This is a genomic window from Mesorhizobium sp. ES1-1 (assembly GCF_020164785.1).
Lineage (GTDB): Bacteria > Pseudomonadota > Alphaproteobacteria > Rhizobiales > Rhizobiaceae > Mesorhizobium.
Genome location: NZ_JAIUGX010000012.1, coordinates 1 through 115,343, shown reverse-complemented (window position 1 = coordinate 115,343; position 115,343 = coordinate 1). Strand labels below are relative to the sequence as shown.

Below are 115,343 nucleotides of genomic sequence, written 5' to 3'. Positions count from 1 at the left end.
TCGCTGGTTGAGGACAAAGCCTTGCATCGGCTGTGGCGCTTGGCTCTGGAAATCCTTCTTGATGACGTCGCCGGCCTCGAAAGCCGGAAAATTATAAGCGGTTGCCCATTTGCGTGAGCTGTATTCTCGATTGACGTCTTCCAGCCCGCCCTTGGTGAAGGCCAGCCAGGCCGCGTTGTCGTCAAGGATGTAGGTGTATCGGCGCGTGTCGAAATTCTCGCGTCCGACCTTTACCGGTAGCTTTGCCGCCCAATAGTCCGGCACGCGCTGCCAAACGATTTCGGAGCCCGGCTTGAAGCTGGCTATCTTGTAGGCGGCCGAGCCGAGCGGAATTTCCAGCGTGGGCCTTGTGATGTCACGCTTGTTGCCTTTGGCATCCACGCCTTCCCACCAGTGTTTAGGCAGCACGGCCAGATCGCCGATGATCTTCGGCAATTCCCGGTTGCCTTTCTGGCTGAAATGAAACTCGACCTCGCGATCGGAGGTCGCCACCGCATCCGTCACGTTTTCGAAGTAACGACTGTATTGAGGGCTGTTGGCCTTCAGCACCTTGAACGACCAGATCACGTCGTCAACGGTGATCGGCTGGCCATCATGCCATATTGCGCGGGGGTCGAGCCGGTAGGTGGCCGAGGAATAATCGGCCGGATATTTGTAAGCGTCGGCAATCAGGGGATGGCTGACACTGCCTTCATCGGTCGCCTGCTCCATCAGCGTGTCGTAGAGCAGTCCGCCACCGAACCCCACCAGACCGGCCGCCGGAGACCCTTGCACGACATAGGGGTTGAAACTGTCGAATGTGCCTAATACCACCGCATTCAGTGTGCCGCCCTTGGGCGCATCGGGATTGACGTAGTCGTAGCGCTGGAAATTGTCGCCGTATTTGGATTCGCCAATCAGCGATGAGGTGGTGCGCCATTCGTCCGCCTGGGTAGCTTGCAATCCTGCGGCCAGAAGGGCAGCCGCCAGGATCGACTTGCGAAGCGTTCGGCCAACCTTCATGCACTATCCTCTTCGCGATGCGCGCCAGTTCAATCCAGAACCGCATTCTAGATGATTTGGCGCGGCTGAAAACCGCCATGCATGGCTTTGTCGCCGTCCACGCAATTCTCCTGACGAAAAAGCCGGGCTGAACCCGGCTTTTTCAAGATCATCGCGGCAACGATTTGTTTTATTGAGCCGGAGCCGGAGCCGGAGCGGCCGGCGCCGGAGCGGCTGGCGCAGCCGGTGCCGCAGGCGCAGCCGGAGCAGGCTCGGCAGGCTTGGCCGGTGCGGCGCCCTCTGCCGGCTTCGCCGGGGCTGCCTCGGCCGGCTTGGCGGGTGCGCTGGCGTCAGCGGCAGCTCCTGGCGCCGGCAGCGGCTTGGGGTTGTCGGACAGGGTGCGCAGATAGGCGATGACGTTGGCGCGCTCCTCGTCCTTGGGCAGCCCGGCGAAGCCCATGGCGGTGCCTTTGACGAACTTCTTCGGCGAGGTGATGAAGTGGTTCAGATTGTCGTAAGTCCACTTCTCGGCGCCGCCTTTGGAGAATTCCTTCATGCCGGCCGAGTAGGCGAAGCCTTCATGTTCGGCCACGGGACGGTCGACGACGTCCCACAGATCGGGACCGACCTTGTTAGGGCCGCCCTTTTCGCCGGAATGACAGGCCTGGCATTTCTTGAACACGGCAGCGCCCGCTTCGACATTGGCAGCCGCCAGCAACTCGGCGATCGGCTTGGCTTCGGCGGCGGGGGCAGCCGCACCGCCTTCGGCCGGCTCTGCAGCCTCGATCGCGAAGCCCGGCTTTTCCGGGGAAGGCGAGGCAAATAGCGCGTTGGACACCAGCCCGACAGAGAACACGACGAAAACAGTTCCGAGCAATCCGGCGAGCAGCTTGTTGACTTCGTTGGAATCCATACGCCCCTTGCTCCCTTTTCCGGCGGACAGATCCGTCCACTCCGTCCGTCGGTATCGTGACCAGCTGTCGAAAGCCGCCAAATCGGGCGGAAACTAGGTCTTTTGCTGCGGCGTTGCAACACCTATAAGGGCCCCTCCAGTGAGACCTTTTGCCACTTTTCCCTGTCCTCTTTGAGCGCCCCTCACATCATATGTCCACGCTGATCCTGATACCGGCCCGAATGGCCTCGACCCGCCTGCCGGGCAAGCCTCTGGCCGACATCGCCGGCGCGCCGATGATCGTCCATGTCGCCCGCCGCGCCACCGAGGCCGGCCTCGGCCGAGTCGTGGTGGCGACCGATACGCAAAGCGTGTCCGATGCTGTGCGCGCGCATGGTTTCGAGGCGGTGATGACGCGCATGGATCACGAATCCGGTTCGGATCGCATTCACGAGGCCCTGCTCGCGCTCGACCCGGGCCGCGAGGTCGAGACCATCGTCAATGTGCAAGGCGACCTCCCCACCATCGATCCGGATATCATCGCCGCATCGCTTAAGCCCTTCGAGAACGGCGCCGTGGATATCGCCACACTGGGCGTCGAGATCGTCCGCGACGAGGAAAAGACCAATCCGAACGTCGTCAAGATCGTCGGTTCGCCGCTCTCCGCCAGCCGGCTGCGTGCGCTTTATTTCACCCGCGCGACCGCGCCGTGGGGCGAGGGGCCGCTCTATCACCATGTCGGCCTCTATGCCTACCGGCGCGCCGCCCTGGAACGCTTCGTCGCGCTGAAGCCGTCGGCGCTGGAACGCCGCGAGCGATTGGAGCAGCTTCGAGCGCTGGAGGGGGGGATGCGCATCGATGCGGAGATCGTGCATTCGCTGCCGCTCGGTGTCGACACGCCGCAAGACCTTGAGCGCGCCAGACACATTCTTTCCAACTGAGACACCAGCATGCCTGAAAAGACCAACAGAATATCCTTCCAAGGCGAGCCGGGAGCAAACTCCGACACCGCTTCGCGCAACGTCTATCCCTCGATGGAGCCGTTGCCCTGTCCGACCTTCGAGGATGCGTTCAATGCGGTCGAGACCGGCAAGGCCGACCTCGCCATGATCCCGATCGAGAACACCATCGCCGGGCGCGTCGCAGACATCCACCATCTGCTGCCGGAATCGAAGCTGCACATTGTCGGCGAATATTTCCTGCCGATCCATTTCCAGCTGATGGTCCTGCCCGGCGTCAAACGCGACGAGATCACGACCGTCCACAGCCATATTCACGCGCTTGGCCAGTGCCGCAAATACATCCGCAAGAATGGCTGGAAGGCGATCGTCGCCGGCGACACGGCGGGCGCCGCCAAGATGGTTTCCGAGGTCAAGGACCGCAGCATGGCCGCGCTTGCGCCGGCGCTGGCCGCGACGCTCTACGGGCTCGACATCATCGAGGAGAATGTCGAGGACACCGACAGCAACGTCACCCGCTTTGTCGTCCTGACCAAGAACAAGCAATGGGCGGAACGGCCGGCACCCGGGGTCAAGATGATGACGACCTTCATCTTCCGCGTCCGCAACGTGCCGGCCGCGCTCTACAAGGCGATGGGCGGCTTCGCCACCAACGGCATCAACATGACCAAGCTGGAAAGCTACCAGCTGGGCGCGTTCACCGCGACGCTGTTCTACGCCGACATCGAGGGCCATCCGGACGATCCGCTGGTCAAGCTGGCGCTGGAAGAACTGCGCTTCTTCTCGCGCGAGGTGCGTATCCTCGGCGTCTATCCCGCAAGCGAGTCGCGCGAGCAGTGGAAGGTGGCGGATTAGTGTGTGTCGCCCGTTGGCGACAAGGTATGCATGAAGCCTACGCCTACGCCTGGATGTCCCACGGATTTACCAGGGCTACTCCTGTTCCCTCGAAATCGGCAATGTTGCGCGTCACCAGCGTCATCCGGCGGGTGAAGGCCGTGGCCGCGATATAGGCGTCGTTGATCGGCTTGGGATTGGGCACATGAAATTGTGCCGCCTGAATGGCCGCTGCTTCGTCCAGCGGCAAGATTCGGCCGGAAAATGTTGTCAGAACCGCGTTCACCAGCCAATTGCGCAGCACTTTGCCGGCAATGGCGTCGTGATTTTCCACCAGTCTCACGCCAACCTCCAATTCGTGCAGGACTACGGACGAAATGAAGGTTTCGGCAGGATCGACGGTTTCGTTCCAGAGCACGACATTGGGATGCGCCTTGCGGCTCGATAGCTTTCGCAGTTCAGCCACGACATTGGTATCGAGCAACAACATCAGGACAGGTCTGCCGGCCCGGCACGTTCCGTGCGGGGCGGGAGCGGCAAGTCAAGATCACCCGCTCCCAGCGTAGCCAGCATGTCACCGAGCGACCGCGCTTTACCGGTGAGCCGTTTATATTCGTCGAACGACAAGAGGACGTGCGCTGGCCGTCCTCTGTCGGTGATGATAACGGGGCCGTCCTTGGCAGCCCGTTTCGCGCGGCCAAGATCCTGGTTGAGCTCGCGACCCGAAAGCGTGGTGATCATACTGGCTCGCCCAATGTGGTTACGTAACCGCATTTAATCTGTTCGAGCAGAAATTGCAACTTTAAGCGCAGGAATGCGACCCGTCGCAATTAGGTTGCGCGTCTTGCCGGGGCATGCGCTCGCGGATTTCCGCGACCGCTCGCGCTCAGATCACCGCGCCAAGCGGCACGTAGTCGATCTCGAGAAATTTCTCGACCTCCGGCACCCAACGATCACGCACGAAGGCGACGTGGTCCGGATGATCGTTGTACCTGGTGTAGGCGGCCTGGTCGGCGAACTCCATCGAGAAGCCGAACTGATAGTCGTTCTTGGGGCTAACCTGCCGCAACTGCTCGAAATGGGTAACGCCCCTTATTGCCGAAAGGGCTTTCTTTGCATCGACGAGGAACCGCTTTTCCTCCAGCGAGTGCGGCGCATGCTTCAGCGTGAAGATGACGGTGTGACGGATCATGTCCTGCTCCTAGGATTTTTTACGGTCGCCTTGATCATTCGCTGTCGACCCAGGCACGAATAAGGTGATGCGCGATCGCGCCTTTCGGCGGCGTGACCAGATTGTCTGGATGCTGCCTGTCCAGCATCAACTTGACCTCGTCGCGATGGAACCAGCGGCAATCCTCCAACTCATTGAGGTCGGCCTGGATATCCTCGTTGAGCGGTTCGCCGAAGCAGCCGATCATCAGCGAATAGGGAAACGGCCAGGGCTGGCTGGCGTGATAAACGACACGGCCCAACCTGATGCCGGCTTCCTCCAGCGTCTCGCGGCGCACCGCCGACTCGATCGTCTCGCCGGGCTCGATGAAGCCGGCCAGCGCCGAATACATGCCGGGCGCAAAATGTCGTCCGCGACCTAGCAGGCATTTCTCCCGTGTCGCCGTCAGCATGATGGCCACGGGGTCGGTGCGGGGAAAATGCTCGGTGCCGCAATTGGGGCAATGACGCTTGTAGCCGCCGGCCCGCATCTGCGATTGGGTGCCGCATTTGCTGCAGAAGCGATGGCTCGCATGCCAGGCGAGCAGAGCAGCGCCCTGCGCCATCGCGCCGGCGGCCGCCTCGTCGATCAGCCCTTGCATGTAGACGGAGCGGTAGTCGATCGCCTTGACGGTCTCCGGCAACTGCTCCGCCTCGATCCCGACCGGCACCGCCAGCACCGGTCCCTGGTTGGAAAAGCCAAGCAGGACGCCCTCGGCGAGCGAGGGAACGACCGGCTCGCTCTCGGCTAAGCCGAACCATGGATCGAGCCCGCCACCATCGTCGAGCTTCAGATGGAGGCGGCCTGCATTCATCAACAACAGCCGCGCTGCGGGATCGGCGAGTGCCTTGTCGACCGAATCGTCGGCACGGTTCTCAGATTGCCGATCGATCGTGTTGCCGGCAAAGCCGACAAACTGGCTCGGTTCGCGCAACGGCGCGTCAAACAGGCGAAAGCTCATGGGAACTCTGAAATTGGGACGGACACTTTGGGATGGTTACAGGGTCACGCTTATAGCGCCGCCCTTATGGTTTCCGCAAACCGGCGAAGATCGGAACCTTGATAGGGTTCTCGCAGGCCATGCCCCCAGACCGGGCCAGGCCAGCCGGCATCGCCTTCCGACCGCGCGACGACGTGGATGTGCAACTGCCGTACGATGTTGCCGAGCGCCCCGGAATTGATCTTGGTGCAACCGGTCGCCTTCTTCAGCGCCTGTGCGACCATGTTGGTCTCGAAGGTCAGCATCGCCTGGTCGAGCGGCGTCATGTCGTGAATTTCCTCCGCGCCCGGCCGCTGCGGCACCAGCAGCAGCCACGGCCAGCGGCGGTCGTTCATCACCCGCAATTCGCAGAGCCCAAGCCACATCAACTGCTCGCTGTCGGCTTCCAGCCGGGCATCCAGCGTGAATCCGGCCTTCAGGCCCGGCATCATCGGCGTTTCCTCGGTGTTTCTTGGTTTCCTCGAACCGACGACGCTAGAGCGGAGGCGATAGGGCTGCAAGTGAATCATTGCACGCGATGCTGCGCACTTGCATTTCATCGCGCAATTGCCGATATGGAAAGCGGGAGGTTGGTGGTGGACGATCCACTCGCCAACCGGGTCAGGTCCGGAAGGAAGCAGCCCTAACGAGCCCGGAACGGGTCATTGTTCCAGCCTCCCACCTCAACGGCCCCTCTCGCGACATTGACGACGCATTGCAGCGCGGGCGAGACTATGCGCAGGAATCGAAGGCCTTCGGGCACTGCCTTTTGGAGCTTTACGGGCGAATGAGCGAAGCCGGAAATTCGGGGGCCGCGGCCCCGGAGACAGGCAAAGCCGCTGCCTATCGTGTCCTGGCGCGCAAATACCGGCCCTCGAATTTCTCTGAACTGGTCGGCCAGGAGCCGATGGTGCGAACGCTCACCAACGCCTTCGCCACCGGCCGCATCGCCCAGGCCTGGATGCTGACCGGAGTGCGTGGTGTCGGCAAGACCACGACCGCTCGCATATTGGCGCGCGCGCTGAACTACAAGACCGCCGATATGGACCAGCCTTCGGTCGACCTTGCCCTGCTCGGCGAGCATTGCCAGGCGATCATGGAAGGCCGCCATGTCGATGTCATCGAGATGGATGCCGCCTCCCACACCGGCATCGACGACATCAGGGACATCATCGAGCGTGTGCGGTACGCGCCGGTATCGGCCCGTTACAAAGTCTACATCATCGACGAAGTGCACATGCTCTCCACGCAGGCCTTCAATGGCCTCTTGAAGACGCTGGAAGAGCCGCCGCCGCACGTCAAGTTCATCTTCGCCACCACCGAGATCCGCAAGGTCCCGATCACCGTCCTGTCGCGCTGCCAGCGGTTCGACCTGAGGCGCATCGATGCCGGCGCGCTGGTGGCGCATCTCTCCGCCATCGCGGCCAAGGAAGGCATCTCCGTCGACGACGAAGCCTTGGCGATGATCGCGCGCGCCGCCGAAGGCTCGGCTCGCGATTCGCTTTCAATCCTCGACCAGGCGATCGCGCACGGCGCCGGCGCCGTCGGCGCCGATGCGGTGCGAGCGATGCTGGGGCTCGCCGACCGCGCCCGCATCGTCGACCTGTTCGATCATGTCATGAAGGGCGATGTTGCCGCCGCACTAGCCGAATTCCGCACGCAATACGATACCGGCGCCGACCCGGCGGCGGTGTTGACCGACCTTGCCGAGTTCAACCACCTCGTCACCCGGCTGCGTTTCGTGCCGACGGCTGTAGAAGATGCCTCGCTGTCGCAGGATGAGCGGGACCGCGGCGCCGATTTCGCCAGGACGCTGTCGGTCAAGGTGCTGTCGCGAACCTGGCAGATGCTGCTCAAGGGCATTCCCGAGGTCCAGTCCTCCAACCGGCCGGTCAGCGCTGCCGAAATGGTGCTGATCCGGCTGGCGCACGCCGCCGACCTGCCGACGCTTGACGAAGCCTTGCGATCGCTGGATGGCGCTGGAGCTGCGCAGAACGCCGCGCCGCGCCCGAATGGGACTCCGGCGGGTTCGGGCAACGGTAATGGCGGCGGCACGAGCGCGGTCGCGCAGACCCGCATGCCGGGCGGTTCGGGCGGGGCGCAGACCATGCGGCTGGTAGAGGCGTCGCCAATGGCTGAGGCCCCGCCAGCGCCTGCCGCCTATGTCGCTCCGCCGGAACCGGTCGTGGAGGCGCCATCGCCGCCGGTGAAATCGCTTGCCGACATCGTTACGCTCGCCGACGCCCAGCGTGACATGGCCTTCAAGGTGCTCGTCAAGCGCTGCATCCGCCTTGTGCGCATCGAGCCCGGCCGCATCGACGTCAGCCTGACCGACGATGCGCCCAAAATGCTGCTCAACGACCTGACGACCAAGCTGCGTGCCTGGACTGGGCGAAGCTGGCTGGTCTCGTTGTCGAAGGAGCAGGGTGGCCCGACGCTGGCCGAGTTGGAAACCACCAAGCGCGAGAGCGCGTTCCTCGATGCCAAGAGTGATCCGACCGTGGCCGCCATCCTGTCGCGTTTTCCCGGCGCCAAGATCATCGACGTGCGCATTCCCGACGCGCCGGAGGCCGACGCGGGCGAGGCCGAGGTGCCGGTCGAACCGCCGGCGGACGACGACGAAACTGACCAGCCATAATCCGCAAAGGACCCGACCATGAAAGATCTTCTCGGCCTGATGGGCAAAGCGAAGGAAATGCAGGCCAAGTTTCAGGCTATGCAGGATGAAATTGCGACGCTGGAGGCCTCCGGCCAAGCCGGCGGCGGCCTGGTCAATGTGGTGCTGACCGGAAAATTCGAGATGAAGTCATTGAAGATCGACCCGTCCCTTTTCAAGGAGGACGATGTCGAGATTCTCGAGGATCTGGTTCTCGCCGCCCACAACGACGCCAAGGCCAAGGTCGAGCAGATCATGCAGGAAAAGACCAAGAATTTGACCGCCGGGCTGCCGATCCCGCCGGGAATGAAACTGCCATTTTGATCCAGGTCATTCCGACATGCGTGTCTTCTCGCCAAAACACGCTCGAACGCTGAATAGGGCGGCGGTATGCGATGACCGAGGAGCCTTCCGAAAGACTGATCGAGCAGCGCCTACGCAACAGGATCTTCGAGATCCTCGAAATCCTGGCGGATTGCGACGCCGGGGCTGACCTCGTCGGCATCCGGGGGTACTTCGGCCTGTTCGAGGATTTCGTCCACCGCCCCTCGATCGAGTCCGGAAAGTCGGTTCTGTCGAAGGACGAGCGCGTGATCGTCCTGGAGATGGGGGATTTGCTGGAGGCGGCCGGCGAGTCGAGCGCGGACTTCACCAGGGTGGAGTTCATCGAAAACGGCTGGCCGGCGCTGATCGGCCCCAAGGCGAGGGAGGCGAGGGCGATGTTTCTTCGGCGCGGCCTGTTTTCCGAGACGTTCGAGCAGGCGGAGCCCGGACATCTGGCGGAAAATCCGCAGGAGCCATGACCGAAGTTTTGCCACGCAACTGTACCAGTTTGGCAACAGAGCCTCAATAATAACGCTTTGGCCATCATTTCGCCTGAAAGTGTCTCATTCTTGCCGCAGCCTGGGGGCGGGCCGAAATGAGGGTAACCTGTTGATCGTCACGCGATGGAAGATGCCGCTGTTGCTCGGCATCGTCACTTCCCCCCTGTTCCTAGCCGGCTGCAGCCAGACGACTTCCCACGGCATGTCAGTCGCCAGCCTCACAGATGCCATCACGCCGAGTTTCATGAGTTCGCGCCCGTTTGGCCATACCCCCAAGGACAAGGAGTGCCTGGAGCGGGCGATGTTCTTCGAGTCCAACCGCTCGAGCCGTGACGGGATGATCGCCGTCGGCACGGTGGTGATGAACCGGCTGCGCTCCGGCAAACACGGCAACACCATCTGCGACGTTGTCGGCGAACCTGGGCAGTTCGCGCCGGGTGTCATGACCAGGCCGATGAACTCGCGCGCCATGCCAGATGTGGAGGAAGCCGCTGCCGCCGTTCTTCGCGGCGAGCGCAAGGCCAAGCTAAAGAACACAATGTACTTCCACACCGCCGGTCTGCGCTTCCCCTACAAGAACATGCATTACACCATGGTCGCCGGTGGCAACGCCTTCTACGAAAAGCGCGGCCGCAACTGGCAGCCGCTGCCCGATGAGAACCAGGTCGCCGTAGCCATGGCGCCGCCCGCTCCCATGCCCGCCGCGCCCGTGACGCTTGTCGCTTCCGCCGAGCCGGCGTTGCCGGCGAGGACGGCCACCGCGCGCTCCGCTCCGTCCGAGCAGGCCTTTATGACCGCCTCGGTTGCGCCGGCCGCGAAATCCGCCCGTGTTCCGGCCAGGCAGACAATCGTTGCGATGCAGGAGCCGATGGAAGAGCCGGATGCCGCTCGTTTCGGCGGTGGCTCGAACAAGAGAGTGATGATCAGTTCGATCCAGGAAGCGCCCCAGGAGGCGGCGATGGGATTCCAGTCGACGCCTGAAAACACCGACGATATCGGCGCGATGATTGTGAGCCAGGGCCGGCCGCTCGAAGCCAACTGACCTCATGCGCGCGCTGGTTCGCCAAAGACCGGTGGCGCAACATTCCGGCGCGGGATGTTTCAAAGCACTTTGAAAAATCCTAGATCAGGGCGATGTCGAAGCGAATCGCCGGTCCCGAGATCGAACGCCTGATCCAGCTCCTGGCCAAGGTGCCGGGGCTTGGTCCACGCTCGGCCAGACGCGCCGCCCTGCACCTGATCAAGAAGAAGGAGCAACTGCTTTCGCCATTGGCAGGCGCCATGGCCGAGGCGGCCGACAAGGTGCGCATCTGCTCGACCTGCGGCAATGTCGATACATCGGACCCTTGCATGATCTGCACCGATCCGCGCCGCGATGCCGGCACCATCATCGTCGTGGAGGACGTATCCGATTTGTGGGCGCTGGAGCGGGCGGCCGCGATGAATGTCCGCTACCACGTGCTTGGCGGGACACTCTCGCCGCTGGACGGCATCGGCCCCGAGCAGCTCAACATCCGTTCGCTCGTCGACCGCGTCGCCGGCGGCGAGGTCACGGAGGTTATCCTCGCCGTCAACGCGACTGTCGAAGGCCAGACTACCGCGCACTATCTCACCGACCAACTGAGCGGTTTCGATATCAAGGTGACGCGGCTGGCGCATGGCGTCCCCGTCGGCGGCGAGCTCGACTATCTGGACGAAGGTACGCTGTCCGCTGCCTTGCGCTCGCGGACGGCGTTTTGACAAGATTGGCGGGGAAGGTGCGGATTATGATTGTTGCGCGCCCTTTGAGGTCGGTGCCAAACACCCCCCTCTGGCCTGCCGGCCATCTCCCCCGCAAGGGGGGAGATTGGCTGCAATCTCTGCTTTCGCTAATTGCCGACGTTGCAGGATGCACGGCAAGCCCAAAGCTGCTGATCTCCCCCCATGCGGGGGAGATGGCCGGCAGGACAGAGGGGGGTGCCTTGCACAAGCCTCTCGGACTGGTTCTGTTTATCTTGCTGGCAGTCCTTCTCGCCACTCCCGCTTCAGCCGCGAAAATCGACGACCAGTTCCGTGCCTGGTTGCAGAACGACCTCTGGCCCGAAGCCAAGACCAAGGGCGTTTCCAAAAAAACCTTCGATGCCGCTTTCGACGGCATCAAGCCCAATCTCAAGCTGCCCGACCTGGTGAAGCCCGGTGAGAAGGCGACGACTCCGAAAAAGCAGCATCAGGCTGAGTTCGGCTCGCCAGGCGCCTATTTCGCGGAGAAGACGATCAGCGCGGTCTCATCGGGCGGACGCGCGCGCGAAGCCGCCAATGCCAGGACGCTGGCGGCCGTTGAAAAGCGTTATGGCGTGCCGGGCGAGATCCTCCTGGCCATCTGGGGCCGCGAGACCGGCTTCGGTGCGGCCAGGATGCCTTATGACGCCTTCGAGGTTCTTGGCACCAAGGCGTTCATGTCGACCAAGAAGGACTTCTTCCGCACCGAACTGCTGGCGGCGCTAGAGATCGTCGAACGGGGACTGGCTCCGGTCGGCGCGATGAAATCGTCCTGGGCCGGCGCGCTCGGCCAGCCGCAATTCATGCCGACCTCGTTCCTGAAGCATGCGGTGGATTTCGACGGCGACGGTCGTGTCGACATCTGGAACTCGACGCCGGACGTGCTGGCCTCGATCGCCAACTATCTCGTCCACTATGGCTGGGTGAAGGGCCGCGGCTGGGGCTTCGAGGTCACCGTACCGGACACGGTCTCCTGTTCGCTCGAAGGTCCCGACCGCGGCAAGAGGATTTCTCAGTGGGCAGCCTTGGGCATCAAGCGCGTCGGCGGAAAGCCGTTTCCCGCCAGCGAGCTGAAGGCCGAAGGTTTCCTGCTGATGCCGGCCGGCCGAAGCGGCCCGGCATTCATCGCGACCCCCAATTTCTACGTGCTGAAGGAATACAACACCAGCGACCTCTACGCGCTGTTCATCGGTCATGGCGCCGACCGCATCGCTCACGGCGACACCAATTTTGCCGGCGAATGGGGTGCCGTCGGCGGGCTCTACCGCTCCGACATCGCGGCCCTCCAGCGCGCATTGGAGGCCAAGGGATATGACGTGGGTAGTGCCGACGGACTGCCCGGTTTCAAGACCCGTCGCTCGATCGGCGAATGGCAAGAAAAAAACGGACGCCCCGCCACCTGCTTCCCGGATGCTGCCTTGGTCGCTGCACTCAAATAGCCCCGAACTAGCAGATTTTTTCCGATCGGCTGGCTCAATTGACCGGCGCATGCGTCGACGCGACCCCGTACACTCTGCTCCAATACGGTGTCGCGCGAATGCTCCGTACCAGTTTGGGAGCCGCCGGATTGGTGTTGACCAACTGGACAAAAACCGCGACGGTAAGGGGTCGCAGGGCTGTATTGCTGGGTTCTGCAATCAATTCCGAACCTTGAGCCGGGAACTCAGGTCAACAACAAAACAGGGAACGATCACCATGATGATGGAAAAGCTTGCTCTACGCTCTCGTATCCTGCTCGCCGGTGCGGCCATGTCGGCGCTCCTGCTGGCCGGCGCGCCGGCCGGTGCCGTTACGCCCGCCGACACGCTGGTCGAAGGCTTCGCGATCGACGACATCATCTCCATGGATCCGGGCGAGGCGTTCGAACTGTCGACGGCCGAGGTCACCGGCAACACCTACGACCTGCTTGTCCGCCTCGACCTCGCCGACACGTCCAAGGTCAAGGGCGACCTCGCCGAAAGCTGGACCGTATCCGACGACGGCCTGACCTACACCTTCAAGCTCAGGCCTGGTCTGAAATTCGCCTCGGGCAACCCGATCACCGCGGCTGACGTCGCCTACTCGTTCGAGCGCGTCATCAAGCTCGACAAGAGCCCAGCCTTCATCATCGGCCAGTTCGGCATCAGCGGCGACAACGTCACCGAGAAAGCCAAGGCCATCGATGACGCGACCTTCCAGTTCACTGTCGACAAGGCCTATGCGCCGAGCTTCGTCCTGAACTGCCTTTCGGCCACCGTCGCTTCGGTTGTCGACAGCAAGGTGGTGAAGGAACATGTCGTCACCGCGGCACCCACCGCCGACTACAAATACGACAACGATTTCGGCAATGCCTGGTTGAAGACCGGCTACGCGGGCTCCGGCGTCTACAAGCTGCGCGAATGGCGTGCCAACGAGGCTGTTGTGCTTGAGCGCAACGACAATTACTACGGCGAGAAGGCCAAGCTTGCCCGCGTCATCTATCGCAACATGAAGGAAAGCTCGGGTCAGCGCCTGGCGCTCGAGGCCGGTGACATCGACGTCGCCCGCAATCTTGAGCCGAACGACCTGGACGCCATCGCAAAGAACGCCGACCTGACCACCACCAGCGCGCCCAAGGGCACGGTCTACTACATCAGCCTCAACCAGAAGAACCCGAACCTCGCCAAGCCCGAAGTGCGGCAGGCCTTCAAATATCTGGTCGACTATGACGCGCTGAGCACGACCATCCTCAAGGGCATCGGCGAGATCCACCAGACCTTCCTGCCCAAGGGCGTTCTGGGTGAACTTGACGAAAACCCATTCAAGCTCGATGTGGCCAAGGCCAAGGAACTGCTGTCCAAGGCCGGTCTCGCCGATGGTTTCAGCGTCACCATGGACGTCCGCAACGGCCAGCCGACGACAGGGATGGCCGAATCGATCCAGCAGACGCTCGGCCAGGCCGGCATCAAGCTCGAGATCATCCCCGGCGATGGCAAGCAGACGCTGACCAAATACCGCGCCCGAAACCACGACATCTATATCGGCCAGTGGGGCCAGGATTATTTCGATCCGAACTCCAATGCGCAGACCTTTGCCTCGAACCCGGACAATTCTGATGCGGGCAAGACCAAGACGCTTGCCTGGCGCAACGCCTGGGACATTCCGGACCTGACCAAGCAGACGGAAGCGGCTCTGTTGGAGAAGGATGCCGGCAAGCGCGCCGCCATGTATCAGGATCTCGAAAAGAAGATCCTGGACACCAGCCCCTTCGTCGTCATCCATCAGCAGCTTGAAGTGGCCGGCCTGCGCAAGAACCTCAAGGGCTTCGCACTCGGCCCGAGCTTCGACAGCAACTTCGTCGGCCCGGTCTCGAAAGAGTAGCGCCCGCGGACGCGCCGCATGAGCGCGGTTGAAAACGGGGCCGGGCGCGGCAGCGCCCGTGCCGCCGCCTTTGCATCATCGCTCGGCCGCTTCCTGGTCATCGCGATCACGACCTATCTCGGTCTGCTCGCGGTGACCTTCTTCATCGGCCGGGTCATTCCTATCGACCCGGTTTTGGCGGTTCTGGGCGACCGGGCGCCGGCCAATGTCGTCGAGCGCACGCGCCGCGAAATGGGTCTCGACCTGCCTCTGATCCAGCAATTCTACATCTATGTGACAAGCGCCTTGCACGGCGATTTCGGCACCTCGGTGCTGACCACCAATCCGGTGATGACCGATATCAGGCGCGCCCTTCCGGCGACGACCGAGCTGGCGACGCTAGGCACGCTGATCGGCGCGCTGTTCGGTGTGCCCTTGGGCGTGCTTGCGGCGGTCAAACGCGGCAGCGTCATCGACCAGATCGTACGCGTCATCGGGCTGGTCGGCTATTCCGTGCCGATCTTCTGGCTCGGGCTGCTGGCGCTGGTGCTGTTCTACGCCAAGCTGCAATGGGTTGCCTTCCCGGCGCGGCTCGACGTCGTCTACGAATACACCTTCACGCCGATCACCGGCTTCTACCTCCTCGATTCCGCGATGCAGGGGCAGTGGGACGTCTTCCATGACGCCTTCCGCCACATCATCCTGCCGGCCGCGCTGCTCGGCTATTTCTCGCTCGCCTACATCAGCCGCATGACCCGCTCGTTCATGCTCAACGAACTCACCCAGGAATACATTGTCGCCGCGCGTGCCAAAGGGCTCTCCGAAACCCGCATCATCTGGGGCCATGCGCTGCGCAACGCGGCGGTTCCGATGGTCACGGTGATCGCCCTGTCCTATGCCGGCCTGCTCGAAGGCTCGGTTCTGACCGAGACCGTGTTCTCCTGGCCGGGCATCGGCCTCTACATCACCAACTCCCTTCAGAACGCCGACATGAATGCGGTGCTCGGCGGCACGATCGTCATCGGCTCGGTCTTCATCGGCATCAATCTCCTGTCCGACCTGCTCTACCGCGTGCTCGACCCGAGGACGAAGGTTCGATGAGCGCGGACACGATCGAGAGCCGTCGCGCCTGGCTGCTCAGCGAACGGCCGGCATCGCGCATGCAGGCCCGGCTTGGGCGCGCCTATGTGGCGTGGCGCCGCTTTTCCGCCAACCGGCTAGCGTTTCTCGGGCTGCTCATCATCATCTCCCTGCTGGTCATCGCCGCCCTTGCCGGCGTGCTGGCGCCCTATTCGCCGACCTTCGGCGACCTCAAGGGTTCGCGCCTGCTGGCGCCATGCGCCGAGCATTGGTTCGGCACCGACGATCTCGGCCGCGATATCCTCTCGCGCATCCTCTATGGCTCGCGCTGGACGCTCTATGTGGTCATCCTTGTGGCGGTGATCGCGGCACCCGTCGGCCTGTTGGTCGGCACCGTCGCCGGTTATGCCGGCGGCTGGATCGATGCCGTGCTGATGCGCGTCACCGACATATTCCTTGCCTTTCCCAAGCTGATCCTGGCGCTGGCATTTGTAGCAGCACTTGGCCCGGGCATCGAGAATGCGGTGCTGGCCATCGCCATCACATCCTGGCCGCCCTATGCCCGCATTGCCCGCGCGGAAACGCTGACCGTGCGCAATTCCGATTACATCAAGGCGGTACAATTGATGGGAGCATCGCCCTTCCGCATTGTGCTGCGCCACATCATGCCGCTTTGCATCTCCTCGCTGATCGTGCGCGTGACGCTCGACATGGCCGGCATCATCCTGACCGCCGCCGGTCTCGGCTTCCTCGGCCTCGGCGCGCAACCGCCGCTGCCCGAATGGGGCACGATGATCGCGTCGGGCCGACGCTTCGTGCTCGACCAGTGGTGGGTGGCCGGCGCGCCGGGCTTTGCCATCCTGATCGTCAGCCTCGGCTTCAACCTGCTCGGCGACGGCCTGCGCGACGCGCTCGATCCCCGGAGCGGCGACCAATGAGCGGCAGGACACTGCTTGACGTCGATGATCTGCGCGTGACCTTTCCGACTCGCACCGGGCTGATCGAGGCAGTGCGCGGCGTTTCGTTCTCGCTGGGGCGCGAACGACTGGGGATTGTCGGCGAGTCTGGCTCGGGCAAATCGCAGACCGGCCGCGCCATCATGGGCCTGACACCGCCGCAGGCCAGGATATCGGCGAGCAAGCTCGCCTTCGACGGCGTCGATCTGCTCGCCGCCTCGCCGCGCGAGCGCCGGGCTTTGCGCGGCAAACGCATCGCCATGATCCTGCAGGATCCGAAATATTCGCTCGATCCAGTGATGAGCATCGGCCGCCAGATCGTCGAGACGCTTCGCACCCATGAGAAGGTCGGCAAGGCGGAGGCGCGCGACCGGGCTCTTGCCATGCTCGAAGCCGTGCAGATCCGTGATCCGGCCCGGGTCTTCGACCTACATCCGCATGAAGTGTCGGGCGGCATGGGCCAGCGCGCCATGATCGCCATGATGCTGATCGCCGGTCCTGAAATGATGATCGCCGACGAGCCGACCTCGGCGCTCGACGTCACCGTGCAGCTCGACGTGCTCGGCATCCTCGACAGGCTGGTCAGCGAGCGCGGCATGGGGCTGATCTTCATCTCGCATGATCTGCGGCTGGTTTCGTCCTTTTGCGACCGCGTCATCGTCATGTTTGCCGGCAAGGTGGTCGAGCAACTCAAGGCGTCTGAATTGAGCCAGGCGCAGCATCCCTATACGCGCGGCCTGCTCAACTGCATGCCCAGGATCGGCTTCGAACGGCATCCGCTGCCCGTGCTCGACCGCAAGGCGGAGTGGGCGGCATGACGGCCGCGATCACCGTCGACGGGCTCGAAGTGATCTTCGACCGTTTCCGCGCGCTGAAGGGCGTCAGCCTCGAAGTCAATTCGGGCGAGTCCTTCGGTCTTGTCGGCGAATCCGGTTCGGGCAAATCGACGCTGCTCAGGGCCATCGCCGGCCTGGCGCCGGTCGCTTCGGGCAGCATCACGGTCAATGGCAAGAAGCTCGGCGCGCGCCGCGACAAGGCGTTCTACCGCGAAGTGCAGATGGTCTTCCAGGATCCCTATGGGTCGCTTCACCCCCGCCAGACCGTCGACCGCCTGTTGCAGGAGCCGCTGGCCATCCATGGTTTCGCCGACGGCGAAAAGCGCATCCAGCGGGCGCTCGACGAGGTCGGGCTCGGCAATGGTTTCCGTTTCCGATATTCGCATCAGCTGTCGGGCGGCCAACGCCAGCGCGTGGCGATCGCGCGCGCTCTTATCCTCGAACCCTCGATCCTGCTGCTCGACGAGCCGACCTCGGCGCTGGATGCTTCGGTGCAGGCGGAAGTGCTCAACCTTTTGGAAGAGGTCCGCCGTCGGCGTAAGCTGACCTTCCTGATGGTCAGCCACGACCTCGCCATCATCACCCATATGTGCGAACGGCTGATGGTCATGCAGAGCGGCAAGGCAGTGGAGAGTCTCAGTGCGGCCCAGCTTGTCGGACACCGTGTCACCGAAGATTATACGCGCAACCTGTTGCGGGCGTCCGAGGGGTTTGTGAGAACCGGTTGACCCGTCTTCCTGTGCGAACCAATCGTCTTTAGGGAATTCCAATGGAGGAATGGACGTTTGCGGATCCGCCCAATGTCGCCGTGCTGTCGGACGAAGGCATTTTCAGAAGTGGCGATTGGATCGCTTATGTTGTGCATGAAGCCGACGACGATGACAGCTTCAACGATGAAGGCGGCAGCTGGCAATTCCACGGCAGCGACGCCCGCAACAAGGACGAACGTGAGATAATGGTCGTCGCCCTGCAAACGGTGGTTAGGCTTGACGAGAGCATCCGGCGTTGGTGGATTTGCCGAAAGGCTGGCACGCCTGGCGCAGCTCCGCCTCGTCCCCCGGCAGCGGGCCAAGTCGCTACCTGCCCCCTCCAACGACAACGAATGATCGACAGGGCTTAGACTCGACCTTGTAAAAGCTCGCACTCCCAAGGGCAGGCGGTGCGTCCTCGATCTTCGGCTCCTTGGTCCTCAACCATCATCCATAGGGAAGCGGCAAATCCGGGGCGTATGCTGGTCCCCAATGGATGATGTGGATGGTCGAGGCGGCAGCCCGTGCCGGGCTCAGGCCCAATCGCCTGCCGCTGGTGCCGGCTTGAGCAAAATGTGAAATAAGATCAGAAGGCGGTCACCGAATGAGAACGGGCGCGGGCCCGATGAGGGATATCATGAACAACGCAGCCATTTCCGAACGCAAGAACCAGTCGATCTCGCGCGGCGTCGGCATGACCACGCAGATCTATGCCGACCGGGCAGAGAACTCGGAGATCTGGGACGTCGAGGGCCGTCGCTATATCGATTTCTCGTCGGGCATCGCTGTCGTCAACACGGGCCATCGCCATCCCAGGGTGATCGAGGCGGTCAAGGCGCAGCTCGACCGCTTCACCCACACCTGCCACCAGGTGGTGCCCTATGAGAGCTATGTGCGGCTGGCCGAACGGCTGAACGCCATGCTGCCCGGCAATTTCGAGAAGAAGACGATCTTCGTCACCACCGGGGCCGAGGCGGTCGAGAACGCCGTCAAGATCGCCCGCAACGCCACCGGGCGGCCGGCGGTCATCGCTTTCGGCGGCGGCTTCCACGGCCGCACCTTCATGGGCATGGCGCTAACCGGCAAGGTCGTGCCCTACAAGGTCGGTTTCGGCGCCATGCCGAGTGACGTCTACCACGCGCCGTTCCCGGTGCCGCTGCACGGCGTGACGGTGGCCGATTCGTTGGCCGCGCTCGACCGGTTGTTCAAGGCCGATGTCGATCCCGCCCGCGTCGCCGCCATCATCATCGAGCCGGTTCAGGGCGAGGGCGGCTTCTACGACGCGCCGCGTGAGTTCCTGACCGCCTTGCGCAAGCTCTGCGACCAGCATGGCATGCTGCTGATCGCCGACGAGGTGCAGACAGGCTTTGCCCGAACCGGCAAGATGTTCGCGATGGACCATCATGAGGTGGCGGCCGACATCACCACCTTGGCCAAGAGCCTGGCTGGCGGCTTCCCGCTGGCTGCAGTCACCGGCCGCGCCGACCTCATGGACGCTCCAGGTCCGGGTGGCCTCGGCGGCACCTATGGCGGCAGCCCGATCGGCGTGGCGGCGGCCCACGCCGTGCTCGACGTGATCGAGGACGAGAAACTATGCGACCGGGCCAACACGCTGGGCGCCCGGCTGAAGCAGCGGCTGCAGTCGATCCGTGACGACGTGCCGGAGATCGTCGACATAAGGGGTCTCGGCTTCATGAACGCGGTCGAGTTCAACGACGTCAAGAAGGGCCTGCCGTCGGCCGAGATCGCCAACGCGATCCGGCTGAAGGCGTTGGACAAGGGGCTGATCCTGCTGACCTGCGGCGTCTACGGCAACGTTATTCGCTTCCTGGCGCCGATCACCATCCAGGACGAGGTCATGAACGAGGCGCTCGACATCCTGGAAAGCGCGATCCGCGAAGTCTGCGCCGCCTAGCCTTATACGGACCCCCGTGGGGGCCGCTTTGGGGCGGCGCCCGGCGCACCCCAATGCTTCGCGACGGCCATGACAAGGGGAGGGAAGGGCGCCTAGCCCGCAGCCCTAGCCGCCCCATTCTGCTGAAACGTGGCCAAGGCCGCTTTCAGCCCTTCTGGGCCGAGGGCCACTGTCTCGGGCCTGGGCGAGAAGCCCGCGCCAAGCATCTTGCGGCCGAGCATGTGGTCGCCGGGACGATTGACCGATTCGATGCCGAGCAGGCGGTCTCCCGCGAAGTGATAGATCGAGAACTTGTTCTCTGGCAGGTCGCCCAGCACGACATGGCTGTCGCCGCCGGCGGTCAGCCCAACCATCTGCAGCTTCATGTCGCCGATGTCGGACCAGAACCACGGCACGGCCGAGTATGCATCCACATGGCCTGATATGGTGCGCGCGGCGAGCCGCGCCTGATCGGTGGCGTTCTGTACCGATTCCAGTCGCACGTCACCCCCGGTGAACCAGTGCCGGTAGGAGGCCGCGTCGCCTATGGCGAGGATCTGCGGCGCCGAACTGCGCATCTGGTGATCGACGCGGATGCCATTGGCGATGGCGAGGCCGGCTTCCTGCGCCAGTTCGACATTGGGCACGGCCCCGACGCCGACGATGACCATGTGCGCCGGCAGTCTTTCTCCGGTCGATGTTATCGCGGCCGCGACATGGCCGTTCTCCCCTTCCAGCCTTGCAATCGTGGTGCCGGTGAGAATGCGCACCCCGGTTGCTTCCAGCCGCAGGCGGACATGGCCCGCCACCACCGGCGCCACGGCGCGGCCGAGCAGACGATCAGCCGCTTCGACCACTGTCACCGCACGGCCGGCGGCTTTCAACGTCGCTGCGATCTCAAGCCCGATGAAGCCTCCACCGAGGATGACGACCTCGTCACTTCGCGCGCTGAGCTCGCGGATTTGCCGTGCATCGTTCAGCGAGCGAAGCGACACCACGCCCGACAGGTCAGAACCCGGCAGCGGCAGGACGCGAGGGCGCGATCCTGTCGCCATTACCAGATGGTCGAAGGCAAGCGTCCCGCCACCGGCAATGTCCAGGAGCCGCCGCCCCGCATCGATCCGCTCGATCCTGATGCCGGGGCGGAAGTCGATGGCGCTGCTCGTGTAGAAGGTTTCCCCACGCAAGGGCTGTGGCCTGGCATCCCCGTCCTTGATGAAAGTCTTCGAGAGCGGCGGCTTGTGGTATGGCAGTTCGTTCTCGTCGCTGACGAGGACCACCGGTCCGTCATAGCCGTCCTCGCGCAGACTGGCGGCCGCCTGCACGCCAGCATGACCCGCACCGACAATGACAACCCCGTTCTTCATCGCATTCAAATCCCGATTCGATCGTAGCTGCGCTCGCCACGCCGCGATTGTCTGACGCCGCCGCCACGATGCGTTTGCGGGTCGCACCCGGAATGGCGCCTGTCAACTGCACAGTTCCGCAGCGCAGCTGGCCAAAGCATGCATAAAGTTGATAGTTACAGTTTAGAATAATTCTAAACTATTGTTTCAATTGGCTTTTCCTGCCGATTTTCGTTGACTTCGTGAAGCCGCGCCGCTTTATGAGGGCTCGCGCCCCGGCGCATCCCTTTAATGGTTGGGCCTTGAACCCTTTCGATTGGAGGCATTTGGATGTCTTTCTTCCGCGGACCGCGCAACAGCGCGTCACGTCTTGCGCCTCACGGCACCCCCACGGCCCGGCGCGGTTTTGCGCGCGCGCCATTTATGGAATTTCCCAGGAACTGGAGAGCGATAATGACGGCACGATATGGCGGCAGGCTTGCGGCGATCGGCGCCACGGCGCTGCTGACGGCAGCGATATTTGTGCTGCCGGCAAAGGCGCAAACCGATGTCAAGGCGGTCATCACGACCTACTCCGATATCGCGCTGGCAAAATACGAGGATTCGCTGACCACCGCTCAGGCGCTCGACAAGGCTGTCGACGCCCTGCTGGCAAGCCCGTCGGCCGAGACGCTCGCTGCCGCCCGCGACGCTTGGAAGGCCTCGCGCGTTCCCTACCAGCAGACCGAGGTCTACCGGTTCGGCAACAAAATCGTCGACGACTGGGAAGGGAAAGTGAACTCCTGGCCGCTCGATGAAGGCCTGATCGATTATGTCGCCAAGAGCTACGGCGCCGAATCGGACGCCAACGCGCTCTATACGGCCAATGTGATCGCCAACAAGGAGATCGAGATCAACGGCAAGAAGGTCGATGCGACGAACCTCACGCCGGATTTCCTGTCCGGCACGCTGCAGGGGGCCGGCGGCATTGAGGCCAATGTCGCCACTGGCTATCACGCCATCGAATTCCTGCTTTGGGGCCAGGACCTGCATGGCACCGGACCCGGTGCCGGCGAGCGTCCCTACACGGACTATGATTTTAAGAACTGCACCGGCGGGAATTGCGATCGCCGCGCTCAGTATCTGAAGTCGGCCACCGATCTCCTGGTCTCCGACCTTCAGGAGATGGTCGGCGATTGGAAGCAGGATGGCGCCGCGCGCAAGGCCCTCCTCGAGGGCGAGCCGAACACCGCCGTCGCGACGATCTTCACCGGAATGGGCTCGCTCTCCTACGGCGAACTGGCCGGCGAGCGCATGAAGCTCGGTCTGCTACTGCACGACCCGGAAGAGGAGCATGACTGCTTTTCCGACAACACCTACAATTCTCATCTCAACGACGCTGTCGGTATCCGCGCCGCCTACCATGCCAGCTATACAAGGCTCGACGGCACCGTCGTCTCCGGCCCCTCGGTCGCCGATATGGTGAAGGCGGCCGATCCGGCCATCGACAAGGAACTGTCGGACAAGCTCGACGTCACCGTCGCCAAGATGGAGGCCATCAAGGCCCGGGCCGAGGCCGGCGAGGCCTACGACCAGCAGATCGCGGAAGGCAATGCCGAGGGCAACGCTACCGTGCAGGCAGCGATCGACGCGCTGATAGACCAGACCAAATCGATCGAACGTGCCGTCGGCTCCCTGAAGCTCAACGCCATCGCCTTCGAGGGGTCCGACAGCCTCGACGCGCCGGACAAGGTCTTTCAGTGAAAACTGAAAATCATAGGCTTCGGTAAGTCATAACGCTGGAGCCCGATCTGGAGCCGTATGACTCGGTTTCAAATGGGCTCCAGGAAGGAACAAGCCACACGGCGTGAGAGGCGCCGTCAGCCAGCCGGGCACCAAGATGCTGATCTGCCATTGCAACATCATAACCGAGAAGGAGGTCGAGCAGACCATCATAGATCTGCTGGACAAGGACCCCTGGCAACTCATCGTGCCGGCAAAAGTCTACCACACGATGCAAAAGCGGGGCCGCTGTTGCGGCTGCTTCCCAAATGTGGTCGAAACGATCATTCGGGTCACCGAAAATTATCACGCCCGCTCGCAGACCAGCGGCGTGGATATCGTTTCACACCTGGATCGTGTCAGGAGCCTGCGCGGCCAATACGGGAGCAAACATCATGAAGGGCGATGCGCGGATCATAGAGCGGCTTAATGAGGCTCTTTTTCTGGAGCTCGGTGCGGTCAATCAGTATTGGGTGCATTTCCGCCTGCTTGAGGACTGGGGATACGCCAAGCTGGCAAAGAAGGAGCGGGCTGAATCGATCGAGGAGATGCACCATGCCGACCGGCTCGTGGCTCGCATCATCTTCCTGGAAGGCCATCCGAACCTGCAATCCCTGGCGCCGCTGCGCATCGGCCAGAACGTCAAGGAAGTTCTCGAATCCGATCTGGCCGGGGAATATGACGCGCGTACCGCCTACAAGCGTTCGCGCGAGATCTGCAACGAGGCCGGCGACTACGTGACGATGAAGCTGTTCGAGGAATTGCTGGCCGACGAGGAAGGGCACATCGACTTCTTGGAGACGCAGCTCGACCTGCTTGCCTCGATCGGCGAGGAAAAATACGGCCTGCTCAACGCCGCATCGGCGGACGAAGCGGAGTAAGGGCATGCGGGAATGCGGCGCCTGCTAGAATTCATGCGCCGCACGCGGCGAGCCGATGGCTTGCCGCCCCTTCGCAAAACGCTCGCCGGATCGGTACGCCCGCGCGGTGTCTTCCTCTTGTTGGCGCTCACGTCATCCGCTATCGCGGGTGATCTCCAGCCCTCCGTCCTTGCGACCGCGCGCACCGACCTGTCTGCGAAAGACCAGGCGCGCGTCAACGCCATCACCAGGCCGACATCGGATTTTGCAAAGCCCGAACAGTTCGAGCTGATGCAGGGCGGCGCCGGCACGTCGCGAAAGGACGTCAGCCGTGACTCCTTCTCGCAATCCTCGGCCAATATCGGCTTCGAGGAGGAGAGCACCTTCAAGCTCGGCAATGCGCTCTTCCGCAAGAACTGGGTGTCCTCGCCGTCTTCGACGCAGGCCTCCGACGGGCTCGGACCGCTGTTCAATGAGCGCGCCTGCCAGAACTGTCACCTTAAGGATGGCCGCGGGCGTCCTCCACAGGGCGACGCCGGCACCACCTCCATGTTCTTGCGACTGGCGCGCGAGGCCAGCGACGATGAAGAACGTGCGGAGATCGCCGACAAGCGCGCGCTAAACTTCCCCGACCCGGTCTACGGCACGCAATTGCAGGAACTGGCCGTGCCCGGCCTGCGAGGCGAGGGCAGGATGCATGTCGATTACCAGGAACGGAAGGTGACGCTGGCGGACGGCGCAGTGGTCGAGCTGCGCAAACCTACCTACTCGGCCATCGATCTCGCCTATGGGCCGCTTGATCCGCGCACCACGCTGTCGCCACGCCTGACACCGCCGATGATCGGCCTTGGCCTGATCGAGCAGATTGCGCCGGCGGATATTCTCGCCCTTGCCGATCCCGATGACCGGAACCGTGATGGCATTTCCGGAAGGCCGAACATCGTTCGTAATGGCGCGGGCGGCGAGTTGACGATTGGCCGTTTCGGCTGGAAGGCGCAGACCGCGTCGATTCGCCAGCAGGCGGCGGATGCCTTTGCCGGCGACATCGGCATCTCGACGCCGGAAGAGCCGAAACACTGGGGCGATTGCACAGCCGCGGAAGTGAAGTGCCTCGCAATGCCGAACGGCGCTCAGGAGCGCCTCGGCCCTGCCGAGGCTCCGGCGCCGGTGATGGATCTCGTCACTTTCTACTCACGAAACCTGGCCGTACCGGCGCGTCGCGATATCGACGCACGGCAGGTTCTCGCCGGCAAGAAGATCTTCTACGAGATCGGCTGCGTGTCCTGCCACACGCCCAAATTCGTCACCAGGCGCGATACGCCCGACAAGGCGCAGGCCTTCCAATTAATCTGGCCCTATTCCGACTTCCTGCTGCACGACATGGGACCCGGTCTGGCGGACGGTCAGGCCGTCGGCGACGGGACGGGCAGTGAGTGGCGCACCCCGCCGCTCTGGGGCGTAGGTCTCACCGCGACTGTCAACGGCAATGAATTTTTCCTGCATGACGGCCGCGCCCGCAGCTTGACCGAGGCCATCCTGTGGCATGATGGCGAGGCACGCAAGGCACGCGATGGTTTCGCAGGCGCCGACGCGGCTGATCGCGATGCGCTGATCAAATTCCTGGAGTCCCTTTGATGCTCAAGCGTTTCGTGCTGCTCCTGGTTTTTCCCTTGGCCTTGCTGGGCGTCTTCCCGGCCAGTGCAGCGGTGAAGGCTTCCGAAATCATCCAGCGGTCGATCGATGGCTTTGTCCGCCCGGCCTATGCCAGCCTGCATGATCACGCCCGGAATTTGACCGGTTCGATGCGCAAGCTCTGCGCCTCGCCTTCACAAGCGGAGCTCGACGTGGCACGCAAGGCGTTCGACGCCACTGTCTATGCCTGGTCATCGGCCGAAATCATCACCTTCGGGCCGATCAAGGAGAACAACCGGCTGGAACGCATGCTCTTCTGGCCCGACCGCAAGAGCATCGGCCTGAGACAGGTGCAGGCGGCCATGGCGGACAAGGACCCGACCGCCACCGATCCGCAGCGGCTCGCCGGCAAGAGTGTCGGCATGCAGGGGCTCGGCGCGCTCGAGTTCGTGCTTTACGGCGACGGCGCCGATACATTGGCGGGAAGGGACGATCCCTACCGCTGCGCCTACGGCGCCGCGATCGCAGGCAACATCGAAACCATGGCCGACGAGGTGAGCGACGCCTGGAACAAGCCGGACGGGTTTGCCGCTCTGTGGGCCAATCCGGGGCCGCAAAACGCGCTCTACCGCGACGGCAATGAAGCGGTGACCGAACTGGTCGGCGTCTTCATCAATGAGCTCGAAATGGTTCGCGACGTGCGCCTGAAAGCGTTCTTCGGCGGCAGGCCGGATGCCGACAGGCCGAAACAGGCGATTTACTGGCGCTCGCGCAACACCACCAGGTCGCTGGCCGGAAATCTGTCGGGAATGGACGACCTCTTCCAGGCCTCGAAGCTTGGCGATGCGCTGCCCTCCGACGCACGCTGGATGGCGGAATCGATCCATATCCAGCTGGTCAACGGCGTCACAACCGCGAAGTCTGTTCAGGGTCCGATCGACAAGACGCTCAGCGACCCGAGACTGCGCGACACGCTCGACCATTTCGCGCTGATCACCTCTAGCCTGTCGACCCTGATCGGCACCAGGCTGACCGCCGAATTCGGCCTGACCGCCGGCTTCTCGTCGCTGGACGGGGATTGATCTTGAAAACGTCCCTGATAGATCGCCGCGATTTCCTCAAGGCGGCGGGCATCGGGCTCGCTTCGGCCATGACACCGACGGCGTGGGCAGCCACGCTCGCGGCGGATGCCATCTTCGCCACCGCTTTCGTCAAGCGCGACGGCAGTTTCGGCGCCGCGGTCCTGTCCGAGGCCGGCAAGGTCTTGCATGCGATCGACCTGCCAGATCGGGGCCACGACGTCACCTTCGATCCCATATCGAAGCGGTCTGTTGTGTTTGCCCGCCAGCCTGGCACTTTCGCCGTGGTTTTCGATCACACCGGCCGCGCCGCGCCGCTCACCATCGCCAGCATCAGCGGTCGCCATTTCTTCGGCCATGGCGTTTTCTCCCCCGATGGCGCCTTGCTCTACGCCACCGAAAATGATTTCGACAACGCGGCCGGCGTAGTCGGAATCTATGATGCGCGGGCGAAGTTCAGCCGCGTCGGCGAATTCCCGACCTACGGCATGGGGCCGCATGAATTGCTTCTGCTTGGTGACGGCAGGACAATCGCCGTTGCCAATGGCGGCATCGAGACCCATCCGGACTATGGTCGCGCCGAACTGAACATCGCTACCATGAAGCCGTCTTACGTGCTGATCGACCGAGTCACCGGCGACCTGATCGAGAAGCACGAACTGCCGTCGGCCCTGCACCAATTGTCCATCCGCCACATGGATACCGACCGGTCCGGCACCGTCTGGTTCGGTTGCCAGTACCGGGGACCGGGAACCGACAGCCCGTTGCTGGTCGGCCGCGCCGCGCGCGGCAAGGAATTACAACTGCTGGACATGCCGTCGGAAATTCTTTCCGCCCTGCGCAACTATATCGGCTCGGTCTCCGCCAATCCTGCCGCCGGCACCGTGGCGGTCTCCTCGCCGGAAGGCAATTCGCTCGTTGTCTTCGATGCGGCGAGCGGACGCGCCGTTTCAAACCGCGCGCTGGTCGAAGTCTGCGGCCTTGCGCCAGACAGAACCGGCTTCATGGCCACTACCGGCGCCGGCGAGATCGTCGAGAGAAGCGGTATGACGCGATCCGAACCGGACTATGTGTGGGACAACCACATGCTGCGCATCGAGCCGGCCGCCTAGGCCGCTGTCCGCCCGGCTGAAACCAAGCCGCTTAACAATTGTGCACTATCCTCTTGCGATGGCACGCCATGGCGGGCAGAGGAAGCGTGGTTCTTGAACTGGGCACTTCATGAAATTGCTTGCCATAGACTGTGCCGCCAATCTATGCGCCGCCTGCGTCTATGACGCAGCGGCGAATCGGGAGCTCGGCCGCTCGGTGCTCGATCTCGGCAAGGGCCATGCCGAACACCTGATGGCTGTCATTGCCGAAGCGCTGAAGGAGGCGGCAATGGACTATGCCGGTCTCGACGCCATCGCCGTCTCCGTCGGCCCTGGGTCGTTTACCGGCCTGCGCGTCGGGGTCTCGACGGCGCGCGGGCTGGCGCTGGCTCTGAACATCCCGGCCATCGGCGTGACGACGCTCGAGGCGCTGGCCGCGGATGCGGCATCGGCATTTCCGGGCCGCGCCGTGCTCGTCGCGCTCGATGCCGGACGAGAGGAAATCCACGCCGCTCTGTACAACGAAAAGTCAGACCTGACTTGCGGTCCATCAGTGATCGCACTGCCTGAGGCGGTCGCCATGGCGACGAAGCATTCCGTGGTGCTGGCCGGCACCGCCGCCGCGCAAATCGCTGCATCGACCGGAGTTGGTTTTGATGTCGGTCCTCGGACACCGACCGCTGATATCGCGACCTACGCCCGTCGCGCCGCCGCCAAAGGCGCCGGCGAGAGGCCGAAGCCGCTCTATCTGCGCGGCGCCGACGCAAAGCCCCAGGCCGGATTCATTTTGTCGAGGCAACGGAGTTAATGCGCATTCCTTTCCTCCATGGTCGCCGCCGGGACTACGCGCTGCAGCCGTTGAAGATCGCCGACAGCGAGGCGGTCTCGCTGCTGCATAGTGAGGATTTCGTCCGCCCCTGGAGCGACGGAGAATTCGCCGCCTTGCTCGAACAGGGCACCGTGTTCGGCTATGCAGCGCGTGAAACCGGGCAGGGCGCCAAGCCGCCTGTCGGCTTCGTGCTGGCAAGGCTCGCGGCCGGCGAGGGCGAAATCCTCACCGTCGCGGTCGCGCGGTCGCATCGCCGGCAGGGGCTGGGCTGGCAACTGATGGACGCGGTGCTGCGCGAACTGCACGCGCAACGCGCCGAGGCGCTGTTCCTCGAGGTTGACGAGACCAACGCCGCTGCGATCGCGCTTTACAGGCGGCTTGGCTTTCGTGAGGTGGGCAAGCGGCCGAATTACTACAGATCGCCCGAGCACGGACCGACCGGCGCGCTTGTCATGCGCCGCGATCTTCGCTAGCCAGAGGCCGGGGTAGGGCGATGATCAAGAAAATCAGGATTATCCTGGCGCTGGGATTTGTCGCCGCCGGCTCAGCTGTGCTGGTCCCTCTGCAGATCCTGTCGATGAAGACCGGCTGGTGGCCGGAAACCGTGATCCTCAAGATCTGGCACAGGATGATCATCCGGGCGCTCGGCATGCGCATCCATGTCAGGGGAGCACTGTCGGAGCACCGTCCTCTGCTCGTGGCAGCGAACCATATTTCCTGGACCGACATCATGGTTCTCGGCTCCTTTGCCGATGTGAAGTTTATCGCCAGGGCCGATATGGCAGGCTGGCCGCTGATCGGCATGCTCTCGAAATTGCAGCGCACCGTCTTTATCGAGCGCGAGCGCAAGCGCTCCTCAGGCGATCAGGCCAGCGAAATCGGCAGCCGCATGGCCAAGGGCGATGCCATGGTTTTGTTCGCCGAGGGCTCGACGGGCGATGGCAACATGATCCTGCCGTTCAAGAGCACGCTGTTCGGCGCCGCTTCGATGGCGATTACGGAAGGTGCCGCCCAGCAGGTCTTCATCCAGCCGGTGGCGATCGTCTATACACGCCTGCATGGCGTGCCGCTCGGCCGCAGGCACCGCACGATTGCCGCCTGGATCGGGGACGAGGACCTGATGCCGCATCTCAAGGTGCTGATGGCCGAGGGCGCTCTCGACGTAGAGGTCCATTTCGGCGAGGCGATCACCTTTTCCAAGGGCTCGAACCGCAAGGAAATAGCCAAACTGATGGAAAGACAGGTGAGCGCCATGGTGCAGGCTGCGCTCACCGATCCGCTCCCGAGCCGATAGCGGAGCCTGGCGCCTGCAGAGCGCATCCCGAGAATCCGTCTGTTTTTTGTCATCAAAAGGCGTTAGAAGCCGGCGGATGGACTTGAACACGATTAAAAGCGACGGCATCGGCGGCGCAGCCGGGGAGCCCGCGATGCTCCCGACGACGGCGAAAAAGGTCTTCATCAAGACCTATGGCTGCCAGATGAACGTCTATGATTCACAGCGCATGGGCGATGCGTTGGCCGCCGACGGCTACACCGCCACCGATGCCATTGGCGAGGCCGATCTCGTGCTGCTCAACACCTGCCACATCAGGGAAAAAGCGGCCGAAAAGGTCTATTCCGAACTCGGCCGCATCCGCGACATGAAGGCCGAACGCGCCTCGACGGGCCGTGAGATGGTGATCGGCGTCGCAGGCTGCGTGGCGCAGGCCGAAGGCGCCGAGATCATCCGCCGCTCGCCGGCCGTCGATCTGGTCATCGGCCCTCAGACCTATCACCGCCTGCCCAGCGTGCTGGCGCGTGTGCGCGGCGGCGAGAAGATCGTCGAGACCGACTACGCAATCGAAGACAAGTTCGACCACCTGCCGCGGCCCGAGCGCGCCGAAATCATCAAGCGCGGTGTCACGGCTTTCCTTACGGTGCAGGAGGGATGCGACAAATTCTGCACCTTCTGCGTGGTGCCCTATACCAGGGGCTCCGAAGTATCGCGGCCGGCGGCGCGGATCGTTGCCGAGGCAGAGCGCCTAGCCGAGGCCGGCGTGCGCGAGGTGACCCTACTTGGCCAGAACGTCAATGCCTGGCATGGGCAGGGGCCGGATGGCAAGGAGTGGGGTCTTGGCCGGCTGCTGTCCAGGCTGGCCGAAATTCCCGGACTTGCGCGGTTGCGTTACACCACCAGCCATCCGCGCGACATGGATGACGAATTGATCGCGGCTCACCGCGACCTGGCGGCGCTGATGCCTTATCTCCATCTGCCGGTGCAATCGGGGTCCGACCGCATCCTCAAGGCAATGAACCGGCGGCATACGGCGAAGGATTATCTGGCGCTGCTCGACCGCATCCGTGCCGCTCGGCCCGATATTGCGCTTTCGGGCGATTTCATCGTCGGTTTCCCCGGCGAGACGGAAGCCGATTTCGAGGCGACCATGGATCTGGTGCGCCAGGTGAACTACGCTTCGGCGTTCTCATTCAAATACTCGCCGCGCCCTGGCACGCCGGGCGCCGAGATGGCCGATCATGTGTCGGAAGCCGTCAAGGACGAGCGACTGCAAAGGCTGCAGGCCCTGCTCCTCAAGCAGCAGCAGGATTTTGGGTCGAGCCTGGTCGGCGGTGTCATCGACACGCTGATCGAGAAGCCTGGCCGCCAGGCTGGCCAGAAGGTTGGACGCTCGCCTTGGCTGCAGCCGGTTATTGTTGATGAAAAGGCCGGCGAAATCGGCGACATTATCAAGGTACGAATCACGAAGACGGGCTACAATAGCCTGTTCGCCGAATTGGCCTGAGGGTCTCGGCAGATGAGGAGAGACGGTTGAGCGCAGCAGAGCTGAAGAACCTGCCCCCGGTACCGGCGTCTGGCGCTTCTGACATGGCGCACATCGTTCTGACTTTCGACAACAACAAGCTTGCCAGCGCACTTTACGGCCAGTTCGATGAGAATCTGGCCCGGCTTGAGCAGAAGCTCGGCGTCGACATTCGTTCGCGCGGCAACCAGTTGACCATCAAGGGCTCCGCTCCGGCAGCCGAGCAGGCGCGCAGGGCCTTGGACAATCTGTACGGCATTCTGCAGAAAGGCGTCGATATCGGCCAGTCGGACGTCGACGGCGCGGTTCGCATGGCGATGGCCGCCGATGACCAGCTGACGTTGCCGACGCTGGAGCGCAAGGGCAAGGTCTCTGCCGCGCAGATATCCACCCGCAAGAAGACCATCTATGCCCGGTCGTTGAACCAGGACGCCTATATGCGGGCGCTGGAACGGTCGGAACTGGTGTTCGGGATCGGTCCGGCCGGCACGGGCAAGACCTATCTGGCTGTGGCGCATGCGGCGATGCTGCTGGAACGCGGCATGGTCGAACGCATCATCCTGTCGCGTCCTGCGGTCGAGGCCGGCGAGCGGCTTGGCTTTCTGCCGGGCGATATGAAGGAAAAGGTCGATCCCTATCTGCGTCCGCTCTATGACGCGCTTTACGACATGATGCCGGCGGACAAGGTCGAGCGCGCCATTGCCGCCGAAGTCATCGAGATCGCGCCGCTCGCCTTCATGCGCGGCCGCACGCTGGCGCACGCGGCCGTCATCCTCGACGAGGCGCAGAACACCACACCAATGCAGATGAAGATGTTCCTGACGCGCCTGGGCGAGAATTCGCGGATGATCGTCACCGGCGACCCGACCCAGATCGACCTGCCCCCGAGCACCAAATCCGGCCTTGTCGAAGCCCTGCGAGTGCTCGACGGCGTGGCGGGCGCGGTGACCGTGCGCTTCAACGATGTCGACGTCGTCCGCCACCCGCTCGTCGCTGAAATCGTCAGGGCCTACGACCGTGACGCCAAGCTCGCGCGCGGCCTCGGTGCCGAGAACTGATCCCGGCGATGCGACTTCATGCCTGAGGACAAACTATCCGTCGACGGGCATTCCCCCGTCGACATCGACATATCGATCGAGGCGGGCGCCTGGCCCAATGAGGTCAGCCTGACGCGGCTGGTCGATCGGGCGGTCGATGCCGCTTTCGCCGAGACCGGCGTGACGGGGCATTCCGAACTCAGCATCGTGTTTTCCGACGACGCCCATATCCAGACCCTCAATGCCGGCTGGCGCGGCAAGGACAAACCAACCAACGTCTTGTCTTTCCCAGCTTTTCCCTATGTGCAGGGCAAGCCGCTTCCGCCGATGCTGGGGGATATAGTGCTGGCCGCCGAGACGGTTTCACGCGAAGCCGCGCTGGAAGACAAGCCCGTCGAGAACCATATCACCCATCTCGTCATCCATGGCCTGCTGCACCTGCTCGGCCATGATCACGAGACCGATGCCGAGGCTGAAGAGATGGAGGCCATCGAGCGCGCAGCGCTTGCGAGGCTTGCCATCCCCGATCCCTACGCGTAACTACATCTGACAATTGACCGGACGACGATGAACGACAAACCAGAGACTGCCGCCCGCCCCGAAGCCGGCAGTGCGACCAAGGCTTCCGAGACATCGGAAGAGGGATCAAGTCCCAGTACCGTCAGCGTAGCCAGCGAGCCATCGCCTGCCGGGCCTTCCCTGTTCGACCGCGTGATTGGCCTGTTCCGTCACCGCAACGGAACCAGCCTGCGCGAGGAAATCGCCGGCGCGCTTGCGGAAACGACGAGCGATGCGGAATCATTCTCGCCCGGCGAACGCGCCATGCTCAACAATATCCTGCGCTTGCGCGAGGTGCGTGTCGAGGACGTCATGGTACCGCGCGCCGACATCGAGGCGGTCGAGATCACGACCACGCTGGGCGATCTGCTGGGCACTTTCGAGCAGTCCGGCCATTCCCGCATGCCGGTTTATTCCGAGACGCTCGACGACCCGCGCGGCATGGTCCATATCAGGGACGTGCTGGCCCATATCACCAAGATCGCGCGCGTCAGGAAGGGCCGGACGTCGAGGAAGATTCCGGTCGCTACTCAATTGGACCTCGCCCAGGTCGACCTCGCGCGCACCATCGGTGACCTGAACCTGATCCGTCCGGTTCTGTTCGTGCCACCGTCGATGCTTGCCTCGGATCTGATGGGTCGCATGCAGACAACGCGCACGCAGATGGCGCTGGTGATCGACGAGTATGGCGGCACGGACGGCCTCGTGTCGCTCGAGGACATCGTCGAGATGGTGGTGGGCGACATCGAGGACGAGCATGACGACGACGAGCCGATGATCACCCAGAGCGGTGACGGCGTGTACATTGTCGACGGCAAGGCCGAGATCGACGACGTTGCCAAGATGATCGGCGAGGATTTCGCTGCGGGCGAGCATGGCGAATATGTCGACACGATCGGCGGCATGATCTTCAACACGCTCGGCCGCGTCCCGGCCCGGGGCGAGGTCGTGCAGGCCATACCAGGGTTCGAGTTCCATGTGCTCGATGCCGATCCGCGCCGCGTCAAGCGTGTCCGTATCGTGCACAGCCAGAAGGCAGAGCGTCGTCGTCGCGCCGCGCGCACCGAGCAGGCCTAGGCTCTGGGCAGGGCTGCCGGCAATTCGGTGTCCGGCATCCCATGCCCCGTTTGGAGCGCGGACCGCGGCCTGCTAAATCTTGCGTCCTGATTCGCGACTGAGAAGTATGCATGCAGCGCCTTGCCGGCCGGATAATTCTGCTTTGGGGTTGGCGGCGTGCGCTCGTGGCGTTTTTGGCGGGCGCCTTGGCGGTTCTTGGCCAGGCGCCCTATGATTTCTTCGCCGCCTGTTTCATCTCGTTTCCGGTGCTGGTCTGGCTGATCGACGGCGCGACCGGCGATGCCTCGGATAGCCTGTTGCGACGCCTACGGCCGGCCTTCGCCGTCGGCTGGTGGTTCGGCTTCGGTTATTTTCTTGCCGGGCTCTGGTGGATCGGCTCTGCCCTCCTGGTCGAGGCCGACAGCTTCGCCTGGGCGCTTCCCTTCGCCTTGATCGGCATTCCCTTCGCGCTAGCCTTTTTCTATGGCTTTGCGGCGATGATCGCCCGCACCATGTGGACCAATGACATCGGCCGCATCGCTGCCCTTGCCTTCGGCTTTGCCCTGACGGAATGGCTGCGCGGCTTCCTGTTCACCGGTTTTCCATGGAATGCGATCGGCTACGCGGCCATGCCGGTGCCTCTGTTGATGCAAAGTATATCGATCACCGGCATGGTCGGCATGAATGCGCTCGCGGTGTTCGTCTTCGCGCTGCCGGCGCTGCTGGCGGCTCGACGGCACCTGCGGCTTGGCGCGGCGCTGTTTGTCCTGCTGATTGCCGCTCACGTCGGTTTCGGCTTCATCAGTCTGTCCGCTCCCGAAACTCCGGCGGCGCGCAGCCTGGATGTCCGCATCGTCCAGCCGGCTGTCGACTTGTCGGAAAAGTGGGACGCCTCGGTCCGCGACCGGATCTTCGCCACCTTGATGGGGCTCTCGGCCGAGGCCCCCGGGCCTGGTCGTCAAAAGCCCCAGCTGATCCTGTGGCCGGAAACCTCGGTGCCGTTTCTGTTCACCGAGCGCCCGGACGCATTGACCGCGTTGGGTGACATGCTGGCGCCCGGCCAGATGCTGATGGCCGGGGTCGTGCGCGAAGAGGGTTCGGGCGCGACTACCGACAGCCGCTACTACAATTCCGTGGTGGCTATCAACGACAAGGGCGAAATAGCGGATGCCGTCGACAAGGTTCATCTGGTTCCGTTCGGCGAATACCTGCCTTTCGCCGACCTGCTCAGCCGCTTCGGCCTCGAGCAACTGGTTGCCGGACCAATGAATTTTGCCGCCGGTAACGAACGGCACGCCATCATGCTACCCGACGGTCTCCGCGCGCTCCCCTTCATCTGCTACGAGGTGATCTTTCCCGATCTGGTCGAGAAGGGTGCCAAATCGGCAGAGCTTATAGTGAATGTCACGAACGACGCCTGGTTCGGCGACACGCCGGGCCCGTATCAGCATTTCAGGCAGGCTCAGATCCGCGCCGTTGAGAATGGATTGCCCCTGTTGCGCGCGGCCAACAACGGCATTTCCGCCGTCGTCGATCCACGCGGCCGTATCGTCGACGCGCTGGCGATCGACGCGCGCGGCGCCATCGATGTTCATTTGCCCATTTCCGCGCAGGCCGTCCTGTCGTCCGGCCAGCGACGCATTAACGGAATGCTGATCATGTTGCTGTTTGGCATGGCTGCGCTGATGCTGAGCGTAAGGCAAAGGCTACGCGCGAATTGACAGCCCGCACATTAGAAATTCATACTGTAACGCCTGAAATTTCGCGAAGCCGGTGGACCATTCTGTTGGGGCAGTTGCCTCCGGCTATTTTTGGGCAATAAAAAATTCTGAAAGCCGAAAAAATTCGGCGAGGAAAAAATGACAGAAGAAAACAAGAAGAAACCGAATCCGATCGACATCCATGTCGGCAGCCGTGTCCGGCTTCGCCGCAACATGCTGGGAATGAGCCAGGAGAAACTGGGCGAGAATTTGGGGATCACCTTTCAGCAAATTCAGAAATATGAAAAGGGCACCAACCGCGTCGGAGCCAGCCGCCTGCAGGCGATTGCTTCCATACTCGGCGTGCCTGTCGCCTTTTTCTTCGAGGACGCGCCTGGCCAGGAGGCCGTAGCCGGCCGTGGCTTCGCGGAAGATGCGTCGATGGCTTTCGCCGTCGAATTCTGCGGCAGCGCGGAGGGCCTTCAGCTCAACCGTGCCTTCGTCAAGATTGGCGACGCCAAGGTGCGCCGCAAGATCATCGAACTCGTCAAGGCCCTTTCCGCCGACGATTCCGACTGATCCGTGATCCTATTCCCACCGGCGGCTACGTGCCGCCGGTGGTACAAGATAAGTTCGCCGATATTCCTGCCATGGCCGCAGCGCCGCTTGACGAGCGGCGTCCCGCACCGCTAACACGTGGCGCGCCAAAATCGGCAGCCTGCCGATCGTTTTTCAAGAGGGGACACCCGTGACGCGGCAGAACTACTTGTTTACCTCGGAATCCGTTGCCGAGGGCCATCCCGACAAAGTCTGTGACCGGATCTCCGACGAGATCGTCGATCTGGTCTACCGCGAAGCCAAGAAGACCGGCATGGACCCTTGGAAGGTCCGCGTCGCCTGCGAGACGTTGGCAACCACCAACCGCGTCGTCATCGCCGGTGAGGTGCGTGTCCCCGAGACGCTGCTGAAGAAGGACAAGGCCGGCAACATCATCAAGGATGCCGCCGGGCATCCAGTCGTCAATCCGGCCAAGTTCAAGTCGGTCGCCCGCAAGGCGATCCGCGAGATCGGCTACGAACAGGCCGGGTTCCACTGGAAGACCGCCAAGATCGAAGTCCTGCTGCATGGCCAGTCGCCGGACATCGGCCAGGGCGTAGATAACGCCTCGGACCGCCAGGGCGAGGAGGGTGCGGGCGACCAGGGCATCATGTTCGGTTATGCCTGCCGCGAGACGCCGGATCTGATGCCGGCGCCGATCTATTACAGCCACAAGATTCTCGAACTTCTTGCTGCCGCGCGCCATGCAGGAAACGGCGAGGCTGGCAAGCTCGGTCCGGACGCCAAGAGCCAGGTCACCGTGCGCTATGTCGACGGCAAGGCCGCCGAGGCAACGCAGATCGTGCTGTCGACCCAGCATCTCGATGCGAGCTGGGACTCCAAGAAGGTCCGCCAGGTCGTCGAGCCCTATATTCGCCAGGCGCTGGGCGACCTCAAGATCGCTGACAACTGCATGTGGTACATCAACCCGACCGGCAAGTTCGTTATCGGTGGTCCAGATGGCGATGCCGGGCTGACCGGCCGCAAGATCATCGTCGACACCTATGGCGGTGCCGCGCCGCATGGCGGCGGCGCTTTCTCCGGCAAGGACACCACCAAGGTCGATCGTTCGGCCGCCTATGCGGCGCGCTATCTTGCCAAGAATGTTGTGGCGGCAAAGCTCGCAGAGCGTTGCACGATCCAGCTGTCCTACGCCATCGGCGTCGCCCAGCCCCTGTCGGTCTATGTCGACCTGCATGGCACCGGCACGGTTGACGAGGCAAAGCTGGAAGAGGTGCTGCGCACGGTGATGGACCTGTCGCCCTCCGGCATCCGCCGTCATCTCGATCTCAACAAGCCGATCTACGCCAAGACGTCGTCCTACGGCCATTTCGGCCGCAAGGCGGGCCGCGACGGGTCGTTTTCCTGGGAGAAGACGGATCTCGCCAAGGCGCTCAGGGACGCGGTCGCCGCCTGACGGCGGCGCCGGACCCCACCATGGACCAGCATGACAGACCAAGCCGCGCCACCGAAGCCTTCTTCGGTCGCCGGCGCGGCAAGACCATGCGTCCGCTGCAGGCGGCTGCCCTGGAGAGCGGCTTCGGACTATACCGGCTTGATCTGAATGCTGAACCGCCGCTCGACTTGCGCAGTCTGTTTGAAGCGGAAGTTTCGGCGGTTCGTCTCGAGATCGGCTTCGGCGGTGGCGAACACCTCCTGCATCGCGCGACCGAGCAGCCCTCGACCGGCTTCATCGGCGTCGAGCCCTTCGTCAACGGCATGGCCAAGATGATGATGGCGGTCAGCAACAGGCCGCTCGCCAATCTGCGGGTCCACGACGATGACGCTACCCGCCTGCTCGACTGGCTGCCGCGTGCATCGCTGGACGGCATCGATCTTCTCTATCCGGATCCTTGGCCGAAGAAGAAGCATTGGAAGCGGCGTTTCGTCAGTCCGGTCAATCTCGATCGCTTCGCACGCGTGCTGAAGCCGGGGGCAAGCTTCCGCTTTGCCTCCGACATCGATACCTATGTCAACTGGACTCTCCAACACTGCCGGGCGCACGCAGCGTTCCGATGGCAGGCTTCGGAAGCGGCGGATTGGCATCGGCCGTATGACGGGTGGCCAGGCACGCGCTATGAGGCAAAGGCCGTTCGCGAGGGCCGTCGGCCTGCCTACCTGACCTTTGTCAGGGCATAGAGAGCTAAGGCTGCCCTCGTTGCGGAGTTTCAGAAACGACCGATTCGGTTGAAGACGGCTGGATCCATGCCGAGATTGCGCAGATCGTCGGCGCGAGGCCTGCGGCCGGTTTCCACGGCGCGCGAGGCGGCAACCGCGCTGCCAAATGTGGTGAAGAGTTCGCCCAAGGCGGAAAATAATCTGCGATTGCTCATGATCTTGCCCTTTCGCACGCCACCGCGTGCCAGTCCTGTTCTTGTCGTGGCTAACAAGTAAGAGTGCGCCGCCTGGTCTCACAGGGGGATTGCCGCATGGCGGCCATGCGCCAGCGGCAGGGCTGACGCCGTCAGGGCTTTCGGCGGCGCGCCACGGCGGGCTTGAAACGCCGGCCGTGTTCGTCTATATAAGCCTCAAATTCTTGGTCGGTATGACGAAGAGTGGGTCCACCCGGTCCCGCTCTTTTTTATTACCCGCCGGCAGGATTTCGAATCGAGCGACAGGAACAGAATGACCGCAACGGCAAGCGAGGGCGACGACCGCATCATCCGCGAAAGCGGTATCGATGCGCGCATCGCGCAGATCGTCCAGCCGGTCTTGCGCGGCATCGGCTTTCGCCTGGTGCGGGTGCATTTGTCGGGCCAGAATGGCTTGACGCTGCAGATCATGGCCGAACGCGAGGACGGCACCATGACCGTCGAGGATTGCGAAGAGGTCAGCCGCGCTGTGTCGCCGGCGCTCGATGTCGATGATCCGATCGAAAAGGCATATCATCTCGAGGTCTCGTCGCCCGGTATCGACCGTCCGCTAGTCCGCAAATCGGATTTCGTCACGTGGGCCGGCCATCTGGTGAAGATGGAGACGTCGATCGTCGTTGCCGACCGCAAGCGCTTCAAGGGAAAGATCGTTGAAGCCGCCGAGAACGATGTGCTCATCGAACGCGACAAGGCCGCCTATGGCGAGGAGCCGACGGTGCGTGTCCCCTATGACGCGATTTCCGAAACGCGGCTGATCCTGACCGACGATCTTATTCGCGACGCGCTGTCGAAGGACAACAGGGCGCGCAAGGAAGCCAGGAAACGCCGCGGCGAGCCGGATGACGATACATCCGAAGGCGCGGAAGCGGACTCGGAAAACGAAACCGAACAGGAAAGCTGATTGAGCTGCCGGGCGAAGGTCCGGCCAACAGGCTCGGGAGAAAAAACATGGTTGTAAGCGCCAACAGACTCGAACTGCTGCAGATCGCCGACGCGGTCGCGCGTGAAAAGTCGATCGACAAGTCCATCGTCATCGCCGCCATGGCCGATGCGATCCAAAAGGCTGCGCGCTCTCGTTACGGCCAGGAGACCAATATCCGCGCCGACATCAATCCCAACACCGGCGAGATGAAGCTGCAGCGGCTGATGGAAGTGGTCGAGAAGGTTGACGACTACGCCACCCAGATCGCCATCTCCTCGGCCCGGGAGCGCAATCCCGACGCTCAGCTTGGCGACTTCATCGCCGAACAGCTGCCGCCGATGGATTTCGGCCGCATCGCCGCGCAGTCGGCCAAGCAGGTGATCGTGCAGAAGGTGCGCGAAGCCGAGCGCGACCGCCAGTATGACGAATACAAGGACCGCATCGGCGAGATCGTAAACGGCACCGTCAAGCGCGTCGAATATGGCAACGTCATCGTCGATCTCGGCCGCGGCGAGGCGGTCATCCGCCGCGACGAGCTGATCCCGCGCGAAAACTACAAATATGGCGACCGCGTGCGCGCCTATGTCTATGACGTGCGTCGCGAGCAGCGCGGCCCGCAGATCTTCCTTTCGCGCACTCATCCGCAGTTCATGGCCAAGCTGTTCACGATGGAAGTACCGGAAATCTACGACGGCATCATCGAGATCAAGTCGGTCGCTCGGGACCCGGGCTCGCGCGCCAAGATCGCGGTCATCTCGCGCGATTCCTCGATCGATCCGGTCGGCGCCTGCGTCGGTATGCGCGGCAGCCGCGTGCAGGCCGTCGTCGGCGAATTGCAGGGTGAGAAGATCGACATCATTCCGTGGTCGCCATCGGCCGCGTCCTTCATCGTCAACGCGCTGCAGCCCGCGGAAGTCGCCAAGGTGGTGCTCGACGAGGATGCCGAGCGCATTGAAGTCGTGGTTCCCGACGACCAGCTGTCGCTGGCCATCGGCCGGCGCGGCCAGAATGTGCGTCTCGCCTCGCAGCTCACCGGCTGGGATATCGACATCCTGACCGAGGCCGAGGAATCCGAACGCCGGCAGAAGGAATTCGTCGAGCGCTCGTCGCTGTTCATGGAAGCCCTCGACGTCGACGAGATGGTCGGCCAGGTGCTGGCCTCCGAAGGGTTCACCAGCGTCGAGGAAGTTGCCTATGTCGATTCCGGCGAAATCGCCTCGATCGATGGTTTCGATGACGATACCGCCTCGGAGATCCAGACCCGTGCCCGCGAATATCTCGAGAAGATAGAGGCCGAGCAGGACGACAAGCGCAAGGCGCTCGGCGTCTCGGACGCATTGCGCGAAATCCCCGGCATCACCACCGCCATGATGGTCACGCTGGGCGAGGACGGCGTGAAGACGATAGAGGATTTCGCTGGCTACGCCGCCGATGACCTCACCGGCTGGAAGGAACGCAAGGACGGCGAGACCAAAATATTCCCCGGCGTGCTGGCCAATCACGGCGTCACTCGCGCCGACGCCGAGCAGATGGTGCTCGCCGCCCGCCTCAAGGCTGGCTGGATCACCGAAGACGAGCTTGCGGCCGAAGAAGAATCGGCTGACGAAGCCGTTGGTGCGTGAGGTGAAACCGCATCGCACCGAACCCGCCCCTGGACGAGATGAATGATCGCACCTGCATTGTCACCCGCAGGCAGGCCGAACCAGATGAACTGATCCGGTTCGTCGTCGGCCCGGATACGGCCGTCGTTCCCGACATCAAGCGAAATCTGCCCGGCCGTGGTTGCTGGGTGAGCGCCGACCGCCTACATATCGACAAGGCGGCGGCGAAGAACCTCTTTGCCCGCGCCTTCAAGGCACAGGTGATCGTGCCGCCCGATCTTGGCGGCATGGTCGATGGGCTGCTTTCCAGATCCGCACTTGGCATGCTGGGTCTTGCCCGCAAGGCGGGCGCGATCTCGCTGGGCGCCACCAAGGTCGAGAGCGCGGTGCGCGGCGGTCTGGCGCTTTTCGTCCTTCACGCCACGGAGGCGTCGGACGATGGTGTGCGCAAGATCAGCCAGGCGCGACGGGCGACCGTCCACCTCGGCGGGCCTGCCATCCTTGCCTACAAACTTTTCTCCGAGGCCGAGTTGAGCTTGGCATTGGGGGGTACAAATGTGATACATGCTGCCGTTCTCGCGGGAGACGCGGGCAAGGCGGTCCAGAAGCGCATGGTTGCGCTCGACCGATATCGGGGCGGTACCCCGGACGATCTGGCAATGCTTGCGGCCGTTGCTGACGAAGATGATGCCGCAGAGGATATGGAATGAGCGATACGAAATCGGGCGACGACAAGACGTTGAGTGTTACGCCGAAGAAGACCTTGACGCTGAAGCGCCCCGGCATGGAACAGGGCACCGTGCGCCAGAATTTCTCGCATGGCCGCACCAAGTCGGTCGTGGTCGAGACCAAGAAGCGCAAGTTTTCGATGCCCGGCGACAAGCCGGAGCCGGTCGCTGCCGCGCCCGTGCCTGTCTTCACGCCGAAGCCCCCGGTCGTGGCCGCGCCTGTCGTGCAGGAAGCGCCTAAGGCGCCGCCTCCGCCTCCGAGGCCAGCTCCGGTAGAGCGCGGCGGCATGGTGCTGAACGAATTGTCGCGCAGTGAAATGGAAGCGCGCCGCAGGGCGCTCGAAGGCTCCAAGGTTCGCGAGGTCGAGGACCGCCAGCGTGCCGCCGAGGATGCCAAGCGACGCGCCGAGGACGAAGAACGCCGCCGCCGCGAGCGCGAGGAATCCGCGCGCCGCCAGGCCGAGGAAGAGGCGCGGTTGCAGACCGAGGCCGAATCCCGCCGCCGCGCCGAGGAAGAGGCACGTCGCCGCGCGCCCCAGGCCGCGGAACTGGCGACGGCCGACGAAGAGGAAGAGGTCAAGCCGAAGCGGCCAGGCGCCGGCGCGCCTATACGCCGTCCGGTCACGCCCGAAGTGGCGCGCCCGGCCAAGCCGACCAAGAGTGAGGAAGACCGCCGTCGCGGCAAGCTGACGCTGAACTCGGCTTTGTCCGATGAAGACGCACGGGCTCGTTCGCTGTCGTCGATGCGTCGCCGCCAGGAAAAATTCAAGCGCGCGATGCATAATGAGCCGCGCGAGAAAGTCATGCGCGAAGTGATCCTGCCCGAGACCATCACCATCCAGGAACTGGCGCAACGCATGTCCGAGCGTGCGGTCGACCTGGTCAAGTATTTCATGAAGCAGGGCCAGATCCTGAAGCCGGGCGACGTCATCGACGCCGATACTGCGGAACTGGTCGCCACCGAATTCGGCCACACGGTACGCCGCGTCGCCGAGTCCGACATCGAGGAAGGCCTGTTCAACATCGCCGACAATGCCGAGGACCTGGTTTCGCGGCCGCCTGTGGTGACGATCATGGGCCACGTCGATCACGGCAAGACCTCGCTGCTCGATGCCATCCGCAACGCCAATGTCGTGTCGGGCGAAGCCGGTGGCATCACCCAGCACATCGGCGCCTATCAGGTCGAGAAGAACGGTCACAAGATCACCTTCATCGACACGCCCGGCCACGCCGCGTTCACGGCGATGCGCGCCCGCGGCGCTCAGGCGACCGACATCGCCATCCTGGTGGTGGCGGCCGACGACAGCGTGATGCCGCAGACGATCGAATCCATCAGCCACGCAAAGGCTGCCGGTGTCCCGATCATCGTGGCGATCAACAAGATCGACAAGCATGATGCCGATCCGCAGAAAGTGCGTTCGGAACTGCTGCGCCACGAGGTCTTCGTCGAATCCATGGGCGGTGAAGTGCTGGACGTCGAAGTGTCGGCGACCAAGGGCACCAATCTCGACAAGCTGCTCGAGGCGATCCTGCTGCAGGCGGAAATCCTCGACCTGAAGGCCAATCCGGACCGTACCGCCGAGGGCGTCGTCATCGAGGCCCAGCTCGACAAGGGCCGTGGTCCGGTCGCCACCGTGCTGGTGCAGACCGGCACGCTAATGCCTGGCGACATTCTGGTCGCCGGCAACGAATGGGGCCGTGTGCGCGCCTTGGTCAACGATCGCGGCGGCCAGATCAAGGAAGCGCCGCCCGCCATGCCCGTCGAAGTGCTTGGCCTGCAAGGCACGCCGCAGGCCGGCGATCGCTTCGCCGTGGTCAACAACGAAGCCCGGGCCCGCGAGATCACCGAATATCGCCAGCGTCTGGCCCGTGAGAAGGCCGTTGCCAAGCATGCCGGCCAGCGCGGTTCGCTTGAACAGATGATGTCGCAGTTGCAGACAAGCGGGTTGAAGGAATTCCCGCTGGTCATCAAGGGCGACGTGCAGGGTTCGATCGAGGCGATCAATGCGGCGCTGGACAAGCTCGGCACCGACGAGGTGCGTGCGCGCATCGTCCATGCGGGCGCCGGCGCCATCACCGAAAGCGATGTGTCGCTGGCGGAGACGTCGGGGGCGGCAATCATCGGCTTCAATGTCCGCGCCAACGTGCAGGCACGGGCCGCCGCCGCGGCCGCAGGCATCGAGATCCGCTATTATTCGATCATCTACAACCTGGTGGATGACGTGAAGGCGGCTCTGTCGGGCTTGCTGTCTCCGGAGCGTCGCGAGACCTTCATCGGCAATGCCGAGATCCTCGAGATCTTCGACATCACCAAGGTCGGCAAGATCGCCGGCTGCCGTGTCACGGAAGGCAAGGTCGAGCGTGGTGCGGGCGTGCGCCTGATCCGCGACAACGTTGTCATCCACGAGGGCACGCTGAAGACGCTGAAGCGCTTCAAGGACGAGGTCTCGGAAGTTCCCGGCGGCCAGGAATGCGGCATGGCCTTCCAGAACTACGAGGACATGCGTGTCGGCGACGTCATCGAGTGCTTCCGCGTCGAGATGGTGACCCGGACCCTCTGATCTCCCGACGGCCAGGGTTCGGTCGGGATATACATGGCGTCCGATCCTCACCAGCCTCTAAAGGTGAGGCGCTATAGGCTGGCAAGGGCGGATGCCCTTGCCTATGAGCGGCTTCCGGGCGAGCTTTCGGCCCAGGCCAAGTTCGCCTTGATTGTCTGGCTAGCCTTGCCGGGCGCTGTCTCCGGCTTCCTCGCCGGCGAGGTGAGCGCCTGGGCCTGGTGGCTCAGTTTGGTGGCAATGGTCGTGTTCGCCCCTGGCGTCGCCATGATCGTGTCGAAACTGATCGTCTCACGGCGGGCGGCAAGGCATCCTATTCCAGAGGACGAGGTCACCCTGGAGCAATGGGGCGACCACCTGGCCGAGTTCGCCGATGGGCGTGCCCGGTTTGTCGCCATGGAGACGATCGGCAGAGTGATCGATACGCCGAACCATGTTTTCGTCTGCGCCGAGCGGTACCCGATCATCGTTCCGCGCGCGGCATTCGAGGACGAGCGGGACATGCGGCTGTTCGCCGGCTGGCTCGACGAGGAAAGCAGCAACGCTCAACCATGAGCGTCGGCAAACACGTTGAAGTGCTGTCCGTCGTTCCACATTGGGCGTAACGGATCATGAAATCAGGACGGTAAGATACAGATATGGCCGCACAATCCGTAAAAGGTCCAACCCAGCGCATGCTGCGCGTCGGCGAACAGGTACGGCATGCCCTGTCCGAAACCTTGCAGCGCGGCGAGATCATCGACCCGCTGATCGAGAACGCCGTGATTTCGGTCTCGGAAGTGCGCATGTCGACCGATCTTCGCGTCGCCACCGCCTTCGTTTCGCCCCTCGGCGCCAAGGATACCGATGCGGTCGTGGAGGCGCTGAACAGGCATGCCAAATTCGTGCGCGGGCGCGTCTCCGGCGCCCTGCGGCAGATGAAGTTCATGCCTGAGTTCCGCTTCAAGCTCGACACTTCGTTCGACAATTTCGCCAGGATCAACGATCTCTTGAAATCGCCCGAGGTGGCGCGCGATCTCGGGCCCGATGACGAGGTTTCGGTCGAGCAGGATAACGACGGCAAGAAGGACACGGAATAGTGGCGCGTCGCGGCAAGAAAAAGGGCCGGCCGATCTCCGGCTGGTTGGTGCTGGACAAGCCGGTGGGCATGGGTTCGACCGAAGCCGTTTCCAAGATCAAATGGCTGTTTCAGGCGGAAAAGGCCGGCCATGCCGGTACGCTGGACCCACTCGCCTCCGGCATGTTGCCGATCGCGCTCGGCGAAGCCACCAAGACGGTGCCCTATGTCCAGGACGGCGCCAAGATCTATCGCTTCACCGTTGCCTGGGGGCAGGAGCGTTCGACCGATGATCTGGAAGGCCCGGTCACCAAGACTTCCGACCGGCGTCCCTCGCGGGCCGAGGTCGAGGGGCTGCTGGCGAAATACACCGGTGTCATCATGCAGACGCCACCGCAATTTTCGGCCATCAAGATATCGGGCGAACGGGCCTATGATCTGGCTCGTGAGGGTGAGACGGTGGACATTCCCGCGCGCGAGGTCGAGATCGGCCGTCTCGACATTGTCGAACACGATGCCGACCATACGATTTTCGAGGTCGAATGCGGCAAGGGCACTTACGTGCGCTCGCTGGCTCGCGACATGGGGCGCGACCTCGACTGTTTCGGCCATGTGAGCGAACTACGCCGGATCGAGGTCGAGCCGTTCACGCCGCAGGATTTCGTCACCATCGCCGAACTGGAAGCCGCCCGTTTCGGCGCGCTGGATGAAGGCGGTGAGGAGGCAGATGCTCCCGATGCGATCGAGACGCCGATCGACTTCAATGCGATCGATGCGCTTCTTGTCGATACAGCCGCAGCTCTCGACTGCCTGCCCCAGATCGCCATTAGCGACGACGCGGCGACCAAGATCCGCCTCGGCAACCCGGTGATCATTCGCGGGCGCGACGCGCCGGTCGAAGCGGAAGAAGCCTGTGCGACGGCACGTGGCAAACTGGTGGCCATCGGAGCGATCGAACAAGGCATGTTCAAGCCCAAGCGGGTGTTTGCCGGCTGACAGCGGTCGATTAATGTCGGCGAGACGTCGCGTCGGAGGACTCATGGCAAACGCTGATATCGACGGCAAGCGCACCCCGGTCAGGACAAGGCGGCCGCCGGTCGGCGCTTCGCCAGGCACGCTGATTGCCGATCCCACGGCGCGTCGCTCGGAATTGCGCCTGACCCTGATCTCGCCCCAGAAGTTCAAGACGATCGAGAACGCCAGCATCGATGACGTCCACGCCAATTGCGAGAAATGGCCGGTGATCTGGCTCGACTGCACGGGCCTCGCCAATATCGAGTTGATCGAGGAGATCGGTCGGATCTTCAATTTGCATCCGCTGGCGCTGGAGGACGTTGTCAACACCGGTCAGCGGCCAAAGGTGGACTTCTTCGAGGATCATGCCTTCGTCGTTGTCAGAATGATCGACGACATCACCTCCCACCGCTACGAGCAGATCGGCGTCTTCTTCGGCAAGAACTTCGTCGTCACCTTCCAGGAGCGGGAAGGCGATCCGTTCGACCCGGTGCGCAAGCGCATCGAGAGCTCGGCGCCCAACCGGTTGCGCGCTCGCGGCTCCGATTACCTCGCCTACGCGCTGATAGACGCCATCGTCGACAGCTATTTCCCGCCTGTCGAGGCGGCGGGCGACATGGTCGACAGCATCGAGGACCAGATGCTGAACACCCCTCAAAAGCATCAGATGCGCCAACTGCATGGGTTGCGCCGCGATGCCAATGTGCTGAAGGGCGTGCTCTGGCCGATGCGTGATGCACTGGCGACGTTGATCCGCAACGATGTGACCTATGTGAAGGCGGAAACTAAGGTCTTTCTCAACGACACGCTCGACCATGCGTTGCGGCTGATCGAACTGGTCGAGACCCAGCGCGACATGCTGACCGGGCTGATTGAGATGCACCTTTCGCTGAGCCAGGCGCGCACCAACGACGTCATCAGCTATCTCACCATCGTCTCCGTGATCTTCATGCCGCTCACCTTCCTGGTTGGCGTATGGGGCATGAATTTCGACCCGGCCTCCTCTCCCTGGAACATGCCGGAGCTGAAAGCCTATTACGGCTATCCCCTGTCGTTGCTGTTCATGGCGCTCGTCGCACTGGCACTGATTGCTTTCTTCAAATGGAAGAAGTGGTTGTAGCGACGGCAAGACTTGCGAGGTCGCCTTGGCAAGCCGGCTTGTAGATTGGGCTGGTGTTTTTGTCCGAATTGCACTATACGCGCCGCAGCATAGCGCCAGACGCTTTGCCTGCACCGGCCCCTGCTGGACGACATCCCGGCTGAGGGCGACCCGTTTCCTCAAACAGATAAGGAAAAACACGATGTCGATTACCGCCGAGCGCAAGAAGGAATTGATGGGCGAATTCGCAACCGCCAAGGGCGACACCGGGTCTCCGGAAGTCCAGGTGGCCATCCTTTCCGAGCGCATCAAGAACCTGACCGATCACTTCAAGGACCACAAGAAGGATAACCATTCCCGCCGTGGTCTGCTCGCTCTCGTCTCTCAGCGCCGCAGCTTGCTTGACTATCTCAAGCGCAAGGATGACGCGCGCTACCAGACGCTGATCGAGAAGCTCGGTCTGCGCCGTTGACGAATTGACCGGCGGGCTTTCGAAGGAGAGCCCGCCGGTCGCACATTCCGCCAGTCGCATCGATTGGCAGACCTGGTTTCGAGCGTGCACAGGGCCACTCGAAACCACCCATGGACGGTCATGGGGCAGGATTGCAGGACGCTCGTGCGCTTATCCCGCGCCGAAATTACCCGAGCTTCCCGTTGTCTTGCCCGTGGCTGCCCGAGAAAGGAAGCCAGGGAAAGGGCATCCGCGCACCGTGAAAGGGCGCGGCCCTTTCCGCTTATTAAGGACAAGATATGTTCAACTACCACAAAGTGGAAATCGAGTGGGGCGGTCGTCCGCTCATCCTGGAAACCGGCAAGATCGCGCGTCAGGCCGACGGCGCTGTGCTCGCGACCTATGGCGAGACCAAGGTTCTCGCCACCGTCGTGTCGATGAAGGAGCCGAAGCCCGGCCTCGATTTCTTCCCGCTGACCGTCAACTACCAGGAAAAGACCTACGCTGCCGGCAAGATCCCGGGCGGCTATTTCAAGCGCGAAGGCCGTCCGAGCGAAAAGGAAACCCTGGTTTCCCGCCTCATCGACCGCCCGATCCGCCCGCTCTTCGCCGCCGGCTACAAGAACGACACCCAGATCGTCTGCACCGTCGTCCAGCATGATCTCGAAAACGACCCCGATATCCTGTCCATCGTTGCCACTTCGGCTGCCCTGACGCTCTCGGGCGTTCCGTTCATGGGCCCCGTTGGCGGCGCCCGCGTCGGCTACATCAACGGCGAGTACGTGCTCAACCCGCATGTCGACGAGATGCAGGAATCCAAGCTCGACCTCGTTGTCGCCGGCACCGCCGACGCCGTGCTGATGGTCGAATCCGAAGCCAAGGAACTGGGCGAAGAGCTGATGCTCGGTGCCGTCATGTTCGGCCACAAGGGCTTCCAGCCGGTCATCGACGCCATCATCAAGCTGGCCGAAGTTGCCGCCAAGGAGCCGCGCGACTTCACCGCGCCGGATTCGTCCGCCCTTGAGGCCGAGATGCTGAAGATCGTTGGTGACGAACTCAGCACCGCCTACAAGAATGTCGACAAGCAGAAGCGCTACGCCGCCGTCGACGCCGTCAAGGCGAAGGTCAAGGCCGCATTTGCCCCCGCCGAAGGCCAGGACGCCAAGTACACCTCCGAGCAGATCGGCTCGGTGTTCAAGGAACTCCAGGCAAAGGTCGTGCGCTGGAACATTCTCGACACCGGCTCGCGCATCGACGGCCGTGACCTGAAGACCGTCCGCAAGATCGTCTCCGAAGTTGGCGTTCTGCCGCGCACCCACGGCTCGGCACTGTTCACCCGCGGCGAGACCCAGGCGCTGGTCGTTGCCACGCTGGGCACCGGCGAGGACGAGCAGTATGTCGATTCGCTGACCGGCATGTACAAGGAGAAGTTCCTCCTGCACTACAATTTCCCTCCCTATTCCGTCGGTGAGACCGGCCGCATGGGTTCGCCGGGCCGCCGCGAAATCGGTCACGGCAAGCTCGCCTGGCGCGCCATCCGGCCGATGCTGCCGAGCACCGACCAGTTCCCCTACACGCTGCGCGTCGTCTCGGAGATCACCGAGTCGAACGGCTCGTCGTCGATGGCGACCGTCTGCGGCACCTCGCTGGCGCTGATGGATGCCGGCGTTCCCCTGGCAAAGCCGGTCGCCGGCATTGCGATGGGTCTGATCAAGGAAGGCGAGCGGTTCGCCGTTCTCTCCGACATCCTTGGTGACGAGGATCATCTCGGCGACATGGATTTCAAGGTTGCCGGCACCGAAGGTGGCATCACCTCGTTGCAGATGGACATCAAGATCGATGGCATCACCGAGGAAATCATGAAGATCGCGCTTGGCCAGGCCAAGGACGGTCGTCTGCATATCCTCGGCGAAATGGCCCACGCCCTGACCGGCGCGCGTTCGGAGCTCGGCGAATTCGCGCCGCGCATCGAGGTCATGCACATCCCGACCGACAAGATCCGCGACGTGATCGGTTCGGGCGGCAAGGTCATCCGCGAGATCGTCGAGAAGACCGGCGCCAAGATCAACATCGAGGATGACGGAACGGTCAAGATCGCCTCATCCAATGCCAAGGAGATCGAGGCGGCGAAGAAGTGGATCCACACCATCGTCGCCGAGCCGGAAGTCGGCGAAATCTACGAAGGCACGGTCGTCAAGACCGCCGACTTCGGCGCATTCGTCAACTTCTTCGGTCCGCGTGACGGCCTCGTCCACATCTCGCAGCTTGCCAACGACCGGGTCGCCAAGACCTCGGACGTCGTCAAGGAAGGCGACAAGGTCTGGGTCAAGCTGATGGGCTTCGACGAGCGCGGCAAGGTTCGCCTGTCGATGAAGGTCGTCGACCAGGCCACCGGCAAGGAACTCGCTCGCGACAAGAAGACCGAAAGCGAAGAAAACGCCGCCTGATCGGCCCGACACTGAAATTAAAAACGGGCGCGGCGCATGTCGCGCCCGTTTTCGTTTAATGCATGTCACTCTCGCTCCGTGGAGACCGGCATGCATGAAGCAGGGAATACCAGCGATGTCCGCAGAGGCGCTGAAGACGCTTTTTCATCCGTTCGAGGCGGAGGCTGTCGCCTTGCCGCGACAGGGCGAGCGGATCCTGTTTCTGGGCGCCGAGCCCGGCTTTCGTCTGCCGGACGGCTTCGAAGCCACGCTGCATCTGGTGCAAGGCTTCCGGCCGTACTTCCTTGCGCTGCAGTCGGGGGGCTTTACCGTCACGCAACGCGCCCAGGGTGAAGGCTTCGACGCCGCGCTTGTGCTCGCCGGCCGCCATCGCGGGCAAAACGAGCTGCGCATTGCCGAGGCCATCGATCGCTTGACGCCGGGTGGATTGGTCGTCATCGCCGGCGGCAAGGATGAAGGCGTTGCCAGTCTGCGCAGGCGCATCGAGGAGCTTCTGCCGCTAGACGGTCACCTGCCGAAATATCATGGCGTCGCCTTCTGGTTCCGTCGCCCGTCCGACACGGCCGCTGCGGAAACCCTGCGCACCGCTAATCCCCCTTTGCTGGTCGAAGGCCGTTTCCACACCGCGCCGGGAATGTTTTCTTTCGACCGTATCGATGTGGGCTCGAAATTGTTGGTCGACAATCTGCCGGGCGACCTGCGCTGCTCCGTCGCCGATTTCTGCGCCGGCTGGGGTTATGTGGCGGCTGAGGTCGCAGAACGCTTCCCCGGCCTGTCGGGGCTCGACCTTTATGAGGCGGATTTCGACGCGCTTGAGGCGGCCAAGCCCAATCTCGGCGCCGCCACCACGGCGAAGCCGCGTTTCTTCTGGACCGACCTGCTGAGCGAAGCCGTCGAGCGCCGCTATGACGCTATCGTCATGAACCCGCCATTCCACCGCAGTCGTGCAGCCGAACCGGAGATCGGCGCCGGCATGATCCGCGCCGCGGCCAAGGCCTTGAAGCCCGGCGGCCGGCTGTTCATGGTGGCGAACCGCCAACTTCCCTATGAGAAGATCCTGTCGGCTGCCTTCTCCAGCTTCGCCGAACTCGCCCGTGACGGCATGTTCAAGGTCCTGTCAGCGCGTCGGTAGGGCATGTCCCTAAAGGGCCATTGTAGGCCCTCAATGCGAAGCGGCGAGGCGCAGCATATTGTCGTCGGAATGCCGGTCGTCAGACCGGATCCGGAGCGGCGCGGGCCGGCCGAAAAGATCGCCTTGAACGACTTCGCAGCCGGCTGCCCGAAGCAGCGTTGCCTGGCTGTCCGTCTCTACGCCCTCGGCAATGATGCCGACGCCGAGCGCGCGTGAGAGCCCGACGATGGTCGAGACTACCGCGCTGCAGCTGGAATCGGTATCCAGGCGGTTGACGAAGGAGCGGTCGATCTTGAGTTTGCCGAATGGGAAATCGATGAGGTAACTGAGGTTGGAATAGCCGGTGCCGAAATCGTCGATGACGACGCAGATGCCCATCTCGGAAAGCTCCCGCAGGATGGAAGCGGCGCGCTCATGATCCTGCATCATCGCCGACTCGGTCACCTCCAATTCCAGCCTCGACGGCTTTATGCCGGTGGCGATGATCGTGTCTCGCACGATGCCGACGAAGTCCTTGGTCATGAACTGCATGGGGGAAATATTGATCGCGACAAACGACTCATCTGGCAGATGCCGGGCATCGTGGCAGGCCCTGCGAAGCACCCATTCGCCGATCGGACCGATCATCCCCGTTTCCTCGGCCATCGGAATGAATTCAACCGGCGCGATCATGCCGCGTTCCGGGTGCAGCCAGCGGATCAGCGCCTCATACCCAACCACGCGCCCGGTTCGAAGGTCGAATTGCTGCTGGTAGTGCAGATCGAAGTCGCCACGCTCCAGCGCAGTCTTCAACTCCGATTCGACCCACTGGCGATGGTCGGCGCGCCTGCCCATTTCAGCTTGGAAGAATGACCAGTTGCCGACTCCGCTGGCCCGGGCATCCTGCAGCGCCAGATTGGAGCGACGCAGGATCAGGACCGGATCGAGGCCGTCCTTCGGGATCGCGACGATGCCCACCGACATATTGACCGATTGCAGATGGGTGCTGAGTTCATAGGGCTCCATCATCTCTTCGATCAGCGTCTCGACGGCACTCTCCAACGATCCGCTGACCTGATTGTCTGGCAGCAGCACCGCGAATTCGCCCGCCCCGATGCGCCCGATCACCGCGCGCGTGGGCACGCACGCCTTCAGCCGCTGGGCAAAAGCGCGGATCAATTCGTCGCCCTGGCTGTAGCCGATCGCATCGTTGATCTGCTTGAACCGGTCGATGTCGATGTCGATCAGAAACATTGGGTCGCCGGTCCGGATTGTCGTGCGTGCCGCTTCGGCGATCGTGTCGACCATCGCCGGTCGCGCCAACAGGCCGGTCAGCTTGTCGAAACGGGTTTCGTTGAAGACGAATTCGGTCGATTCGTCGACGCCGGCAAAGAAAGACATCGCCGCTCCGGAGGCGGCCAGCGCGCAGAGCGCGGCCGTGATCGCGAAGGTCGTGCTTATCGATATGCCGGCAAGCCCCTCGCCGATATGGAGCTTGAGGGCCCACAGTCCGAGAACGAAACCGCCGACGCCTGAACTGGCGATGGTGAGCAGCCTGAACGCCGGCGTGCGCTTCGGGTTGCTGACTGCTGCCATTCAAAGGTCCCCAAGGGTAGGGGTCCTTCTAGCGGACACCTCCTTAAAATGGGTTTCCGCCAATGCATCCAATTTTACCGGAAGCCTTATTCCCGGGCGCTGTCGGTCTGCTTCAACTCGTCAAGGGTCGGCATGGACACGATATGATAGCCGGAATCGACGTAATGGATTTCGCCGGTGACGCCGGAGGAAAGATCGGACAGCAGGTAAAGGGCCGAGCCGCCGACTTCGTCTATGGTCACGGTGCGGCGCAGCGGCGAGTTGCGCTGCTGGTAGGAGAACATGTGACGCGCATCCGAAATGCCGGCCCCCGCCAGGGTGCGGACCGGTCCGGCCGAAAGGCCATTCACCCTGATGCCGCGCGGACCGTAATCATTGGCGAGATAGCGCACGCTGGCCTCAAGACCGGCCTTTGCAACCCCCATGACATTGTAATTGGGCATGACGCGGACGGAGCCCGCATAGGTCAGGGTGATCATCGAGCCGCCATTCTTCATCAGGCCGGCGGCGTGACGGGCGACCTCGGTAAAGGAAAAACAGGAGATCACCATGGTGCGGACGAAATTGTCCCGGCTGGTGTCGGCATAAAGGCCTTTCAGCTCATTCTTGTCGGAAAAGCCGATGGCGTGGACGACGAAATCCAGCCCGCCCCAGGCGGCGCCGAGGCTCTCGAAGGTGGCGGCGACCGAAGCACTATCCTCCACGTCGCACGGCACGACCAGATCGGCGCCGAGCTTGTCGGCAAGCGGCTTGACGCGACGACCAAAGGCGTCGCCCTGATAGGTGAAAGCGAGTTCAGCCCCGTGTTCGGCCAATTTACGGGCGATGCCCCAGGCGATCGAGTGGTCGTTGGCGACACCCATGACAAGCCCGCGCTTGCCCTTCATCAATCCGTCCATGTTGGCAATCCTGTTAAAAAGGCCGGCCTTATGCGGAGTAGCGCTGGAAAATCAGCGTTGCGTTGGTGCCACCGAAACCGAACGAATTCGACAAAACAGTGTCGATCGTGGCGTTGTCGATGCGCTTTCGCACGATCGGCATGCCCTCGAACTCGGGATCGAGGGTCTCGATATGGGCGCTTTCGCCGATAAAGCCGCCTTGCATCATCAGGATCGAGTAGATGGACTCCTGGACGCCGGCTGCACCGAGCGAATGGCCGGTCAGCGATTTCGTCGAAGTGATGAAAGGCATCTTCTCGCCGAACACCTCGCGGATGGCACCCATCTCCTTGGAGTCGCCGACTGGCGTCGAGGTGCCGTGGGTGTTGATGTAATCGATCGGCGCGGAAACCGTGGCCATCGCCTGGCGCATGCAGCGGATCGCACCTTCGCCCGATGGGGCTACCATGTCGTAGCCATCCGAAGTCGCGCCGTAGCCGACGATCTCGGCATAGATCTTGGCGCCGCGTGCCTTGGCGTGCTCAAGCTCCTCAAGCACCAGCACGCCAGCCCCGCCCGCGATGACAAATCCGTCGCGATTGGCGTCATAAGCGCGCGAGGCGGTCGATGCCTTATCATTGAACTTCGACGACATGGCGCCCATGGCGTCGAACAGGTCCGACATGGTCCAGTCGAGATCCTCATGGCCACCGGCAAAGACAATGTCCTGCTTGCCCCATTGGATCAGTTCATAACCATTGCCGATGCAATGCGCCGAGGTCGAGCAGGCCGACGAGATCGAATAATTGACGCCGTGGATCTTGAACCACGTGGCAAGCGTCGCCGAGGCCGTCGACGACATTGCTTTCGGCACCGCGAACGGGCCAATGCGCTTTGGACTGCCGTTCTTCTGCGTGGTTTCGGCAGCCTCGACGATGGTGCGGGTGGAAGGTCCGCCCGATCCCATGACGATGCCGGTCCGCTCATTGGTGATATCGCTTTCGCCGAGCCCGGCATCCGCGATCGCCTGGTCCATCGCGACGTGGTTCCAGGCGGCCCCCTGCGACAGGAAGCGCATCGCACGGCGATCGATCATGCCCGACGGGTCGAGCGTCGGCGCGCCCCAGACCTGGCACCGGAAACCATGCTCGGCGAAGGAATCGGAAAAGCTGATGCCCGATTTGGCATCATGAAGCGAGGCTTGCACCTCGTTGGCATTGTTGCCAATCGACGACACGATGCCGAGGCCTGTGACTACGACACGTCTCATTCGCAACTCCTTCCAGGGATGCTGGCCAGAAGGCCCGCGATCAAGCGACCGCCGACTGCTTGGACAGACCGACCTTCAAATCGGTTGCCGCGTATATGGGTTCGCCATCCGCTTTCAGCCAGCCATCGGCGATGCCGAGCACTAACCTGCCGCGCATCACGCGCTTGAAGTCGATGCCATATTCGACCTTCTTCACCGCAGGCGTCACCATGCCCTTGAACTTGACCTCGCCGGTCGACAGCGCCATTCCCTTGCCCGGCTCGCCCAGCCAGCCGAGATAGAACCCGGTCAACTGCCACATGGCGTCGAGGCCTAGGCACCCCGGCATGATCGGATTGCCGATGAAATGGCAAGCGAAGAACCACAGGTCCGGCTTGATGTCGAATTCAGCACGGATGAAGCCCTTGTCGAAGGCGCCGCCTGTCTCGCTGATCTCGGTGATCCGGTCGAACATCAGCATGGGCGGGTACGGCAATTGGGCATTGCCCGGTCCGAACAGTTCGCCGCGGGCGCAGGCCAGCAAGTCTTCATAGTCGTAGCTGGATTTCGAACCTGCCATCAATCTCGTCCCCACGTCGTCCTGGGCAATCATGCGCCCTTCCCGCTGGCTTCCTAACACAATCCGTTTCAGGCCGGAAACCGGCGTTTGCGCTTAACCCGCCAGTCTGCCTGGGTCAATGCGCGCTATTGATCGCATTCGGACGACAGAATATATGTCGGCGAGGCTCTGGTTTGGGCGGGCATTCATTTTTTTGCCGTCCTGCGCGCGCCATTGGGCGGAACTGTGGGCTTGGACGAAGAGATGGACCTGGGCTGCCGGAAGGAAAATGTCGCTGTGGACAAGCGGGTGCGTGAAGCCGGCCTGAGGCCGACGCGTCAGCGTATCGCACTGGCTGACCTGCTTTTTGCCAAGGGCGACCGCCATCTGTCGGCCGAGGAACTGCACGAGGAAGCGCTCGCCGCCGGTGTGCCGGTGTCGCTGGCGACCGTCTACAACGCCCTTCACCAGTTCACCCAGGCCGGCTTGCTGCGCATCCTCGCCGTAGAGGGCGCGAAAACCTATTTCGACACCAACACATCGGACCATCATCATTTCTTCATAGAAGGCGAGAACCGAATATTCGACATCGCCAATGGGCCAGTCACGGTGACCAACCTGCCGGAACCGCCCGAGGGGATGGAGATCGCTAATGTCGACATCGTGGTGAGGTTGCGCCCCAAACGTCCTGAATGACCAAAGCTGACGATCCTGCTCGAATGGAGCGTCTTGGCGGTCGCTGCCTTTGCTTTCTATGGATCGACCGGCGTTTCGTGGTGGCTTTTCGCGGCACTCATCCTCGCGCCGGATGTGTCGATGTTGGGTTACCTAGCTGGGCGGCGCATCGGCGCCATTGCCTACAATGCCTTCCATATCCTGATCGTGCCGCTGCTGCTGCTGCTCTTCGGCCATCTGTCCGGCCATGTCGTAGCAATCGCGGTCGCGTTGATATGGATCGCGCACATCGCCATCGACCGCGCGCTGGGCTATGGCCTGAAGCTGCCGAGCGGCTTTCAGGACACTCACCTCGGTCGTATCGGGCGCTGAGCCACGAACGGTCCTGCAGGCTCGACGCAGCCGTGGTCAGACGGATGGTAGGATCAGTTCTTGACCCGCTCGCCCGGATAGGCGCCCCACACAGCTGACTGGGCAAGCCATCCAGTTTGACCGTCGAGCGTCATTTCGCACCACTGGCCGTCGCAGGCCTTGATCGTGCCCATGGCGCCGGGCTCGACGATCGCCACCACGCTGGCATCCTTGTCGGGACTGCGCAGAAGATTGATCTGGGCGCCCTTGCCGCGTTGCCATGGGGCGATGATGGCGGTGCGCCGGCCCGAAAGCAGCGACTGGTTGATCCAGCCCTCGGAACCCTCGGCATCGCGCACCCGGCGCCATGTATCGAATTCCTGGATGACCTCCATGGGCAAGCCTGCCTTCATGTACATCCAGTCGACCGAGTAGTTGGCGCCCGGGCCGACCCGGGAATTGACGCGGCCGGATTTCAGGCTGACGAATCGTGGCAGCGGCAAGCCGCTCGGCCCCAGCGTGACGACGCTTTGCGCAGGAGCCGCCGCGCTCTGCGCCGCCGCTAGCGGGGAATGGAGGAGAGCGCCGAGAAATGCCGCGCTCAGGGTCAGGCGAAGCGACGCGAAACCAGACACTTTCGTTCCTTTCGGCGCTTGCCTGCCGGCGTCGGCGCCCCTTTTTCTTTGTCTTCGGCGGCACCGCTTGTTACATGGATAATCGGCACCGCGACCGGCTTTCAGTTTCGCCGGTCTTGGTTAAAGAGGTCTCAACGAGGGAAACAATGGCAGGCAAAAAAAAGCCTCTCGTGGTCATCACGCGAAAGCTTCCCGACCCGGTCGAGACCCGCCTGCGCGAGCTTTTCGATGCCCGGCTGAATGTAGAGGACAGGCCGATGACGCAACCGGAACTGGTCGCCGCGGTCAAGGAGGCCGACGTTCTTGTCCCTACGGTCACCGACCGGATCGACGCGGCCCTCATCGCCCAGGCCGGTGACAACTTCAAGCTGATCGCCAATTTCGGCAATGGCGTCGACAAGATCGACGTCGCCGCTGCAGCTAAGAAAGGCATCACCGTCACCAACACGCCGAATGTGCTGACCGAGGATACGGCCGATATGACCATGGCGCTGCTATTGGCGGTGCCGCGGCGGCTGGCTGAGGGGGCCAACGTGCTCACCGGGGACAAGAAATGGGCCGGCTGGTCGCCCACCTGGATGCTCGGGCGCCGCATTTGGGGCAAACGGCTCGGCATTGTCGGCATGGGCCGCATCGGTACCGCTGTGGCTAGACGGGCCAAGGCTTTCGGCCTGTCGATTCATTATCACAACCGCCATCGCGTGCTGCCGGCGGTTGAGGACAGTCTGGAGGCGACCTATTGGGAAAGCCTCGATCAGATGCTGGCGCGCATGGACATCATCTCGGTCAACTGCCCGTCGACGCCCGCCACTTTCCATCTGCTTTCGGCTCGGCGGCTGGCTCTGCTGCAGCCTACAGCCTATATCGTCAACACGGCGCGTGGCGACATCATCGACGAAGAGGCTCTGGTCAAGCTGATCCAGGACGGCAAGATCGCCGGAGCTGGACTGGATGTGTACGAACACGAACCGGCGCTGAACGGCAAGCTGCTCAAGCTTGCCGCCAGGAACAAGGTCGTGCTGCTGCCGCATATGGGCTCTGCGACGCTCGAGGGGCGCATTGACATGGGCGAGAAGGTCATCATCAACATTCGCGCCTTCGTCGACGGCCACCGGCCCCCTGATCGCGTGCTGCCGGCCAGAGTTTAGCGAGCAGACATCAGGCAGCGGCGAACAGGCGGACGTCCTAATCCCTACGGTCTACAGCCTATTCCCTGGACTTGTACCGGATCGTGTCGAAGCGGGCGGCGAGCGCATCATAGAGCAGCAGGCGGCCGATGAGTGGCTCGCCGATGCCAGTGATCAATTTGATCGCCTCCATGGCCTGCAGGGTGCCTATGACGCCGGTCAGCGCGCCAAGCACCCCGGCTTCGGCGCAAGACGGGACAAGGCCAGCCGGCGGCGGTTCTGGAAAAAGGTCGCGATAGCTCGGGTTGGGCTTGCCGTCCTTGCCGTCCTCGAATGGCTTCAACACCGTGATGGAGCCGTCGAAGCGGCCGACGGCGGCGTGCACCAATGGCCTCTTTTCGCGCTCGCAGGCGTCCGCAACCGCATAGCGGGTATCGAAATTGTCCGAGCCGTCGATGACGATGTCATAGCGGGCTACCAGGGTGGGAGCGTTGCCCTCCGTCAGCCGCATGGTGTGCGCCTCGACGCTGGCGTTCGGATTGATGCGGGCGAGGGCCGCCTTGGCGCTTTCGGTTTTCAGCATGCCCAAATTGTCGGTCCCGTGAATGACCTGGCGCTGCAGGTTGGAGAGCGACACGGTGTCGTCGTCAACCACGCCGAGCGTGCCGACGCCGGCGGCGGCCAGATATTCCAGAACCGGCGCACCCAGCCCACCCGCGCCGATGACCAGCACCCGCGCCTGCTTCAGTTTTTGCTGGCCGGCGCCGCCAATCTCCGGCAAGACGATGTGGCGGGCATAACGTTCGATTTCGTCTTCGGTCAGGGCGGCTGAGGTCATAGTCGGATCATATAGTGACCGGGTACCCTTGTCAGGAGTCTTCGGTCGGCTCGACCTTGCCATGGTCGACGGTGAGGAATTGGGCACGTCCCTTGAGACTGGAAAACAGCGCCGCGTCGGTTCCCGTCATGAACGCCTGACAGTTCAGTTCCTCCAGGATCGAGAACAATGCCGCACGCCTGCCGCCGTCCAGATGGGCCGCGATTTCGTCGAGAAGCAGGATCGGAGTCATGCCCGACATTTCACCGGTCAGCCGGGCGTGCGACACGACGATGCCGACCAGTAGCGCCTTCTGTTCGCCTGTCGAACAAAGCTCGGCCGGCATTGCCTTGGGACGGTGCCGGACAACGAGGTCGGAGCGGTGCGGGCCTTCGAGCGTCCGTCCAGCGGCACGATCACGGTCACGGCCATCAGCAAGCGCCCTGCGAAACCGCTCCTCCACATCAACTGCCGGCGCGGTGGAAACCTCGTTTTCCAGATCCCCCGCGAGACTGATATCGGCTTGCGGGAACGTACCTGTTTCGGGCAGTCGATCGATCATGGCGGCGAGCAGACGCACCAATTCGGCGCGCGCCGCCGCAATGGCAACGCCAGTTTCGGCCATCTGTGTTTCGATCGCCTCGAACCAGCGATCGTCTCGCGTGCCTTCGGTAAGTAGACGGTTACGGCCTCGCATGGCTTTTTCGTAGTCCAGGGCCCGCTGGCCGTGTCCGGGATCGATCGCCAGGACCAGCCGGTCGAGAAAGCGTCTGCGGTCGGCCGCCGGACCGGTGAAGAGCGCGTCCATGGCCGGAGTCAGCCACACCACACGCAGCCACTCAAGCATGTCATCGGCCGATCGGGCTGCGGCGCCATTGATGCGAACGCGTCTGCCGCCTTCGCCGTCTGCAACTGAAACGCCTGTGCCGATCTCGATCTGACCCTCGGGCCCATCGAGCCGGGCGTGTAGTGCAAAGCCGCCGTCGCCACCCTCTCGGGCGACATCGGCGTAAGGCGCGCGGCGCAGACCGCGGCCCGGAGTCAGTAAGGAGATCGCTTCCAGGAGATTCGTCTTCCCTGCCCCGTTATCCCCGGAAAATACCACGGCGCCGGGGGCGAGATCGACCGCCAATGTCGCATAGTTACGAAAATTGGTAAGTATAAGCTTACTTATATGGGTCTGTGCCGGCAACCGCTATCCGCCTGTAGAAGTCGCCATTGTTCCGCTGCCGGTCTCGCCGCCGGGCTCTGCCGACGACGCCGCGCTACACCCGCATTGGCATCAGCACGTAAAGCGCTGTCTCATCGGCCATGTCATGGATCAGCGTCGGTGAACCGGCATCCGCCAGCATGAACTTGGCTTCCGTACCGGTCAGCTGCGCGGCGACATCGAGCAGGTATTTGGCGTTGAAGCCGATCTCGATCGGGTCAGACGAGTAGTCGGCGGCCAGTTCCTCGGTGGCGCTGCCGGAGTCCGGGTTGTTGACCGCAAGCGTCACCTGGCCGTCGCTGATCGAAAGCTTCACCGCGCGGCCCCGTTCCGAGGAAATGGTGGAAACGCGGTCGACGGCAGCGGCAAAACTCTGGCGGTCGATGATCAGCTTCTTGTCATTGCCAGTCGGAATGACCCGCTGATAGTCCGGGAAGGTGCCGTCGATCAACTTCGAGGTCAGGACCACGCTGCCGATGGTGAAGCGGATCTTGGTGTCGGACAATTCAGTGGTCACGGGAACGTCCGGATCGTCGACCAGCTTCTGCAGCTCGCTCACCGTCTTCCGCGGAATGATGATCCCAGGCATGCCTTCCGAGCCCGCCGGCGCGTCGATCTCGGCGCGCGCCAGGCGGTGCCCGTCGGTGGCCACCGAGCGCAGCTTCAGCTTGCCCCCAACCTCATGCGTGTGCAGATAGATGCCGTTCAGATAATAGCGCGTCTCTTCGGTGGAGATGGCGAATTGGGTCTTCTCGATCAGGCCCCTAAGGGCAACCGAGTCGAGCCGGAAGATATGCGAGAACGACCCGGCCGACAGCTCTGGAAAGTCCGACTGCGGCAGGCACTGGAGACGGAAGCTGGACCGGCCGGACGCCACTGTCATGGCATTGCCGTCCTCATCGGTCTTTAGCATCACCTCGGCGCCGTCGGCGAGCTTGCGCACGATGTCATAGAGCAGATGCGCGGGAACCGTCGTCGCTCCGCCGCGCTCCACCTTGGCCGGCGTCGCTTCCGTCACCTCGAGGTCGAGGTCAGTGGCCTTCATTTCGAGGCTGGCGCCCTCGGCACTGAGCAGCACATTGGACAGGATCGGAATGGTGTTGCGTCGTTCGACCACGCGGTGGACGTGGTTGAGCGACTTCAGGAGATTTGACCGTTCCAGGATAACACGCATGACGAAACAGGCTCGCTTGAATGAATGACGGGGCTCCGGCGATCGGCGTCCCGCGAAAGGTCTGACAGGCTCAGAATCTGCCTAAACTGACAGGAAAAAACCAGCAAACGCAAGCCCGCGCGCTCGGTTCGGGCCGGCTCCCCGGGCTTTCTGGGGATAAAGAGCACGAAGTCCACGTGCCCGGCTGATCAATCCCGATTCCGGGCCGCCCGCAAGGGGTCGAACAGGTCCGTGCGGCCCTCCAGGCCGCACAGGCAACCCGCTGATTTCCAAAAGCCTTCCGGGTCAGCTTTCCGAAGCGATCAGGCCTGGTCGTTGATCAGCCGTCTCAACAGCTCGAGTTCCTGCGCCAGCGTGTTGTCATTGCCGGAGAGGTCCTCGATCTTGCGCACGGCGTGCAGCACGGTGGTGTGGTCGCGACCACCAAAGCGCCGTCCGATCTCGGGCAGCGAACGCGGCGTCATGACCTTCGAGAGGTACATGGCGACCTGCCGCGGCTTGACGATGGTGCGCGTGCGCCGGTTGGACAGCAATTCGGTCTTAGACACGTTGTAATGGCGCGCCACGATGCGCTGGATATCCTCGATCCGCACCCGCTTGGGCTCGCCTGTCCGGTAGATATGGCCGAGGATCTCGTCGATACGGTCGATGGTGATCTGCGGCTCGAAGGACTGGCGGAAAAGCAATTGGTTGAAGGCGCCTTCGAGCTCGCGACCGCTTCCGGTAACGGTTCGGGCGACGTGGTTGAGAATTTCTTCGGAAATGTCCAGCGAGGCGTCGTCGACCCTGGCCGTGGCGAGGCGCAGTTTGAGCATGCCGAGGCGCATGACGAAATCGGGCGCCGACATTTCGAGTGCGACGCCGCCATTGAGGCGCGAGCGCACACGTGGCTCGAGCGACTCCAGTTCGGAAGGCGGCCGGTCGGCGGCAACGACCACCTGCTTGGCGCTGTCGAGCAGCATGTTGATCAGATGGCAGAATTCATGCTGAATCGACTTGCCCTGCAGGAACTGCATGTCGTCGATGATCAAAAGGTCGATGTCGCGCAACTGCTCCTTGAGCGTCAGCGCATTGTTGTCGCGGATCGCGGTGGCGAAGCGCCACATGAAATATTCGGCCGTGAGATAGACGACGCGCGACTTGGGATTCTGTTTCAGCGATTCCGCCGCGATCGCCTGCAGCAGGTGAGTCTTGCCCAGCCCGACGGTCGCGTGAAGGAAAAGCGGGTTGAAGCGCACCGCGCTCGACTGCGATTCCGCTACGGCCTTGGCGGCAGCGAAGGCCACCCTGTTGGACGGTCCCTCGATGAAGGAGCCAAATGTGTAGCGCGGGTCAAGCGGGGAGCCGAGCACATTGTGCCGGAACTCTGTCTCTACCGGCGCGCCCGGGCGCGGAGGCGGCGTCCGCTCGGCGCGGCCGGGGCTGACGGTGCCGGCGGCAAGCGCTGTCTGCGTTTGCCGTGTCATCTTGCGTGCTGGTGCCAGGTCAGGCTCCGGCTGGCCGCGCCCCTGGCGGGTCGCGGTGCGAACGACGATCTCGATCTTGAGCAGATTGGCGTCTTCCTGCTTCCAAAGCTCCGACATGAGGTCGAGATAATGACCGTTGATCCATGAGCGCAGGAAAGCGGTGGGCACCGAGATGCGGACGATGCCCTTGGAAGCCTCGGCGACCTTCATGCGGCCAAACCAGCTCGAATAGACCTCTGTGCCCAGACGCGCCTTCAACTGGGCCTTGACCCTGTCGAACTTCTGTTCTGCGTCGCTGGAGACCATCATGTCATTTGCTCCGATCAAGGTTCCAGGAAATGGGAGGTCGCCCGTAAGCTCCCTTTCAATGCCGCTCTGCATGGTTCTTCCTTGCCTTTCCGTACCAGTTTCGCGCCGGGGATGCGCCTCCAGCATCCTTGTTCCGGCAACTTCGTCTTCGCTACGATGTCCCTTGCCGCCGCCGACAAACGCCATCGCCAATATGGGGGAGCCGGTGCCGGCCGGTGGGCCAGTCCGCATCGCGTATGTCAGGGCAATACAAAGCCTTCCGGCGAAAAGCGCCGGCGCGCTGCCTACCTGCCATGTCTTGTTACGCCAGTCCCCTACCGTACCGAAAAAGACAAACCAAACCCGTTCGCGGACTTGATCCGCGTTGCAACTCCCGCCAATTTAAGCTGGCCAGTTCAGGTTGGGTTAAGGGCCTCAGGCCCGTCCCTTTCGATAGACCGACATTACCGAAATCGCTGTGGATAGGGCAAGGCCACCCCTAACCGATTTTTAAGGAATCTGCTTCCTGAACGCAGCTTGTCATGACATGTCCCAAGGGTACATTCTGACAAAGCCATTGGGATTCAAACCCTTTTCCGGCGAATATGAAAACGTCGGCGCGCGGCGAAATTTTCTGAAATAATTCGCTTGACAGCGACTTGTCCCCGATCGCCCCGGCTGGATGTGGACAGGCTGTGGATGACCATCCGTAACTGTCTGAAAAACATGGACTATTGCTGAGGGACGGGTTTTTCGCGCGAGCCTGGTTCAGGGCTATTTGGCGATCACCGACAGCGGTTGTGCCGGCAAAGCATTTCGGATGCCGAAATCCGAGGCCGGAGACATTTCCGAGCATTCATTTTAAGTACTTGCCGGCAAACGAAAAAACCCGGCGCAATCGGCCGGGCTTTCAGAAAGGTAGTCCAGGAAGACGTTATCAGGCCGACAGCACCCTGAGCCGCTGGGCTAGACGCGACACCTTGCGGGACGCTGTGTTCTTGTGGATCACGCCCTTGGTCGCGGCGCGCATCAATTCCGGCTCTGCAACCTTGAAGGCGGCCTGCGCGGCGGCCTTGTCGCCGGAGGCAAGCGCCTCTTCGACCTGGCGGATGTAGGTACGGACACGCGAACGGCGGTTCTTGTTGATCGCCGCACGGCGGACGATCTTGCGCGTTGCCTTTTTGGCCGAGGATGTATTGGCCATGATGCCTCTCTTCTGATCTGGTGAGCGCATGCGGGGTGCCGCAGGGCGCAAAAAACAAACGGGCAGCAACGGGGCCGCCTCGGTTGGTGCGGCTTATAGTTCAGCTTTTCCGGCGCGTCAACGCCGCCCGCCCTTCTTTTTGACCGCTCGGCGAGCTTGGCTTCACACTTCAGCGGTTGGTGAAATTGGGTTTCCGTTTCTCGGCGAAGGCCGCCATGCCCTCCTTCTGGTCCTCGAGCGCGAACAGCGAATGAAACAGCCGCCGCTCGAAGCGCAAGCCTTCGGTCAGCGTCGTCTCATAGGCACGATTGACGGCCTCCTTTGCCATCATCACCGACGGCAGCGACAAATCGGCGATTTTGGCCGCAGCCTTGACCGCCTCCTCGACCAGCGCGCCCGCGGGCACCACGCGTGAGACCAGGCCCGAACGCTCGGCTTCGGCCGCATCCATCATCCGCCCGGTCAGGCACATGTCCATCGCTTTCGACTTTCCCACGAAGCGGGTCAACCTTTGCGATCCACCCATGCCCGGGATCACACCAAGCGTGATCTCCGGCTGCCCGAATTTCGCGGTGTCGGCCGCGATGATGAAATCGCACATCATGGCCAGCTCGCAGCCCCCGCCAAGCGCATAGCCGGCAACGGCGGCTATGATCGGCTTTCGCGCACGTGTCAGTTCTTCCCAGCCGACAAAGAAATCTTGGGCGTAAGCATCGACATAGGAGATCGACTGCATCTCCTTGATGTCTGCGCCTGCGGCGAAGGCCTTTTCTGAGCCGGTGATGACCATGGCGCCGATATTCGGGTCGGCGCCGAAATCCTTCACCGCCGCCACCAGTTCGGTGAGAACGCGCGAGTTCAAGGCGTTGAGCGCCTGCGGCCTGTTCAGCGTGACCAAACCAACCTTGCCGCGTGTCTCGGTGATGATCGTTTCATAGGCCATGGTTGCTTCTCCTCGCTCGATCCTCGTCTAGCTCACCGCTGACAGGTCCGGCAATAGAAGGTCGATCGTCCGCTCTGCACGATGCGCTCAATGTGGCCGCCACAGCCGGGCTTCGGGCAAGGCTCGCCTTCGCGGTCGTAGACGGCGAAGGAATGCTGGAAGTAGCCCAGAGAACCGTCGGTCTGCATGTAGTCCCGAAGTGAGGAGCCGCCGGCCGCGATGGCGTCCGCTATGACCGCCCGTATGGCTTCGGCCAGCCCTTCGCTCTGGGCCTTGGCCTTCTTTCCAGGCTTGGCGATCGTACCCGCCTCCCGCAATGGCGACAGGCTGGAACGCCACAGGGCTTCCGAGACATAGATATTGCCCAGCCCGGCGATCACTCTCTGGTCGAGAAGCGCTGCCTTCAGCGGTGATCGCCGCCCCTTCATCAAGGACGCGAGCAGCGCCCCGTCCAGTCGGTTTCCGGTCGGCTCGACCCCGAGCCCGGCCAGCATCGGATGGTCCTCCGCCGCGCCTTCGGCGAACAGCATGAAACCGAAGCGGCGCGGATCGTTGAAGATGACGCGGGATCGCGCGCCGGCAGGCGAGGCGACGTGGAAGACCACATGGTCGTGACTGGAACTCTTCGAGCGGTCATGATGAAAGATGCCGGGCATGTGGCTGTCATCCTCCGTCTCGATGCGGAATGATCCCGACATGCCGAGATGGCAGATCAACACCGGCCCGCCTTCCAGGTCCAACGTCAGATATTTGGCTCGGCGGCCGAGCGTGGTGATGGTCTTGCCCGTCAGCCGCAGCGAAAACTTGTCCGGGAAGGGAAAGCGCAGGTCCGCCCGTCGCGCTTCGACGCGCATGATGGTGGCGCCTTCCAGCACCGGCTGCAGTCCACGCCTGACCGTTTCGACCTCCGGCAGTTCAGGCATGTTTGCTGATCATCGCAAGGAAAGAAGAACCGTAGCGGCCGGCCGTCAGCCCAAGATGCTCGGCCACGGTTTCTCCGATGTCGGCGAATGTCGTCCTGAGTCCTATGTCGCCGCCCTTCAAACCAGGCCCGGTTCCAATGACCGGAATGCGTTCGCGCGTGTGGTCGGTCCCGCGCCAAGTCGGGTCGTTTCCATGGTCGGCGGTCAAGATGAGAAGATCGCCCTGCTTCAGTCTGGCAAACGCCTCCGGCAGCCGCAGGTCGAAGGCCTCGAGCGCCGCCGCATATCCCGCGACGTCGCGGCGGTGGCCGAACTCGGTGTCGAAATCGACAAAATTGGCGAAGACGAGATCGCCGTCGCCGGCTTCATCCATCGCACTCAGCGCCTCATCGAACATGGCCATGTTTCCGGCGGCCTTGCGTATCTTCGAGATACCGCGATGAGCGAAGATGTCGCCGATCTTGCCGACCGCGATGACGCGGCTTCCACGTGCTGTCAGCCGGTCGAGCAAGGTCGGCTCGGGCGGCGGCACGGCGTAGTCATGGCGGTTGTACGTCCGCTCGAACGTCGCCGCGGTCTCGCCCAAGAACGGCCGCGCGATTACCCTTCCGATCCTCAGCGGGTCAACCAGTGCGCGCACGACCCGGCAGAATTCGTAAAGCCGCTCCAGCCCGAAATGGACCTCGTGGGCGGCGATCTGCAGCACCGAATCCACCGAGGTGTAGCAGATCGGTTTGCCGGTACGGATATGCTCCTCGCCGAACCGCTCGATGATCTCGGTGCCCGATGCGTGGCAGTTGCCGAGGATGCCCGGCACCTTGCCCTCGCGGATGATCGCCTCTGTCAGCGCTTCCGGAAAAGCGGGAACCGTGTCCGGAAAATAGCCCCAATCGAGACGAACCGGCAGGCCGGCGATTTCCCAATGGCCCGATGGCGTGTCCTTGCCGCTGGAAACCTCCTGAGCCGCCCCATGGAAGGCCGTCGCGAGCAGATGCGTCCCGCTGGTGTCGAAGCCCAGCCCCGTCGCCGTCTCGACGGCCTTGCCTAGCCCCAGCGAGGCCATGTGAGGGACAAATAGCGGCCCGCTGCGCAGCCCCTCGCGGTCGGCCCGGCCCTCCACGCAGGCTTCCGCGATATGTGCGAATGTGTTGGCGCCGGCATCGCCATAGCGCTCGGCGTCAGCCGCGCCGCCGATGCCGAAGGAATCCAGGACAAGGAGGAAAGCGCGGGCCATGAGCGGGTTGTAGCCAGTTTGGACGAGCAGACATAGGGTCCCTCGGCCGCAATGGCAATTCGCAAGCCAGACGGTATTGGCTTATCGTGGAAAACCGGGGCTCCGTATTGATCCGTTTCCATGATGCGCTTGCGAAGCGATGATGCCGGGCTTGGGATTGAGTCCAGAATACGGACCGACCTACCCTGGGATCCGCCCGGACCGCTTGTGCGGTTCCTGTTGACACAATGGCCGCTGTGGTCGTGTTTCGAACGGCGGCGTGCGGCCATGAGCCCCGTCAGCAATCGCCGCAGGGGATTGTCAGGCTTCTGCGAGGACGCAGATAGTAGGTTTCGTCCATTGATATGCTGTTGAAAGCCGAGGTCAGGCCAAGACTTTGCTGGCTACCCGCAGCCCAAGTAATGACCGGCCTGTATCCGAGCTGGCTTTCCACGCGGACAAGAAAGGTGCCGGCGACCTTGAGCGATGTCGGTACCGTGGTTGTTGCGGGCAGGGTGATGGGGGTGCTGTAGACGCCATTGACCACCTTGCGCGACCATACCACGTTTACCTTCGGCGTCGCATCGGTCGTAACCTGTATTGCCGTGATGGTGATGTTCGGCAGTGAACGATTATAGGGTTGAAGAGCGGATGTCCCGATCTTCATGATGGCATCGAGATCCGCCCTCGTGATGTTCGGCTGCTGGGTGACGAGATCGGCGACCATGCTGCCGATGCGACTGACCTTCTTGCTCGTCTCGACGGCTTGCGAGGCCTCCATGGTCACGAAATACATGATCAGAAGGATCGGCACGATAAAGGCGAATTCGACCGCCGCGACGCCGCTTCGATCGGAACAGAACCGGGCCGCTTTCTGCAAGACTTTCATAATTCCAGAATGTGCCCCCGCACGCATCATGCCATTGCCCTTTTTCTTATTGTACTTCTGCAGCGGATTCAGTTGTCGAACGGCTCGTTCTGCCAGGTGACCGATGCGAAGTGCAGGGTCTTGCCGCCATTCAAATTGGCCATTGATTTAGCCATCAGGTCGGTCATGACAGGCCATTTGTAGAAGACCCGCAGCATATTCTTGGTTTCCGCTAAGCCCGGCGCGATCGCGAAGGGCTGGGGGTTGGCGCCCTGCATCAGCACGACCTCGCCGTTCTTGATCTGAAAGCTCGCCGAAGCGGCGTCTGCGAAGGTCGCGTATTGGCGAAGGTCCACCAGCAGCAGATTGGGGCAATCCTGGGAGACGATGATCTCCAGCCTGCTGCAGATCTTGTCTCTTAGCTTGGTGCCGGCGACGTCGGGGGGCTTCAACTGGCCGGTGCGCAACTGGCGCGCGATATCGTCGGTAATGTTGGCCATCACTTCCTGGCCGGCAAAGGAAATGCAGCTTTCCAGAATGGCAAAGACAAGCAGCGCGAACGGCAACGCGAGAATGGCGAATTCCAATGCCGTGCTGCCGCGGCGGTCGCGAAAGAAGCGAGTGAGCGCCCTCGGGCGCCGTGCCATCCGCTCGCCTGTAAGGTGGAATTCCATGCCCATGCCTGGTCCTGCCGATCTCTATGCGGTCTCGCATGGAGCATTAGCGGAAACCAATTTAGGTCCGGTTTGAATGATCGATAAAGTCGGCGCGGGCGCTTTAACCGGATGGTAACTCGGGCCGAACGCTGCGGCCGGGTCTAGCGGCCGATGCTCATCTCTGCTTCCGACGACTTCTCCGCATCGCTCTTGTAGGAGCTTTCGCAATAGGGCGTACAAGACATGGTCTGTATTTCGGCGCGCCGATAGATGCGCACCGAGGAGGCATCCTGGCGCACCACGGTAACCTGCTCATCGATGATCGGCTTGCCGGCAGGATCGAGGATGACGAGATTTGTGACCCCAAAGCCCTTGCCGGTGAGAACGATGGTCGAGGCATCCTGCACGGAAGCGTCGGCGATTGCCGGGTTGCCGACCACGATGGTATCGGCCGGGCGCGACAGCTTCACGATCTTGGCCTGATTCATCGTCACCTCAATGCCGGCGCCGGCCATGGCAGGCGTGGCGAGCGTCGTAACCGCAAGAAGCGCGGCAATCAGATATGACGATCTCGGTTCGACCATTGGAGCGCTCCACGCAAGCAGATTGTTCAATAGATTATGAACGGGATTGGTGAACCAACGGTTAAGCCGGCCTTCTTGAAACGGCATCGCCGACGGCTCTCACTTGTAAGCGCATGGGTTGTTGGAGATACCCGGTTACACGCCGGCCACACCGCAATTTAGTCCCGAGTTAACCATGCAATATGTTCGATTCGCGAAAGGAATCGGTAAGGCTGTTTCTTAAGCCGATCGAAAGAGCTTCTCCTTAGATTAGCGATATCCGATCAACCAACACAGAAGTTGACGGAGTGCTGTAACACGTGGAGTAGGAGCTCTCAAATGTCTAACCTTATCGCACGCTTTGTGAAGGACGAATCCGGCGCGACCGCTATTGAATATGGCCTGATCGCTGCTCTGATCGCGCTCGCCATCATCACCGGCGCCACCGCTCTCGGCAATGCCCTGAACGCCAAGTTCACCACGATCTCGACCTCGATCAACTAATCGAACTAGCCGATCGTCTTGTAAACAAGGGCTGCCGGCCGGCGGCCCTTGTTGCTTTTGGGAGGCGCTTTTCGTTTCCTGGACTCATCAAGAATTAATCCTGCCGGCCCATGGTCCGGGGCTGGTAAATTTGAACATAGGCGCGGAGCCGATGCTTGAAGCCCTGATCTTTGTGGTTTTCCCATTCTGCATGCTTTTTGCGGCGATCTCCGACATGCTGTCGATGACGATCGCCAATCGCGTGCCGGTGTTGCTTCTTGTCGTTTTCGCGGTGGTTGCTCCGCTGACCGGCATGCCATGGGCGACATATGGCGGACATTTCGCCGCCGGCGCCGTCGTCCTCGCCTGCACATTCGGCCTGTTCGCCTTGGGCGGCATGGGTGGCGGCGACGCCAAGCTGCTTGCCGCCACTGCCGTGTGGATGGGGCTAAATATCCACCTCGCAGAATATCTCGTTGCCGCTACGTTCATCGGCGGCCTGTTGACCATTGCTATTCTTATCTACCGTAAATCGCCGCTTGCGACCGTCACGAGCGGAAACCCGTTTCTTCGCCATCTCGCCGATCAGAAAGCCGGCGTCCCCTACGGCATAGCGTTGGGCCTTGGCGGGTTGCTGACCTACCCCGATTCCCCATTGATGGTTTGGGCGCTTGCCAGACTGGCAAGCTGAGTTCGGTCGAAGCCGCTTAGTTGATCTGTTGCTATGCCGTCTTGAACGCTGGCAAGATGCTGCACATCGAGTAGTCCACGGCGATGTCCACCCAATTTATGTAAACCTTAAATTAATCACGATCGTAAGCATTGCATTAACCTTGTTTTGACGATTGCCGCTGCAAAGTCCGGCCTGGCTAGGTGGTTTGCCAAGGGCGAGGTTCGGACAGATGCCAGCATCCCGATTGATTATTCTGAGCGTGGCGGTGGCCGCGGCGGGTGGCGCCGGCTATGTCGCCAAGAAGATGGTGGTACCACCACCCCAGATCGTCGTTGATTCCGGTCCCAAGGCGCCTGCGGTTGCCCTTCAGGACGTCCTCGTGCTGTCGGGAGACGTCCCCATGGGCATGCCGCTGGAGAACAACATCGCCTGGCAATCCTGGCCGGCCGATGGGATCAACGCCAATTTCATTACCCGCGCCGCCGAGCCCGATGCCCTGGAGAAGCTGAAGGGCTCGGTTGCCCGCATGGCGATGTATACCGGGGAGCCGCTGCGCCGCTCAAAGCTAATCGGTGAAGGGCAGACCTTCATGTCCTCGATCCTCCCTTCCGGCATGCGGGCGGTGGCCACCGCCATATCCGCCGATACCTCGGCCGGCGGCTTCATTCTGCCAAACGATTTTGTCGACGTCATCATGACACGTAGGGCCGACGCCACCACGGGTGGCACGGGCTTCAACACCGAAACCATCCTCAAGAACATCCGCGTCCTGGCGATCGACCAGACCATCCAGGAAGACGAGGAAGGCAAGAAAACCAAAGTCGGCCAGACCGCCACGCTGGAATTGACGCCGCAGCAGGCCGAAATCATCACGGTTGCCCAACAGATGGCCGATCGCCTGACGCTGTCGCTGCGGGCGATATCGGACACCCAGGAAAAGAACCTGGACCAGGCCGACTATCTCGTCTCCGGCAATGGCCGCGGCGGCACGGTGAGACTGATCAAGTCGGGCGAAGTTTCCGAAGTAGGGGCAAGGAAATGAGGCTAAATGGTAGACTGCCGGCGGTTGTGGCCGCGGCATTGGGCCTGCTGCTCGTCGGAACAAACGTGCAAGGCGTCGTCGAGGCAAAGAATGCGCAAGTGAGGGCTTCGACGGCCACCCAGCGCGTCAAGCTTGGGCTCAACAAATCGGTGGTGATCGATCTGCCCAGCGACGCCTACGATATCCTTGTCGCCAATCCGGCGGTGGCGGACGCGGTGACGCGCACCGCGAGACGCATCTATCTGTTCGGAAAGGCGGTCGGCGAAACAAACATCTTCGTCTTCGGCCCGAATGGCGAACAGATCGTCAGCCTCGACCTTGCCATCGAACGAGACGTTGCCGGCCTCGAGGACTATATCAAGCGCTTCATTCCAACCTCCGAGGTCAAGGTCGAACTGCTCAACGACAACGTCGTCCTGACCGGCATGGTCGACACGCCGCTGGACGCGAAGCGGGCGGTCGATCTGGCCACGATCTTCGTCTCCGGCGGTGAAGCGACGACGGGACAATATTCACAGACGGCATCCGGCGGTTCCACCCAGAGCGGTGTCGACATCAACAACCCCGATCAGGAACGCCGCACCAGCAGGATCGTCAACCTGCTCCAGATCACTGGCGACGACCAGGTAACGCTCAAGGTGACTGTCGCCGAGGTCAGCCGCTCGGTGATGAAGCAGCTCGGCGTCAACATGGTAGGGAGCGGCGGCAGCAACGGCATCAGCTACGGCGCGCAGAGTTCGCCCAGCTTCGGGTTGGGCAAGCCCCTTTCATCGACATCCGGCTTGGGGTTCGCGACTTCTGGTCTTCAATCCTACATCAACGCCATGGAACAGAGCGGCGTCATGAAGACGCTTGCCGAACCGACTCTCACGGCTGTTTCGGGTGAAAAGGCAACGTTCAAGGTCGGTGGCGAGTTCAATCTGGTCTCCGGGCGCTCAGGCAACGTGTCGGACGACAACAAGACAGGCAACACCACATACACCTTTGACAAAGTCGAATATGGCATAGGCCTTGAATTTCAGCCCGTGGTTCTGTCGGCAGGCCGGATCAGTCTTAAGGTGCGAACCTCCGTCTCGGAGCCAACCACCGAGGGTTCAGGCACGTTGGAAGCTGGAGGCCAGAGTAATCTGGGCCTGCAGGGGATGTCGATATTGTCTATCCGCAAACGGCTTGCCGACACCACCGTCGAGTTGCCGTCGGGTGGCTCGATGATGATTGCGGGACTTGTCCGCGACGATATTCGCCAAGCCGTTGCGGGACTGCCTGGTCTCACCAAGATACCTGTGCTCGGAACGCTGTTCCGCAGCAAGGATTTCGTGCGCAACGAAAGCGAACTCGTCATCATCATCACGCCCTATCTAGTGAAGCCGGTGGCGCGCAACGAGCTTGCCAAGCCCGACGACAATTTCAACGCCCCGAGCGACGGCGCCGGAATGTTCCTTGGCCGCGTCAATCGGGTCTACGGCACCATGCAGACGAACAAGCCCAACGGCCGCTACCACGGCGTTGTCGGCTTCATCTACAAGTAAGCGGGGAAACGGACATGTCTCAGTCAGTATTGAAGGCAAGGACCATCGCCACGATGCGGTCCGGCCGTTCGCGGATCCATCGGCAAGCTGTCTCTCTGCTGGCCGTTGCGGTTGCCGCGCTACTGGCCGGCTGTGCCCAGCGCGATAGCATTACTGTAGGGGCCATCCCCGATGACTATCGCACCAACCATCCGATCGTGATCGCCGAAAAGAACCAGAAGATCGACCTGGCTGTCGGCGCCGGTGACCGCGGCATGACCCGTTCGCAGCGGGATACGCTGCTCGGCTTTCTGGACGGATATGACAGGAGTGCCGCCCCCACGCTGACGATCCAGGTTCCGAGCGGGTCGGCCAACGAGGTCGCCGCGACGGCCGCCGCGCGCGATTTTGCCAGGCTCGCCATCGCCAGCGGCATCAAGCGGGGCCGGATTGTCGTCACATCCTATCAGGCGGCGTCCAGCGAGATATCCTCGCCGGTGCGCGTCGCCTACATCACTGTGCGGGCCCAAACCGGCAAATGCGGACGTTGGCCCGCCGACCTGGGCGATACCTCTGAGAACAAGCACTACGCCGATTTCGGCTGCTCCTATCAGAACAACCTGGCTGCGCAGATGGCCAATCCCAACGATCTGCTCGGTCCGCGCAAGCAAACCACCATTGACGCGGAAAATCGCGGCGAGGTGATCGATGTCTACCGTTCGAGAGGCATCTCGGACGAGTTCCTCGGCAATTCGGAAGTGACGTACTAAGCCGCGTCTTTAGGAAGAGAAGTCACGGGAAAGAGCATGACCATGAGCAACCTTGCCTACGATGCCCCCGTTGACGGCAGCGACGCCTCGCAGCAGGACCTGGCTGCGATGCACGCATTGCGGCCAATTCCGCGCATCTCGATCCAGGCATTCTGCGAGACCGAGGGCGTTGCCAATCCGGTCGAACGCGCCGGCGAGGATCGGCGCATGTCGAAAGCGCATCTCAAAGTGCATATGGGTGGCGTGCCGACCGCGATCGAATTCTACCAGACGGCCCCGACGCCCAATCTGATCCTGCTGGAATCGCGAAGCGAGCCGAAGCAACTGCTTGAGCAACTCGCGCACCTGTCGGAATATTGCGATCCGAGCTCCAAAGTAGTGGTGATCGGCCATTACAATGATGTCGGTCTCTACCGCGAACTCATCCGCAACGGTATTTCCGAATATGTCATCGCACCGGTGTCGATGGCCGACATCATCAGCGTGGTGTCGTCGATCTTTGTCGATCCGGAAGCCGAACCGCTCGGCCGTTCGATCGCCTTTATCGGAGCCAAGGGCGGGGTCGGCTCCTCGACGATGGCCCACAATGTGGCGTGGGCGATGTCCGCGCTGTTCAAGTCCGAAGTGGTCGTCGCCGATCTCGATCTTGCATTCGGCACGGCCAACATCAATTTCGACCAGGATCCGGCACAAGGCATCGCCGAGGCCGTGTTCTCGCCGGAACGCATCGACGAGGTCTATCTCGATCGGCTGCTGACGCAGTGCGCCGAGCACTTGTCGCTGCTGGCGGCACCGTCGACCCTGGACCGCGTCTACGATTTCGATCCGGAGGCTTTCACCCAGCTCATCGACACCGCCCAGCGCAGTGTGCCGCTGCTTGTGCTCGATATTCCCCACATCTGGACAGGCTGGGCAAAGAACACCTTGGTCAAGGCGGATGAGATTGTCATCACGGCGACCCCCGAACTGGCCAATCTGCGCAACACCAAGAACCTTCTCGACATGTTGAAGCGGCTTCGCCCCAACGATCCGCCACCCAAGCTGATCATCAACCAGGCCGGCGTCCCCAAGCGTCCAGAGATCGCACCATCCGATTTTGCTGAACCGCTTGGCCTGTCGCCCATGTCGGTCATCGGTTTCGATCCGCTGTTGTTTGGCAATGCCGCCAACAATGGGCGCATGCTCGGCGAAATGGATGCCAAGAACCCGGTTGTCGCCATGATCAACGAGATCGCGCACGTGCTAACCGGGCGCAGCGAAATCAAAGCGAAGAAGAAGCCCGGGCTTGGCAACCTGCTTGGCAAGCTCTCGCGTGGCAAGAAGTAACCCTTCAGCTGTGGAATCGGTAACCGATCATGTTTGGTAAAAGAGGCAGCGACGACGGTAATCGGTTCACGCCGGAATTCCGTCAGCCAACACCAGCCGCCGTTGCACCAGCGGCGACCGCCGATACGGCGGTTCTTGCCAGACAGGCCGGAAGTGCGTCGGGCTCGCCCGTCGCACCGCCGGCCCGCCGCACGGTCGAGGCGCCGCCATTGGCACCCGAGCCCAAGCGGGGCACGCGTGAGAAAAGCGAAAGTTACTACGACACCAAGAGCCAGGTTTTCTCCGCGCTCATCGATACGATCGATCTGTCGCAGCTTGCCAAGCTCGATGCCGACAGCGCGCGCGAGGAAATCCGCGACATCGTCAACGATATCATCGCTATAAAGAATTTCGCGATGACGATCGCCGAGCAGGAAGAACTGCTCGATGATATCTGCAACGACGTGCTTGGCTATGGGCCGCTCGAACCGTTGCTGGCACGCGACGACATCGCCGACATCATGGTCAACGGCTCCAAGAACGTCTACATCGAAGTCAATGGCAAGGTCGAACAGACCGGCATCCGCTTTCGCGACAACCAGCAGCTCCTTAACATCTGCCAGCGCATCGTCAGCCAGGTTGGCCGTCGCGTGGATGAATCGAGCCCGATCTGCGACGCGCGCCTTCCCGACGGTTCACGCGTCAATGTCATCGCGCCGCCGCTTTCCATCGATGGCGCCACGCTCACCATCCGAAAATTCAAGAAGGATAAGCTGACGCTCGACCAGCTGGTCAAGTTCGGCGCCATCTCGCCGCAGGGCGCCGAGGTGCTCAAAATCATCAGCCGTGTTCGCTGCAACATCGTCATCTCGGGCGGCACCGGCTCGGGCAAGACGACGCTTCTCAATTGCCTGACTAACTATATTGATCGCGAGGAGCGCGTCATCACCTGCGAGGACTCCGCGGAGTTGCAACTGCAGCAACCGCATGTCGTGCGTCTCGAGACCCGCCCGCCTAATCTTGAGGGAGAGGGCGAGATAACGATGCGCGATCTGGTCAAGAACTGCCTGCGCATGCGGCCCGAGCGCATCATCGTCGGCGAAGTCCGCGGACCCGAGGTTTTCGACCTTCTGCAGGCTATGAACACGGGTCACGACGGCTCGATGGGCACGATCCACTCGAACAGTCCCCGCGAATGCCTGAACCGTATCGAGTCCATGATCGCCATGGGGGGCTATTCCCTGCCGCAGAAGACCGTGCGCGAAATTGTGGTCGGATCCATCGACGTGATCATCCAGGCGGCGCGTCTGCGCGACGGGTCACGCCGCATCACCCACATCACCGAGGTGATCGGCATGGAGGGCGATGTGATCATTACGCAGGATATCGTCCTCTACAACATCAAGGGCGAGGATGCGAATGGCAGGCTCATGGGTGAGCATGTGTCGACCGGCATCGGTCGGCCCCATTTCTGGGAGCGGGCCCGGTACTACGGCGAGGAGCAGCGTCTTGCCGTGGCGCTTGAGGCGATGGAGAAACGCGCTGACTGACGGCGCGGGGGTTCTGGCCAATGTTTGGAATTGACGGCACCATATTGGCGTTTGTCGTACTCGCCGGCTTCAGCGCCGGCGCGGTCGCCTATGCGTTCCTGTTCACCCGCATGAGCAACGAGAGACAGGTCGGCAAGCGGCTTGAAACGATCAAGTTCGCGGAGACGGATCGGTCCGTCGTCAAGGCCTCGCGCGACCGTGTCGCCGAGGCGGCCAAGCGGCGAAAGTCGGTTCAGGATTCGCTGAAGGAACTGGATGACAAGCAGAAATCCAAAGACTTGCTCGTCAAGAAGCCTCCGCTGAAAGCGCAACTGCGTCAGGCGGGCATGGTGGTCACCATCGAGCGCTTTTATATCTATTCCGTCGTTTGTGGTCTCGCTCTGACAATCGTGGCGTTTGTGGTGGGCGCGCCAATGATCGTGTTGCCCGGCGTGCTGCTGGCGGGTGGCCTTGGGCTGCCGCGCTGGTTCGTCTCATTCAGACGCAACCGAAGGGTCAAGGCATTTCTCAACGAATTTCCGAACGCCCTCGATATCATCGTGCGCGCGGTCAAGTCCGGCCTGCCGCTGAACGACGCCGTGCGGCTGATTGCTAACGAATCTCCCGAGCCCGTGAAGACGGAATTCAGGCGCATCGTGGATTCCCAACAGATGGGACTGTCGATCCCCGACGCGGCCTTGCGCATGTCCGAAACCATGCCCTGTACGGAGGCCAGCTTCTTCGGAATCGTCATCCAGATCCAGGCCCAGGCCGGCGGCAATCTATCGGAAGCATTGGGCAATTTGTCCCGCGTGCTGCGCGATCGCAAGAAGATGAAGGCGAAGGTGCAGGCCTTGTCGATGGAGGCAAAGGCATCCGCGGCCATTATCGGCGCGCTGCCCTTCATCGTTGCGTTCCTCGTCTATCTGTCGAGCCCGAGCTACCTCATGCCGCTGTTTACCACCAGCGTCGGACATCTTGTCCTTGGTTGCTCCGCCGTCTGGATGTCGATCGGCATCATGGTGATGCGCAAGATGATGAACTTCGATGTCTAGAGAATTCGGGACCTACCCATGACCGACAATGTCATCAAGTCGCTGACCGATCCGACCTTCCTGATCGCGTTGCTTGTTGGCATCGCCGTGTTCGCGACAATGTTCACCCTGCTGCCGGCATTTAGCGGGAACCAGCTCAAGTCGCGCATGAAATCTGTCGCGCTGGAACGTGACGAACTGCGCGCCAAGCAGCGCGCGAGGCTTGCCGTCGAGGCGGATCGTCGTCGCAAGGGCCTGCGCGAGGAGCAGTCGATCGGCATGCGCAACATCGTCGAAAGGCTGGATCTCCGCCGCGCGCTGGCCGACGAAGGCACATTGCAGAAGCTCAAGGTCGCCGGCTTCCGGGGACAGAATCCGTTGACGCGGTTCCTCTTCTTCCGCCTGGTCTTGCCGTTCATCAGCTTCGGCCTGGCGCTGATCTATCTGTTCGTGCTCGGCGGGATGGCCGACAGACCGATGGCCATCAAGTTCTTCGTGTGCATCGTTGTGGCCTATGCCGGTTTCTACGCACCGGTTTTGTACGTCAACAACCGCGCCACCAAGCGCAAACAGTCCATCCAGAAGGCCTGGCCGGACGCCCTCGACCTGATGCTGATCTGCGTCGAATCGGGCATGTCGGTGGAAGCGGCGCTGCGCAAGGTCGCCGACGAAATCGGCGCGCAATCGGTGGCGCTGGCGGAAGAATTCATTCTGACCAACGCCGAGCTTTCCTATCTTCAGGAGCGCAAGCAGGCCTATGAGAACCTCGCGCTCCGTACCGGCCTGGAATCGGTCAAATCGGTAACGCAGGCTCTCGTCCAGGCCGAGCGCTACGGCACGCCGGTTGCGCACGCGTTGCGCGTGCTCGCCGCCGAGAGCCGCGACATGCGCATGAATATCGCCGAAAAGAAGGCCGCCGCCTTGCCGCCCAAGCTGACTGTGCCGATGATCCTGTTCTTCCTGCCAGTCCTATTCGCCATCATCCTTGGACCCGCCGGCATCCAGGTCAGCCAGCGTGGCGGCATCTTTGGCGCCAATGGCGGAGCGTCTTCGAACAGCCAGTAACGGCGCGGCGAATCTCGCATCAACGAAGAAGGGCCGCGCTGTTGCCAGCACGGCCCTTCTTCGTTGACGCCAGCGTCAGTTCGTTGCGGACTTCGGCTTGTCCTGATCCTTGAGCTGGCTCCAGGCATTCTGCTGGGCGAGCATTTGGCGCAGATAGGTAACGTTGGCTTGAGCCTGTTCGGGGGAAAGTTCCTGCGAGGCGATTTTCTCGGCTTCGTCGAAACGGCCTTGCAGCCCGACCACCAGGGCCAGGTTCTGGCGCACCCGGCTGTCCGCGTTCGGTTGTTGCGCGGCCGAACGCATATAGGTTTCTGCAGTGCGCAAGTCGCCCTCCAGCACATAGGACATGCCGAGATTGGAAAGCACCGAGGGCTCATTTGGCTTGAGTTCGAGCGCCTTGCGGTAGAGCTGCCGCGCATCGTCCTTCTGGCCGAGTTGGTCGAGGATTGCCGCTTCGGCCGAGACCAATCGCCAGTCCGGATATTCCGGCGTCTGCGCGCGGCGCACGGCGTCGAGGGCGGCATCGAACTGGCCGTTGGCGGCCAAGGCCTTGCCATAGGACGCGAGCACGTCGCGGTCCTTTGGCAACGCGATCGCCAGCTTGCGCATCACGGCAAGTGACTGGTCGGCGTCGCCATCCATCTGCAGCGCGGCCGCGTAGTTTGTCGCGATCCGCTTGTCGTTGGGGTTCTTGGAGTAGGACTGGCCAAGTGTGGCGGTGGCGTTGTGCAATTCGCCCGCCGACATCGTTTCAAGCGGCTTGCCGCTGGTGCGTCCGATGGAGCCGGTGGTCATTTTGCTGGTTCCGCAACCGGCGACGCTTGCGGCGAGTGCCAGCATGAAGGCGGTGGTGACGAGCCGTTTTCCCCTGGCGTCGATCGTGCGGTTGGTCGCCATAAGTACCTAGGCCTCCATTCATGCGCGTGACCATTGCGTGGCCATCTTTCCTCCCGCAGAAATATTCTGTTAACCCTAACGGATCGTTAAAATTGTTAAGCGAGTGCGCCTGCCGAATAAGCCGGATCTAGGACATCCCGCCCGGAGTCGCCGCAAGGCCTGAGAGGTCTTGTGAATAGGTGCCATCGTGGAAGCATTGCTGTAACTAAGCGTGCCTGCCGTGCCGCAATGGCCACTGCCGCGGCGCAGTGCGCGAATTGGAGATCGCCAAATGTCCGTCGAACTCGTCAAGGAAAAATCGAACGCCGCCCTGCCAATTTACCTGGTGGCGAAAAATGGCCTTGGCACGCTGGGTCTACCGGCCGCTGCCCTGGCATGGGCGGGCGCCAACGGCTTCTCCGGCGAGACGGGCAGGACACTGATCATACCCGCGGAGAGCGGCGGGCTCGGCGGCGCGTTGTTCGGTGTTGGCGACCGCGAAGACGAGGAGGCCCTGGCCATCGGCACGCTGGCGAAATCCCTGCCGGAGGGCGAATGGTTTTTCGCCTCCGCGCCGGACGAACCTGAACTGGCGGCCATCGCCTTGGGCCTCGGCGGCTATGTTTTTTCCCGCTATGGCAAGAAGCCGGGCAAGGCCCTGCGCTTCGAATTGCCGTCCGGCGTTGACGCAAAACGCGTTGGCCGCATCATCGAGGGTGTCTGCCTGACGCGCGACCTGGTCAACACGCCGACCAACGACATGGGGCCGGACGACCTCGAACAAGCGGTGTGGCGCTTGGCCGGGCCTCATCGAGCCGAAATCTCCGTCATCACGGGCGACGAACTGCTCACACAGAACTTCCCCATGATCCACGCTGTCGGCCGTGCGTCGGCGCAGGCGCCGCGCCTGATCGACATGAGTTGGGGGCAGGAAGGCGCCCCTAAGGTGACCTTGGTCGGCAAGGGCGTCTGCTTCGACACGGGAGGCCTCGACATCAAACCGTCGTCCGGCATGCTGTTGATGAAGAAGGACATGGGCGGGGCGGCCAATGTCCTTGGCCTGGCCTCCATAATCATGGCGTCGGGGCTGAACGTGCGGTTGCGCGTGCTCATTCCCGCCGTCGAGAACTCTATTGCAGGCAACGCATTCCGCCCCGGTGACGTGCTGACAAGCCGCAAAGGGATCACTGTGGAGATCGGCAACACGGATGCTGAAGGAAGGCTGGTTCTCGCCGACGCCTTGGCTCTGGCCGACGCCGAGGAGCCGCAGCTTCTTGTTGATATGGCGACGCTGACCGGCGCCGCGCGCGTCGCCCTCGGCCCCGACCTGCCGCCATTTTACACAGGCGACGATGGGCTGGCTTCGGACCTGGCGGCGGCATCGCTGGCGGTCGGGGATCCGCTTTGGCGCATGCCGCTATGGCGGCCGTATGACGCCAAACTGTCGTCGAGGATCGCCGACATCAACAATGTCACTACCGACGGCTTCGCGGGGTCGATCACGGCGGCTTTGTTTCTCAAACGCTTTGTCGAAAGGACCGTGAGCTGGGCGCATTTCGACATCTTCGCGTGGAATCCGTTGGACCGTCCGCACGCTCCCGCCGGCGGCGAAGCGCAGGGCATCCGGGCACTGGAACGGATCATCTCGACGCGCTTCGGCTGATAACGCGCAGAATCCAGATCGCCGAGACTGAAACGGAACCGAAACAATTTGCCGTCATACTGGCGTGATGCCGATTGCTATGCGCCCAAGCCAGGCCTTGCGACTGTGGCAGCAGGTGATGCTGTCGCAGGTGCGCAATAACGAACCCGATCTGACCATGCGCCAGACGGCGATCCTGTTCACCATCTATCTCGACGCGCCGCCGCATACGGTGCGCGGGCTCGCTGCCCGCCTCAACGTCACCAAGCCGGTGATCACCCGGGCCCTCGACACGATGGGCGCGTTGAAACTGGTGTCGCGCCACCGCGATGAACTCGACAAGCGCAATGTGCTGATCCGGCGCACCGTCGAGGGCGCGCTCTTTGTCGAGCGCTTCGGCGATGGTATCATCGCCAGAGCCAGCGAACTGCCGACCTGACCCACTAGCCATTTGACGGAGCCGATTTGACCGCCAGGGATGCCCGCCTTCACGCCTTCCGCTCCGATCTTGCCGACGTTAGGCTGAAGGGCGAAATTATCGCCGACCGGTTCGTCTCCGGCAGGCCGGCGCGGATCGGCGCGTCCGTGGCCGACATGCGCAAGGCGCCGCGCCCGGATGCCGGCGTCAACACGCAACTGCTGTTCGGGGATGACGTGCTGGTGTTCGAAGTCGCCGAAGGCTGGGCCTGGGTTCAGGCAGAGCGCGATGGCTATGTCGGCTATGTCGCCGATACCGCGCTGGGCGGGCGCGATCATGAACCAACCCATATCGTTTCGGTGCCCCGGACCTTTCTCTATCCGGGGCCTGACCTGCGCTTCCCGATCGGCGGGCAATTGTCCATGGGATCGACCGTGACAGTGGTGGACTCCGCCGAAACGCGCGGCACGCACTATGCCATCCTGCAGTCCGGAGAGGCGGTCATAGCTGGTCACCTGCGGCCGCTTGCTGATTTGCCCGACGACTACGTCTCGATGGCTGAGATGTTCATTGGCACGCCCTATCTGTGGGGTGGGGTTTCCGGCTTCGGCATCGACTGTTCGGGCCTCGTGCAATTGTCGATGCGCATGGCCGGAAGGGACGTGCTGCGCGATTCCGACATGCAGGCGGCGACCCTCGGCGAGCCGCTCGATCCAGGGCCGCACCATGCCGGGCTCCGGCGAGGCGATCTGGTATTCTGGAAGGGCCATGTCGCCATCATGACCGATAGCGAGACGATGATCCACGCCAATGGCCATACCATGCTGGTATCGCGCGAAGGGTTGGAGGATGCGATCGCACGGATCGGCTATCTCTACGGCGGTCCAACGGGATTTCGCCGACCCTGATGACCCGCAACGGGGCGACCGACGTTCCGATCCCCTTTTGTTCCGATTCTCCTTGGCGATTGTCTTTCGCCGCGCTACCTCTTGCGGGTGACAGAGCAGCCGCGCCTTCCCGACCAGAATGCCACCGTGATCCTGCCCGAACCATTCCTCAGATGGTTTGGCGAGAAGGGCTGGTCGCCGCGCGCCCATCAGCTTGAGCTCCTGGCAAAGGCTCAAGGTGGACAGTCTGTGCTGCTGATCGCGCCAACCGGGGCGGGCAAGACGCTCGCCGGATTCATGCCGTCATTGACCGAACTGGCCGATCGGCCGAAACGAAAGCCGGGACAGGCGCGGCGCGGTATCCATACGCTTTACATTTCGCCGCTGAAGGCTCTGGCCGTCGACATCGAACGCAATCTGGGCAAGCCCGTCGAGGAGATCGGCCTGCCTGTCACCATCGAGACGCGAACGGGCGACACGCCGGCGCACAAGCGCCAGCGCCAGAAGCTTGTGCCGCCCGACATCCTGCTCACCACGCCCGAGCAACTGGCGCTGCTGATCGCGGCAGGCGATGCAAAACGCTTCTTCCAGGATCTGCGCTTTGTGGTGCTCGATGAACTGCATTCGCTGGTGACGTCGAAGCGCGGCCATCTTCTGGCGCTCGGCCTGGCGCGGCTGCGGACCTATGTCCCGGGCCTGCAGACGATCGGCCTGTCGGCGACTGTGGCAGAGCCCGACGAGTTGCGGCGCTGGCTGGTCGGCCAGAATCCACCGGGCGGAATGTCGGAACTGATCGTCGTGACGGGCGGTGCAAAACCCGAAATCTCCATTCTCGATTCCGAAGAGCGCGTGCCGTGGGCAGGACATTCGGCGCGCTACGCCACGCCGGAAATCTACCGCGAGATCAAGCGCCACAAGACCACCCTGCTGTTCGTCAACACCCGCAGCCAGGCGGAATTGCTGTTCCAGGAGCTATGGCGTGTCAACGAGGACACCTTGCCGATCGCTCTCCATCACGGCTCCCTGGACGTTGCCCAGCGCCGGCGGGTGGAGAAGGCGATGGGGGAAAACGCGCTGCGCGCCATCGTCGCCACTTCGACGCTCGACCTCGGCATCGACTGGGGCGACGTCGACCTCGTCGTGCATGTCGGCGCGCCGAAGGGCGCCAGTCGGCTTGCGCAGCGCATCGGCCGCGCCAACCACCGAATGGACGAGCCATCCAAGGCAATTCTGATCCCCGCCAACCGTTTCGAGGTCTTGGAATGCAGGGCGGCGCTGGACGCCAATTATCTTGGCGCGCAGGACACGCCGCCCCTGGTCGATGGCGGGCTCGACGTGCTGGCTCAGCATGTGCTGGGCTGCGCTTGCGGTGCACCGTTTCGAGCCGATGATTTGTTCGAAGAGGTACGCACGGCGGCGCCTTACGCAAGTCTCGACCGGACGACTTTCGACCGCGTCATCGATTTCGTAGCGACCGGTGGCTATGCGCTGAAGAACTATGAACGTTACGCCCGCATCCGCCTGAACAAGGATGGATTGTGGCGCGTCTCCAATCCGCGTGTCGCCCAGCAATACAGGTTGAATGTCGGCACCATCATCGAGGTGCCTGCACTCAACGTGCGCTACGTGCAGGCGGGCAGCAGGGGCGCCGCTTCACGCGGAGGCCGCCCCCTGGGCAAGATCGAAGAGGCTTTCCTCGAGACGCTGACGTATGGCGACACGTTCATGTTCGCCGGCAAGGTGCTGCGTTTCGAAGGCATCCGCGAAAATGAATGCTTCGTCTCCAATGCGCCGGGAAGCGAGGCCAAGGTGCCCTATTATGGCGGCGGCAAATTTCCGTTGTCGACCTACCTCGCCGAACAGGTCCGCATCATGCTCGACGATCAGCGGCGATGGAACCAACTGCCGGAACAGGTGGCGGACTGGCTGCGGTTCCAAGCCGACAAGTCGGTCCTGCCCAAGCGCGGTGATCTGCTGATCGAGACCTTTCCGCGCGGCAATCGCCACTATCTGGTGGCCTATCCCTTCGAGGGCAGGGCGGCGCACCAGACGTTGGGCATGTTGCTGACCCGCCGGCTCGACAGGACGGGCGCAAAGCCGCTCGGCTTTGTCGCCACCGACTATGCGCTGGCCATCTGGTCGCTTGCCGACATGGGGGCGATGTTCAAGGCAAGGAAACCGTCGCTGGGTTCGCTGTTTGACCAAGACATGCTCGGCGACGATCTCGAAGCCTGGCTGGCCGACAGTTGGCTACTCAAGCGCACGTTCCGCAACTGCGCGCTGATATCGGGGCTGATCGAGAAACGGCATCCCGGCCAGGAGAAGAGCGGCCGGCAGGTGACGGTCTCGACTGACCTCGTCTACGACGTCCTGCGCAGCCACGAACCCGACCACATCCTGCTGCAGGCGACGCGCGCCGATGCGGCGACCGGCCTGCTCGATGTCAGTAGACTTGCCGACATGCTCTCGCGCATCCAGGGTCGAATCATGCATAAGCACCTCGAACAGATTTCGCCCCTAGCCGTGCCGATCATGCTCGAGATCGGCAAGATGCCGGTGAATGGCGAAGCCGACGAAACGCTGTTGATGGATGCGGCCACTCTGGTCGAGGAAGCCATGGGTCCGGGAATCGAGGAATGAGTTTTTCGCTGGCGCGCGCATCGCGGATCGCCGAGGCCGATGCGATCGGCATCGCGGGCGAGCGCGCGGTTTGCGATCCGCGCGGGGTCCTTTATTTTCCAGGGCTGCGGCTGCTGGCCGTTTCCGATCTGCATTTGGAGAAAGGCTCGTCGCTGGCAAGGCGCGGATCGCTGATCCCCCCTTACGATACGGGTGCGACCCTCATCCGATTGCAGGAGGTGATCGCTGATTACCAGCCGGCGATCGTCATCAGTCTCGGCGACAGTTTTCACGACGGCGGCGGCGCCGGGCGCATGCACGCAAGTTTCCGCGAAAGGCTGGAAGCGTTGATGGCCGGTCGCGACTGGTTCTGGGTCGCCGGCAACCACGATCCGGAAGCGCCGGCCGGCCTGCCGGGCGAGACGGTGCGCGAGCTGGCCATTGGCTCGCTGGTGTTCCGGCACGAGCCGTCCAAGGTGCGCGTCGAGGGGGAAATTTCGGGCCACCTGCACCCCTGTGCCCGCATCGTGCAGCAAGGCCGCTCGGTGCGGCGGCGCTGCTTCGCCGGCGATGGCGGCCGCATGATCATGCCTGCCTTCGGAGCCTATACCGGCTCGCTCAACGTGCTCGATCGCGCCTATGCCGGATTGTTTCGGCTGGAATCGCTGATGGCATATATGATGGGCACCCAGCGCGTGTTCGCGATCTCGGGTTCGATGCTGCGACCCGGCTGAAATACCTATCTGCCGTAATAAAGCATGACGGTGTGCTTCGCTACGGCGAAGAACAGCCAGCGCTCGACCAACATGCCGGCGAACTGGGCGACGGCGGCGAGCGCTGACAGCACGGCTGCGAACGGCCAAGGCAACGCGAAAGCCGCGATCAGCAACAAGACCGGCAGGCCGAAGGCCAGCAATTGCGTGATCTGGCGCAGCCGCACTCTGTGCTTGCGCGCGATGCGGAAGCCCATTTCCTTGAGCAGGTAGTTTTCTTCGGTGTGGGGCCATTCGAGGGTCCGCACGGTGCCGCCGGCAAGTCCGGTCGCGCTGTTGGCCGTGGCAGGCATTTCGAGATGGTCATTGTGGCGCCAGGTGGCGAGCTTCCAGCCCCAGCCGAGCCCCGTGACCAGCACGGCCGCCGCCACGAGCAACTTGGAGCCAAGCGCAAAACCTTGCAGCAACGCGTTCAACAGCACGCTGCCGGTCATTGCCGAAAAGATGAGGTAGCCGGGCAGGGTGTAGCGGCTGTGCCACTGCGCGATCGGTTTCAGCGAGGCATAGATCATGCCGGTGGTGCAGACGGTGATCACCGCGCCGACAGCTGCCAGAAAACCGGTCACGGCGATCCAGCCGTCCATGCGGCCGAACAACACCCAGCCGATGCCGAAGAGCCCGGCGGGGATGAAAGTGATGACCGACGACACTCCTTCGCGCGACAACCACGAACTGCGCCATTGCGAGAATGCCCGCCAGGCGCGTTCCGGCCGGCCGAGGTGACCGGTCGAGGACAGCAGTCCGGCCGCGATTAGCCCGAGAGCCAGCCCCAGGCCGATTAATCCCAGCCAGAAGTCTGGTGGGATGACCTGGAACCCGCCCAGTAAACCGAGCAGCGCCAGCAGGCCGTAGCCGGCGCCGGTGGCGGTGGTGAAGAAGACGACGGAGAAGGCAGGATGCATGGATGTCAGTTCGAGAGCATGCGGTCGACCCAACCGAGGAAGCCGCCCTCGGCCCGCACCGGCTCCAGTGCCGTCGCGGGCACCGACGCGGCGCGCTGCGTGTGGGCGCGAGGCGGCAGATATTTGTTGGTCGGGCGATAGCCAAGCTCCGGCATCAGATCGACGCCGCCACGCTCCGCCACCAGTTGCGAGACTGCGGACAGTGGGTCACCTAGATCGCCGAAATGCCGCGCGCTGGTCGGGCAGGCGGCGACGCAGGCCGGCACACGGTCTTCCTCGGCCAGATTGTCATTGTAGATGCGGTCCACGCAGAGCGTGCACTTCTTCATCACACCGACATCGGTGTCGAATTCGCGCGCCCCATAGGGGCAGGCCCAGCTGCACAATTTGCAGCCGATGCACTTGTCCTCGTCGATCAGCACGATGCCGTCCGAGGCGCGCTTGTAGGAGGCGCCGGTCGGGCAGACGGTGACGCAGGCCGGCGTTTCGCAGTGCAGGCACGAGCGCGGGAAATTTACCGTGCGCCCCCCCATTTCGGTAATGTGCTCGTAAGAGTGCACACGGTTGAACCAGACGCCATCGACATGGCCGCCATACGGATCGATGTCGGTCAGCGGCGCCATGTGGCCGCCGGTATTCCATTCCTTGCAGGCGGTGACGCAGGCCTGGCAGCCGACGCAGGTGTCGAGGTCGATGACCAGGCCGAGCTTCTTGTTTGTGTGGGCGGGGAGGCAGGTCATTCGGCGGCTTCCCGGTTCGAGCCGAATTCCGCGCCGAAGCGAAGGATTTCGGGCGCGGGTTGGTGTTGCGGCGGTTCATGGAAGCGCTCGAATTGCGGCTCCGTGAAACCGGCTTCTTCGGCCGCGCATTTAACGATGCGCACTCGCAGGTCGAACCATGCCGCCTGGCCAGTCACAGGATCGGAGTTCGAATAGCGCCTACCGTGCGTGTCCGCCTTGGTCTGGTCGCCGATGATATGGTTGAGCAGGAAGCCGCGGTTGCTCTCGGCTGCGTCATCCTTCAGTCCCCAGCTGCCGCGCCTCTTGCCGATCGCATTCCAGGTCCACACCGTGCTTTCGTTCACCCCGTCGACGAGCTTGATCTGCCCCTTCACCCTGCCGTTGATGCTCTCGATCCAAACCCAGTCGTCATCGGCGAGGCCGAGACGGGCGCCGGTTCGATGATGCACGAACAGCCGGTTCTGGCTGGTGATCTGCCGCAGCCACGCGTTCTGCGAACCCCAGGAATGGTACATGTGCATCGGCCGTTGTGTCAGCGCGTGCAGCGGATATTTTTCAAGGTCTACGGCCGCTTCCTCGAACGGCACGTACCAGAACGGCAGCGGATCCATGTAAGTTTCGATGCGCTGGCGCTCGCTGTTCGGCGGCACCACGCTGCCATGGCCGCGAGCGGCCAGCCGGAAGCGCTGCAAGGGCTCGGAATAGAGCTGGAAGACGATCGGCTCCGCCTTCGGGATGAAGCCCATCTGCACCGCAAGGTCGAGATAGGAGCGGTTGGCCATCTTGTAGTAGCGTTGGTCAGGGGCGAAGTCGTGATGCCAGAAGCCGCCATTGTCGATATAGCGCTGCAACTGGTCCGGATTGGGCTCTCCCTTGCCGATCGAGGCACCGTCCTTGCCGCGCCAGCCGGCGAGGGGGCCGATGCCGGGCGTGCGCTCATGGTTGACGATGTAATCGGCGTAATCGGCATATTTAGCCGAGCCGTCCTCATTGGCGAAGCCGGGCAGGCCGAGGCGCGCGCCAAGCTCGATCAGCACAGACTGGAACGGCCGCACATCGCGATCTGGTTTGACGACGGGGTGGCGAATGGCGTCGCCTGGACCGTCCGCATGGCTTATCGGCCGGTCGAGCAGGCTGATGCAGTCATGGCGCTCGAGATAAGTGGTGTCCGGCAGCACGAGATCGGCGAACGGCACGGTCTCGGAATAATAGGCGTCCGAATAGATGATGAACGGGATCTTGTAGTTGCCGGCCTCGTCCCGGTCGGTCAGCATCGCGATCGTCTCGACGGTATTCATCGAGGAATTCCATGCCATGTTCGACATGTACATCATCAGCGTATCGATGGGATAAGGATCGGCGGCCCAGGCATTGCGGATAACGGTGTGCATCAGGCCGTGCGCCGCCAGCGGCGCGTCCCAGGAATAGGCCTTGTCGATGCGAAGCGCCGTACCGGCTTCGTCGACGAGCAGATCGTCCGGCCCGCAAACGAAGCCGAGCGGCATGCCGCCCAGCGGCGTCATCGGCTTGACGCTCTTGCCGGCGGGCTTGGGCCCCGGCGGCGCCGACCGGGGATAGGGCGGCTTGAAACGAAAGCCGCCGGGAACATCCACGGTGCCGAGCAGCACCTGGAGCAGATGAATGGCGCGGCAGGTGTGAAAGCCGTTCGAATGAGCGGAGATGCCGCGCATGGCATGCATTGAAACCGGCCGGCCCTTGATCGTCTCGTGCCGACGCCCGGCCCAGTCGGTCCACGGCACCGGCAACTCGATCGTCTGTTCGAAGGCGACATGGGCGAGTTCGGCGGCGATCCGGCGGATCGTATCGGCGCTGATGCCGCAACGCTCCGCCACCGCATCTGGCGCATAGCTGGCATCGAGGTAGCGGTCGGCGATCAGCTGGAACACCGGCGTACAGCCACGGCCATCAATCTCGAAGCTCCCCGTCAGCGCCGGTTTTGCTTCCGGGTTCGCTGCGTCTACGGAGGTCTTCAGTACCCTGTCCCATGCCAGTGGGTTGCCGTCGGCGTCGCGCACGAACAGCCCGTCATCGGCGGCTCCAGGCTCCTGCAGGACGAGGAGATGGGCGTTGGTATAGCGCAGCAAATAGTCGAGATCGACGCGGCCGGCCTTCAGCAACTCGTGGATGAGCGCGAAGACGAACAGGCCATCGGTACCTGGGCGGATCCCGATCCAGTCATCGGCAATTGCATTATAGCCTGTCCGGCACGGATTGACCGACACCACCTTGGCGCCGCGCGCCTTGAGCTTACCCAAACCGATCTTGATCGGATTGGAATCGTGGTCTTCGGCAACGCCGAACAGCATAAAGTACCTTGTGTTTTCCCAGTCGGGCTCGCCGAATTCCCAGAACGAGCCGCCGATCGAGTAGAGCCCGCCCGCCGCCATGTTGACCGAGCAGAAGCCGCCATGGGCGGCGAAGTTAGGCGTGCCGAACTGGTTGGCCCACCAGCCGGTTAGCGACTGCGATTGGTCCCGACCGGTGAAGAAGGCGAGCTTTTTGGGCTCCGTCCTGCGGATGCCGGAAAGCCGATCCGTTGCGATGGAGAGCGCTTCCTCCCACTCGATCTCGCGGAATTCGCCGGAGCCGCGCGGGCCGGTTCGCAAAAGAGGCTTCTTCAGCCGGGCCGGGCTGTAGTGCTGCATGATGCCCGAACTGCCCTTGCCGCATATTACGCCGCGATTGACCGGGTGGTCCTTGTTGCCGTTGATGTAGCGGACCTTGCCATCCTTGATGTGCACGTCGATGCCGCAACGGCAGGCGCACATGTAGCAGGTGGTCTTGGCGATGCTGTCGGAAATGCTGGGCGAGGTGTTGACGCCGTCGCCCTCATCAGGCGCGGTTGTGTCGGCAAGCGGACGTTGCGACGGTGCCGAATTCGCGCCGCGCGGCGATCCCTTCATCATGATCCCGAGCTGTCGGCGCAACCTGCGGATCGGGCTCGCGTCCTTGGCCCCGGCCCGCGCATGTAATGCGCTTCCGGGTGATAGCGATCACCGGGAAAAAACCGCTGGATGCCGCCAATCCAACGGGCCAACAGGGATCTCAACCGCCTGATCATCTAGTTCGCTGCACCACGATCGCGAGTTTTTTCCAACTTCACCTAAAAACGTAGAATAAACCTATCGATCTGTCTAATCAGTTGTTCTTGTAAATTCGATCCATATTGGTTCTTAATGGGCGTATGACGCTGGACCAGTTGCGCATCTTCGTCGCCGTCGCCGAGCGCGGCCACATGACCAAGGCGGCCGCGTTGCTGGGCATCTCCCAGTCGGCGGCGTCGGCTGCCATCCGCGCGCTTGAGGAACAGCACGGCGTCCATCTGTTCAACCGCGTTGGCCGCAACATCGAACTTGCCCAGACGGGTCACCGGTTCCTGCCCGAGGCGAAGGCCGTGCTCGAGCGTGCCGCCGCCGCGCGCAACGTGCTTGAACATGTTTCGCAGACGGTCACCGGTAGCCTATCGATTGCCGCCAGCCAGACCATCGCAAGCTATTGGTTGCCGCGCCGGCTGGCATCCTTTCACGAAGCCTATCCCGCTGTCAGGCTGAGCGTCAGTATCGGCAACACCAGGCAGGTCGAGGCCAATGTGCTCGATGGCGCGGCGGATCTCGGCCTGGTCGAGGGACGCACCGAGTCCGACATATTGCGGCGCGCCAAGGTTGACACCGACGCGCTGATGCTGGTCGTCGCCAACTCCCATCCCGCTATCGCCGAAGTCGCGACCGGCCGGCCTGATATAAAGAACTTGCGCTGGATCATCCGCGAGGGCGGGTCTGGCACGCGTGAGGTGCTGGAAGACCTGGCGCGCCGGGATGGCATTTCTCTCGCCGACCTGCAGATCTTCCTGGTCCTGCCAAGCAATGAGGCCATTCGCCAGGCTGTCGAAGCGGGCGCCGGCGCAACCATCATCTCGCAACTCGTCGTGGCGCGGGCCGTCGCCGAAGGCAGCCTCCGGACGGTGCCGCTCGACTTGCCCAAACGCGACTTCGCCATGATCACCCACCGTGATCGGCAGGCAAGCCTCGCCCAGATGGCACTGAAGGCGCATCTGATCGCGGGGGTCGAAGGCTCCGCCTCAAGGGAGCAATAATCGGTGGAGGTCGCGCGGCGTCAGCCGAACTTGCGCTCGGCGTCCAACGCCAGGCCGAGCCCGACCGAGCCGAACATGTCGCCCTCGATGACGGATGCGCGCGGTACCATCGACAGGATTTCGCGCCTCGCCAAAGGGATCGCCGTCGAGCCGCCGGTCAGGAACACTGCGGTAATGTCGGAAGGTTTCACCTGTGCGTTTCGGATGGTTTCTCCCACCGTTGCCGTGATCCGCTCAATGTCCTTGGCAATCGTGGCTTCCAGCCCGGCGCGCGTGATTTCGGCCGAGAAGTCCGCGCCCGGCAGCTTCACCGCTACTTCAGCGGATGCTTGGCCGGTCAGTTCGATCTTTGCTTTCTCGACCAATGCGGCAAGGGCGTGCCCGTAGCGATGTTCGACGATGCGGATGAAGCGGTCGACAAGGTCGGGGAGCTGGGCCTCGTAACGGATCTGTCGAAGGTGCGTCATCGCCTTGGCGGTGTAGACCAGGTTGATACGCTGCCATGTCGCAAGATCGATGAAGTAGCTTGCCGGGAGATTGCGCTTGCCGTCCTTGGTCGGGGAGAGATAGCCGAGTTGCGGCATTACATGGGCGATGCTCAGCAGCCGGTCGAAATCCGTGCCGCCAATATGAATGCCACGGCTGGCCAGGATGTCGTCCTTGCGGTCCGGCGATCGGGCGCGCTGGGGCGAGACGCGCACCACCGAAAAGTCGGATGTGCCGCCACCCATGTCGATGATCAGCGCCAGTTCCTCCCGGGTCACCTTGCGCTCGTAGTCGAGCGCCGCGGCGATCGGCTCGAACTGGAAGGCGATATGCTTGAAGCCTTGCGCGAGTGCCGCGCTTTCGAGCTCGTCTTGCGCCTTCGCGTCGGCCTCCGCATCGTCGTCGACAAATTGCACCGGCCGGCCGAGAACCACGGTCTCAACCGTTCCGCCTGCATCGGCTTCCAACCTCTTCCTGAGATGGCCGAGGAACATGCCGACGATCTCCATGAAACCGATCGATCGCGACTTGATGCGCGTTTTCTCATGGGCCAGCGAACTGCCGAGCACGCTCTTGAGCGAGCGCATCAGCCGGCCCTCGACGCTGTCGGTGTAATTGGCGATAGCGTCGCGGCCGAAACAGGTTCGGTTGTCCTCGAAATTGAAGAACACGGCGCTTGGCAGCGTGACCTGGCCATCCTCGAGAGGGACCAGCCGCGGCTGGCCGTCGCGGACCACGCCGACGGTGGAATTCGAAGTGCCGAAATCGATGCCGCCGAATGCTGGTCGCATCATCATTTCCTGTCATGCCATGGGCAGCGGATCGGCGTCTTCGCACGCACGCCGTGGTCCGGGATGACCGGATCGTCCTGCCAAACTGAGTTATCGCGCGCGTGGGCCGCGTCCGGAGGCGGCGGTCTAACGCATGCCCTGGGAAAGGAAAACCCCTGTGGCGATGGAACTAGTCTTTTCGGAAGACCAACCGTCCAAGCCAGCCCGTCAGCATCGCCAGCGAGATGGCGAAGATGCCGTAGAGGAAGGAATAATTGTGGGCGACGCGAAAGATGGACTGTTCGAAACCGGATTTGCGGATTTCGAGTTGGGCCGAGCTTTCCTTGATGAAGAGGCCGCTCTTGAACAGGAAGGCTCGTGCCTTGTGTGTGCCCACCGGAACATTCGGCGCCAACCTGACCGTTGCGCGGAACAGATTCTGCGACAGGAACTGCACGCCGCCGACATTCTCACTGTAAAGGCCGGTCGCTGCTTTCCGCTCGCGCAGCGCCGCCGTGAATTCCTCGATAGTCGCCGGGCTGTCGCCAGCATCGGCGGGCTGCATGTAGAGATTGGAAGCGCCGAGCGACAACTGCCTGTAGCTGTTCGGGTCCGTGATGTCCTGCAGCGGCCGCGTCGTCGCCACCGAATAGGACATCGGCACGTTCTCGAAGGCTTCGGAATCCAGATTGATCCAAACGCCCAGCACCCTGTCCTTACGGCGCACCACAACCGGTCGCGGCGGTCCCTCCAGCACGACGATCACGTCATAGCGACCTTGGCGTGCAACCAGCGGGTCGGGGTTTTCCAATGAACCGAAGATGGTCAGGTCCGCGCCGGAAAAGCCGGCCGTGATCGACACATTGTCGGTCGAGAGCCCGATCTGTATGCCCTCGGTCAGGGGAACCTGTGCCCTGGACGGCACGGCGGCCGCAAGCAGGCACAGCATGATGAGGGTCGAGAGTGCCTTTGGGCAGCCCATCAGTTGAGGCCCGCGCCGGACAGCGAATAGAGATTGGGCGGAGTGACAAACAGATCGATGGCCAGTCGGATCGCCACCGCCAGAACCAGCAGCGCCAGCAATGCCCTCAGCTGCTCGCCGCGAAGCCTCTGGCCCGCCTTGGCGCCATATTGCGCGCCGGCAACGCCACCCGCCATGAGCAGGAAAGCCAGTACCACATCGACGGTCTGGTTGGTGGTCGCGTGGACCAGCGTCGTGTAGGCCGAAGTGAAGATGATCTGGAACAGCGAGGTTCCGATGACGACGTTGGTCGGCACCTTGAGGAGATAGATGAGCGCCGGCACCATGATGAAACCGCCGCCGACGCCCATGATCGACGACAGGAAGCCGATGCCGGCGCCCAGCCCAAGCACCGGGATGACGCTGACAAACAGTTTCGAGGCCCTGAACCGCATCTTCAGCGGCAAGCGGTGGATCCAGTTGTGCTGGCCGGATCTCTTCAACACCGGCGCCGCACCGCCGCGCGTGGCGCGCAGCGCATTGACGCTTTCCACCAGCATCAACCCGCCGACCGTGCCGAGCAGCACGACGTAGAGCAGCGAGATGAACAGGTCGAGCTGGCCGAGCCGGCGCAGGAAGGCGAAGACATAGATGCCGCCCGTGGAACCGACGATGCCGCCGGCCAGAAGCACGCCGCCCAGTTTGAAATCGAGCGTGCCTCGTTTCATGTGCGAAAGGACGCCGGAAACGGAAGAGGCGATGACCTGATTGGCGCCGGTGGCGACCGCGATCGCCGGGGGGATGTTGTAGAAGATCAGCAGCGGTGTGATGAGGAAGCCACCGCCCACGCCGAACATGCCCGACAGGAAACCCACCGCCGCGCCCATGGCCAGCAGCACGAAGACATTGACGGAAATTTCCGCGATCGGGAGATAGATGCCCACCCGTCTGTCTCGATCAGTTCCGCCTGTCGGTGAATGCAACCGTTGCGGGCATCTTGCCCCGGCAGGCACATTTGGTCTTGCGCCGGAGGTGCTGCAAAGTCAAACCAGGCCGCGCCGCCGAAACAAAAAACATCTCAATCAGTTAACAGGCAAATGTGTGGCAGGGACGTCGTGGAAGCGACGCCTCTGCTGCTATTTGCGCGCCAGCAGGGCCTTGACCAGCTTCTCGTCTATCTCGCCGGTCGCCGGCATCTTGTTGTCGCCCTGGAACGCCTTGATCGCCGTCTTGGTCTTCTGGCCGATCTTGCCGTCGGCGCCTCCCGCATCGTAGCCATTCTTGTTGAGGATGCGCTGGATATTCTGGATGGCCTTGGTCATGTCGACGCTGGCTGTCGTCTGCGGCTTGTCAGTCTGCCAGGATTCGGGGATATCGGCTGAATTGGCCGCCGCATCCAGCGGCTTGGCCTTCCACAATTCGGCCGCGGCGCGGGCGCGTTCGAGCTGCTCGGGCCTCAGCGCATTGGCGATCTCGTCGCGCTTGGCGGCCGCGTCCTTGTCGCCGGTCTTGGCGACGAGGGCGAACCATTTGTAGGATTCCTCGAGGTTCTGCTTCATCCCGACGCCCTTGGCGGCGAGGATGCCGAGGTTGAACTGGCTGTCCTTGACGCCGAGATCGGCCGCCGCCTGAAACCAGTGCGCGGCCGATTCATTGTCGGTCACGCCATCTGCCGCCATGGCGAACAGAACGGCCAGGTTGTGCATGGCGCTGGCGTTGCCCTGTTCGGCCGCAAGCTGGTACCAGGTCTTCGACTTCTTGATTTCGCGCGCGACGCCGATACCCTTCTCGTAGAAATTGCCGATCCGGTACTCCGCCGGCGCAAAGCCGAGCTCTGCCGCCTTGGTATAAAACTTCGCGGCCGCCACCATGTCTTCCTTGACGCCGCGTGACTCCGCGTAGCGCGAGCCGATCTCGAACAGCGCCTTGGCGTCGCCATTGGCGGCGGCGTCGCGCAGCGCGGCGGGGCCGACATCGTCCGGAATGTCGATCTTCGCCGAGGTCGCCACCACGGCGTCATCCGCGGGTGGAACCGAGCCGGTGGTGTCCTTGGAGGTGTTCGGCGCAGTCGCCGTCGGCTGGGTGTCGGCGTCCGTTGCTGGCGTGGCGGGGGCCATCGGGGCAGCCATGACCGGCGCAGCCGAGGCTGTGAAAGCGGCCGGGGCGGAGCCCTGATCGGCGGGCGCGGCGGCGGGCGCCGGAGCCTGTTCGGCATTCGCCGACGGCTCGAGGCCTGGCGCGATTGTGGATTGGGTCGCTATCTCGTCGGTGGTTACCGGCTCGGACGGCTCGGCCTGCCTGACGGGGCTGGCCGGCGCGCTCTCCATTGCCGGAGGCTGTGCGTCCTCTTTCGATGGGCCTGCAGTGTCAAGCGATGCCGATTTCTCCGGCTGCGGGGCCACGAGAGGGGCATCGTCTGTGCTCGCCACCTGCACGGGATCGGCGAAGAAGGCCTTGCCCAGTTGCAAGCCCGCGAGCGCCAGCAGGATCGCGGTCGAGGCCATCAGGATCGGCTTGCGTCGCGCCTTGAGCAGATCGCCGATCCGTAGCGCGCGCACAGGGCCGCCCAAGGTCGACTGGCGCTTCAGCGCTTCGGCCTCGGCGGCCGCGGCTTGCGCCGCACGCCGTGCAGCGGCGATGAAATCCGATTTCGAAGCGTCGGTGTCGCCGGTCTTGGCCGGTTGCCCGCGCTCGTCGCGAACGCGCTTCATGATCGCATTGAGGTCAGGTGCGCCGGAGCCGGGTTCGAGCGGCCTGTTCGCGATCTTCGGATCCAGCGGTTCGTCGAGGGCAACGCTGGGTATGGACGCGATCGGCGCCGATCCAGGCAGCTTCGGCGTCTCGGCAGCCTTCTTGCCCTTGAGTGCGCGAGCCAGGCCGCTGAACATCGATCCGCGGCGCTCCTCCGGTTTGCGGCTGTCGGTGATCGTGTCGGATCCGAGCGCGGCCATCGCCGCCGCCGCCGCTGCCTCGGCCGGCGTGCGCGTATTTGGACCGCCCAACGTGCCCTGGCCGCCGAGCGTGCCCTGGCCGCCTATCGTGCCCTGGTCGCCTATCGTGCCCTGGCCCCCCGGCGCGCCCGGTTCGTCGCGCATGATGGCGGCCGCACGGCTGTCGAGATCGGCCATGTCTCCGGTCATCGGCATTGGCTCGTCGATGTCCATCGACGGCGCATTCACGGTCATCTTCGGCCGACGCACGCCGCGCCAGCTGCCCGGTTCGACCGGCGCCGCCGCCAAAAGCTCGCTGACCGCATCATTGGAGTCGTCCGGTTCCAACGAACCCAGCCGGTCGACGATCTTGAGCAGCGTGTCGTGAATGGCCTCGAATGTTCTCGAATTGCGCTCGTCGGAACGGCGCGTCAGTGTTTCCAGCGTCTTCAGATCCTGGGCGAGGCCGGAAACGGCGCTCATATTGGCGCTCGACCCGGCGAGCGAACGCACTGCGTTCTCGGCCGCTTCGCGAGCCGCCCCGAGGATGGAATCCCGGGTTCCGGCCAGCGACTTCTCGATCTCGTCGAGGCGCGGGCTGATGTCCTCGAATTCCGGCAAAGGCGTGCTGGGCTTCGACAGATGCGCCGACAGGCCGGCGACCTGCGCCTCCAGGCTGCGGATCAGCGCCGGATCGATGCCCGCCACCTGTGCGGCCGAAGCATCGAGCCGGGTCGAGATGTCATCGAGCCGGCTTTCAAGGCCACGGATGGCCGCTTCGCCCGCGGGATCGGGCACACGTGTTTCGATGCGCTTGGCCAAGGCGGAAAAGCGCGCGTCGATGGCGTCCATCAGGCCCGCGCTGTCGACCTGGGGCATGCGCTGGTCCAACCTGTCGGCAACCTCGTCCAGCCGGCGCTCAAGATCGCGGAACAGCATGTTGCCCTGTTCGAGAGCGTCACCCTGCCGGCGTTCCATCATGCCGGACAGCACGTCGAAGCGCTGCTCCAGCCCCTGGAAGATATAGTCTGCGTCGGGCAAAGCGGGTGCCTGGTCGATCTTGTCAGCAATCATCGCGATCTGCCTGCTGAGACGCTCGATTGCCTGTTGCGGTACATCGGCACGGCCGGCAAGCTCATCGACCCGGCCTGACAACATGCTCAGCCGGTCGACGACCTGATTGATCGGCCTGTCATCCGCCACTTCCTCGATCTGCTGGGCAAGCGAATCGATGCGCTTTTCGATGCGTTCGAAAGCCTCGTTGTCGAACGCATTCGCCTGCACCGCGACGGTCGACGCGACGATGGCGCGGGAGATTTCGTCCAGTCGCTCATCGATCATGCCAAGCGTATCGCTACCGCGGTTGGCCTGCTGGCCGGCGAAGTGATCGACGGCGCTGGCAAGCGTGCGGACCTTGTCTTCCAGCGAGCGCAGCGACAGGGATTCCGGCAGATTGTTGACGGCGTTGCTGATCTGCTCCAGCCGGTCGGTAAGCATGGAGAGGCCGGGGTCATCCGAGCGCTTGCGCTGGTCGGCGTCGACGCGATCCTCGAAGGCCGCCCAGCGGCGGTCGAAGTCGTCCCAGCGACGGTCGACCTTCTGCACGCTCTCCTCGCGGGCCAGCGTGTCGAGCGCGGCTTTGACCTGCTCGAGCTCGAGGCGCAGCATGTTGACACTTCGGTCGTCGCTCTTTTCGGCCAGAGTGTGGATGGCGCCGGAAAGCCGCTCGAATTCAAGGGCGAGCTCGGCGCTGCCCTTGCCCTGCGCACCGGGCGTCGCATTCGCCCTCAACGCACGTTCGATATCCTTGCGCAGCGTTTCAAACTCCCGCTGCAGCCCCGCGGTCATCTGGTGGCGCAGCTCCTCGCGCATGCCGCGCAACTCTCCGGCGATCTTGCCCACCATGGCAACGCCGTCTTCCTGACCGCGCACGCGATCGATGTCGCGGGCGAGCGCCTGGTAATTCTGTTCGAAAGCAGCCGCCGGCCGCATCGGGTTGTTCGGGCGAGACTCGGTTTGCGGATCTTCGTACCAGCGCTGCTGTGCGGACGGGCCGGCGGCGGGATGCGCGTCGGCGCCCTGGCGGCGGGCGTCGGGACGTCCCATCGTGTCTTCGCGCGTGCGCTCCAGGCGCTGTTCCAGGGTTTCCAGCGAGCGGTTCAACTGCTCGAGCGTGGTCTGCGGCCTGCGCTGCCTGCCGGCGTTTAGAGTATCGAGATAGGAGCGCTTGCTGTTCATCGGTGCGTCCGTCTTTCAGAATGGCTGGCTTACGGCCAGTCCCCAGGTCTCTGCCGGAACGAAGGCGCCTGCGGCTTTACGCAGTGGAAGACGAGCTTCCCGGGCTTTGCCCGCGCTCCGAAAAACCGTGAAAAATTCGATACAGGATAGACACGGGTAGCCGACACGCCCACATTTCCCCCAACGTGGTAAACAACGCGTTAACCAAACTTAAGAAGTTGCATCGATGTTCGAGCGACCGCCTGGTGGTGCGGCATAACGTTCGGCCCGCAAAACTTCCTTGCGCCCTGAGGCTGCTCTCGATATAGAATTGACGTAAACGTAAACGGCGCATGGAGTGTGCTGTTGCGATTTGTGTTGAAACCACGACTGGCGGCACTCCCCCGCTTCCAGTCAGGCGACGGACGGTCAACGACCGCGACGCCACCAAACGGGGAAAGCCAGTGACCATGACGCTCAACTCGGCCGGCGAGACCCCGGCCAATACAAACAATTCACCCGTGGAAGCCGGCGAGGACCTTGTCCGCATCGGCGAGATGGCCAAGAAATACGGGGTGACGCTACGCACGTTGCGTTTCTACGAAGACAAGGGCCTGCTCAACCCGTTGCGCGACGGCGCCACCCGCCTCTACACACGGCGCGACAAGGCGCGGCTGAAGCTGATCTTGCTCGGCCGAAAGGTCGGGTTCTCGCTGCGCGACGTCAAGCAGATGATGGATCTCTACGATCCGACCGGCTCCAATACCAAGCAGCTGAGGCTGGCGCTGGAAAAGTCGGAAAAGCAGCTTGCCCGGCTGCAGAAGCAACGGGCGCTGATCGACGACGCGATCAACGAGCTCGGCGGCTCGATGACGGCCGTGCGCCAGATGCTCAGCGAGCGTTCGGCGCCGCAGGCCAGCGCCGCGAGCTAAGGTTCCGCTTTCGATCGAATGGAGCCGCGTGGCCGCTGCCCCGGCGGCTTTTTTCTGTTGCCGCAGCGCTGGCGGCGGACAGCGGGTAAATCACTCTTCTTCCGGGTGCGAACCGTCGCTTGCGAAAATCATTCATAAACTCAGTTAAATTCCTCCTCGGCACAAAGAATTGACGTTTACGCAAACGTCAATTCTTGCTATCGGACCTCGACATGGCCCCGCTTGCCGTCCTGGCTGGATTTGTGGCCAATCCGCATTCGTGGAGGAAACGCATGACGATCTACAGGGCGCCCGTCCAGGACACGCTGTTCGTGCTTAATGAGGTTCTGGGCTATCAGCGCTATTCGAACCTTCCCGGATTTGCCGATGCAACCCCGGATGTGCTGGAAGCGATTCTCGCGGAGGGCGCCAAGCTCGCTGAAAACGTGATGCATCCGCTCAACCGCGTTGGCGATATGGAAGGTTGCCTGCGCCACGACGACGGCTCGGTGACGACTCCCAAGGGTTTCAAGGAAGCCTTCGACCAGTATCGCGAGGGCGGTTGGATGGGACTGGCCGCGCCGGTCGAGTTCGGGGGGCAGGGCCTGCCTTACGCGGTGCACACGGCGGTCGCCGAATATATGGTGTCGGCCAACATGTCGCTGATGATGTATCCGGGCCTGACGCAGGGGGCGATCGCGGCGATCATCACCCACGGCACCGACGAGCAGAAGGCCAAGTGGCTACCCAGGATGGTCGAGGGTGCCTGGACCGGCACGATGAACCTGACCGAGCCGCATTGCGGCACCGACCTCGGCCTCTTGCGCACCAAGGCTGTACCGAACGGTGACGGCACCTACAGGATTTCAGGCCAGAAGATATTCATCTCGGCCGGCGAGCACGACATGGCCGACAACATCGTCCATTTGGTGCTGGCCCGCATCGAGGGCGCTCCCGAAGGCACCAAGGGCATTTCTCTGTTCATCGTACCAAAGCTCAAGCTCGATGCATCAGGCAATCCGGGGGAGAGGAATGCCGTCTCCTGCGGTTCGATCGAGGAGAAGATGGGGATCCACGGCAATGCGACCTGCGTCATGAATTATGACGAGGCCGAAGGCACTTTGCTGGGGGAGGCGAATGGCGGCCTGAAAGCCATGTTCACCATGATGAACGAAGCCCGCCTCGGCGTCGGCCTGCAAGGACTGTCCCTGTCGGAAATCGCCTACCAGAACGCTGTCGCCTACGCCAAGGACCGATTGCAGGGCCGCGCGCTGTCGGGGCCCAAGGCGCCGGACAAGAAGGCGGACCCGATCATCGTCCACCCCGACATCCGCCGCGGGCTGATGACCATGAAGGCCTTCAATGAAGCCGGGCGCGCGCTGGCGCTATGGACCGCGATAAAGTCGGACATCGCTCACCGGTCGGGCGACGACAAGGACCGTCAGGCGGCCGACGACTACACCGGCCTGCTGACACCGGTGGTCAAGGGCGTGCTCACCGACAAGGGTTTTGATCACGCCGTCATGGCGCAGCAGGTGTTCGGCGGCCACGGCTACATCGAGGAGCACGGCATGAGCCAGTTCGTGCGCGATGCACGCATTGCCATGATCTATGAAGGCGCCAACGGCATCCAGGCGCTCGACCTCGTCGGCCGCAAGCTCGGCCTGAACGGCGGTCGCGCCGTGCAGGCATTCTTCAAGGACGTCGGTGAGTTCTGTGAGGAGAACCGTTCCGACGAACGGATGGCGCCGTTCACAAAAGCCTTGAAGAAGGGGCTCAACGACCTTCAGGCAGCGACCATGTGGCTGCTGCAGAACGGCATGGCCAAGCCCGACAATGCCGGCGCCGCCTCGACCGACTACATGCATCTCTTCGGCCTTGTAGCGCTGGGCTATATGTGGGGGCAGATGGCCAGGGCGGCACTCGACAAGACCGGCGCCAACGGCGCCCAATCCTCCGAAGACAATGCGGCTTTCTATGCCAACAAAGTGGTGACCGCACGCTTTTTCATGGAGCGGATCATGCCGGAGACCGGCGCTCATCTCGCCCGAATTTCGAGCGGCGCCGAGACCTTGATGGCACTGCCGGCGGAAGCGTTCTAGGGTCGCACGCCGGCACTGCCGTAGCCTGTTCGTCGATATGCGGAGGAAATCGTGGCGACAAATCCCGCCGAAGTACTCTCCTTGCCCAAGCCCGCCTGGGCGGCGGACGAGGTCGGCATGCTCTACGACATGGCGCACCGCTTCATGTCCGAGGAAATCGCGCCGCGCTATGACGAGTTCGAAAAGAACGAGATGGTCGACCGCGAAAGCTGGCTGAAGGCCGGGGCCGCCGGCCTGCTTTGCGCTTCCATGCCGGAAGAATATGGCGGCTCCGGCGGCACTTTCGCGCATGAGAGCGCCATCATCGAGGCCATTGGCCATGTCGGCGTCGACGGCTTCGGCATTGGCCTGCACAATGCGATCGTGGCTCCCTACATCCTTCACTATGGCTCGGAGGAGCAGAAGAAGAGATGGCTCCCGAGACTGGCGACGGGGGAACTGATCGGCGCCATCGCCATGACCGAGCCCGGCGCCGGCTCCGACCTGCAGGGAGTGAGGACCCGGGCCGAGAAGGACGGCAACCACTACAAGATCAACGGCTCCAAGACCTTCATCACCAACGGCCAGCTTGCCAATCTCATCATCGTCGTGACCAAGACCGACCCTGACAAGGGGGCGAAGGGCATTTCCCTGCTCGTCGTCGAGACCGACGATGTCGAGGGCTTTGAGCGCGGCCGCAACCTCGACAAGATCGGCCTCAAGGCCAACGACACATCAGAACTTTTCTTCAACGATGCGCGCGTGCCGACTTCGAACCTGCTCGGCCACGAGGAAGGCCAGGGTTTCGTGCAACTGATGCAGCAATTGCCGCAGGAGCGGCTGCAGATCGGCACCGGCGCCGTCGCCATGATCGAGCGGGCTCTCGCTCTCACCCTCGACTACGTCAAGCAGCGCAAGGCCTTCGGCAAGGCGATCATCGATTTCCAGAACACCCAGTTCAAGCTGGCCGAGCTCAAGACCGAGGCCACCGTCGGCCGTGTCTTCTACAATGACTGCGTCGCTCGCCACATCGCTGGCGGGCTCGACCCGGCGACGGCGTCTATGGCCAAGTACTGGCTCAGCGACCTGCAGGGAAAAGTCGTCGACGAATGCCTTCAATTGCATGGCGGCTATGGCTACATGAATGAATATCCGATCGCCCGCATGTTCCGCGACGCCCGCGTCCAGCGCATTTATGGCGGCACCAACGAGATCATGAAATTGCTGATCGGACGCTCGCTCTGAGCAGCGTCCGATAAACCCAGGGAGCAAGATAATGGCTGAGGCTTATGTCTATGACGCGGTGCGCACGCCGCGCGGCAAGGGCAAGAAGGACGGGTCGCTGCACGAGGTGCCGGCGGTTCGGCTTGCCGCCAGGACGCTCGAAGCCCTGCGCGACCGCAACGGGCTGGACACCGGCACCGTCGACGACATCGTCTTCGGCTGCGTCGATCCGGTCGGGGAGGCCGGCGCGGTCATTCCACGTGCAGCCGCCTTCGAGGCCGGATATGACACAAGGGCGCCGGGGATGCAGATTTCGCGCTTCTGCGCTTCGGGCCTGGACGCCATCAATCTGGGCGCCGCCAAGATCGCGCAAGGCGCCGATGACATCGTCATTGCCGGTGGCGTCGAATCCATGTCGCGCGTCGGCATGGGCGCCTCCGGTGGCGCCTGGTTCATGGATCCGTCCGTCGGCCTGCCTGGCTGGTTCGTGCCGCAGGGCATCTCGGCCGATTTGATCGCCACCAAATACGGGTTCTCGCGCGACGACGTCGATGCATACGCCGTGGAAAGCCAGAAGCGCGCCGCCAAGGCGTGGGCCGACGGCCGTTTCGACAATTCGGTCATTCCGGTCAAGGATCAGAACGGCCTCACCATCTTAGCTCATGACGAGCACATGCGGCCCTCGACCGATATGCAGTCGCTGGCCTCGCTCAATCCATCCTTCGTCATGCCCGGCGAAATGGGCGGTTTCGATGCCGTCGCGGTGCAGAAGCATCCGGAGGTCGAAGAGGTCAACCACGTCCATCATGCCGGCAATTCGTCAGGCATCGTCGACGGCGCGGCCGCAGTGCTGCTCGGCTCCAAAAGAGCCGGCAAGGCGATGGGCCTCAAACCGCGCGCCCGCATCCGCACCTTCGCCAACATAGGCTCCGAGCCGGTGTTGATGCTGACCGGTCCGGTCGACGTCACCGAGAAGCTGCTTAAGCGCGCCAAGATGAAGCTCTCCGACATCGACCTGTTCGAACTCAACGAGGCCTTCGCCTCGGTGGTGTTGCGCTACATGCAAGCTTTCGACATCGACCATGACAAGATCAACGTGAATGGCGGCGCCATCGCCATGGGCCACCCGCTCGGCGCCACAGGCGCGATGATCCTAGGCACTGTGCTGGACGAGCTCGAGCGCCGCGACCTGAACACCGCGCTGGTGACGCTGTGCATCGGCGCCGGCATGGGCACCGCAACGATCATCGAACGCGTCTGAGGGGGAGAGAAACCATGAGCTACACCAATTTCACCTTCGACACCGACGCCGACGGCATTGCCCTGGTCACTTGGGACATGCCGGGCCGTTCGATGAACGTCTTCACCGAAGAGGTGATGCGCGAACTCGACAGCATCGTCGACCAGGTCGTGGGCGACGCCGCCATCAAGGGCGCGGTGATCACCTCCGGCAAGGATACGTTTTCGGGCGGCGCCGACATCAGCATGCTGCAGAAGATGCTGACCGCCTTCGCCGCCGAAAAGGACCAGGATGTCGAGAAGGCCACCAAGGCGCTTTTCGACAATGCCGGCATCATGACCGGCCTGTTTCGCAAGCTTGAAACGTCCGGCAAGCCCTGGGTATCGGCGATCAACGGCACCTGCATGGGCGGCGCTTTCGAACTGTCGCTTTCCTGCCACGGCCGTGTCGCTGCCGACAGCGACAAGGTCCGCATGGCGCTTCCCGAAGTGAAGATCGGCATTTTCCCCGGCGCTGGCGGCACGCAGCGCGTGCCGCGGCTTACCGACCAGCAGCAGGCGCTGCAGATGCTGACCTCCGGCCAGACGCTGTCGCCGCAAAAGGCCAAGTCGATGGGTCTCATCCACGAGATCGCCGAACCGGCCAAACTGGTCGAGACCGCCAAGGCAATGATCAGGAATGGTCTGAAGGCCGTCCAGCCTTGGGACGAGAAGGGTTTCAAGCTGCCTGGGGGCCAGATTTATTCGCCGGCCGGGTTCAATCTCTGGCCGCCGGCCATAGCCATCCTGCGCCGCGAGACCCACGGCAATTATCCGGCAGCCGCCGCGATCCTCAAATGCGTCTATGAAGGGTTGCTGGTGCCCTTCGATACCGGCCTGCGCATCGAGCAGCGCTATTTCACGGAGATCATGCGGACCAGCGAGGCGGCGGCGATGATCCGCTCGCTGTTCATCTCGCTGCAGGAACTGAACAAGGGCGCGCGCCGCCCGGCAGGCGTGCCCGAAACCAGGTTCAAGAAGATCGGCATTCTCGGCGCCGGCTTCATGGGCGCCGGCATCGCCTATGTCACGGCCAAGGCTGGCATCCCGGTGGTGCTGCTCGATCGTGACGTGGAATCGGCTACCAAGGGCAAGGCGCATTCCGACGGGCTGATCTCGGATCAGGTGAAGAAGGGCCGCGCCAGGCCCGAGGAGAAAGAAAAGCTGCTGTCGCTGATCACGCCGACAGCAGACTATGCCGACCTCGCCGGTTGCGATCTCGTGGTCGAGGCGGTTTTCGAGGATTCCGGGGTGAAGAAGAGCGCCACCGAACAGGCGGAGGCGGTGCTGAAGGCATCGGCGATCTTTGCGTCCAACACTTCCACCATCCCGATCACGGACCTGGCGAAGAATTCGGCGCGGCCGAAGAACTTCATCGGCATTCATTTCTTCTCGCCGGTCGACAAGATGATGCTGGTCGAAATCATCCTGGGCAAGAAGACGGGCGACAAGGCGCTGGCGACCGCGATCGATTTCGTGCGCGCCATCAAGAAGACGCCGATCGTGGTCAATGACACGCGCGGCTTCTACGTCAATCGCTGCGTGCTTCGCTACATGTCGGAAGCCTACAAGATGCTGATCGAAGGCGTGCCGGCGCCGATGATCGAGAATGCGGCAAAGGCCGCGGGCATGCCGGTTGGCCCGCTGGCCCTCACCGACGAAACGGCCATCGACCTCGCCCAGAAGATCATGAAGCAGACGATCAGGGATCTCGGCGACAGTGCGGTCGACCCCAGGCAGATGGCGCTGATCAACACCATGGTCGACGGGCATGGACGCTTCGGCCGCAAGAACGGCAAGGGCTTTTACGATTATCCCGCCAAGCCGGCCAAGAAGAAGCTTTGGCCGGGTCTCAGGGATCTTTACCCACAGCTCAAGCCCGAGAAGGTGGACTATGAGGAACTCCAGCAGCGGTTGCTCGTCACCATCGCGCTGGAGGCGGTGCGGGTAATGGAAGAAGGTATTGTCACCGATCCGCGCGAGGCCGATGTCGGCTCGATCCTGGCCTTTGGCTTCGCGCCTTATACCGGCGGCGTGTTGTCCTACATCGACGGCATCGGCGCCAAGGCGTTCGTCAAGATCGCCAAGAGCCTGCGGAAGAAGTACGGCGCCGAATTCAAGGCGCCCAGGCTGCTGCTCGACATGGCCGAAAAGGACGAAACCTTCTATGAGCGCTTCGATCCCTATCCCAAGGGCGACGTGAAGCAGGCAGCCTGAGGCATGGATGGAGTCGAAAGTGCCACAGCGTCCTTTGCGCGTTCAAAAGGACGCGCGGGGTCGTAATGTATGTCTGGGCGCGCATGGCGCGCATGCTTGCCACGGCCCGAAGCCGTGGCCCCTATTCGATGGGCGATGAAGGCCGGCTGGCCTTCCGCTGCCTGCCGACCGACATCGATTTCAACATCCATCTCAACAATGCGCGCTATATGATGCTGGCCGATCTCGGCCGCATCGACCTGTTCTTTCGTGCCGGCCTCATCACGCTGGCGCGCAAGAACGGTTGGGCGCCAATGATGGGAGGGCTGCAGTCGGTTTACGCGCGCGAGATCAGACTGTGGCGCCGCTTCGAAGTGGTCTCTTCGATCCAAACCTGGGAGGGCACGCAGGTGATAGGCAGCCACCGCTTCGTTCTCGAGAATGGCGAGACGGCGGCCCTGATCCTGACGACCGCCGGCGTCTATGACCGCAAGGCGCGCCGCTTCATCGACATTGACGAGGTCGTCGCGACCCTGGGCAGCACGTCGACGCCACGAACGCTGACGCGGGCGGAGCAGGATTTCATGACATCGCACCATGGCCTTCGCGGCTTGGCCAAGGGCGGGTATTGAGGGCGCTAACCACTTTCCTGGCTGACAAGAACGTTACAGCTTGGCAGCGTTGGCGGTGGACAAACCCGTATCGGCGCACTAGAAGCAAAAGAGGTATTTTTTCCTGCATCGAAGGAGAGCACGCATGCTCTCGCACGACCGAGTCTGGGCCGCTATAGACGCTCTTGCTGAGCGCTATTCGCTTTCGGCTTCTGGGCTGGCCAAGCGCGCCGGGCTCGATTCGACTGCCTTCAACAAGTCGAAACGTCTGTCATCCGATGGCCGGCCGCGCTGGCCATCGACCGAGTCACTAGCCAAAATCATCGAGGCGACAGGCGCTTCGCTCGAAGAATTCGCCGGTCTCATCGAAGGCCGGGCCTCCGCCGATGCCGCATCGGCCAGCCCCAGACGCTCTGTGCCTTTGCTCGGCTTCGCTCAGGCCGGCGCTGGTGGATTTTTCGACGATGCCGGTTTTCCCGTCGGCCAGGGCTGGGACTTGGTTGAATTGCCCGCGCAATCCACCGAAAGCTCCTATGCCCTTCAGGTGCAGGGCGATTCGATGCTGCCGCTGTACCGTAATGGCGACGTCCTGATCGTCGAGCCTGGCGCAACGACCCGCAAGGGCGACCGTGTCGTCGTAAAGACCATCGCCGGTGAGGTGATGGCCAAGGTGCTCGACCGCCAGACGACAAGGTCAATCGCCCTGGTCTCGCTCAATCCCGATCATCCGGACCGCGACATCCCCATGCGCGATGTCGAATGGGTGGCACGGATCGTCTGGGCAAGCCAGTAGGTCCGCCGATGCGGCTCCCTCATCTTGCCCTGGCGGTCCTTATGGTGCCCGTGATGGCGGCCATGGTGATCGCTGGCGGCCGCACCGTGAAGGGCGGGGATAGCGTCATCGCGGTGGACCAGATCGACCCGATCGCCGACGAGGCCGCCGGGGAAAGTGCAGACACGGTTGCTGAACAACCAGCCACCGCCGCCATAGGGGCTCAAGAGTCCCCGGCACCGACGGTGCCTTCGAGGGCGATCGACCCGGAGGTCGTCGCGCCGCCCCAACTGCCCGCCGAGGGGCTTCAACGCGTCGAACCGCGCGCGCCGCTGAGCAAGCTGGCGCTGGCCGTGCCGCCTAAGCCGAAAATGCCCGACGACTGGAAGGGCACCAAACTGTTCCAGCCGATGGCGCCGGCCGCCGGGCTGCTCGAGGCTAAGGGCTATTCCGTCGCAGTATCCGGCGTCGACATCGTCAGCCAGGACGAGACCTGCGACGCCGATGGCAAGCCATGGCCATGCGGTGCGCGGGCACGGTCGGCCTTTCGCGCGTTCCTGAGGGGGCGCGCGGTTGTCTGCACGGTGCCGCCCGAGGGTGGCCGTGACCTCATCGCCGCCGAATGCAGGATCGGCAAGCAGGACGTCGGTCAATGGCTGGTCGAAAACGGCTGGGCGCGGGCCGCCAAGAGCGGTCCCTATGTCGAGGCCGGCGACAAGGCGCGCACCGCCAAGAAGGGGATTTTCGGGGCGGCTCCGGACCTGTCGGGCATGCCGGCGATGCCGGCGGCAACGAGCCCGGCGCCTCAAGCGCCGAGTTCGATCCTGGAGGATGTCGATGGCGCCCTTAAACCAGCTGACCCGCCAGCGCCCGCCCAATGAGGGCCCGAGTTTCGGCAATGCCATAGAGCGCAGCGAAGGACCCGAAACGCGGTCCGCGCTCCTGTCCGATCAGCACTTGGTAGATCATCTGGAAGAAGGCGCCGGATACACCGGGGCCGCCTTCGGGACTCTGCTTGGAATGATCCTGATAGCGTTCGATCCTGCGCGCGGCGTTGAGCGAAGCGTTCTGGATGGCCTCGCCATTGGCGTCCGGCGGCAATTCGCCAAGCGCCTTGTCGAGGGCTTCCAGCGCTTCGCGCTCGACGTCGTCAGCCGGACGGAAGGTTTTCGCCGGCTTCACGAAATCGTCGAAATAGCGGATGGCATGGCCGACCAGCTTGTCTAGCTCCGGGTGCGTCTTCGGCGTCACGCCCTGCGCATGGCGCGAGATGAAGCCCCACAGCACGTCCTTGTTCTGCGCGTTCGAGGCGCTGACCAGATTGAGCAGCAGCGAGAACGGCACCGGCATGTCGATCGCCGGTGGGTTGCCGTCATGCATATGCCAGACCGGATTGCCTAGCCGCTCCTTCCAGTCCTGCCGTGGAAACGCGGCCAGGAAGGCATAATATTCGTCCACCGCCCTGGGGATGACATCGAAATAGAGCTTTTTGGCCTGCCGGGGCCGCTGGTACATATAGAGCCCGAGGCTCTCGGTCGGTGCATAGGTCAGCCACTCGTCGATGGTCAGCCCGTTGCCCTTCGACTTCGAGATCTTCTGGCCGTTTTCGTCCAGGAACAACTCGTAGACGAAGTGTTCCGGTGCCCGGCCGCCCAGAATCTCGCAAATGCGGTCATAGACCACCGCGTTGGTCTGGTGGTCCTTGCCGAACATTTCGAAATCGACGCCCAACGCCGCCCAGCGCATGCCGAAATCCGGCTTCCATTGCAGCTTGACGCGGCCGCCGGTCACCGGCAGCGTCGTCTCCGTTCCCTCATCGTCGAAGGTGATGGTGCCGGCCTTGGCGTCGACATGCTTCATCGGCACGTAAAGCACCCGGCCGCTCTTCGGCGAAATCGGCAGGAAGGGGCTGTATGTCGCCTGCCGCTCGGCGCCAAGCGTCGGCAGCATCACGGACATGATTTTTTCATAGCGCTCGGCGGCGCGCAGCAGCATCGCGTCGAAGCGGCCCGTCTTGTAATATTGGGTCGCGCTGGCGAATTCATAGTCGAAGCCGAACGTGTCCAGGAAGCGGCAGAGCATCGCATTGTTGTGGTCGGCAAAGCTTTCGAAGTCGCCACCGAACGGGTTGGGAACCGACGAGAGCGGCATGTGCAGGAAAGGCTCCAGCGCCGCGCGGTCCGGCACGTTGTCAGGTATCTTGCGCATGCCGTCCATGTCGTCAGAAAAGCACAGCAGCCTGGTCGCGACCTTGTCCTCAGTCAGCACGCGGAAGGCATGCCGCACCATCGAGGTCCGCGCCACTTCGCCGAACGTGCCGATATGCGGCAGGCCGGATGGACCATAGCCGGTCTCGAACAGGATGGTTTGGGGGAAATCGGTGCCTTTGTAGCGCGCAATGATCTTTCTGGCTTCCTCGAAGGGCCACGCCTTGCTGTCGGCCGCTGCCGCAAGCAATTCGGGATTGAGATCGATGAGGTTTGATCCCGCCATATCAACGTCTTCCAAATCATTCGCCGGCCTGGCCGGAAGGTGGAGTTCAGCCGGTCTCTAGGCGTGCGTGGCCGGAGCGTCAACGCGTGCGACGCTTTTTCCTTGCGGCGTCAATAGCGCGTTCCTACCTTCGGGTCCGGTTCAAGGAGAAGAGTTTGCCGACACCGCATGAAGCGCTGATCTACCTGATGGTCATCACCTCCGCCTCCGACAGCGACATGACCGATCTCGAACTGGCGCGGATCGGCGATGTCGTCCGCTCATGGCCGGTGTTCGAGGATTTCAATCAAGATCGGCTGGTGGGCGTCGCCCAGTCCTGCCAGAAGATGCTGCATGAGGAAGGCGGGCTGGAAGGCGTTCTCGCGCGCGTCGCGGAAGCCGTGCCTGAGCGCTTGCGCGACACTGCCTATGCCGCCGCCTTCGAGGTGGCCGCGGTCGACCTCGAAATGCGGTTGGAGGAAGTGCGCGTGCTGCAACTTATCCGCCGCGAACTCGATCTCGATACGCTAACCGTAGCCGCCATCGCCCGCGCCGCCAAGGCACGGCTGCGCACATTGACTTAGAGCTGGCCGATATTCCCTGCGCCTGAATGGGCTGATCGGGACTGATCAGTAAAAACTGACCGGGAAATAGCGCAAATAGAGTTCGGCGAACGTGCCCTTCATCGAAATCTCCTGCAGCGCGTAGTCGAGTGCCGCGGCCAGTACCGGATCGTTCAGTCGGGTGGCGATGGCCATCCCGGTGCCCAGATATTCCGGCGCCAGATAGGGCCCGCCGGCGAAGCGACAGCAGTCCGCCGCGTCCGAGCCGCCCAGCCAGAAGGCCAGGCGCATGCCGTCGCCGAAGACCGCGTCGAGCTTGCCGGCCTTGAGGGCGGCATGGAGGTCTTCCGGCCTGTCGAAAGGGACGACCTGAACGCTGTTGAAGTAGTCGCGCAGCATGCGCTCATGCGCCGAGCCCGATATCACGCCCACGCGCTTGCCGCGCAGCTTGTCGAAGAGGGGTTCGGCAAGCGCGGTACTCCTCGGCATGACGAAACGCGCCGGGAATTGCAGGTAGGAACGCGAAAAAAGATATGTCTGGCGCGATTGCGGCGTGGCCGCGATGCCGGCGATGATCGCTTCGCCTTCGCCTTTCTCCAATGCGCCTTCCAGTTCGGCCCAGGGCAGGGCCTGGACCTGGCATTTGTCGACGATGCCAAGTTCGGCGCAGATGGCGCGCGCCAGATCGATATGGAAACCGGCCAGCTTTCCGGTACCGTCGATGAAATTGAAGGGCGGAAAATCCGTCGTGGTGAGGAATCTCAGCCGAGGCAGCGTCGAGAGATCCGGCTTCGGCAGTCGCTCCTTGGCGTCCCAGAGCACCGGGACCTGAGGCTTGGCGCTGGTGGCGCGCGCGCCGCCCGCAAGCCCCGCTGCCGAGACCAGCGTCAACGCAATGAGGAGGGACCTCCACGGGAACGCCACGATAAACCTCCGCCACACGCGTATTCCACCGGGTATTGGTACGAAAATGGGGCAGGTACAATGGTTTTTGATTTCAACATCCCAAATTCGGGATATGATTTAGTGTGTCTGCAAGCAGCAGCGCCGACTCGGTTGGAGGACAGACGTCGGCCGCCACAGGGGCAAGCGGGTGGTTTGCAGCACGTGGTCGTAGGCCGGGTGCAAGGCGAGTACCGACCAACGATCACAATGCGTAAGACAACATGGGATTGACGTTGCGATGGGTCAGTTCGATCGCACGCTGGAATTCATAGATCAGCTGCAGCACGCTGGGACGGCGGCCGCGGTCTGTCAGCAGCTTCTCGGCATAACGTCCGGCTTCGGTCTCACCGCGCTTATGGCGGGAACCGTACCGCAGCCAGGCACGCCGACCGGCCAGCAGAAACAGCATGTGCTTCTGTGCGATTGGCCCGGCGAGTGGCTGGAGCGTTATGTCGCCCGCAACTATGTCGATCATGATCCCGTCGTCAGCCATATGAAACAGCTGCAGGCGCCTTTCCAGTGGCGCGATGCGTCTCGGGGGGGCGGTGCCGACAAGAGCGGCGGCGAAGTGATGGGCGATGCCGGGGCGTACAAATTGCGCGACGGGTTGGCCTTCCCGCTGATCACGCTCGACGGCCAGATCGTCATGGTGTCGCTGGGCGGTGAGGCCGTCGAATTGTCCCCGGCCGACTTCGGCCTCGTATCGCTTGTATCGACCTACGCGGTCGGCCGCGCCATGCAGCTCCACACCATGGCTGAAAAGACTATCGACCATATCGAACTGACTCCGCGCGAACGCGAATGCCTGCAGTGGGCCGCCGTCGGCAAGTCCGAATGGGAGATCTCGCAAATCCTTGGAATCTCCGAACACACCTCGGAGAAACATCTTCTTAACGCCAAAAGCAAACTCGGTGCCGTCAACCGGGTTCAGGCCGTCGCCGAAGCGATAAGGCGCGGCTACATTAGTTAGGTCGGCCGTGCCGACTGAGAAATTCTCCCCTGCGTGATCACGCAATTTTGTCATCGAGGCACGGCCGTATCTTCCTTTGAACCCAGGAGACGGCGGAATGCTTTTTTCTTTAACAACCCAGGAATTGATGGAACGTCCCGACCTTTGGGAGGCCGTCCATCGGTTGCGCTATAAGATATTTGTCGAGGAGATGGGATGGGATGACCTCAGGCGTCCGGACGGTCTGGAACGCGATCAATTCGACCATGACGAGGCCATCCATCAGATCGTCATCAGGGGCGACGAAGTCGCCGGTTACCAGAGGCTCCTGCCGACAACGCGTGGGCATCTCCTGACAGAGGTGCTGACCGACCTCTATGAGGGAACGCCTCCCTCGGGACCGCATATCTTCGAGTTGACCCGTTATGCGGTCGCACCCGGCTACCGCGACGGCCGCCGCGGCGTATCGACCGTGGGCACCGAACTGATCGCGGGCTTCGTCGAGTGGGGGCTGAAGCGCGGCGTCAACCAGATGATCATCGAGTTCGAACCTATGTGGGTCCTGCGCGCCTTGCAATTGCATTTCCTGGCGACGCCGCTGGGTTACCAACGCACATACGGCAACCAGCAGGTCGTGGCGACACTGCTTACCTTCGACGAACACACGCTCGACGTGGTGCGGTCGCGCCGCAACCATCATGCCCCCGTGCTGGCCAGGGGATTTCCTGACATGCTCGGCCAAAGGAGGGCGTCGTGATGACGGAAGTGACCATGACGGCCCATCCGCTGCCGGAATTCCGCAACCACACGCTGGTCGTCACCGTGTCTTCCAATGACGGCCGGCCGGTGCTGGACAGGCGAGCCTATGAAAGCCTGGCCCGGACCTTCCACGAGGCCGCCGATGATGACGAAGTCCGTGTCGTCGTCCTGCGCGGTCTGGCGGGCTGCTTCTGTCTTGGCGGCGACTTCTCTGAATTCCTCGACGCCACCAAGCACCAGAAGCTGATCGCCGCCGTCACCGACCTATTCCGGACGCTGGCGACATTCCCCAAGCCCATCCTGGCCTGTGTCGATGGTGATGCGGTCGGCGTCGGCTGCACCATCCTGTTCCACTGCGACATGGTGATCGCGTCGGACCAAAGCACCTTCCGGGTGCCGTTCGTCGATTTCGGCCTGGTGCCGGATGCGGCAACCAGCATCCTGGCGCCGCGAAAGCTCGGCTATGCCGGCGCTTTCCGCTTCTTCTGCCTCGGCGACACGCTTCGCGCCGAGGACGCCAGGGCGCTCGGTCTGGTCGCCGAGATCGTGCCGGCGGGCAGCGTCGAGGCCGCCGCCCTCGGCCGGGCTCGGCAGCTTGCCAAGAAACCGGTCGCCGCCCTGCTGCAGACGCGCGGTCTGCTCAAGGGCAACACCGGGGAGCTGTGCGATCGCATCGACCAGGAGATTTCGCTGTTCCAGCAGGCGCTCCAGGACGATACGACCCTGCGCCGGTTGCAGCGCATAGCTCGGCTCGCGGCCTGAAGGCCGGGACCCAGCCATGAGTGCCGGGGGGGGGGGGGGGGGGGGGCCGCG

General features: G+C 62.7%; 107 protein-coding genes, 1 other RNA gene and 1 pseudogene (1 of these 109 running past the window's edge). 74 read left to right on the top strand and 35 right to left on the bottom strand.

Annotated elements, in window-relative coordinates; all coding sequences use genetic code 11:
• Together LB513_RS20395 and LB513_RS20390 are read right to left on the bottom strand one after the other, a co-directional pair.
• On the bottom strand, positions 1-1,002 hold the 5' portion of the coding sequence (locus tag LB513_RS20395; protein ID WP_224665315.1) for an extracellular solute-binding protein. Its footprint begins 876 nt before the window's first position; the window shows 1,002 of its 1,878 coding nt (coding positions 1-1,002); the start codon lies at positions 1,000-1,002; the stop codon falls past the left edge of the window.
• Between the two features lie 169 nt (positions 1,003-1,171).
• Entirely contained in the window at positions 1,172-1,894 is a 723-nt protein-coding gene (locus tag LB513_RS20390) for a c-type cytochrome (protein WP_224665314.1), read from the bottom strand.
• Between the two features lie 191 nt (positions 1,895-2,085).
• On the opposite strand from LB513_RS20390, the gene LB513_RS20385 reads away from it, so the two are divergent.
• The gene (locus tag LB513_RS20385) at positions 2,086-2,814 is read left to right on the top strand and encodes a 3-deoxy-manno-octulosonate cytidylyltransferase (protein WP_224665313.1); all 729 of its coding nucleotides are present in this window, start codon (positions 2,086-2,088) and stop codon (positions 2,812-2,814) included.
• 9 nt (positions 2,815-2,823) lie between these two features.
• Positions 2,824-3,687, top strand: coding sequence for a prephenate dehydratase (locus tag LB513_RS20380; RefSeq protein ID WP_224665312.1), 864 nt, complete (start codon positions 2,824-2,826; stop codon positions 3,685-3,687).
• A gap of 43 nt (positions 3,688-3,730) precedes the next feature.
• Here LB513_RS20380 and LB513_RS20375 read toward each other — a convergent pair whose 3' ends face one another.
• The 5 genes from LB513_RS20375 to LB513_RS20355 all read right to left on the bottom strand — a co-directional run bounded on the left by LB513_RS20375 (position 3,731) and on the right by LB513_RS20355 (position 6,307).
• Positions 3,731-4,156, bottom strand: coding sequence for a type II toxin-antitoxin system VapC family toxin (locus LB513_RS20375; protein WP_224665311.1), 426 nt, complete (start codon positions 4,154-4,156; stop codon positions 3,731-3,733).
• Complete coding sequence (locus LB513_RS20370; protein ID WP_224665310.1) at positions 4,156-4,407, bottom strand: type II toxin-antitoxin system Phd/YefM family antitoxin; 252 nt, start codon at positions 4,405-4,407, stop codon at positions 4,156-4,158. Before LB513_RS20370 ends, LB513_RS20375 begins: the two co-directional genes overlap by 1 nt.
• A 145-nt stretch (positions 4,408-4,552) precedes the next feature.
• Positions 4,553-4,858 (bottom strand): Dabb family protein, encoded by a 306-nt coding sequence (locus LB513_RS20365; protein WP_224665309.1) that lies wholly within the window; start codon positions 4,856-4,858, stop codon positions 4,553-4,555.
• A 34-nt stretch (positions 4,859-4,892) separates the two neighbouring features.
• On the bottom strand, positions 4,893-5,837 hold the full coding sequence (gene nudC, locus LB513_RS20360; protein ID WP_224665308.1) for an NAD(+) diphosphatase: 945 nt from the start codon (positions 5,835-5,837) through the stop codon (positions 4,893-4,895).
• A gap of 50 nt (positions 5,838-5,887) precedes the next feature.
• Positions 5,888-6,307 carry an HIT domain-containing protein gene (locus tag LB513_RS20355; protein WP_224665307.1) on the bottom strand — a complete coding sequence of 140 codons (420 nt, stop codon included), beginning with the start codon at positions 6,305-6,307 and terminating at the stop codon, positions 5,888-5,890.
• 133 nt (positions 6,308-6,440) lie between these two features.
• On the opposite strand from LB513_RS20355, the gene ffs reads away from it, so the two are divergent.
• The 14 genes and pseudogenes from ffs (at position 6,441) to LB513_RS20285 (ending at position 19,947) form a co-directional block, all read left to right on the top strand.
• Positions 6,441-6,537, top strand: an RNA gene (gene ffs / locus LB513_RS20350) — signal recognition particle sRNA small type.
• Between the two features lie 105 nt (positions 6,538-6,642).
• Complete coding sequence (locus LB513_RS20345; protein ID WP_224665306.1) at positions 6,643-8,493, top strand: DNA polymerase III subunit gamma/tau; 1,851 nt, start codon at positions 6,643-6,645, stop codon at positions 8,491-8,493.
• A gap of 18 nt (positions 8,494-8,511) precedes the next feature.
• Positions 8,512-8,835: a YbaB/EbfC family nucleoid-associated protein gene (locus LB513_RS20340; protein ID WP_224665305.1), complete on the top strand. Its 324-nt coding sequence runs from the start codon at positions 8,512-8,514 to the stop codon at positions 8,833-8,835.
• A gap of 71 nt (positions 8,836-8,906) precedes the next feature.
• Positions 8,907-9,314, top strand: coding sequence for a hypothetical protein (locus tag LB513_RS20335; protein WP_224665304.1), 408 nt, complete (start codon positions 8,907-8,909; stop codon positions 9,312-9,314).
• Between the two features lie 130 nt (positions 9,315-9,444).
• Positions 9,445-10,377, top strand: a complete 933-nt coding sequence (locus LB513_RS20330; RefSeq protein ID WP_224665303.1) for a cell wall hydrolase — start codon at positions 9,445-9,447, stop codon at positions 10,375-10,377.
• A gap of 92 nt (positions 10,378-10,469) precedes the next feature.
• Positions 10,470-11,075, top strand: a complete 606-nt coding sequence (gene recR / locus LB513_RS20325) for a recombination mediator RecR (protein WP_224665302.1) — start codon at positions 10,470-10,472, stop codon at positions 11,073-11,075.
• 194 nt (positions 11,076-11,269) lie between these two features.
• Positions 11,270-12,532, top strand: coding sequence for a lytic murein transglycosylase (locus LB513_RS20320; protein ID WP_224665301.1), 1,263 nt, complete (start codon positions 11,270-11,272; stop codon positions 12,530-12,532).
• A gap of 256 nt (positions 12,533-12,788) precedes the next feature.
• Positions 12,789-14,432 (top strand): ABC transporter substrate-binding protein, encoded by a 1,644-nt coding sequence (locus tag LB513_RS20315; RefSeq protein ID WP_224665300.1) that lies wholly within the window; start codon positions 12,789-12,791, stop codon positions 14,430-14,432.
• A gap of 18 nt (positions 14,433-14,450) precedes the next feature.
• Positions 14,451-15,512, top strand: coding sequence for an ABC transporter permease (locus tag LB513_RS20310; RefSeq protein ID WP_224665299.1), 1,062 nt, complete (start codon positions 14,451-14,453; stop codon positions 15,510-15,512).
• Complete coding sequence (gene nikC / locus LB513_RS20305) at positions 15,509-16,429, top strand: nickel transporter permease (RefSeq protein ID WP_224665298.1); 921 nt, start codon at positions 15,509-15,511, stop codon at positions 16,427-16,429. Before LB513_RS20310 ends, nikC begins: the two co-directional genes overlap by 4 nt.
• A pseudogene (locus LB513_RS20300) lies at positions 16,429-17,265 on the top strand (ABC transporter ATP-binding protein); the annotation flags it as partial. The gene nikC and the pseudogene LB513_RS20300, both read left to right, overlap by 1 nt.
• Positions 17,262-18,011 carry an ABC transporter ATP-binding protein gene (locus tag LB513_RS20295; protein WP_224665296.1) on the top strand — a complete coding sequence of 250 codons (750 nt, stop codon included), beginning with the start codon at positions 17,262-17,264 and terminating at the stop codon, positions 18,009-18,011. The pseudogene LB513_RS20300 and the gene LB513_RS20295, both read left to right, overlap by 4 nt.
• Positions 18,012-18,052: 41 nt before the next feature.
• Positions 18,053-18,403, top strand: coding sequence for a hypothetical protein (locus tag LB513_RS20290; protein WP_224665295.1), 351 nt, complete (start codon positions 18,053-18,055; stop codon positions 18,401-18,403).
• A 266-nt stretch (positions 18,404-18,669) separates the two neighbouring features.
• Positions 18,670-19,947: a 4-aminobutyrate--2-oxoglutarate transaminase gene (locus LB513_RS20285; RefSeq protein ID WP_224665294.1), complete on the top strand. Its 1,278-nt coding sequence runs from the start codon at positions 18,670-18,672 to the stop codon at positions 19,945-19,947.
• A 92-nt stretch (positions 19,948-20,039) separates the two neighbouring features.
• Here LB513_RS20285 and LB513_RS20280 read toward each other — a convergent pair whose 3' ends face one another.
• Positions 20,040-21,293, bottom strand: a complete 1,254-nt coding sequence (locus LB513_RS20280) for an NAD(P)/FAD-dependent oxidoreductase (protein ID WP_224665293.1) — start codon at positions 21,291-21,293, stop codon at positions 20,040-20,042.
• A 432-nt stretch (positions 21,294-21,725) separates the two neighbouring features.
• On the opposite strand from LB513_RS20280, the gene LB513_RS20275 reads away from it, so the two are divergent.
• The 17 genes from LB513_RS20275 to trmB all read left to right on the top strand — a co-directional run bounded on the left by LB513_RS20275 (position 21,726) and on the right by trmB (position 38,409).
• Positions 21,726-23,015 (top strand): imelysin family protein, encoded by a 1,290-nt coding sequence (locus LB513_RS20275; RefSeq protein ID WP_224665292.1) that lies wholly within the window; start codon positions 21,726-21,728, stop codon positions 23,013-23,015.
• Positions 23,016-23,151: 136 nt separating this feature from the next.
• Positions 23,152-23,463: a (2Fe-2S)-binding protein gene (locus LB513_RS20270; RefSeq protein ID WP_224665410.1), complete on the top strand. Its 312-nt coding sequence runs from the start codon at positions 23,152-23,154 to the stop codon at positions 23,461-23,463.
• A complete protein-coding gene (gene bfr, locus LB513_RS20265; protein WP_224665291.1) occupies positions 23,429-23,914 on the top strand; it encodes a bacterioferritin in 486 nt (161 codons plus the stop codon). The genes LB513_RS20270 and bfr overlap by 35 nt, the downstream gene beginning before the upstream one ends.
• Positions 23,915-23,926: 12 nt before the next feature.
• On the top strand, positions 23,927-25,528 hold the full coding sequence (locus LB513_RS20260) for a di-heme oxidoredictase family protein (protein WP_224665290.1): 1,602 nt from the start codon (positions 23,927-23,929) through the stop codon (positions 25,526-25,528).
• Positions 25,528-26,607, top strand: coding sequence for an imelysin family protein (locus LB513_RS20255; protein WP_224665289.1), 1,080 nt, complete (start codon positions 25,528-25,530; stop codon positions 26,605-26,607). Before LB513_RS20260 ends, LB513_RS20255 begins: the two co-directional genes overlap by 1 nt.
• A gap of 2 nt (positions 26,608-26,609) precedes the next feature.
• On the top strand, positions 26,610-27,716 hold the full coding sequence (locus tag LB513_RS20250) for a DUF1513 domain-containing protein (protein ID WP_224665288.1): 1,107 nt from the start codon (positions 26,610-26,612) through the stop codon (positions 27,714-27,716).
• 109 nt (positions 27,717-27,825) lie between these two features.
• Entirely contained in the window at positions 27,826-28,503 is a 678-nt protein-coding gene (gene tsaB / locus LB513_RS20245) for a tRNA (adenosine(37)-N6)-threonylcarbamoyltransferase complex dimerization subunit type 1 TsaB (protein WP_224665287.1), read from the top strand.
• Positions 28,503-28,997: a ribosomal protein S18-alanine N-acetyltransferase gene (gene rimI, locus LB513_RS20240; RefSeq protein ID WP_224665286.1), complete on the top strand. Its 495-nt coding sequence runs from the start codon at positions 28,503-28,505 to the stop codon at positions 28,995-28,997. The genes tsaB and rimI overlap by 1 nt, the downstream gene beginning before the upstream one ends.
• Before the next feature lie 20 nt (positions 28,998-29,017).
• The gene (locus LB513_RS20235; protein WP_224665285.1) at positions 29,018-29,818 is read left to right on the top strand and encodes a lysophospholipid acyltransferase family protein; all 801 of its coding nucleotides are present in this window, start codon (positions 29,018-29,020) and stop codon (positions 29,816-29,818) included.
• Positions 29,819-29,894: 76 nt separating this feature from the next.
• The gene (gene miaB, locus LB513_RS20230; RefSeq protein ID WP_411962729.1) at positions 29,895-31,304 is read left to right on the top strand and encodes a tRNA (N6-isopentenyl adenosine(37)-C2)-methylthiotransferase MiaB; all 1,410 of its coding nucleotides are present in this window, start codon (positions 29,895-29,897) and stop codon (positions 31,302-31,304) included.
• 83 nt (positions 31,305-31,387) lie between these two features.
• On the top strand, positions 31,388-32,380 hold the full coding sequence (locus tag LB513_RS20225) for a PhoH family protein (RefSeq protein ID WP_224665409.1): 993 nt from the start codon (positions 31,388-31,390) through the stop codon (positions 32,378-32,380).
• A gap of 18 nt (positions 32,381-32,398) precedes the next feature.
• The gene (gene ybeY / locus LB513_RS20220) at positions 32,399-32,899 is read left to right on the top strand and encodes an rRNA maturation RNase YbeY (protein ID WP_224665283.1); all 501 of its coding nucleotides are present in this window, start codon (positions 32,399-32,401) and stop codon (positions 32,897-32,899) included.
• A 27-nt stretch (positions 32,900-32,926) separates the two neighbouring features.
• Positions 32,927-33,994, top strand: a complete 1,068-nt coding sequence (locus tag LB513_RS20215; protein ID WP_224665282.1) for a hemolysin family protein — start codon at positions 32,927-32,929, stop codon at positions 33,992-33,994.
• A gap of 110 nt (positions 33,995-34,104) precedes the next feature.
• Positions 34,105-35,694, top strand: a complete 1,590-nt coding sequence (gene lnt / locus LB513_RS20210; RefSeq protein ID WP_224665281.1) for an apolipoprotein N-acyltransferase — start codon at positions 34,105-34,107, stop codon at positions 35,692-35,694.
• Positions 35,695-35,832: 138 nt separating this feature from the next.
• Positions 35,833-36,252 carry a helix-turn-helix domain-containing protein gene (locus LB513_RS20205; protein WP_224665280.1) on the top strand — a complete coding sequence of 140 codons (420 nt, stop codon included), beginning with the start codon at positions 35,833-35,835 and terminating at the stop codon, positions 36,250-36,252.
• Positions 36,253-36,421: 169 nt separating this feature from the next.
• Entirely contained in the window at positions 36,422-37,687 is a 1,266-nt protein-coding gene (metK, locus tag LB513_RS20200; RefSeq protein ID WP_224665279.1) for a methionine adenosyltransferase, read from the top strand.
• Positions 37,688-37,707: 20 nt separating this feature from the next.
• Complete coding sequence (trmB, locus tag LB513_RS20195) at positions 37,708-38,409, top strand: tRNA (guanine(46)-N(7))-methyltransferase TrmB (RefSeq protein ID WP_224665278.1); 702 nt, start codon at positions 37,708-37,710, stop codon at positions 38,407-38,409.
• Positions 38,410-38,438: 29 nt separating this feature from the next.
• Here trmB and LB513_RS20190 read toward each other — a convergent pair whose 3' ends face one another.
• Positions 38,439-38,603, bottom strand: a complete 165-nt coding sequence (locus tag LB513_RS20190; protein ID WP_224665277.1) for a hypothetical protein — start codon at positions 38,601-38,603, stop codon at positions 38,439-38,441.
• A 292-nt stretch (positions 38,604-38,895) separates the two neighbouring features.
• On the opposite strand from LB513_RS20190, the gene rimP reads away from it, so the two are divergent.
• The 11 genes from rimP (at position 38,896) to LB513_RS20135 (ending at position 51,651) form a co-directional block, all read left to right on the top strand.
• Entirely contained in the window at positions 38,896-39,543 is a 648-nt protein-coding gene (rimP, locus tag LB513_RS20185; protein ID WP_224665276.1) for a ribosome maturation factor RimP, read from the top strand.
• A gap of 47 nt (positions 39,544-39,590) precedes the next feature.
• Entirely contained in the window at positions 39,591-41,186 is a 1,596-nt protein-coding gene (gene nusA / locus LB513_RS20180) for a transcription termination factor NusA (RefSeq protein WP_224665275.1), read from the top strand.
• A 38-nt stretch (positions 41,187-41,224) separates the two neighbouring features.
• On the top strand, positions 41,225-41,875 hold the full coding sequence (locus LB513_RS20175; protein WP_224665274.1) for an RNA-binding protein: 651 nt from the start codon (positions 41,225-41,227) through the stop codon (positions 41,873-41,875).
• Positions 41,872-44,454, top strand: coding sequence for a translation initiation factor IF-2 (gene infB / locus LB513_RS20170; protein WP_224665273.1), 2,583 nt, complete (start codon positions 41,872-41,874; stop codon positions 44,452-44,454). The genes LB513_RS20175 and infB overlap by 4 nt, the downstream gene beginning before the upstream one ends.
• Before the next feature lie 33 nt (positions 44,455-44,487).
• Positions 44,488-45,006: a hypothetical protein gene (locus tag LB513_RS20165; RefSeq protein WP_224665272.1), complete on the top strand. Its 519-nt coding sequence runs from the start codon at positions 44,488-44,490 to the stop codon at positions 45,004-45,006.
• An 83-nt stretch (positions 45,007-45,089) separates the two neighbouring features.
• The gene (gene rbfA / locus LB513_RS20160) at positions 45,090-45,530 is read left to right on the top strand and encodes a 30S ribosome-binding factor RbfA (protein ID WP_224665271.1); all 441 of its coding nucleotides are present in this window, start codon (positions 45,090-45,092) and stop codon (positions 45,528-45,530) included.
• Positions 45,530-46,504, top strand: a complete 975-nt coding sequence (gene truB / locus LB513_RS20155) for a tRNA pseudouridine(55) synthase TruB (RefSeq protein WP_224665270.1) — start codon at positions 45,530-45,532, stop codon at positions 46,502-46,504. Before rbfA ends, truB begins: the two co-directional genes overlap by 1 nt.
• Positions 46,505-46,547: 43 nt before the next feature.
• Positions 46,548-47,642, top strand: coding sequence for a magnesium/cobalt transporter CorA (gene corA / locus LB513_RS20150; protein ID WP_224665269.1), 1,095 nt, complete (start codon positions 46,548-46,550; stop codon positions 47,640-47,642).
• Between the two features lie 181 nt (positions 47,643-47,823).
• Positions 47,824-48,093 (top strand): 30S ribosomal protein S15, encoded by a 270-nt coding sequence (gene rpsO / locus LB513_RS20145; protein ID WP_006337962.1) that lies wholly within the window; start codon positions 47,824-47,826, stop codon positions 48,091-48,093.
• Positions 48,094-48,371: 278 nt separating this feature from the next.
• The gene (gene pnp / locus LB513_RS20140; RefSeq protein WP_224665268.1) at positions 48,372-50,519 is read left to right on the top strand and encodes a polyribonucleotide nucleotidyltransferase; all 2,148 of its coding nucleotides are present in this window, start codon (positions 48,372-48,374) and stop codon (positions 50,517-50,519) included.
• Between the two features lie 115 nt (positions 50,520-50,634).
• On the top strand, positions 50,635-51,651 hold the full coding sequence (locus tag LB513_RS20135; RefSeq protein WP_224665408.1) for a class I SAM-dependent methyltransferase: 1,017 nt from the start codon (positions 50,635-50,637) through the stop codon (positions 51,649-51,651).
• A 30-nt stretch (positions 51,652-51,681) separates the two neighbouring features.
• Here the strand turns inward: LB513_RS20135 and LB513_RS20130 are convergent, their stop codons facing one another.
• The 4 genes from LB513_RS20130 to fabA all read right to left on the bottom strand — a co-directional run bounded on the left by LB513_RS20130 (position 51,682) and on the right by fabA (position 55,933).
• On the bottom strand, positions 51,682-53,226 hold the full coding sequence (locus tag LB513_RS20130) for a putative bifunctional diguanylate cyclase/phosphodiesterase (RefSeq protein WP_224665267.1): 1,545 nt from the start codon (positions 53,224-53,226) through the stop codon (positions 51,682-51,684).
• Positions 53,227-53,312: 86 nt separating this feature from the next.
• Complete coding sequence (gene fabI / locus LB513_RS20125) at positions 53,313-54,125, bottom strand: enoyl-ACP reductase FabI (protein ID WP_224665266.1); 813 nt, start codon at positions 54,123-54,125, stop codon at positions 53,313-53,315.
• A gap of 28 nt (positions 54,126-54,153) precedes the next feature.
• Entirely contained in the window at positions 54,154-55,374 is a 1,221-nt protein-coding gene (gene fabB / locus LB513_RS20120; RefSeq protein ID WP_224665265.1) for a beta-ketoacyl-ACP synthase I, read from the bottom strand.
• 40 nt (positions 55,375-55,414) lie between these two features.
• Positions 55,415-55,933, bottom strand: coding sequence for a 3-hydroxyacyl-[acyl-carrier-protein] dehydratase FabA (gene fabA, locus LB513_RS20115; protein ID WP_224665407.1), 519 nt, complete (start codon positions 55,931-55,933; stop codon positions 55,415-55,417).
• A gap of 243 nt (positions 55,934-56,176) precedes the next feature.
• On the opposite strand from fabA, the gene irrA reads away from it, so the two are divergent.
• Together irrA and LB513_RS20105 are read left to right on the top strand one after the other, a co-directional pair.
• On the top strand, positions 56,177-56,608 hold the full coding sequence (gene irrA / locus LB513_RS20110) for an iron response transcriptional regulator IrrA (protein WP_224665264.1): 432 nt from the start codon (positions 56,177-56,179) through the stop codon (positions 56,606-56,608).
• Between the two features lie 6 nt (positions 56,609-56,614).
• The gene (locus LB513_RS20105) at positions 56,615-56,959 is read left to right on the top strand and encodes a DUF4260 domain-containing protein (protein ID WP_224665406.1); all 345 of its coding nucleotides are present in this window, start codon (positions 56,615-56,617) and stop codon (positions 56,957-56,959) included.
• Positions 56,960-57,012: 53 nt separating this feature from the next.
• Here the strand turns inward: LB513_RS20105 and LB513_RS20100 are convergent, their stop codons facing one another.
• On the bottom strand, positions 57,013-57,573 hold the full coding sequence (locus tag LB513_RS20100; RefSeq protein WP_224665263.1) for an SH3 domain-containing protein: 561 nt from the start codon (positions 57,571-57,573) through the stop codon (positions 57,013-57,015).
• Between the two features lie 146 nt (positions 57,574-57,719).
• On the opposite strand from LB513_RS20100, the gene LB513_RS20095 reads away from it, so the two are divergent.
• Complete coding sequence (locus tag LB513_RS20095) at positions 57,720-58,721, top strand: 2-hydroxyacid dehydrogenase (RefSeq protein ID WP_224665262.1); 1,002 nt, start codon at positions 57,720-57,722, stop codon at positions 58,719-58,721.
• A 58-nt stretch (positions 58,722-58,779) separates the two neighbouring features.
• On the opposite strand, the gene LB513_RS20090 is transcribed toward LB513_RS20095, so the two are convergent.
• The 11 genes from LB513_RS20090 to LB513_RS20040 all read right to left on the bottom strand — a co-directional run bounded on the left by LB513_RS20090 (position 58,780) and on the right by LB513_RS20040 (position 70,046).
• The gene (locus tag LB513_RS20090) at positions 58,780-59,538 is read right to left on the bottom strand and encodes a molybdopterin-synthase adenylyltransferase MoeB (RefSeq protein ID WP_224665261.1); all 759 of its coding nucleotides are present in this window, start codon (positions 59,536-59,538) and stop codon (positions 58,780-58,782) included.
• A gap of 31 nt (positions 59,539-59,569) precedes the next feature.
• The gene (recF, locus tag LB513_RS20085; RefSeq protein WP_224665260.1) at positions 59,570-60,709 is read right to left on the bottom strand and encodes a DNA replication/repair protein RecF; all 1,140 of its coding nucleotides are present in this window, start codon (positions 60,707-60,709) and stop codon (positions 59,570-59,572) included.
• 73 nt (positions 60,710-60,782) lie between these two features.
• Positions 60,783-61,901: a DNA polymerase III subunit beta gene (dnaN, locus tag LB513_RS20080; RefSeq protein ID WP_224665259.1), complete on the bottom strand. Its 1,119-nt coding sequence runs from the start codon at positions 61,899-61,901 to the stop codon at positions 60,783-60,785.
• A 302-nt stretch (positions 61,902-62,203) separates the two neighbouring features.
• The gene (dnaA, locus tag LB513_RS20075) at positions 62,204-63,676 is read right to left on the bottom strand and encodes a chromosomal replication initiator protein DnaA (RefSeq protein WP_224665258.1); all 1,473 of its coding nucleotides are present in this window, start codon (positions 63,674-63,676) and stop codon (positions 62,204-62,206) included.
• A 916-nt stretch (positions 63,677-64,592) separates the two neighbouring features.
• Positions 64,593-64,859: a 30S ribosomal protein S20 gene (rpsT, locus tag LB513_RS20070; RefSeq protein WP_224665257.1), complete on the bottom strand. Its 267-nt coding sequence runs from the start codon at positions 64,857-64,859 to the stop codon at positions 64,593-64,595.
• A gap of 169 nt (positions 64,860-65,028) precedes the next feature.
• Positions 65,029-65,802, bottom strand: a complete 774-nt coding sequence (locus LB513_RS20065; RefSeq protein WP_224665256.1) for an enoyl-CoA hydratase — start codon at positions 65,800-65,802, stop codon at positions 65,029-65,031.
• 32 nt (positions 65,803-65,834) lie between these two features.
• On the bottom strand, positions 65,835-66,725 hold the full coding sequence (mutM, locus tag LB513_RS20060) for a bifunctional DNA-formamidopyrimidine glycosylase/DNA-(apurinic or apyrimidinic site) lyase (RefSeq protein ID WP_224665255.1): 891 nt from the start codon (positions 66,723-66,725) through the stop codon (positions 65,835-65,837).
• Positions 66,718-67,959 carry a phosphopentomutase gene (locus tag LB513_RS20055; RefSeq protein WP_224665254.1) on the bottom strand — a complete coding sequence of 414 codons (1,242 nt, stop codon included), beginning with the start codon at positions 67,957-67,959 and terminating at the stop codon, positions 66,718-66,720. Before LB513_RS20055 ends, mutM begins: the two co-directional genes overlap by 8 nt.
• 277 nt (positions 67,960-68,236) lie before the next feature.
• Positions 68,237-68,857, bottom strand: coding sequence for a TadE/TadG family type IV pilus assembly protein (locus LB513_RS20050; protein ID WP_224665253.1), 621 nt, complete (start codon positions 68,855-68,857; stop codon positions 68,237-68,239).
• A gap of 38 nt (positions 68,858-68,895) precedes the next feature.
• Complete coding sequence (locus tag LB513_RS20045) at positions 68,896-69,486, bottom strand: TadE/TadG family type IV pilus assembly protein (RefSeq protein ID WP_411962728.1); 591 nt, start codon at positions 69,484-69,486, stop codon at positions 68,896-68,898.
• Positions 69,487-69,623: 137 nt separating this feature from the next.
• Complete coding sequence (locus LB513_RS20040; protein WP_224665251.1) at positions 69,624-70,046, bottom strand: pilus assembly protein N-terminal domain-containing protein; 423 nt, start codon at positions 70,044-70,046, stop codon at positions 69,624-69,626.
• Between the two features lie 318 nt (positions 70,047-70,364).
• On the opposite strand from LB513_RS20040, the gene LB513_RS20035 reads away from it, so the two are divergent.
• From LB513_RS20035 to LB513_RS19995, 9 genes are all read left to right on the top strand, one after another.
• Positions 70,365-70,529: a Flp family type IVb pilin gene (locus LB513_RS20035; protein WP_224665250.1), complete on the top strand. Its 165-nt coding sequence runs from the start codon at positions 70,365-70,367 to the stop codon at positions 70,527-70,529.
• Positions 70,530-70,680: 151 nt separating this feature from the next.
• Complete coding sequence (locus LB513_RS20030) at positions 70,681-71,199, top strand: prepilin peptidase (RefSeq protein ID WP_224665249.1); 519 nt, start codon at positions 70,681-70,683, stop codon at positions 71,197-71,199.
• A 211-nt stretch (positions 71,200-71,410) separates the two neighbouring features.
• Entirely contained in the window at positions 71,411-72,223 is an 813-nt protein-coding gene (gene cpaB / locus LB513_RS20025; protein ID WP_224665248.1) for a Flp pilus assembly protein CpaB, read from the top strand.
• On the top strand, positions 72,220-73,752 hold the full coding sequence (locus LB513_RS20020; protein WP_224665247.1) for a type II and III secretion system protein family protein: 1,533 nt from the start codon (positions 72,220-72,222) through the stop codon (positions 73,750-73,752). The genes cpaB and LB513_RS20020 overlap by 4 nt, the downstream gene beginning before the upstream one ends.
• Before the next feature lie 14 nt (positions 73,753-73,766).
• Positions 73,767-74,501, top strand: coding sequence for a CpaD family pilus assembly protein (locus LB513_RS20015; RefSeq protein ID WP_224665246.1), 735 nt, complete (start codon positions 73,767-73,769; stop codon positions 74,499-74,501).
• Positions 74,502-74,537: 36 nt separating this feature from the next.
• Positions 74,538-75,827, top strand: coding sequence for a CpaE family protein (locus LB513_RS20010; protein ID WP_224665245.1), 1,290 nt, complete (start codon positions 74,538-74,540; stop codon positions 75,825-75,827).
• Positions 75,828-75,856: 29 nt separating this feature from the next.
• Positions 75,857-77,356 carry a CpaF family protein gene (locus LB513_RS20005; protein ID WP_224665244.1) on the top strand — a complete coding sequence of 500 codons (1,500 nt, stop codon included), beginning with the start codon at positions 75,857-75,859 and terminating at the stop codon, positions 77,354-77,356.
• A 20-nt stretch (positions 77,357-77,376) separates the two neighbouring features.
• On the top strand, positions 77,377-78,390 hold the full coding sequence (locus LB513_RS20000; protein WP_224665243.1) for a type II secretion system F family protein: 1,014 nt from the start codon (positions 77,377-77,379) through the stop codon (positions 78,388-78,390).
• 18 nt (positions 78,391-78,408) lie between these two features.
• Positions 78,409-79,434 carry a type II secretion system F family protein gene (locus LB513_RS19995; protein ID WP_224665242.1) on the top strand — a complete coding sequence of 342 codons (1,026 nt, stop codon included), beginning with the start codon at positions 78,409-78,411 and terminating at the stop codon, positions 79,432-79,434.
• A gap of 75 nt (positions 79,435-79,509) precedes the next feature.
• Here the strand turns inward: LB513_RS19995 and LB513_RS19990 are convergent, their stop codons facing one another.
• On the bottom strand, positions 79,510-80,331 hold the full coding sequence (locus tag LB513_RS19990) for a tetratricopeptide repeat protein (RefSeq protein WP_224665241.1): 822 nt from the start codon (positions 80,329-80,331) through the stop codon (positions 79,510-79,512).
• Positions 80,332-80,602: 271 nt separating this feature from the next.
• Between LB513_RS19990 and LB513_RS19985 the strand changes: the two genes are divergently transcribed.
• From LB513_RS19985 to pdeM, 5 genes are all read left to right on the top strand, one after another.
• Positions 80,603-81,973 carry a leucyl aminopeptidase family protein gene (locus LB513_RS19985; protein ID WP_224665240.1) on the top strand — a complete coding sequence of 457 codons (1,371 nt, stop codon included), beginning with the start codon at positions 80,603-80,605 and terminating at the stop codon, positions 81,971-81,973.
• A 67-nt stretch (positions 81,974-82,040) separates the two neighbouring features.
• Complete coding sequence (locus LB513_RS19980) at positions 82,041-82,391, top strand: MarR family winged helix-turn-helix transcriptional regulator (protein ID WP_224665239.1); 351 nt, start codon at positions 82,041-82,043, stop codon at positions 82,389-82,391.
• 26 nt (positions 82,392-82,417) lie between these two features.
• Entirely contained in the window at positions 82,418-83,278 is an 861-nt protein-coding gene (locus LB513_RS19975; RefSeq protein ID WP_224665238.1) for an NlpC/P60 family protein, read from the top strand.
• An 87-nt stretch (positions 83,279-83,365) separates the two neighbouring features.
• Positions 83,366-85,897, top strand: coding sequence for a ligase-associated DNA damage response DEXH box helicase (locus LB513_RS19970; RefSeq protein ID WP_224665237.1), 2,532 nt, complete (start codon positions 83,366-83,368; stop codon positions 85,895-85,897).
• Entirely contained in the window at positions 85,894-86,610 is a 717-nt protein-coding gene (gene pdeM / locus LB513_RS19965; RefSeq protein WP_224665236.1) for a ligase-associated DNA damage response endonuclease PdeM, read from the top strand. Before LB513_RS19970 ends, pdeM begins: the two co-directional genes overlap by 4 nt.
• A gap of 5 nt (positions 86,611-86,615) precedes the next feature.
• On the opposite strand, the gene LB513_RS19960 is transcribed toward pdeM, so the two are convergent.
• The 3 genes from LB513_RS19960 to LB513_RS19950 are packed head-to-tail and all read right to left on the bottom strand — an operon-like array spanning position 86,616 to position 91,218.
• Positions 86,616-87,551, bottom strand: coding sequence for a dimethyl sulfoxide reductase anchor subunit family protein (locus tag LB513_RS19960; protein WP_224665235.1), 936 nt, complete (start codon positions 87,549-87,551; stop codon positions 86,616-86,618).
• 5 nt (positions 87,552-87,556) lie between these two features.
• Entirely contained in the window at positions 87,557-88,291 is a 735-nt protein-coding gene (locus LB513_RS19955) for a 4Fe-4S dicluster domain-containing protein (RefSeq protein ID WP_224665234.1), read from the bottom strand.
• Positions 88,288-91,218, bottom strand: a complete 2,931-nt coding sequence (locus LB513_RS19950; protein ID WP_411962727.1) for a molybdopterin oxidoreductase family protein — start codon at positions 91,216-91,218, stop codon at positions 88,288-88,290. The genes LB513_RS19955 and LB513_RS19950 overlap by 4 nt, the downstream gene beginning before the upstream one ends.
• 278 nt (positions 91,219-91,496) lie before the next feature.
• On the opposite strand from LB513_RS19950, the gene LB513_RS19945 reads away from it, so the two are divergent.
• A complete protein-coding gene (locus tag LB513_RS19945; protein ID WP_224665233.1) occupies positions 91,497-92,405 on the top strand; it encodes a LysR family transcriptional regulator in 909 nt (302 codons plus the stop codon).
• Between the two features lie 20 nt (positions 92,406-92,425).
• Here LB513_RS19945 and LB513_RS19940 read toward each other — a convergent pair whose 3' ends face one another.
• From LB513_RS19940 to LB513_RS19925, 4 genes are all read right to left on the bottom strand, one after another.
• Positions 92,426-93,682 carry an Hsp70 family protein gene (locus LB513_RS19940; protein WP_224665232.1) on the bottom strand — a complete coding sequence of 419 codons (1,257 nt, stop codon included), beginning with the start codon at positions 93,680-93,682 and terminating at the stop codon, positions 92,426-92,428.
• 169 nt (positions 93,683-93,851) lie between these two features.
• Positions 93,852-94,643 carry a TIGR02186 family protein gene (locus LB513_RS19935; RefSeq protein WP_224665231.1) on the bottom strand — a complete coding sequence of 264 codons (792 nt, stop codon included), beginning with the start codon at positions 94,641-94,643 and terminating at the stop codon, positions 93,852-93,854.
• A complete protein-coding gene (locus LB513_RS19930; protein WP_224665230.1) occupies positions 94,643-95,566 on the bottom strand; it encodes a sulfite exporter TauE/SafE family protein in 924 nt (307 codons plus the stop codon). The genes LB513_RS19935 and LB513_RS19930 overlap by 1 nt, the downstream gene beginning before the upstream one ends.
• 192 nt (positions 95,567-95,758) lie before the next feature.
• Positions 95,759-99,790, bottom strand: coding sequence for a peptidoglycan-binding protein (locus LB513_RS19925; RefSeq protein WP_224665229.1), 4,032 nt, complete (start codon positions 99,788-99,790; stop codon positions 95,759-95,761).
• Positions 99,791-100,239: 449 nt separating this feature from the next.
• Here LB513_RS19925 and LB513_RS19920 point away from each other — a divergent pair, with 449 nt between their 5' ends.
• From LB513_RS19920 to LB513_RS19885, 8 genes are all read left to right on the top strand, one after another.
• Entirely contained in the window at positions 100,240-100,701 is a 462-nt protein-coding gene (locus LB513_RS19920; protein WP_224665404.1) for a MerR family transcriptional regulator, read from the top strand.
• A 272-nt stretch (positions 100,702-100,973) separates the two neighbouring features.
• On the top strand, positions 100,974-102,782 hold the full coding sequence (locus tag LB513_RS19915; protein WP_224665228.1) for an acyl-CoA dehydrogenase: 1,809 nt from the start codon (positions 100,974-100,976) through the stop codon (positions 102,780-102,782).
• A gap of 51 nt (positions 102,783-102,833) precedes the next feature.
• Entirely contained in the window at positions 102,834-104,006 is a 1,173-nt protein-coding gene (locus LB513_RS19910; RefSeq protein ID WP_224665227.1) for an acyl-CoA dehydrogenase family protein, read from the top strand.
• A 31-nt stretch (positions 104,007-104,037) separates the two neighbouring features.
• The gene (locus tag LB513_RS19905) at positions 104,038-105,246 is read left to right on the top strand and encodes an acetyl-CoA C-acetyltransferase (RefSeq protein ID WP_224665226.1); all 1,209 of its coding nucleotides are present in this window, start codon (positions 104,038-104,040) and stop codon (positions 105,244-105,246) included.
• Positions 105,247-105,260: 14 nt separating this feature from the next.
• On the top strand, positions 105,261-107,480 hold the full coding sequence (locus LB513_RS19900; protein ID WP_224665225.1) for a 3-hydroxyacyl-CoA dehydrogenase NAD-binding domain-containing protein: 2,220 nt from the start codon (positions 105,261-105,263) through the stop codon (positions 107,478-107,480).
• Between the two features lie 65 nt (positions 107,481-107,545).
• Positions 107,546-108,091 (top strand): thioesterase family protein, encoded by a 546-nt coding sequence (locus tag LB513_RS19895; protein ID WP_224665224.1) that lies wholly within the window; start codon positions 107,546-107,548, stop codon positions 108,089-108,091.
• Positions 108,092-108,215: 124 nt separating this feature from the next.
• Positions 108,216-108,863, top strand: a complete 648-nt coding sequence (locus LB513_RS19890) for a helix-turn-helix transcriptional regulator (protein WP_224665223.1) — start codon at positions 108,216-108,218, stop codon at positions 108,861-108,863.
• 8 nt (positions 108,864-108,871) lie between these two features.
• Positions 108,872-109,723: a thermonuclease family protein gene (locus tag LB513_RS19885; protein ID WP_224665222.1), complete on the top strand. Its 852-nt coding sequence runs from the start codon at positions 108,872-108,874 to the stop codon at positions 109,721-109,723.
• On the opposite strand, the gene LB513_RS19880 is transcribed toward LB513_RS19885, so the two are convergent.
• Entirely contained in the window at positions 109,689-111,335 is a 1,647-nt protein-coding gene (locus tag LB513_RS19880) for a lysine--tRNA ligase (protein WP_224665221.1), read from the bottom strand. The genes LB513_RS19885 and LB513_RS19880 overlap by 35 nt on opposite strands.
• Positions 111,336-111,523: 188 nt before the next feature.
• Here LB513_RS19880 and LB513_RS19875 point away from each other — a divergent pair, with 188 nt between their 5' ends.
• Positions 111,524-111,898: a tellurite resistance TerB family protein gene (locus tag LB513_RS19875; RefSeq protein ID WP_411962732.1), complete on the top strand. Its 375-nt coding sequence runs from the start codon at positions 111,524-111,526 to the stop codon at positions 111,896-111,898.
• 45 nt (positions 111,899-111,943) lie between these two features.
• Here the strand turns inward: LB513_RS19875 and LB513_RS19870 are convergent, their stop codons facing one another.
• Entirely contained in the window at positions 111,944-112,801 is an 858-nt protein-coding gene (locus LB513_RS19870) for a transporter substrate-binding domain-containing protein (protein WP_224665219.1), read from the bottom strand.
• Positions 112,802-113,060: 259 nt separating this feature from the next.
• Between LB513_RS19870 and LB513_RS19865 the strand changes: the two genes are divergently transcribed.
• From LB513_RS19865 to LB513_RS19855, 3 genes are all read left to right on the top strand, one after another.
• Entirely contained in the window at positions 113,061-113,792 is a 732-nt protein-coding gene (locus LB513_RS19865) for a helix-turn-helix transcriptional regulator (RefSeq protein ID WP_224665218.1), read from the top strand.
• Between the two features lie 97 nt (positions 113,793-113,889).
• The gene (locus LB513_RS19860; RefSeq protein ID WP_224665217.1) at positions 113,890-114,528 is read left to right on the top strand and encodes an acyl-homoserine-lactone synthase; all 639 of its coding nucleotides are present in this window, start codon (positions 113,890-113,892) and stop codon (positions 114,526-114,528) included.
• Positions 114,529-114,542: 14 nt separating this feature from the next.
• A complete protein-coding gene (locus LB513_RS19855) occupies positions 114,543-115,292 on the top strand; it encodes an enoyl-CoA hydratase-related protein (protein WP_224665403.1) in 750 nt (249 codons plus the stop codon).
• Positions 115,293-115,343: the final 51 nt, after the last annotated feature.

Coding starts and splice junctions, on each gene's coding strand:
- LB513_RS20390 (WP_224665314.1), bottom strand. CDS start 1,894: ATGGATTCCAACGAAGTCAACAAGCTGCTCGCCGGATTGCTCGGAACT.
- LB513_RS20385 (WP_224665313.1), top strand. CDS start 2,086: ATGTCCACGCTGATCCTGATACCGGCCCGAATGGCCTCGACCCGCCTG.
- LB513_RS20380 (WP_224665312.1), top strand. CDS start 2,824: ATGCCTGAAAAGACCAACAGAATATCCTTCCAAGGCGAGCCGGGAGCA.
- LB513_RS20375 (WP_224665311.1), bottom strand. CDS start 4,156: ATGTTGTTGCTCGATACCAATGTCGTGGCTGAACTGCGAAAGCTATCG.
- LB513_RS20370 (WP_224665310.1), bottom strand. CDS start 4,407: ATGATCACCACGCTTTCGGGTCGCGAGCTCAACCAGGATCTTGGCCGC.
- LB513_RS20365 (WP_224665309.1), bottom strand. CDS start 4,858: ATGATCCGTCACACCGTCATCTTCACGCTGAAGCATGCGCCGCACTCG.
- nudC (WP_224665308.1), bottom strand. CDS start 5,837: ATGAGCTTTCGCCTGTTTGACGCGCCGTTGCGCGAACCGAGCCAGTTT.
- LB513_RS20355 (WP_224665307.1), bottom strand. CDS start 6,307: ATGATGCCGGGCCTGAAGGCCGGATTCACGCTGGATGCCCGGCTGGAA.
- LB513_RS20345 (WP_224665306.1), top strand. CDS start 6,643: ATGAGCGAAGCCGGAAATTCGGGGGCCGCGGCCCCGGAGACAGGCAAA.
- LB513_RS20340 (WP_224665305.1), top strand. CDS start 8,512: ATGAAAGATCTTCTCGGCCTGATGGGCAAAGCGAAGGAAATGCAGGCC.
- LB513_RS20335 (WP_224665304.1), top strand. CDS start 8,907: ATGACCGAGGAGCCTTCCGAAAGACTGATCGAGCAGCGCCTACGCAAC.
- recR (WP_224665302.1), top strand. CDS start 10,470: ATGTCGAAGCGAATCGCCGGTCCCGAGATCGAACGCCTGATCCAGCTC.
- LB513_RS20320 (WP_224665301.1), top strand. CDS start 11,270: ATGGCCGGCAGGACAGAGGGGGGTGCCTTGCACAAGCCTCTCGGACTG.
- LB513_RS20315 (WP_224665300.1), top strand. CDS start 12,789: ATGATGATGGAAAAGCTTGCTCTACGCTCTCGTATCCTGCTCGCCGGT.
- LB513_RS20310 (WP_224665299.1), top strand. CDS start 14,451: ATGAGCGCGGTTGAAAACGGGGCCGGGCGCGGCAGCGCCCGTGCCGCC.
- nikC (WP_224665298.1), top strand. CDS start 15,509: ATGAGCGCGGACACGATCGAGAGCCGTCGCGCCTGGCTGCTCAGCGAA.
- LB513_RS20295 (WP_224665296.1), top strand. CDS start 17,262: ATGACGGCCGCGATCACCGTCGACGGGCTCGAAGTGATCTTCGACCGT.
- LB513_RS20290 (WP_224665295.1), top strand. CDS start 18,053: ATGGAGGAATGGACGTTTGCGGATCCGCCCAATGTCGCCGTGCTGTCG.
- LB513_RS20285 (WP_224665294.1), top strand. CDS start 18,670: ATGAACAACGCAGCCATTTCCGAACGCAAGAACCAGTCGATCTCGCGC.
- LB513_RS20280 (WP_224665293.1), bottom strand. CDS start 21,293: ATGAAGAACGGGGTTGTCATTGTCGGTGCGGGTCATGCTGGCGTGCAG.
- LB513_RS20275 (WP_224665292.1), top strand. CDS start 21,726: ATGACGGCACGATATGGCGGCAGGCTTGCGGCGATCGGCGCCACGGCG.
- LB513_RS20270 (WP_224665410.1), top strand. CDS start 23,152: ATGCTGATCTGCCATTGCAACATCATAACCGAGAAGGAGGTCGAGCAG.
- bfr (WP_224665291.1), top strand. CDS start 23,429: ATGAAGGGCGATGCGCGGATCATAGAGCGGCTTAATGAGGCTCTTTTT.
- LB513_RS20260 (WP_224665290.1), top strand. CDS start 23,927: ATGCGGCGCCTGCTAGAATTCATGCGCCGCACGCGGCGAGCCGATGGC.
- LB513_RS20255 (WP_224665289.1), top strand. CDS start 25,528: ATGCTCAAGCGTTTCGTGCTGCTCCTGGTTTTTCCCTTGGCCTTGCTG.
- tsaB (WP_224665287.1), top strand. CDS start 27,826: ATGAAATTGCTTGCCATAGACTGTGCCGCCAATCTATGCGCCGCCTGC.
- rimI (WP_224665286.1), top strand. CDS start 28,503: ATGCGCATTCCTTTCCTCCATGGTCGCCGCCGGGACTACGCGCTGCAG.
- LB513_RS20235 (WP_224665285.1), top strand. CDS start 29,018: ATGATCAAGAAAATCAGGATTATCCTGGCGCTGGGATTTGTCGCCGCC.
- miaB (WP_411962729.1), top strand. CDS start 29,895: ATGGACTTGAACACGATTAAAAGCGACGGCATCGGCGGCGCAGCCGGG.
- LB513_RS20225 (WP_224665409.1), top strand. CDS start 31,388: ATGGCGCACATCGTTCTGACTTTCGACAACAACAAGCTTGCCAGCGCA.
- ybeY (WP_224665283.1), top strand. CDS start 32,399: ATGCCTGAGGACAAACTATCCGTCGACGGGCATTCCCCCGTCGACATC.
- LB513_RS20215 (WP_224665282.1), top strand. CDS start 32,927: ATGAACGACAAACCAGAGACTGCCGCCCGCCCCGAAGCCGGCAGTGCG.
- lnt (WP_224665281.1), top strand. CDS start 34,105: ATGCAGCGCCTTGCCGGCCGGATAATTCTGCTTTGGGGTTGGCGGCGT.
- LB513_RS20205 (WP_224665280.1), top strand. CDS start 35,833: ATGACAGAAGAAAACAAGAAGAAACCGAATCCGATCGACATCCATGTC.
- trmB (WP_224665278.1), top strand. CDS start 37,708: ATGGACCAGCATGACAGACCAAGCCGCGCCACCGAAGCCTTCTTCGGT.
- LB513_RS20190 (WP_224665277.1), bottom strand. CDS start 38,603: ATGAGCAATCGCAGATTATTTTCCGCCTTGGGCGAACTCTTCACCACA.
- rimP (WP_224665276.1), top strand. CDS start 38,896: ATGACCGCAACGGCAAGCGAGGGCGACGACCGCATCATCCGCGAAAGC.
- nusA (WP_224665275.1), top strand. CDS start 39,591: ATGGTTGTAAGCGCCAACAGACTCGAACTGCTGCAGATCGCCGACGCG.
- LB513_RS20175 (WP_224665274.1), top strand. CDS start 41,225: ATGAATGATCGCACCTGCATTGTCACCCGCAGGCAGGCCGAACCAGAT.
- infB (WP_224665273.1), top strand. CDS start 41,872: ATGAGCGATACGAAATCGGGCGACGACAAGACGTTGAGTGTTACGCCG.
- LB513_RS20165 (WP_224665272.1), top strand. CDS start 44,488: ATGGCGTCCGATCCTCACCAGCCTCTAAAGGTGAGGCGCTATAGGCTG.
- rbfA (WP_224665271.1), top strand. CDS start 45,090: ATGGCCGCACAATCCGTAAAAGGTCCAACCCAGCGCATGCTGCGCGTC.
- corA (WP_224665269.1), top strand. CDS start 46,548: ATGGCAAACGCTGATATCGACGGCAAGCGCACCCCGGTCAGGACAAGG.
- rpsO (WP_006337962.1), top strand. CDS start 47,824: ATGTCGATTACCGCCGAGCGCAAGAAGGAATTGATGGGCGAATTCGCA.
- pnp (WP_224665268.1), top strand. CDS start 48,372: ATGTTCAACTACCACAAAGTGGAAATCGAGTGGGGCGGTCGTCCGCTC.
- LB513_RS20135 (WP_224665408.1), top strand. CDS start 50,635: ATGTCCGCAGAGGCGCTGAAGACGCTTTTTCATCCGTTCGAGGCGGAG.
- LB513_RS20130 (WP_224665267.1), bottom strand. CDS start 53,226: ATGGCAGCAGTCAGCAACCCGAAGCGCACGCCGGCGTTCAGGCTGCTC.
- fabI (WP_224665266.1), bottom strand. CDS start 54,125: ATGGACGGATTGATGAAGGGCAAGCGCGGGCTTGTCATGGGTGTCGCC.
- fabB (WP_224665265.1), bottom strand. CDS start 55,374: ATGAGACGTGTCGTAGTCACAGGCCTCGGCATCGTGTCGTCGATTGGC.
- fabA (WP_224665407.1), bottom strand. CDS start 55,933: ATGGCAGGTTCGAAATCCAGCTACGACTATGAAGACTTGCTGGCCTGC.
- irrA (WP_224665264.1), top strand. CDS start 56,177: ATGGACCTGGGCTGCCGGAAGGAAAATGTCGCTGTGGACAAGCGGGTG.
- LB513_RS20095 (WP_224665262.1), top strand. CDS start 57,720: ATGGCAGGCAAAAAAAAGCCTCTCGTGGTCATCACGCGAAAGCTTCCC.
- LB513_RS20090 (WP_224665261.1), bottom strand. CDS start 59,538: ATGACCTCAGCCGCCCTGACCGAAGACGAAATCGAACGTTATGCCCGC.
- dnaN (WP_224665259.1), bottom strand. CDS start 61,901: ATGCGTGTTATCCTGGAACGGTCAAATCTCCTGAAGTCGCTCAACCAC.
- dnaA (WP_224665258.1), bottom strand. CDS start 63,676: ATGATGGTCTCCAGCGACGCAGAACAGAAGTTCGACAGGGTCAAGGCC.
- rpsT (WP_224665257.1), bottom strand. CDS start 64,859: ATGGCCAATACATCCTCGGCCAAAAAGGCAACGCGCAAGATCGTCCGC.
- LB513_RS20065 (WP_224665256.1), bottom strand. CDS start 65,802: ATGGCCTATGAAACGATCATCACCGAGACACGCGGCAAGGTTGGTTTG.
- mutM (WP_224665255.1), bottom strand. CDS start 66,725: ATGCCTGAACTGCCGGAGGTCGAAACGGTCAGGCGTGGACTGCAGCCG.
- LB513_RS20055 (WP_224665254.1), bottom strand. CDS start 67,959: ATGGCCCGCGCTTTCCTCCTTGTCCTGGATTCCTTCGGCATCGGCGGC.
- LB513_RS20050 (WP_224665253.1), bottom strand. CDS start 68,857: ATGATGCGTGCGGGGGCACATTCTGGAATTATGAAAGTCTTGCAGAAA.
- LB513_RS20045 (WP_411962728.1), bottom strand. CDS start 69,486: ATGGGCATGGAATTCCACCTTACAGGCGAGCGGATGGCACGGCGCCCG.
- LB513_RS20040 (WP_224665251.1), bottom strand. CDS start 70,046: ATGGTCGAACCGAGATCGTCATATCTGATTGCCGCGCTTCTTGCGGTT.
- LB513_RS20035 (WP_224665250.1), top strand. CDS start 70,365: ATGTCTAACCTTATCGCACGCTTTGTGAAGGACGAATCCGGCGCGACC.
- LB513_RS20030 (WP_224665249.1), top strand. CDS start 70,681: ATGCTTGAAGCCCTGATCTTTGTGGTTTTCCCATTCTGCATGCTTTTT.
- cpaB (WP_224665248.1), top strand. CDS start 71,411: ATGCCAGCATCCCGATTGATTATTCTGAGCGTGGCGGTGGCCGCGGCG.
- LB513_RS20020 (WP_224665247.1), top strand. CDS start 72,220: ATGAGGCTAAATGGTAGACTGCCGGCGGTTGTGGCCGCGGCATTGGGC.
- LB513_RS20015 (WP_224665246.1), top strand. CDS start 73,767: ATGTCTCAGTCAGTATTGAAGGCAAGGACCATCGCCACGATGCGGTCC.
- LB513_RS20010 (WP_224665245.1), top strand. CDS start 74,538: ATGACCATGAGCAACCTTGCCTACGATGCCCCCGTTGACGGCAGCGAC.
- LB513_RS20005 (WP_224665244.1), top strand. CDS start 75,857: ATGTTTGGTAAAAGAGGCAGCGACGACGGTAATCGGTTCACGCCGGAA.
- LB513_RS20000 (WP_224665243.1), top strand. CDS start 77,377: ATGTTTGGAATTGACGGCACCATATTGGCGTTTGTCGTACTCGCCGGC.
- LB513_RS19995 (WP_224665242.1), top strand. CDS start 78,409: ATGACCGACAATGTCATCAAGTCGCTGACCGATCCGACCTTCCTGATC.
- LB513_RS19990 (WP_224665241.1), bottom strand. CDS start 80,331: ATGGCGACCAACCGCACGATCGACGCCAGGGGAAAACGGCTCGTCACC.
- LB513_RS19985 (WP_224665240.1), top strand. CDS start 80,603: ATGTCCGTCGAACTCGTCAAGGAAAAATCGAACGCCGCCCTGCCAATT.
- LB513_RS19980 (WP_224665239.1), top strand. CDS start 82,041: ATGCCGATTGCTATGCGCCCAAGCCAGGCCTTGCGACTGTGGCAGCAG.
- pdeM (WP_224665236.1), top strand. CDS start 85,894: ATGAGTTTTTCGCTGGCGCGCGCATCGCGGATCGCCGAGGCCGATGCG.
- LB513_RS19960 (WP_224665235.1), bottom strand. CDS start 87,551: ATGCATCCTGCCTTCTCCGTCGTCTTCTTCACCACCGCCACCGGCGCC.
- LB513_RS19955 (WP_224665234.1), bottom strand. CDS start 88,291: ATGACCTGCCTCCCCGCCCACACAAACAAGAAGCTCGGCCTGGTCATC.
- LB513_RS19950 (WP_411962727.1), bottom strand. CDS start 91,218: ATGATGAAGGGATCGCCGCGCGGCGCGAATTCGGCACCGTCGCAACGT.
- LB513_RS19945 (WP_224665233.1), top strand. CDS start 91,497: ATGACGCTGGACCAGTTGCGCATCTTCGTCGCCGTCGCCGAGCGCGGC.
- LB513_RS19940 (WP_224665232.1), bottom strand. CDS start 93,682: ATGCGACCAGCATTCGGCGGCATCGATTTCGGCACTTCGAATTCCACC.
- LB513_RS19935 (WP_224665231.1), bottom strand. CDS start 94,643: ATGGGCTGCCCAAAGGCACTCTCGACCCTCATCATGCTGTGCCTGCTT.
- LB513_RS19925 (WP_224665229.1), bottom strand. CDS start 99,790: ATGAACAGCAAGCGCTCCTATCTCGATACTCTAAACGCCGGCAGGCAG.
- LB513_RS19920 (WP_224665404.1), top strand. CDS start 100,240: ATGACGCTCAACTCGGCCGGCGAGACCCCGGCCAATACAAACAATTCA.
- LB513_RS19915 (WP_224665228.1), top strand. CDS start 100,974: ATGACGATCTACAGGGCGCCCGTCCAGGACACGCTGTTCGTGCTTAAT.
- LB513_RS19905 (WP_224665226.1), top strand. CDS start 104,038: ATGGCTGAGGCTTATGTCTATGACGCGGTGCGCACGCCGCGCGGCAAG.
- LB513_RS19900 (WP_224665225.1), top strand. CDS start 105,261: ATGAGCTACACCAATTTCACCTTCGACACCGACGCCGACGGCATTGCC.
- LB513_RS19895 (WP_224665224.1), top strand. CDS start 107,546: ATGTATGTCTGGGCGCGCATGGCGCGCATGCTTGCCACGGCCCGAAGC.
- LB513_RS19890 (WP_224665223.1), top strand. CDS start 108,216: ATGCTCTCGCACGACCGAGTCTGGGCCGCTATAGACGCTCTTGCTGAG.
- LB513_RS19885 (WP_224665222.1), top strand. CDS start 108,872: ATGCGGCTCCCTCATCTTGCCCTGGCGGTCCTTATGGTGCCCGTGATG.
- LB513_RS19880 (WP_224665221.1), bottom strand. CDS start 111,335: ATGGCGGGATCAAACCTCATCGATCTCAATCCCGAATTGCTTGCGGCA.
- LB513_RS19875 (WP_411962732.1), top strand. CDS start 111,524: ATGGTCATCACCTCCGCCTCCGACAGCGACATGACCGATCTCGAACTG.
- LB513_RS19865 (WP_224665218.1), top strand. CDS start 113,061: ATGGGTCAGTTCGATCGCACGCTGGAATTCATAGATCAGCTGCAGCAC.
- LB513_RS19860 (WP_224665217.1), top strand. CDS start 113,890: ATGCTTTTTTCTTTAACAACCCAGGAATTGATGGAACGTCCCGACCTT.
- LB513_RS19855 (WP_224665403.1), top strand. CDS start 114,543: ATGACGGCCCATCCGCTGCCGGAATTCCGCAACCACACGCTGGTCGTC.